The 98698-nt window shown below is 62.4% G+C and carries 84 protein-coding genes, 4 tRNA genes and 1 pseudogene (1 of these 89 cut by a window edge); 35 read left to right on the top strand and 54 right to left on the bottom strand.

The window, feature by feature from the left end; translation table 11 throughout:
* Positions 1–99: 99 nt before the first annotated feature.
* Both MU551_RS09635 and MU551_RS09630 read right to left on the bottom strand, forming a co-directional pair.
* Positions 100–175 (bottom strand) — tRNA-Glu (locus tag MU551_RS09635).
* Positions 176–300: 125 nt separating this feature from the next.
* Positions 301–372: transfer RNA gene (locus MU551_RS09630), tRNA-Gln, on the bottom strand.
* A gap of 256 nt (positions 373–628) precedes the next feature.
* Here MU551_RS09630 and MU551_RS09625 point away from each other — a divergent pair.
* The gene (locus tag MU551_RS09625) at positions 629–2020 is read left to right on the top strand and encodes a hypothetical protein (protein WP_247043100.1); all 1392 of its coding nucleotides are present in this window, start codon (positions 629–631) and stop codon (positions 2018–2020) included.
* Here MU551_RS09625 and MU551_RS09620 read toward each other — a convergent pair.
* The 4 genes from MU551_RS09620 to MU551_RS09605 form a co-directional block, all read right to left on the bottom strand.
* Positions 2017–2745: an HAD family hydrolase gene (locus MU551_RS09620; RefSeq protein ID WP_247043098.1), complete on the bottom strand. Its 729-nt coding sequence runs from the start codon at positions 2743–2745 to the stop codon at positions 2017–2019. The two genes, MU551_RS09625 and MU551_RS09620, sit on opposite strands and share 4 nt — an antisense overlap.
* Entirely contained in the window at positions 2745–4268 is a 1524-nt protein-coding gene (gene gltX / locus MU551_RS09615) for a glutamate--tRNA ligase (RefSeq protein WP_247043096.1), read from the bottom strand. Before gltX ends, MU551_RS09620 begins: the two co-directional genes overlap by 1 nt.
* Positions 4269–4360: 92 nt before the next feature.
* Positions 4361–5137 (bottom strand): fumarylacetoacetate hydrolase family protein, encoded by a 777-nt coding sequence (locus tag MU551_RS09610; protein WP_247043087.1) that lies wholly within the window; start codon positions 5135–5137, stop codon positions 4361–4363.
* Between the two features lie 45 nt (positions 5138–5182).
* Entirely contained in the window at positions 5183–5962 is a 780-nt protein-coding gene (locus MU551_RS09605; protein WP_247043085.1) for an MBL fold metallo-hydrolase, read from the bottom strand.
* A gap of 124 nt (positions 5963–6086) precedes the next feature.
* Here MU551_RS09605 and MU551_RS09600 point away from each other — a divergent pair, with 124 nt between their 5' ends.
* Positions 6087–6680: a hypothetical protein gene (locus MU551_RS09600; RefSeq protein WP_247043082.1), complete on the top strand. Its 594-nt coding sequence runs from the start codon at positions 6087–6089 to the stop codon at positions 6678–6680.
* Positions 6681–6808: 128 nt separating this feature from the next.
* On the opposite strand, the gene MU551_RS09595 is transcribed toward MU551_RS09600, so the two are convergent.
* The 4 genes from MU551_RS09595 to MU551_RS09580 all read right to left on the bottom strand — a co-directional run bounded on the left by MU551_RS09595 (position 6809) and on the right by MU551_RS09580 (position 10813).
* Positions 6809–7921 carry a branched-chain amino acid aminotransferase gene (locus MU551_RS09595; RefSeq protein WP_247043081.1) on the bottom strand — a complete coding sequence of 371 codons (1113 nt, stop codon included), beginning with the start codon at positions 7919–7921 and terminating at the stop codon, positions 6809–6811.
* Between the two features lie 109 nt (positions 7922–8030).
* The gene (locus MU551_RS09590) at positions 8031–9083 is read right to left on the bottom strand and encodes a 3-isopropylmalate dehydrogenase (RefSeq protein ID WP_247043079.1); all 1053 of its coding nucleotides are present in this window, start codon (positions 9081–9083) and stop codon (positions 8031–8033) included.
* Positions 9084–9143: 60 nt separating this feature from the next.
* On the bottom strand, positions 9144–9932 hold the full coding sequence (locus tag MU551_RS09585) for a class F sortase (RefSeq protein WP_247043077.1): 789 nt from the start codon (positions 9930–9932) through the stop codon (positions 9144–9146).
* Positions 9933–10021: 89 nt separating this feature from the next.
* The gene (locus tag MU551_RS09580) at positions 10022–10813 is read right to left on the bottom strand and encodes a PT domain-containing protein (RefSeq protein ID WP_247043075.1); all 792 of its coding nucleotides are present in this window, start codon (positions 10811–10813) and stop codon (positions 10022–10024) included.
* Positions 10814–11382: 569 nt separating this feature from the next.
* Here MU551_RS09580 and MU551_RS09575 point away from each other — a divergent pair.
* The 4 genes from MU551_RS09575 (at position 11383) to MU551_RS09560 (ending at position 16695) form a co-directional block, all read left to right on the top strand.
* The gene (locus MU551_RS09575) at positions 11383–12564 is read left to right on the top strand and encodes a sensor histidine kinase (RefSeq protein ID WP_247043068.1); all 1182 of its coding nucleotides are present in this window, start codon (positions 11383–11385) and stop codon (positions 12562–12564) included.
* A gap of 34 nt (positions 12565–12598) precedes the next feature.
* The gene (locus MU551_RS09570) at positions 12599–13345 is read left to right on the top strand and encodes a response regulator (protein WP_247043066.1); all 747 of its coding nucleotides are present in this window, start codon (positions 12599–12601) and stop codon (positions 13343–13345) included.
* Between the two features lie 99 nt (positions 13346–13444).
* Entirely contained in the window at positions 13445–14215 is a 771-nt protein-coding gene (locus MU551_RS09565; RefSeq protein WP_247043064.1) for an ABC transporter ATP-binding protein, read from the top strand.
* A gap of 2 nt (positions 14216–14217) precedes the next feature.
* Positions 14218–16695, top strand: a complete 2478-nt coding sequence (locus MU551_RS09560; protein ID WP_247043062.1) for an ABC transporter permease — start codon at positions 14218–14220, stop codon at positions 16693–16695.
* 120 nt (positions 16696–16815) lie between these two features.
* Here the strand turns inward: MU551_RS09560 and metG are convergent, their stop codons facing one another.
* The 8 genes from metG to ilvD all read right to left on the bottom strand — a co-directional run bounded on the left by metG (position 16816) and on the right by ilvD (position 29534).
* Positions 16816–18375: a methionine--tRNA ligase gene (gene metG, locus MU551_RS09555; RefSeq protein ID WP_247043060.1), complete on the bottom strand. Its 1560-nt coding sequence runs from the start codon at positions 18373–18375 to the stop codon at positions 16816–16818.
* 64 nt (positions 18376–18439) lie between these two features.
* On the bottom strand, positions 18440–19198 hold the full coding sequence (locus MU551_RS09550; RefSeq protein WP_247043058.1) for an ABC transporter ATP-binding protein: 759 nt from the start codon (positions 19196–19198) through the stop codon (positions 18440–18442).
* Complete coding sequence (locus MU551_RS09545) at positions 19195–21990, bottom strand: ABC transporter permease (RefSeq protein WP_247043055.1); 2796 nt, start codon at positions 21988–21990, stop codon at positions 19195–19197. The genes MU551_RS09550 and MU551_RS09545 overlap by 4 nt, the downstream gene beginning before the upstream one ends.
* A gap of 208 nt (positions 21991–22198) precedes the next feature.
* A complete protein-coding gene (serA, locus tag MU551_RS09540; protein ID WP_247043053.1) occupies positions 22199–23788 on the bottom strand; it encodes a phosphoglycerate dehydrogenase in 1590 nt (529 codons plus the stop codon).
* 124 nt (positions 23789–23912) lie between these two features.
* A complete protein-coding gene (gene ilvC, locus MU551_RS09535; RefSeq protein ID WP_281507055.1) occupies positions 23913–24995 on the bottom strand; it encodes a ketol-acid reductoisomerase in 1083 nt (360 codons plus the stop codon).
* A 26-nt stretch (positions 24996–25021) separates the two neighbouring features.
* Positions 25022–25534: an acetolactate synthase small subunit gene (gene ilvN, locus MU551_RS09530; protein ID WP_247043049.1), complete on the bottom strand. Its 513-nt coding sequence runs from the start codon at positions 25532–25534 to the stop codon at positions 25022–25024.
* A gap of 2 nt (positions 25535–25536) precedes the next feature.
* Complete coding sequence (locus MU551_RS09525; protein WP_247043042.1) at positions 25537–27438, bottom strand: acetolactate synthase large subunit; 1902 nt, start codon at positions 27436–27438, stop codon at positions 25537–25539.
* A gap of 374 nt (positions 27439–27812) precedes the next feature.
* On the bottom strand, positions 27813–29534 hold the full coding sequence (ilvD, locus tag MU551_RS09520) for a dihydroxy-acid dehydratase (RefSeq protein ID WP_247043039.1): 1722 nt from the start codon (positions 29532–29534) through the stop codon (positions 27813–27815).
* Positions 29535–29848: 314 nt separating this feature from the next.
* On the opposite strand from ilvD, the gene MU551_RS09515 reads away from it, so the two are divergent.
* The 3 genes from MU551_RS09515 (at position 29849) to MU551_RS09505 (ending at position 32336) form a co-directional block, all read left to right on the top strand.
* Entirely contained in the window at positions 29849–30925 is a 1077-nt protein-coding gene (locus tag MU551_RS09515) for a sunset domain-containing protein (RefSeq protein WP_247043037.1), read from the top strand.
* Positions 30926–31039: 114 nt separating this feature from the next.
* Positions 31040–32143 carry a PQQ-dependent sugar dehydrogenase gene (locus MU551_RS09510; protein ID WP_372489830.1) on the top strand — a complete coding sequence of 368 codons (1104 nt, stop codon included), beginning with the start codon at positions 31040–31042 and terminating at the stop codon, positions 32141–32143.
* Positions 32144–32260: 117 nt separating this feature from the next.
* Positions 32261–32336 (top strand) — tRNA-Lys (locus tag MU551_RS09505).
* Positions 32337–32489: 153 nt separating this feature from the next.
* Here MU551_RS09505 and MU551_RS09500 read toward each other — a convergent pair.
* Positions 32490–32837 carry a hypothetical protein gene (locus MU551_RS09500; RefSeq protein ID WP_247043035.1) on the bottom strand — a complete coding sequence of 116 codons (348 nt, stop codon included), beginning with the start codon at positions 32835–32837 and terminating at the stop codon, positions 32490–32492.
* Between the two features lie 287 nt (positions 32838–33124).
* On the opposite strand from MU551_RS09500, the gene MU551_RS09495 reads away from it, so the two are divergent.
* Positions 33125–33844, top strand: a complete 720-nt coding sequence (locus MU551_RS09495) for a hypothetical protein (protein ID WP_247043033.1) — start codon at positions 33125–33127, stop codon at positions 33842–33844.
* Between the two features lie 116 nt (positions 33845–33960).
* Here MU551_RS09495 and MU551_RS09490 read toward each other — a convergent pair whose 3' ends face one another.
* Positions 33961–34443 carry a MarR family winged helix-turn-helix transcriptional regulator gene (locus MU551_RS09490; RefSeq protein ID WP_247043182.1) on the bottom strand — a complete coding sequence of 161 codons (483 nt, stop codon included), beginning with the start codon at positions 34441–34443 and terminating at the stop codon, positions 33961–33963.
* A gap of 97 nt (positions 34444–34540) precedes the next feature.
* Between MU551_RS09490 and bcp the strand changes: the two genes are divergently transcribed.
* The 8 genes from bcp to MU551_RS09450 all read left to right on the top strand — a co-directional run bounded on the left by bcp (position 34541) and on the right by MU551_RS09450 (position 44547).
* A complete protein-coding gene (gene bcp / locus MU551_RS09485) occupies positions 34541–35014 on the top strand; it encodes a thioredoxin-dependent thiol peroxidase (protein ID WP_247043031.1) in 474 nt (157 codons plus the stop codon).
* Between the two features lie 77 nt (positions 35015–35091).
* Positions 35092–35173: transfer RNA gene (locus MU551_RS09480), tRNA-Leu, on the top strand.
* A gap of 242 nt (positions 35174–35415) precedes the next feature.
* Positions 35416–36090, top strand: coding sequence for a fasciclin domain-containing protein (locus MU551_RS09475; protein ID WP_247043029.1), 675 nt, complete (start codon positions 35416–35418; stop codon positions 36088–36090).
* Between the two features lie 175 nt (positions 36091–36265).
* Positions 36266–37942: an ABC transporter substrate-binding protein gene (locus MU551_RS09470; RefSeq protein ID WP_247043028.1), complete on the top strand. Its 1677-nt coding sequence runs from the start codon at positions 36266–36268 to the stop codon at positions 37940–37942.
* 79 nt (positions 37943–38021) lie between these two features.
* Positions 38022–39527: a malate:quinone oxidoreductase gene (locus MU551_RS09465; protein ID WP_247043026.1), complete on the top strand. Its 1506-nt coding sequence runs from the start codon at positions 38022–38024 to the stop codon at positions 39525–39527.
* Positions 39528–39593: 66 nt separating this feature from the next.
* Positions 39594–42797 carry an efflux RND transporter permease subunit gene (locus MU551_RS09460; protein WP_247043018.1) on the top strand — a complete coding sequence of 1068 codons (3204 nt, stop codon included), beginning with the start codon at positions 39594–39596 and terminating at the stop codon, positions 42795–42797.
* Between the two features lie 131 nt (positions 42798–42928).
* Positions 42929–44086, top strand: coding sequence for an LLM class flavin-dependent oxidoreductase (locus tag MU551_RS09455; protein ID WP_247043016.1), 1158 nt, complete (start codon positions 42929–42931; stop codon positions 44084–44086).
* Positions 44086–44547 carry a MarR family winged helix-turn-helix transcriptional regulator gene (locus MU551_RS09450; RefSeq protein WP_247043014.1) on the top strand — a complete coding sequence of 154 codons (462 nt, stop codon included), beginning with the start codon at positions 44086–44088 and terminating at the stop codon, positions 44545–44547. Before MU551_RS09455 ends, MU551_RS09450 begins: the two co-directional genes overlap by 1 nt.
* A 24-nt stretch (positions 44548–44571) precedes the next feature.
* On the opposite strand, the gene MU551_RS09445 is transcribed toward MU551_RS09450, so the two are convergent.
* Positions 44572–45378, bottom strand: a complete 807-nt coding sequence (locus MU551_RS09445; RefSeq protein ID WP_247043012.1) for a transglutaminase-like domain-containing protein — start codon at positions 45376–45378, stop codon at positions 44572–44574.
* Positions 45379–45451: 73 nt separating this feature from the next.
* The gene (locus MU551_RS09440) at positions 45452–46270 is read right to left on the bottom strand and encodes a hypothetical protein (protein ID WP_247043010.1); all 819 of its coding nucleotides are present in this window, start codon (positions 46268–46270) and stop codon (positions 45452–45454) included.
* 90 nt (positions 46271–46360) lie between these two features.
* On the opposite strand from MU551_RS09440, the gene MU551_RS09435 reads away from it, so the two are divergent.
* The 3 genes from MU551_RS09435 (at position 46361) to MU551_RS09425 (ending at position 48591) form a co-directional block, all read left to right on the top strand.
* On the top strand, positions 46361–47023 hold the full coding sequence (locus MU551_RS09435) for a DUF1684 domain-containing protein (protein ID WP_247043008.1): 663 nt from the start codon (positions 46361–46363) through the stop codon (positions 47021–47023).
* 84 nt (positions 47024–47107) lie between these two features.
* Complete coding sequence (locus MU551_RS09430) at positions 47108–47692, top strand: DM13 domain-containing protein (RefSeq protein ID WP_247043006.1); 585 nt, start codon at positions 47108–47110, stop codon at positions 47690–47692.
* A 47-nt stretch (positions 47693–47739) separates the two neighbouring features.
* Positions 47740–48591 carry a fumarylacetoacetate hydrolase family protein gene (locus tag MU551_RS09425; RefSeq protein WP_247043004.1) on the top strand — a complete coding sequence of 284 codons (852 nt, stop codon included), beginning with the start codon at positions 47740–47742 and terminating at the stop codon, positions 48589–48591.
* On the opposite strand, the gene MU551_RS09420 is transcribed toward MU551_RS09425, so the two are convergent.
* From MU551_RS09420 to MU551_RS09400, 5 genes are read right to left on the bottom strand one after another with little or no spacing between them, the layout of a single operon-like run.
* Complete coding sequence (locus MU551_RS09420; protein ID WP_247043002.1) at positions 48578–49753, bottom strand: cysteine desulfurase family protein; 1176 nt, start codon at positions 49751–49753, stop codon at positions 48578–48580. The two genes, MU551_RS09425 and MU551_RS09420, sit on opposite strands and share 14 nt — an antisense overlap.
* On the bottom strand, positions 49750–50724 hold the full coding sequence (gene nadC / locus MU551_RS09415; RefSeq protein ID WP_247043000.1) for a carboxylating nicotinate-nucleotide diphosphorylase: 975 nt from the start codon (positions 50722–50724) through the stop codon (positions 49750–49752). The genes MU551_RS09420 and nadC overlap by 4 nt, the downstream gene beginning before the upstream one ends.
* Positions 50721–52427 (bottom strand): L-aspartate oxidase, encoded by a 1707-nt coding sequence (nadB, locus tag MU551_RS09410; RefSeq protein ID WP_247042998.1) that lies wholly within the window; start codon positions 52425–52427, stop codon positions 50721–50723. Before nadB ends, nadC begins: the two co-directional genes overlap by 4 nt.
* Positions 52424–53734 carry a quinolinate synthase NadA gene (gene nadA, locus MU551_RS09405; protein WP_247042996.1) on the bottom strand — a complete coding sequence of 437 codons (1311 nt, stop codon included), beginning with the start codon at positions 53732–53734 and terminating at the stop codon, positions 52424–52426. Before nadA ends, nadB begins: the two co-directional genes overlap by 4 nt.
* Positions 53721–54440 carry an NUDIX hydrolase gene (locus MU551_RS09400; protein WP_247042995.1) on the bottom strand — a complete coding sequence of 240 codons (720 nt, stop codon included), beginning with the start codon at positions 54438–54440 and terminating at the stop codon, positions 53721–53723. The genes nadA and MU551_RS09400 overlap by 14 nt, the downstream gene beginning before the upstream one ends.
* A 272-nt stretch (positions 54441–54712) precedes the next feature.
* On the opposite strand from MU551_RS09400, the gene MU551_RS09395 reads away from it, so the two are divergent.
* The 4 genes and pseudogenes from MU551_RS09395 to MU551_RS09385 all read left to right on the top strand — a co-directional run bounded on the left by MU551_RS09395 (position 54713) and on the right by MU551_RS09385 (position 57935).
* Entirely contained in the window at positions 54713–56134 is a 1422-nt protein-coding gene (locus MU551_RS09395) for an amino acid permease (RefSeq protein WP_372489828.1), read from the top strand.
* Positions 56089–56388, top strand: a pseudogene (locus MU551_RS23485) (biotin/lipoyl-containing protein). The gene MU551_RS09395 and the pseudogene MU551_RS23485 overlap by 46 nt, the downstream one beginning before the upstream one ends.
* Before the next feature lie 4 nt (positions 56389–56392).
* Positions 56393–57220 carry an alpha/beta fold hydrolase gene (locus MU551_RS09390; protein WP_247042993.1) on the top strand — a complete coding sequence of 276 codons (828 nt, stop codon included), beginning with the start codon at positions 56393–56395 and terminating at the stop codon, positions 57218–57220.
* 10 nt (positions 57221–57230) lie between these two features.
* Complete coding sequence (locus tag MU551_RS09385; protein WP_247042991.1) at positions 57231–57935, top strand: phosphoribosyltransferase; 705 nt, start codon at positions 57231–57233, stop codon at positions 57933–57935.
* On the opposite strand, the gene MU551_RS09380 is transcribed toward MU551_RS09385, so the two are convergent.
* From MU551_RS09380 to MU551_RS09370, 3 genes are all read right to left on the bottom strand, one after another.
* On the bottom strand, positions 57922–59253 hold the full coding sequence (locus tag MU551_RS09380; RefSeq protein WP_247042989.1) for an MFS transporter: 1332 nt from the start codon (positions 59251–59253) through the stop codon (positions 57922–57924). The genes MU551_RS09385 and MU551_RS09380 overlap by 14 nt on opposite strands.
* Positions 59254–59358: 105 nt before the next feature.
* Positions 59359–60813: a 4-hydroxyphenylacetate 3-monooxygenase, oxygenase component gene (hpaB, locus tag MU551_RS09375; RefSeq protein WP_247042986.1), complete on the bottom strand. Its 1455-nt coding sequence runs from the start codon at positions 60811–60813 to the stop codon at positions 59359–59361.
* A gap of 50 nt (positions 60814–60863) precedes the next feature.
* Positions 60864–61493 carry a flavin reductase family protein gene (locus MU551_RS09370; RefSeq protein WP_247042984.1) on the bottom strand — a complete coding sequence of 210 codons (630 nt, stop codon included), beginning with the start codon at positions 61491–61493 and terminating at the stop codon, positions 60864–60866.
* Positions 61494–61651: 158 nt separating this feature from the next.
* On the opposite strand from MU551_RS09370, the gene MU551_RS09365 reads away from it, so the two are divergent.
* Positions 61652–62386 (top strand): IclR family transcriptional regulator, encoded by a 735-nt coding sequence (locus tag MU551_RS09365; RefSeq protein WP_247042982.1) that lies wholly within the window; start codon positions 61652–61654, stop codon positions 62384–62386.
* Between the two features lie 19 nt (positions 62387–62405).
* Here MU551_RS09365 and MU551_RS09360 read toward each other — a convergent pair whose 3' ends face one another.
* The 4 genes from MU551_RS09360 to MU551_RS09345 form a co-directional block, all read right to left on the bottom strand.
* Positions 62406–63821 (bottom strand): MFS transporter, encoded by a 1416-nt coding sequence (locus MU551_RS09360; RefSeq protein WP_247042980.1) that lies wholly within the window; start codon positions 63819–63821, stop codon positions 62406–62408.
* Between the two features lie 111 nt (positions 63822–63932).
* Positions 63933–66959, bottom strand: coding sequence for an AAA family ATPase (locus MU551_RS09355; RefSeq protein WP_247042972.1), 3027 nt, complete (start codon positions 66957–66959; stop codon positions 63933–63935).
* Positions 66956–68140, bottom strand: a complete 1185-nt coding sequence (locus tag MU551_RS09350) for an exonuclease SbcCD subunit D (RefSeq protein ID WP_247042970.1) — start codon at positions 68138–68140, stop codon at positions 66956–66958. The genes MU551_RS09355 and MU551_RS09350 overlap by 4 nt, the downstream gene beginning before the upstream one ends.
* Positions 68141–68217: 77 nt before the next feature.
* Positions 68218–69255 (bottom strand): MIP/aquaporin family protein, encoded by a 1038-nt coding sequence (locus MU551_RS09345; protein WP_247042968.1) that lies wholly within the window; start codon positions 69253–69255, stop codon positions 68218–68220.
* 206 nt (positions 69256–69461) lie between these two features.
* Between MU551_RS09345 and MU551_RS09340 the strand changes: the two genes are divergently transcribed.
* The gene (locus MU551_RS09340) at positions 69462–70583 is read left to right on the top strand and encodes an ADP-ribosylglycohydrolase family protein (RefSeq protein WP_247042966.1); all 1122 of its coding nucleotides are present in this window, start codon (positions 69462–69464) and stop codon (positions 70581–70583) included.
* Here MU551_RS09340 and MU551_RS09335 read toward each other — a convergent pair.
* Together MU551_RS09335 and MU551_RS09330 are read right to left on the bottom strand one after the other, a co-directional pair.
* Positions 70570–71106, bottom strand: a complete 537-nt coding sequence (locus tag MU551_RS09335) for a DUF4395 domain-containing protein (protein WP_247042958.1) — start codon at positions 71104–71106, stop codon at positions 70570–70572. The genes MU551_RS09340 and MU551_RS09335 overlap by 14 nt on opposite strands.
* A gap of 71 nt (positions 71107–71177) precedes the next feature.
* A complete protein-coding gene (locus MU551_RS09330) occupies positions 71178–72194 on the bottom strand; it encodes a 3'-5' exonuclease (protein ID WP_247042956.1) in 1017 nt (338 codons plus the stop codon).
* Positions 72195–72324: 130 nt separating this feature from the next.
* On the opposite strand from MU551_RS09330, the gene MU551_RS09325 reads away from it, so the two are divergent.
* Complete coding sequence (locus MU551_RS09325; protein WP_247043173.1) at positions 72325–73095, top strand: VTT domain-containing protein; 771 nt, start codon at positions 72325–72327, stop codon at positions 73093–73095.
* 107 nt (positions 73096–73202) lie between these two features.
* Here the strand turns inward: MU551_RS09325 and MU551_RS09320 are convergent, their stop codons facing one another.
* From MU551_RS09320 to clpS, 6 genes are all read right to left on the bottom strand, one after another.
* Positions 73203–73904, bottom strand: a complete 702-nt coding sequence (locus MU551_RS09320; RefSeq protein WP_247042954.1) for a non-canonical purine NTP pyrophosphatase — start codon at positions 73902–73904, stop codon at positions 73203–73205.
* Positions 73901–74659 carry a ribonuclease PH gene (gene rph, locus MU551_RS09315; RefSeq protein ID WP_281507014.1) on the bottom strand — a complete coding sequence of 253 codons (759 nt, stop codon included), beginning with the start codon at positions 74657–74659 and terminating at the stop codon, positions 73901–73903. The genes MU551_RS09320 and rph overlap by 4 nt, the downstream gene beginning before the upstream one ends.
* A 72-nt stretch (positions 74660–74731) precedes the next feature.
* The gene (locus MU551_RS09310; RefSeq protein ID WP_247042952.1) at positions 74732–75529 is read right to left on the bottom strand and encodes an MBL fold metallo-hydrolase; all 798 of its coding nucleotides are present in this window, start codon (positions 75527–75529) and stop codon (positions 74732–74734) included.
* Positions 75526–76554: a glutamate racemase gene (gene murI, locus MU551_RS09305; protein WP_372489826.1), complete on the bottom strand. Its 1029-nt coding sequence runs from the start codon at positions 76552–76554 to the stop codon at positions 75526–75528. Before murI ends, MU551_RS09310 begins: the two co-directional genes overlap by 4 nt.
* Before the next feature lie 141 nt (positions 76555–76695).
* Positions 76696–77274, bottom strand: a complete 579-nt coding sequence (locus MU551_RS09300) for a DUF2017 domain-containing protein (RefSeq protein WP_247042949.1) — start codon at positions 77272–77274, stop codon at positions 76696–76698.
* Entirely contained in the window at positions 77267–77635 is a 369-nt protein-coding gene (gene clpS, locus MU551_RS09295; RefSeq protein ID WP_247042947.1) for an ATP-dependent Clp protease adapter ClpS, read from the bottom strand. Before clpS ends, MU551_RS09300 begins: the two co-directional genes overlap by 8 nt.
* A 155-nt stretch (positions 77636–77790) precedes the next feature.
* Here clpS and MU551_RS09290 point away from each other — a divergent pair, with 155 nt between their 5' ends.
* Positions 77791–79119 (top strand): nicotinate phosphoribosyltransferase, encoded by a 1329-nt coding sequence (locus MU551_RS09290; RefSeq protein WP_247042945.1) that lies wholly within the window; start codon positions 77791–77793, stop codon positions 79117–79119.
* Entirely contained in the window at positions 79120–79758 is a 639-nt protein-coding gene (locus tag MU551_RS09285; protein ID WP_247042935.1) for an isochorismatase family protein, read from the top strand.
* Between the two features lie 3 nt (positions 79759–79761).
* On the opposite strand, the gene MU551_RS09280 is transcribed toward MU551_RS09285, so the two are convergent.
* From MU551_RS09280 to MU551_RS09245, 8 genes are all read right to left on the bottom strand, one after another.
* Entirely contained in the window at positions 79762–81540 is a 1779-nt protein-coding gene (locus MU551_RS09280) for a DEAD/DEAH box helicase (protein ID WP_247042933.1), read from the bottom strand.
* Between the two features lie 281 nt (positions 81541–81821).
* Entirely contained in the window at positions 81822–82151 is a 330-nt protein-coding gene (locus MU551_RS09275; RefSeq protein ID WP_247042931.1) for a DUF3039 domain-containing protein, read from the bottom strand.
* A gap of 14 nt (positions 82152–82165) precedes the next feature.
* Entirely contained in the window at positions 82166–82948 is a 783-nt protein-coding gene (gene nagB / locus MU551_RS09270) for a glucosamine-6-phosphate deaminase (protein ID WP_247042929.1), read from the bottom strand.
* A gap of 28 nt (positions 82949–82976) precedes the next feature.
* Positions 82977–84548 carry a transporter gene (locus MU551_RS09265; RefSeq protein ID WP_247042915.1) on the bottom strand — a complete coding sequence of 524 codons (1572 nt, stop codon included), beginning with the start codon at positions 84546–84548 and terminating at the stop codon, positions 82977–82979.
* Entirely contained in the window at positions 84530–85324 is a 795-nt protein-coding gene (locus MU551_RS09260; RefSeq protein WP_247042914.1) for an ABC transporter ATP-binding protein, read from the bottom strand. Before MU551_RS09260 ends, MU551_RS09265 begins: the two co-directional genes overlap by 19 nt.
* 72 nt (positions 85325–85396) lie before the next feature.
* Positions 85397–86497 carry an NADH:flavin oxidoreductase/NADH oxidase gene (locus MU551_RS09255; protein WP_247042911.1) on the bottom strand — a complete coding sequence of 367 codons (1101 nt, stop codon included), beginning with the start codon at positions 86495–86497 and terminating at the stop codon, positions 85397–85399.
* A complete protein-coding gene (locus MU551_RS09250; RefSeq protein ID WP_247042909.1) occupies positions 86497–87501 on the bottom strand; it encodes a tetratricopeptide repeat protein in 1005 nt (334 codons plus the stop codon). The genes MU551_RS09255 and MU551_RS09250 overlap by 1 nt, the downstream gene beginning before the upstream one ends.
* Before the next feature lie 48 nt (positions 87502–87549).
* On the bottom strand, positions 87550–89334 hold the full coding sequence (locus MU551_RS09245; protein ID WP_247042907.1) for a DUF8094 domain-containing protein: 1785 nt from the start codon (positions 89332–89334) through the stop codon (positions 87550–87552).
* A 293-nt stretch (positions 89335–89627) separates the two neighbouring features.
* On the opposite strand from MU551_RS09245, the gene MU551_RS09240 reads away from it, so the two are divergent.
* Positions 89628–90845: an AI-2E family transporter gene (locus MU551_RS09240; protein ID WP_247042905.1), complete on the top strand. Its 1218-nt coding sequence runs from the start codon at positions 89628–89630 to the stop codon at positions 90843–90845.
* Between the two features lie 44 nt (positions 90846–90889).
* Here the strand turns inward: MU551_RS09240 and MU551_RS09235 are convergent, their stop codons facing one another.
* Both MU551_RS09235 and MU551_RS09230 read right to left on the bottom strand, forming a co-directional pair.
* On the bottom strand, positions 90890–91687 hold the full coding sequence (locus MU551_RS09235; protein ID WP_247042903.1) for an alpha/beta hydrolase: 798 nt from the start codon (positions 91685–91687) through the stop codon (positions 90890–90892).
* 82 nt (positions 91688–91769) lie between these two features.
* Positions 91770–92144 (bottom strand): Rv1322 family protein, encoded by a 375-nt coding sequence (locus MU551_RS09230; protein WP_247042901.1) that lies wholly within the window; start codon positions 92142–92144, stop codon positions 91770–91772.
* 167 nt (positions 92145–92311) lie between these two features.
* On the opposite strand from MU551_RS09230, the gene nucS reads away from it, so the two are divergent.
* The 4 genes from nucS to MU551_RS09210 all read left to right on the top strand — a co-directional run bounded on the left by nucS (position 92312) and on the right by MU551_RS09210 (position 95339).
* A complete protein-coding gene (nucS, locus tag MU551_RS09225; protein WP_247042899.1) occupies positions 92312–93007 on the top strand; it encodes an endonuclease NucS in 696 nt (231 codons plus the stop codon).
* A gap of 9 nt (positions 93008–93016) precedes the next feature.
* On the top strand, positions 93017–93505 hold the full coding sequence (locus tag MU551_RS09220; RefSeq protein WP_247042897.1) for a WapI family immunity protein: 489 nt from the start codon (positions 93017–93019) through the stop codon (positions 93503–93505).
* Between the two features lie 102 nt (positions 93506–93607).
* Complete coding sequence (locus tag MU551_RS09215; protein ID WP_247042895.1) at positions 93608–94840, top strand: N-acetylglucosamine-6-phosphate deacetylase; 1233 nt, start codon at positions 93608–93610, stop codon at positions 94838–94840.
* A 295-nt stretch (positions 94841–95135) separates the two neighbouring features.
* Complete coding sequence (locus MU551_RS09210) at positions 95136–95339, top strand: cold-shock protein (RefSeq protein ID WP_011692441.1); 204 nt, start codon at positions 95136–95138, stop codon at positions 95337–95339.
* A gap of 178 nt (positions 95340–95517) precedes the next feature.
* Here the strand turns inward: MU551_RS09210 and MU551_RS09205 are convergent, their stop codons facing one another.
* Both MU551_RS09205 and MU551_RS09200 read right to left on the bottom strand, forming a co-directional pair.
* Positions 95518–98070, bottom strand: a complete 2553-nt coding sequence (locus tag MU551_RS09205) for a bifunctional lysylphosphatidylglycerol flippase/synthetase MprF (RefSeq protein WP_247043168.1) — start codon at positions 98068–98070, stop codon at positions 95518–95520.
* Positions 98070–98698, bottom strand: the 3' portion of a protein-coding gene (locus MU551_RS09200) for an alpha/beta hydrolase (protein WP_247042893.1). 670 nt of this gene lie beyond the right edge of the window; only the last 629 of its 1299 coding nucleotides appear in the window; its start codon lies off the right edge, out of view — the gene reads right to left on this strand; the stop codon is at positions 98070–98072. Before MU551_RS09200 ends, MU551_RS09205 begins: the two co-directional genes overlap by 1 nt.

Below are 98698 nucleotides of genomic sequence, written 5' to 3'. Positions count from 1 at the left end.
GGTATCCACTCGTACACTTCAACCCGGAAGAATCGGGCCGGCAGCTTGCACGGACGGCAAAACAAGAACAGAGCACTGTATTTCGGCTCCGGGGGACATTGGTGACCCCAGCGGGATTCGAACCCGCGTTACCGCCGTGAGAGGGCAGCGTACTAGGCCGCTATACGATGGGGCCGTGTACTTCCTCGGCATTTCTGCCTCGCGCACCGAAAGATTGTTTCACACTTTCCGTGAGCGTTTCAAATCCGTAATACCGATTTGAAGTTCTGAAATTGCGCTGTTTCCAGAAATATCTCAGAGCTGGGATACCAGGACTCGAACCTAGAATGACGGTACCAGAAACCGTAGTGTTGCCAATTACACCATATCCCAATGGAACTTTCGGGCCGGATCTGCGGGTCAAAACCCCCGCTCCCAGCGCCTCAGCACGAGTAATTACTTTACCCGAGAGTCTTGGCTCGCACAAATCGGGCGGCACTGAGCCCGGCCGACGCCCGCCCCGGGCAGCATTCATCGAAACTCTTGCCAATCTCCGTCAGCTAAGTTTACTCTCGGTAAGTTACTTCTGAGTAACAACCTGCATTGGGGCGCATGCCGCTTCCCGGTGAACCGTCGAGAGGAATCATCCGTGTCACAGAGTCGTGCCACCGCAAGTAAGGGTCCTTCACGTATCCAGCAGCTTGCCATCGCTGTTCTTGCTCTTTTACTTATTGCCCTGTTGAGTTTCTACACTCTGGTGACCGGCCGGATCGCTGATGGTTCTGCCCGCCTTAAAGACGGCGCCGGCCAGGCCGCTGCCGGCGCCGAGAGGCTCAGTGAAGGGGCGGGAAAGCTGGCAAGCGGAGCTACGCTCGCTGATACCGGCGCAGGAAAGCTGTCGGAAGGTGCGCAAAAGGTCAATGCCGGGATCACCGGCAGTCTGGCCCCGGGAGCTGAACTGTTGGAGTCCGGAGCCCACAAGCTGGCTGCCGGGGCCGGCAAGATCCAGGCAGATGTCGCAAACAAGCTTGCCCCCGGGGTGTACAAGGTCGACGACGGCGCGAGACGCCTCGCCGACGCCGCCACCAAATTGTCAACGGCCCTCACACCTACGCAGGCGGGGAACGCCGAGAACAATCTGGCTGACGGAGCGACGCAACTGAACAACGGCGCAGCTCTCCTGGAGACAGGAGCGCAGCAACTGCACGCGGGCACCGTGCAGCTGAAGGGGTACCGGGGAGCGAACAACGATCCGGCTGCCGGCACAGGCACGGCGGCTCTCGCCCAAGCGCTCGAACTGCTGCAGGCTGCCGCCGAAGACCCGGTCCAAGGCCTGGTCCCGCTCTCGGTCGTCAAGGACAAGATCGCCAGGATTACGGCGGGAGCCCAGCGACTCGACGGAGGCGCGGCCCAGCTGGAGGCTGGTGCGGCGCTCCTTCAGGACGGAAGTGTCCAGCTCCACGCGGGGTCCGGGAGGCTTACCTCCGGGTTTGAAACATTGGCCCAAAAACTGAACAGCGAGGATCCCAACAGCCCTGGACTGGTTCTGGGCACACAGCTCCTGACAGATGGGACCGCGAAGCTGCGCACGGGAATGGACGGCGTTCCTGGTGACCCCGAACGGCCTGGGCTTCTGAAAGCGACGACGAGCGTCAGTGAAGGCGGCACCCGGCTCGCCGACGGTGCCTCGGCACTCAACACGGGAATCAAGGGCAATGCCTCCAACCCCTCGAGTCCCGGTCTCCTCAATGGCTCACAGGCCCTTGCTGCCGGTGCGTCAAAGCTATCGGAGGGTAACGCCGCGCTGGCTGCCGGCTCGTCGGAGTTGGCCGCGGGCGCGGGAACGCTTTCCAGGGGCAACGCCGAAATTGCTGCCGGAACGGACACCCTTCATTCGAGCGCGGCCGCCGTCTCGCCGTCGAGTGCCTTGGACCTTTCCGGCACCGCAGCGGCACTCGCCCTGGTCTGCATTCTCTGCGTGGGAGGGGTGGCAGCCTTTATGATTCTGCGGAACAGAAAGAGGCAGCACGAAGCCAACTAAGGCAGCAGTTCGGCGAGGGTGCTGACTTCCCTTCCGGTGAAATCCGTTGCCGGCTGACCGGTTCGGTTGAGCCACACTCCGAGCAGGCCAGCGGCAGTGGCCCCTTCGGCGTCGAGCAAAGGATTGTCGCCCACGAAAAGGGTTTCGGCGGCGGGGATTCCCAGAAGCCGGACGCCCTCGAGGTAGATCGCAGGATCAGGCTTCGGGACTCCAACAGTGTCAGTGCCGACCAGCAGCCGGATGCGTTGCAGTCCGGCATTGTCAAGCTTTGCCCTTTGATAGTCATGGACGTTGTTGCTTACGGCGCCGTAGGGAATCCCGGCGGCGTCGAGGGCATCCAGCAGGGGCCCGACGTCGTCAAAGGCGCGGACGTAGCCGGGCTGGATCCGGGCATAGGAGGTGAGCCAGTTGCGGGCTTCCTCCCCCTCCCCCAGATCCACGCCGAAATGCCCTAAGGCCGCCCGTCCCCGAAGGAGTCTTTGCTCGTTGAACGTCAGTTCGCCGGCCAGGTAACGGTCGAAATAATGGGTGGTCTCATGGGTGAAGATCCTGCCGAACTTCTCCCACCCCCCCTGATCCAGCCCGGGTAGGAGGTGCTCGCTGACATCACGCAGGGCAGTGGTCATGGAAAACTCAAGATCCACCAAGGTGTCGTCAATATCGAACAGGACCCCCTGCACTGCTCCGAATTCCCTTCGCAGGGCTCCCTCCACTGGCTGGGTCATCAGCCGCGGAACGCCTGCAGGCGCTTCAGTGAAGACTCCTTGCCCAGAATGACCATGGATTCGAACAGAGGCGGCGAAATGCGCCTCCCGGATACAGCGGTGCGCACGGGACCGAAAGCGAGACGGGGTTTGATTCCCATGCCTTCGACCAACGCCTCCTTCAAGGCGGTCTGGATATTTTCGGCGCTCCAGTCCGTGACGGGGTGGAGCGCGGCAACGGCGGCGTCCAGCACCTCCGTGAGGTTCTGCGGGAGTCCCTTCCGCGCGTCGTCCGCGACGTCGATCGCGTCGTCGTTCTTGAACAGGAACGCCAGCATCTCAGGCGCTTCCCCCAGCAGGGCAATCCGCTCCTGGATCAGCGGTGCGGCCTCGCTGAGAACCTCCTGCTCACGTTCAGTAAGGGACTCGCCCACAAGGCCCGCGGCGCGGAGGTACGGAACCAGGCGGTTCCGGAAATCCTCAGCTTCCAACATCCGCACGTGGGTGCCGTTGATGGCCTCGGCCTTTTTGATATCGAACCTGGCCGGGTTTGCAAGCACGTCGTGAACGTCAAAGAACTCGATGAGCTGGTCCACTGTGAAGATGTCTTCGTCGGCGGACAGGCTCCAGCCCAGGAGGGAAAGATAGTTCAGGAGGCCCTCGGGGATGAAGCCGCGGTCACGGAGCAGGAAGAGGTTGGACTGCGGATCGCGCTTGGACAGTTTCTTGTTGCCCTCACCCATGACATAGGGCAGGTGCCCGAACTCGGGAAGGTACTGGGCGACGCCCAGCTTGATGAGTGCGTTGATCATGACTACCTGGCGGGGCGTCGAGGAGAGAAGGTCCTCTCCTCGCAGCACGTGGGTGATACCCATGAGGGCATCGTCTACAGGATTAACCAGTGTGTAGAGCGGTGAGCCGTCTGCCCTGACGATCACATAGTCAGGGATACTCCCGGCTTTGAAAGTGATCTCGCCTCGAACCAGATCTGTGAACGTTACGTCCTCATCCGGCATACGCATACGGAGCACAGGCTCGCGGCCCTCTGCCTTGAACGCGGCAATCTGCTCCTGCGTGAGCTCACGGTCAAAGTTGTCATAGCCCAGCTTGGGGTCGCGGCCGGCGGCCCGGTGGCGTGCTTCAACCTCCTCCGGGGAGGAGTAGCACTCGTAGGCGTGGCCACCGTCAACAAGCCGGGAGACGACGTCTTTGTAAAGGTCAAGCCGCTTCGACTGGCGGTAGGGTTCGTGCGGCCCTCCGACCTCAACGCCTTCTTCCCACGTGATGCCCAGCCACTTCAGGGCCTCAAGCAGCTGCTGGTAGCTCTCCTCGGAATCGCGCGCTGCATCCGTGTCCTCAATCCTGAAGACGAAGGTGCCCTTGGTGTGTTTGGCATAGGCCCAGTTGAACAGGGCCGTACGGATGAGGCCGACGTGCGGCGTACCGGTGGGCGAGGGGCAGAAGCGGACACGCACCTTTGAAGCAGAGTCGGTGGGGGCGGCAGCAGCGTCGAGGGCGTCGTTGGGCACGGAAGGAGTAGTCATAGTGCGTCCAACTTTACCGCCTGCCGGGGACGCCGTCCGCGATCCGGGGAGCGTCCCCTCACTGCACTCCGTCAGCGGCTACGCCGCATCAGTCAGCGGCGGACTACAGGGTTGGAGAGTCGGCCAATACCCTCGATCTCGACTTCGTAGCGGTCCCCTGCCTGTACCAGGCCGACGCCGGCAGGAGTGCCGGTCATGATGACGTCACCGGGAAGGAGAGTGAAGGCCTGCGACACGATGGAAACGAGCTCACGGACACCACGGATCATCTGGCTGGTGCTGCCGTCCTGACGCAGTTCGCCATTGAGGCGGCCCCGGATTGAGAGGTCTTCGGTATCCAGTTCGGTTTCGATCCAGGGACCCAGGGGCGCAGACGTGTCAAAGCCCTTGGCCCTGGCCCACTGCAGGTCTGTTTTCTGCACGTCCCGCGCCGTCAGGTCGTTCCCGCAGGTGTATCCGAAGATGACGTCGTCGACCCGCTCTTCCGGGACATCCTTGCAGATCCGCCCGATGACGACGCAGAGTTCAGCCTCGAAAGATACTTCGTCGGAGAACTCGGGCAGCACTATGGGGTCATTGGGCCCGATTACTGAGGTGTTGGGCTTCAAGAACAGCAGCGGATGAGCTGGGACTTCGTTGCCGAGCTCGCGGGCATGTTCAACGAAATTACGGCCCACCCCGATGACCTTGCTGCGAGGAATGATGGGGGCGAGGAGACGGACATCCTCCAGCTTGTGCCTGACACCTGTGCGCTCAACACCATGGAAGAAAGGGTCGCCGTTGATGACGGTGATCTCCTCGCTTCCAGGCTGGCCTTCAACAACGCCGTAGACGGGATCAGAATCAACAACAAACCGGGCGATACGCATGGTTTCCAGCCTACCGTCTTCGGCGGGACGTCCTCTTCCGGCAGATTATCGGCGGAGGTACGCCAGCTGGGCAGCAACGGAATTCTCTGCAGCTTTGCGGACGTCAGGGCCGACGTCGGAATAGACCAGGTCCGTTACCTCGTGAACCCCGGCCCGGTCCCCCAGTACGTTCAGCGCCCTCCGGATCTGCTCCAGACGGTCCAGCCGGTGAGACCGGTAAGCGCGGACCACGGTGTCCAGCGCAGGCAGCACCGGGCCGTGGGCAGGAAGCACCATTGCCGGCCCCAGCTGCTCCAAGCGGTCCAGGGAGGCAAGATAGTCGGCGAGGGATCCATCCGGAAAATCGAGGACAGTGGTCCCCCTGCCCAATACGGTGTCGCCTGTCAGCACAGCGCCGTCGGGACCGTCATCCGGCAGATGAAAACTCAGTGAGTCTGACGTGTGGCCAGGAGTCGCGAGCACCCTCAGTTCCACCCCGCAGGCCCGGATGATCTCGTTGTCGGTCAGAACAGGGCCGCCGTGGCAATGGACCGGATCCGCCGCGCGAACAGGAGCGCCCGTGATGTGGTGGAGGCGGGCCGCCCCTCCGGTGTGATCAGGGTGCCGGTGCGTGATCAGGATCAGCGCCACGCCGGTGCCGGCGAGCTCTTGGAGATGCCCTTCATGCAACGGCCCTGGATCCACCACAACGGCCGCCGGGCCACCCGCCGCCCGCACTATGTATGAGTTGGTGCCCTCCAAGCTCATCGGCCCGGGGTTGGGGGCCAGGATGAACTGCGTCAGGGCTGAGCTGCGGTGCACGATGGGGCCGGAAGCTGAAGTCACCACCCCATCTTTGCATCGACCCCGGCATAGTCACCTTCTGCACCGGAATAGAACACCCAGCGGCCCGGGTTGATCTCCAATGAAGAACCACACCATCTCCACCAGGAAGCCGGAACCAGCCATCATGAGCACAACCACGCTTGCAGAACTCCTCGCCGAAGCTGATGCTGCCGGCCACGATCATGCCGCAACGGAGAAGAACAGCGGACTCCAGCACATCCACAACCACGCAACTGGCAGCATTGTCTGGTTTCCCACGTGGAAGAAGTTCCGCGAGACCGCCGACTGGAGCGAGGCGGTGGACGCAGCGGCCGAGGATCTGCGGTCAGGCTCAGGATCCGTGGAAGAAAGGGCGGCCAAATTCCTGGCGGACGACCTGGCCCTACTCCTGAAGCGCGCCGCGGCCTCCACCGACGTCAATGCATTCGTCGAGGAGAACCTCAGGCATCACCTGACCCGGACCTGGGCTGTGGCCGATGCCGTCGCCAAGGCGGCAGGGAAGGATCTGCCCACCGGCAGCACCACGCCGTCCTATTTTGCCGACTATCCCTACGACGTTTACGCGCAGGACGGCGGTGTCTTTGCGACCACGCTGTGGAACGACATCATTGATGCCCGCCGCAACCAAGCCCTGGCGGATGAAGCCGCACGGAAGGCCCTGAAGCCTGTCTCGCGCAAGGCATTGAAGAACGCTGCCCGGAAGGCCGCCCGGCGCTGATGCGCAAAGCGCCAGCCTCTGGTCTGGCAGGTGTTAAAAGGTCGACGGCGGCTGCCGGGCACTGTGTTCTTGTTGCCGCAGTGCCGGGCAACCGCCGTCGTACTTACACTCTTGGGTGAGAGCCGCTGCTAGGCGAGCCGGGTAAGCCAGCCGTGCGTGTCCTCGACCGTTCCAGTCTGGATGCCCAGCAGCTGTTCACGGATAGCCATGGTGGTCTCCCCCGCCGTCGCGTCTTCAGACCCGATGAATTCAGTAGCGTCCTTCAGCACGCCGATGGGGGTGATGACGGCCGCAGTGCCGCAGGCAAAGACTTCGGTGATCTCGCCTGAGGCCACTCCGTCACGCCATTCATCGAGGGTGATCTTGCGTTCGCTGACCTGGCGGCCCATGTCTTTGGCCACCTGGATGACGGACATCCGGGTGATGCCCTCAAGGATGGTGCCTGTCAGCGCCGGTGTGGCCAGGGATCCGTCCTTCAGGACGAAGAAGACGTTCATGCCGCCCAGTTCCTCGACGGCATTGTCATTGAACTGGTCAAGGAACAATACCTGCTTGCAGCCGTGGGCTTCGGCTTCCTGCTGGGCGATCAGGGACGCTGCATAGTTGCCGCCGCATTTTGCGTCACCCGTGCCGCCACGGCCGGCGCGGGCATAGTCGCGCGAGATCCAAATGGAGACGGGCTTGAGTTCGCCACCAAAGTAGTTTCCTGCCGGGGAGGCAATGACCCTGAAGGACACTTCACGGGCGGCCCGCACGCCCAGGAATGCTTCGGTGGCGATCATGAAGGGGCGAAGGTAGAGGGCTTCGCCGTCGCCCGAAGGTACCCATTCCTTGTCCGCCGCGACGAGCTCACGAATTGCTCCCAGGAAGTACTCTTCCGGAAGCTCCGGGAGCGCCAGCCGCCGGGCTGACTTGTTCAGGCGAGCTGCATTCGACTCAGGCCGGAAGGTCCAGATGGAGCCATCGGCGTGGCGGTAGGCCTTGAGGCCTTCGAAGATTTCCTGGCCGTAGTGGAAGACGGCGGCCGAAGGGTCCAGGGTAATTGGCCCGTACGCCTCCAAGCGGGGGCTGTGCCAGCCACCTTTTCCTTCGGCGTCAACGCTGTAGTCGACGACGGCGGTGTGGTCGGTAAAGTGGTCGCCGAATCCTGGGTTCGCCAGGATGGCCGCACGCTCATCAGCTGACTTCGGGTTTGCCGAAAGTTGCTGGGTGAATTCGACGCCATGGGCAGTCTGAGTCATGGTTCCTCCACGGTTGGCTGCCTGATGGTAAACGTGGTTCAGCCTCGAACCACGGCAGCAGTTTGGTGATTCGAAACTAGCTTACGCCTGCTGGCCGGACGGGTCGGACCTACAGTGCGGCCGCGATCGCGTCGCCGATTGCGGAGGTACTGCGGGCTTCACCGTTCCGGCTTTCGACGTCGGCAATTACCGCCGCCTCGACCTTCCGTGCCGCCTCAGAGTAGCCGAGGTGGTCCAGCAGGAGCGCTGCAGACAGGATGGCCGCCGTCGGGTCCGCCTTTTGCTGTCCTGCGATATCCGGTGCAGAGCCGTGGACGGGTTCGAACATGGAAGGCGCTGTCCGGTCCATGTTGAGGTTGCCCGAAGCAGCAAGACCAATGCCACCTGTCACGGCCGCCGCAAGGTCGGTAAGGATATCTCCGAAGAGGTTGTCCGTGACGATGACATCAAAGCGGGCGGGGTCGGTGACCATGAAAATAGTGGCGGCATCCACGTGCAGGTAATCGTGGCTGACCTCGGGGAACTCCTGGGCGACAGCCTCGACGGTGCGCTTCCACAAGTGACCGGCATATACCAGGACGTTGTGCTTGTGGACAAGGGTTACCTTCTTGCGCGGACGCTCGCTGGCCCGGCGGAAGGCATCGCGGACCACACGTTCCACTCCGTGAGCTGTATTCAGCGACACCTCAGTGGCTACCTCGTGGGGCGTTCCGCCACGGAGCGTGCCACCGTTTCCCACATAGGGGCCCTCGGTACCCTCACGGACCACCACGAAATCAATGGTGCCCGGGGTGGCAAGCGGACTTCCCACTCCCCCGTAGAGCCTGGACGGGCGCAGGTTGACGAAGTGGTCCAGGCTGAACCTCAGCTTGAGCAACATCTCGCGTTCTATGAGACCGGACGGTATCCGGGTGTCCCCCGGTGCTGCTCCCACGGCACCGAAAAGGATGGCGTCCCTGGTTCGCAGGTCCTCGAGGACCTCGTCGGGAAGAGTTTCGCCGCTCTCCAGCCAGTGCTGCGCGCCCAGTTTGTAGTGGGTCTGCTCAATGGCGACGCCTTCGGCGGCCGCCACTTTCTCCAGGACCTTCAGGGCTTCGGCAATGACCTCCGGGCCGATGCCGTCGCCGGGAATAACAGCAAGATCAATGGTGGATGCGCTCATGTTTTCAGGGTAGCCAAGCCATCCACATATTGGTCAAGCTGTCTCAAGATGCGAACAGCGCTAGCTTGCCCCAGCCGGCGAAGCCACCACCACAACATTCCTGCCCCAAGGATCTTCTGAGTAACAACTGACCAGAACGAGGCGGTTGGGCACCGCATCCCAGATCGGGCTGTCTTTCAGCGTGGACTTGGAATAGGTGGTGACCGACTCAACCTTGTAAGCCATAACACCGCTGGCCGTGGTCACCGTTAGTTCGTCACCGGGGTGTGCGGCCCAACTTAGGTGGTTGAAGGGAGCGTCCCGATCCAGCCAACTGTGACCGATGATGTATGTCGTGTCCGTCGACCCCGCACCCGGCGAGCCGAAGGGCGTCAGCCAGTACCCGTCCATTGTTACAGGCGGATCGATGCTTTGGGTGCCAGCATGCGGCTCCAGGGCATGGATCACCACGTCCATCTCTGCTTTGGGATACGTGACCCGCAAGGGGGCTGAAGAAACAGGAAGCGACCCGGCTCCCTGCCCGGGTATCGGCGTAACGGCAGGTCCGGCCGGCGACGGAGTGTCAGGTGTTGCAGGGGCCTGCGCTGATGCAGGCGGTGCTGGTTCCGGTGTTCCCAAGGTGTCAGGCGGTGCCGTTTCCGAGATGCTGATGGCTGCACTGATGGTCGGAGAAGGGACCCCGCTGCTGATGTCGTTGCCAGTGCCATAAGCACCGGTCGTTCCGTGGGCAAGCCAGGCGGTCAGAAGGCCCATCGCACAGATGGCAAGGATGAGCACATCCCTGCCCCGCAGAAGCAGACCGCGTTTGACGGGTCCCGGACTGCGGCGAATCCTGCGCTGACTTGCCATGGGGTACTCCTGGAATCCGGAAGTGGAAGGGCGGCTGCCACGAATACTTTTTCGTGGCACCCGCCCTTACTGTCTGCCTGGGTTTCTGCCTAGCTGTGGGCTCCCCTGGCCCTGGCTCCGCTTCTCCAGAGCACAAGCGCTGCCACAGTGGTCAGTAGGCCGGTCAGTCCAGTGAGCCAGGTGGGGATGCCCGCAACGGTCTTCCCACCAGCAGCTGTCTGGACGTTATAGCCCCTCTGGCTCACCGTGTCCTTCACTACAGTCGTGCCCGTGCCCGCGCCGGCTGGAGTCGTCGTTACCGTCGCCGTCGGTGTTGAAGATTTTGTGGCGGTTGAGGTTTCTGTCGGCGTCGCTGTTTCTGTCGGCGTCGCTGTTTCTGTCGGCGTCGCTGTTTCTGTCGGCGTCGCTGTTTCTGTCGGCTGCACGGTCGGCTCCACCGTCGGTTCAACGGTTGGCTCCACCGTCGGTTCAACAGTCGGTTCAACAGTTGGTTCAACGGTCGGTTCAACAGTTGGTTCAACGGTCGGTTCAACAGTTGGTTCAACGGTGGGCTCAACGGTGGGCTCGACAGTTGGCTCCACCGTGGGCTGCAAGCACTTGTTAGCCAGGAGTGCGATGTTCTCTGGCGTCAGGTTCTGGCCGTTCGGCATATGAGTCCCGGAGTTCGCCGGGACAATATCTAAGGTGTCACCAACATGGGCGCCCAGCGCGTTTAGATTAATGGTCTCAAAGAGATACGGATTATCTGCTGAACCGGTGGCGTGGCAGATACTGATCTTTTTGTCATCATTCGTGTTGTCCGGCGGAGCAGCATTCGCGGCAACGGTGGCCCCCATTAATCCGAGGCCAAGGACCCCAAGGGTGGCAATAGTTCGTTTCATTTCGGTCCCTCCATACCAAATCCGATTCGAACCGACCAGACTTTGCGGAGTAACCGTCTTCGAGACCAGGAATGAATAACCTATTTGAGACCTCAACAGCGAAATGAATAGTGACAGTTACTCCCCAGAAAGTGCCATCAGTTCGCTTTGCCTTTTCAGGCTAAATTTGCGCCATCTAATAATCCCGAGTAGCCGGTACGCGTTAATTCGAAGACTCGTGAACCTCGAGTACTTGGTTCCGCAGCACGTCACTCACTCGGGTACGCGCCCCTACTTGGTACCGCTGTGACTCATGAGGCAAACCCTCCCTCACCTTTCGCGGTCAAAACACAAACCCTCCCTCACCTTTCGCGGTCAAAACACAAACCCTCCCTCACCTTTCGCGGTCAAAACACAAACCCTCCCTCACCTCTGTCCCACAAGTGAGGGAGGGTCCCCAAAAAACCTGCGAGACGTGAGGGAGGGTCCCCAAAAAACCCGCGAAATGTGAGGGAGGGTCATGGTGGAAAACCGGAAATGTCCAACCACGGTATGACGCCCCGGACCTGCCGAGGAAATAGAGTTTCACAGTGGATAAACGTCACGCTCTTTACAGCTGGGTCCGGAACAACCCATTCAAAGTGGACCTCGTTGCCACGGGCCTGCTGTTTCTTGCCTTCGGTCCGGTTTACCTGGTCGCGGACCGGCCGCTGCTATTTTTGTTGTCCTGCAGCCTCCTGATCCCCTTGGCATGGCGCCGCACGCGGCCGGTGGCCGCGGCGGGCGCGATCGCCGTCGTATGCCTGGTGCAGTGGGCTTTCGCAGTGGAGCCGGTGGTCGGCCAGCTTGCTGTTCCGCTGGTTATCTATGCCGTGGCTGCCTACGGTCCGGCTTGGGCGAGCCGCTCTGTGCTGGCGCTCGGCCTGGTGGGCGGTGTCATGCTCACCACCCGGTACTTCACCAGCCCCTCGGAATCCGGCATTCTGGGCCTGAGTATTGGGGTTCTCTATACGGTCCTGATCTGGATGCTTGTGGTGGTCAGCTGGACTCTGGGCGACCTTACGCGCGTGCGGCGGCTGCAACTGCAGGCGCTCGAGGACCGGACCCGCCGTCTGGAGATTGAACAGCACCAGGAACGGTTGCTGGCAGCGGCCGACGAACGTTCCCATATTGCGCGTGAAATGCACGACATCGTGGCTCATTCGCTTTCCGTAATCATTACCCAGGCCGACGGCGGGCGCTACGCCGCCGCTTCCGACCCGAGAATCGCTACGGAGACGCTCGAGACGATCGCCTCCGCCGGACGCAGTTCGCTAAATGAGATGCGCCGGCTGCTGGGAGTGCTCCGAAGCGACGAACAAGCCTCGACGCGGCCACTCCCCGGCCTGGCGGATCTGGACGAACTCCTCCTGGGATTCCGCGCTGCGGGCCTGCCTCTGAGATTCGAACAGAGCGGAACACCCCGCCGCGACTTGCCCTCCGGTGCTGAGCTCACCGCGTATCGGGTACTCCAGGAAGCCCTCACCAATGTACTCAAGCATGCTGGGTCACATGCCAAAGCAAACGCTTCGATGCGGTGGCAGTCGTCGGGGCTCAGGCTGGAAGTGACCGACGACGGTCATGGAGCTACTGCCGATACCACCACCGGGGATGGCAACGGCCTGCACGGCATGGGCGAACGGATCAGCCTTTACGATGGTTCACTGGAGGCCGGCCCCGCTTCCGGTGGCGGCTTCCGGGTTTCCGCATTCATCCCCTACACGGAGGCGTAGCCCCATGACCCGCGATCAGGAAAGCGTTCCTCCCATGTCTGATTCCAGGATGGAAATGGTAACCACGCCAGTGGCTGCACCGGATGTGATCAGGGTGGCCCTGGTGGATGACCAGCGGCTGGTCCGTTCGGGCTTCGGTATGCTCATCAATTCCCAGCCTGACTTGCAAGTGGTGGTTGAAGCCGGCAACGGTATCGAGGCCATCCAGTCGCTCAACGCCACCGTGGCCGACGTCGTGCTCATGGATGTCAGGATGCCAGGGATGGACGGGATAGAGGCAACTGCCCGGCTCCTGGAGCAGGCGGCCGCTGCACCCACCGGCTCCAGACGGGCTGACATTAAAATCGTCGTGTTGACGACATTCGACCTGGACGAATACGCCTTGGCTGCTATTCAGGCCGGAGCCAGCGGTTTCCTCCTGAAAGACGCACCCCCAGAGGAGCTGTTGAACGCCATCAGGACTGTGCATCGAGGTGATGCCGTAGTGGCGCCGTCCACCACACGGCGGCTGTTGGATCACGTCGCCCCGCTGCTTCGGACCCAGGGGCCTGAGCAGGCGCAGCACAGCGCCGCCGTCGAACGCCTTACCGCCCGCGAGCGCGAAGTTTTCGAACTTATTGCCCAGGGCCAGTCCAATCCCGAGATCGCTGCGGGGCTCTTTCTGTCGGAAGCCACGGTCAAGACGCATGTGGGCCATATCCTCGCGAAACTGAATGCACGGGACCGCGTACAGATTGTGGTCATAGCCTACGAGACAGGCGTGGTCACTCCCGGCGCATAGATAACGACGGCGGTCTCCTCCCCCGGTATGAGGAACCCGTCGGATTGACCAGCCCTGGGCACGACGGCCTGAGCCGCTTTCCCTCAATAGCGTGGAAGCATGACAACTTCCGTGCAACTCCCCCAATCCGGCAACAGCATCACCGCCCCATCCGCCGTCGAAGCCTTCTCACTCTCCAAGGGCTACGGCCGCGCTGACACCCGGGTAATGGCCCTCCGGAACGTCAGCGTGAGTTTTGAAACCGGGAAATTCACAGCCATCATGGGCCCCTCCGGATCCGGAAAATCAACCCTCATGCATTGCCTCGCCGGGTTGGACACCGCCGACGAAGGCAGGATCACCGTGGGCGGCACCGAAATCACCGGACTCAACGACAAGCAACTCACCACCCTCCGCAGGGAACGGATCGGCTTCGTTTTCCAGGCCTTCAACCTGGTCCCCACCCTGACGGCAGAACAGAACATCACCCTGCCACTGGCGCTCGCCGGAGCCAAGACTGACGCGATGTGGTTCACGGAAGTAGTGGCCACTCTCGGACTCAAGGACCGTCTCTCCCATCGTCCGCACGAATTGTCAGGCGGGCAGCAACAACGCGTTGCGGTCGCCCGGGCGCTGCTGACCCGTCCGGACGTCATCTTCGGAGATGAACCCACCGGGAATCTGGATTCAAAGTCTGGCGGGGAGGTCCTGGCGCTGCTTCGCCGGAGCAGCCGGGAGATGGGCCAGACGATCATCATGGTGACCCATGATCCCGTGGCGGCCAGCTACGCCGACCGCGTTGTGCTAATGAGCGACGGCGGGCTGGTGGGCGAACTGCGGAACCCCACCACTGAGAGCGTCCTTGTTGCTCTCGGCAAGCTGGGGGCGTAGTCATGCTCCGTGTTGCACTCTCCCAACTCACTACGCATGCCAGGCGCTTTATCGCCGTCGGGCTTGCCGTGATGTTGTCCGTTGCCTTCCTCTCCACCACGCTTATGGTAAGCGCGAGCACCCAGGCGTCCCTGGGTGCCAGCGTGGGCGAGACCTACCGCAAGGCTGATCTCATCGCTTCCCCTGGCACAGCTCCCCTGGAGCAGGAAGCCATCGCATCCGTCAGTGGCCTTGCTGGTGTTTCGGCTGTCTACGGTCAGCAGACAGCCTTCGCTGCATTCGCCGTCGGAGGAGACGAAGTGTCCGGACGCGTCCGGAATCTTGCCCCCGACGCTCTGGAACCTTCAATTCTTGAGACCGGCCGCTACCCACAGACAGCGAGTGAAGTTGCCGTCGATGCGGACACAGTCACACGCTACGGCCTGGAAATCGGCCAGCAACTCAAACTCAAAGCCGGTGACGGTTCCACCGTAGTGTCCCTGACCGTCACCGGAGTCCTGGTCCCCAGCAACGATCCCTTCGCGTCCACCCTTCCCCAGTTGTTGGCCCAGACGCCCGCAGTCAGCACTCTTGCCGGCGATGGGCAAAGCCTGGAAGCGATCCAGGTCGTACTGGCCGGCGACGGCGATGCAGCAGCTAAGGAGCAACTTGCGGCTGCGCTCGCAAACGCGGGAGCGGGCGACGCCGTGCTGCGGACGGCCACGGAACAGGTGACCTACCAGGTGGCGCAGTTCAGCTCAGGCAAGGACGAGCTGACGGTGATCCTGCTGGCATTCGCAGGGGTGGCACTGGTCGTGTCGGCGCTGGTTGTCAGCAACACTTTTGCCGTGCTGGTGGCCCAACGCACCCGTGAGCTTGCCCTGCTGCGGTGCCTCGGTGCGGGCCGGTCCCAGGTCCGCGGGTCTGTTCTGTTGGAGGCGCTGCTTGTTGGAGCGGTTTCTTCGGCGGCAGGAGTTCTGGCCGGTGCTGGACTCATGTCCGCGCTCATCGCCTGGGCCAAGAGCCAGCCTGACAGGGCTTTTGCCACGCTCTCCATACCACCCTCGGCCATCATTACAGGGTTGGCCGTAGGAATGCTTCTGACCGTCATCGCCGCCCTTGTCCCTGCGCGGGCAGCGACAGCTGTGGCACCCCTTGCCGCCCTCCGCCCTGCTGACCCGGCAGCGTTAGGGAACCCCAAAGGCCGTCTTCGTCTCGTCGGAGGATTATTGGCTCTTTTGGGCGGGGCTGCGGCCTTGGGACTCGGGGCTTGGAGCAATCAACTGCTCATAGCTCTGGCCGGCGGCGCATTGTCCTTTCTGGGAGTGCTGCTGTGCGCCACCCTCTTCGTGCCGCAGCTCGTGGCGTTTGCGGGTCGGCTGGCCGCTTCTTCCGGGGTGCCCGGCCAGCTCGCTGCCCGCAACGCCGTCAGAAACCCGGGACGAACGTCAGTAACAGCGGCAGCACTCCTGATCGGCGTCACCCTGGTGGCCTTAATGATGACGGGGGCGTCGTCAGCCCGCCTCGCCTTTGACCAGGTCCTGGCCCAGAACTACCCCGTGGACATGGCTGTACTTTCTTCCGCGGAGTCGCCACAGAGCCAGATTGAAGACGTCCAGAGGATCCACGGAGTGGAGGCTGCTGCGGTGTTGCCGGAAGCCGGGACAGTCAGGCTCGACGGCGCCGACGTTCCCGTGTACTCCCTGGCAGCCTCCGACGCCGGCGTGTTGCGGGATTCGACGTTGAGGCCGGAGGCCGGCAAAATCTACCTTCCCGAGGGCTCACCGGCAACCTCCGTAACCATGACCGTGGGCGGAAGCACGCTCCAGCTTGAACCGGTGGTGCTCAAGACCCGCAACATGTCACCCCTCATCGACAGCACCACTTTGTCTTTGGTCCCGGGCGCTTCAGTCCCGGGCCTTTCCATCAATGGTCCGGCGAGGGGTGGCGGTGCGGCCCTGTGGCTCCTGCTGGATAAGGAGATCACCGGGGATGCAGTTCGGGACGTCCAGCAGTCTGTGGCGACAGCCCTGAAGGTACCTGCAGCGTCCGTGAGTGGCGCGGCGATTGAACGGGCCACTTTCAACGAAATCATAGATGTCCTCCTGCTGGTGGTTACCGGTCTGCTGGGCGTGGCGGTGGTCATCGCCCTGATCGGCGTGGCAAACACCCTGTCCCTGTCCGTACTGGAGCGCACCAGGGAGAACTCGCTCCTGCGTGCCCTTGGGCTGACGCGAGGACAGCTTCGGGGAATGTTGGCCATCGAGGCAGTGCTGGTGGCAGGCGTTGCAGCTGTGCTGGGCACAGTCCTGGGAATCGTCTATGGCTGGCTCGGAGCCAAGTCGGCCCTCGGCAGTGTGGCAGACGTAGTCCCGGTGGTCCCCTGGCTCCAGCTGTTTGCCGTCTTCGGGGTTGCGATCGTCGCGGGTTTGCTAGCATCGGTTATGCCGGCACGGCGGGCCGCCCGACTCTCCCCTGTGGAAGGACTGGCCACCACCTGATCCCGCAAGAAACCATAGACGCTCCCTCACTTCCCGCACTAAATCAGCAAACCCTCCCTCACTTGTGTCAAACAAGTGAGGGAGGGTCCGCCCAAAACCCGCGGAAGGTGAGGGAGCGTCCTAGACTTCGGCAGGCTCTTCGTACTTCGGAAACACCGGTGCCGGGGCGGGAAGGCCCGTACCGGACACGATCGGCGTCGCGATGGCGGAGAACTGACGCGCTTCCCCCTCCTGCTGCCCGAGGGTATCCAGCAACGCGGCTGAAGCCGTCGGCATTACCGGCTGCACCAGTATGGAGACAATGCGCAGCACCTCCAGCGTGACGTAAAGGACGGTGTTCATGCGTTCGACGTCGGTCTTCCGCAGCACCCACGGCGCCTGTTCGGCGAAGTAGGCATTCGTGTCGCCAAGAACGGCCCAGATAGCTTCCAGTGCACGACTGAATTCCTGCTTCTCGAAGGCAGTTCTGGCTGCTTCGAGCAAGCCGTTGGCCTGGCTGAGCAAGGACTCGTCCTGGGCCGTGAATTCACCGGGAACAGGAACCTGGCCGCCGCAGTTTTTCGCGACCATGGAGAGTGAGCGCTGCGCAAGGTTGCCGAAATTGTTGGCCAGATCGGCGTTGGTGCGTCCCACGATTGCGTCATGACTGTAGCTGCCGTCGGCGCCAAAGGGCACTTCCCGGAGGAAGAAGAACCGCACCTGATCGAGTCCGTACTGCTCCACGAAGTCGGCCGGAGCCACGACATTGCCCAGGGACTTGGACATCTTGACACCGTTGTTGTTCAGGAAGCCGTGGATCATAACCCGCTTGGGCAGTTCCAACCCCGCGCTCATCAGGAAAGCAGGCCAGTAAATGGCGTGGAAGCGGCTGATGTCCTTGCCGATCATATGCAGATCCGCCGGCCAGAACTTGCCGAAGGACTCCGATTCCACGTCCGGGTAACCCACTCCGGTGAGGTAGTTGGTCAGCGCATCCACCCACACATACATGACGTGCTTGTCGTTCCCGGGGACTGGAACACCCCAGTCAAACGTGGTGCGGCTGATGGAGAGGTCCTCCAGGCCGCGCTTGACGAAGCTGATGACCTCGTTGAAGCGGTACTGCGGTGCACCGAACTCCGGCTGGGCTTCGTAGAGAGCCAGCAGCCTGTCCTGGTATGCCGACAGCCGGAAGAAGTAGCTCTCCTCCGCCGTCCAGGTGACCTCGGTATCGGTCTCACGGGAATACCGGATCCCGTCGTCCTTCACCAGGGTGTCGTCCTCGACGTAAAAAGCTTCGTCGCGGACGGAGTACCAGCCCTCGTACTTGGAGAGGTAGATGTCGCCGTTGGCTTCCATCTTCTTCCAGATTGCCTGGGAGGCTGCGTAGTGGTCGGCATCGGTGGTGCGGATAAACCGGTCGTAGGAGATCCCCAGGGCAGCGTGGGCGCCCTTGTAGACCTCGGAGTTCCTGTCCACCAGCTCCTTGGGAGTGATGCCTTCCTTCTCCGCGGTCTGGGCGATCTTCATACCGTGCTCATCCGTGCCCGTCAGGAACATCACGTCATAGCCATCGAGCCGCTTGAAGCGGGCCATTGCGTCGGTGGCAATGTACTCGTAGGCATGGCCGATGTGCGGCACCCCGTTCGGGTACGTGATGGCCGTGGTGAGGTAATACGGAGGCTTGTCTGAGGAAGTCACTGGCGGAAAATACCTTTTAGTGCGAAGGGACAATGGGCCGCTGGTATGCGCGCCTACTGCAAATCTAGATCAGTTCGGTCAGGGTATCGCTCAGGCGGACCAGTTCGTGGTCATGTGAAGCGACCAGAACAGCGATTCCATCCGAAGTTGTGTCCTTGAGGATGCTGATGATGCGGTTGGCCGAGGTCCGGTCAAGGCTGGCCGTCGGTTCATCGACCACCAGGACACGCGTTCCCAGGATCAGGGCACGGGCGATAGCAACACGCTGGCGCTCACCGCCGGACAACTGGGCGGGGCGGTGGCGCATTCGCCTGCCCAGGCCAACGAGGTCCAAGAGGTCCTTTGCCATGTCCCTGCGCTGGTCCACCTCTCCATCCGGCACGGCAGGGAGAAGCACGTTCTCCAGGGCGCTCATGCCGTCAATCAGTGCCCCGCCTTGGTCCACGTAACCGATCAGAGCCCGACGGCGGTCGGCGATCTCGTCGTCGCCCATGGTTTCAAGGGACTGGCCTTCCCAGTAGACCCGTCCCGACGTCGGCAGGCTGAGACCGGCGCCGACGGTCAGGATACTGGTCTTGCCGGAGCCGCTGCGCCCTGCGACGCAGTGCATCTCGCCGGCGTGCAGCAGAAGGTTGAAGCCCTCGACGACGTTGACGGCTTCCGCACCGCCCTTCTGACCGCCATAGCGGATGGTGATGTTGCTCAGCTCGAGGGGTGTGCCGTGGTCCTCAGCCTTCAGGATGGTGTTGGCGCGGGTCTGGAGCGAACCGTCACCGATGTCGCTTCCGGAAAAATCGTCGTCAAAGTTCAGGTCGTTAGTCATCGGACCACTTTCGTTGCAATTGGAATCCAGCAAAGTACAGCCAGCAGTCCGGCGAGCCCGGCCCACAAAGCGGCGTAAGGGGCCAGCAGAATACCGATCCCCAGGGCGCCAAGAACGCCCAGCGGAAGGGCCACTGAACCCACGAGGGCGTTTTCGAAGAACCGGACCTGGCCGAGCATGTCCGGATTCCACCCCATGGCCTTCAAGGTCCCCAAATATTGGCGTTTGGCCTGAAGTTCGAAGCGGCCGGTCACCAGTGTCAGCAACAGCCCGACCGCCACACCCGACAAGGCAAGGATGATGCTAGGAAGCGCAATGCTTGCCGCCGCGATCCCGCTGAGTGCGCTGGCACCGGCGGCCCGGGGTATATCGATCAGCAGGGCAATCAGGCCGCCCACTGCTGCACCGAAGACTCCGACTGCCACAGCCAAAGACAACGTATTGAACTTGTTGGCAGTCAGCTGGCGGTTGGCGAAGGTGAGGGGCGAATCGACAGGAATGAGCCGCTCGTCGTGCTGGGGTTCCTGGTCCACCTCGTCTCGGTGCCGGAGCTGGCGCGCGGCGAAGTACGCGGCAGCCAGGTACAGCGTCAGGACAGAGGCCGAGACGATGGCCGTGGCCGGGTTCCAGGTCACCAGCGAGAGTACAGCTCCGGCGATCGCCAGCAATGTCGCTCCCACACCAAACTCCGCCAGTACCCAGGAACGGATCCTGCGCTGGGTCCAGCCCATGGCACGAAGCGTTCCGGCCTCGGTACGTCGTTGCCGGATGTAGCTGACGGTAGACGCGCCGGTCAGCAAGGCGGCACCGCACAACGTCAGGAACAGGAGTGTGAGGTTGGTGCCGGTCAGTGAGCCGGAAACGGCGTCGGCCGCATCCTGGCGGACCCAGGACTGTGTAACGGTACCGAGGTCGGATTCCTTGCCTGCATCGTCCTTGGAATATCCAGGAACGAAAATGTTGGCGTCCTCACGGGCGGATCCGGCCACAATGGTGGCGTCAAGTCCCATGTCGCGGATCTCAGCCGCAAGCTTGTCGACGTCGGGCTGCGCCTGCTTCCAGCTGCCGGGGGCCTTGGCACGGACACGGACGGCGTCAATGACCGAGGCGTTCTGGTCGTACCCCCGTGCTGCAGCGAGGCCGTAGTAGTCGGTGATGGCGCCGGCGGACTGGCTGACCAGACCGGTGGCACTCAGGGATGGCTTGAGCTGGGCTTCCGGAACATCCTTGCCCTGCGCATCCTTCACGAGGGTCATGGGTGACGGGTCGTAGCCACCCAGGGGCAGCCTGTTGACGTCGCCGGCCGCTTCCTGGACCTTGGCGGGGTCAAAGGTCCCGTACACCATGGCCAGCGGCGGGGCGAGCTTTTTACCCGTCTCCAGGCTTTCCCGGTAGGCGCGTTCGTCCACGGGCTTGCGCTGGGTCTGGTCGACAGGTGCGCCTGCGGCATCCTTTTCGGGAAGGCGGTTCACGGTGACCCACTCACCGGGGACGGCGGCCTTCTCCTGCGCGCCGTTGTCCGCGGTGTCGCCATCGGTATATTTGGGAGCCGACGCAAAATCGGTTGTCCACTGCGCCGGGTTGTAAAGGCCCTGGCTGAAGTTGCCGGAGTTGCCCAGGAGCTGGGAGTAATCCTGGGAGCCGGGCCAGGACAGCGCGAACGGAGACTTTGAGACGAAGGGCAGGTAGTCCTTGTCCAGTGACTTGGTCACTGTGCCGACATCCTTGACCACGTTGCCGGAACCGTCGATTTCCTCGATCTTGACCGAGTACTTCAGGTCGAGGGAGGTCCCTGACCGTACCACCAGCGGGATGGCCTGGGAGTCGTCCGTCAGCTGGCCGTTCCGCTTGGCCTGCTGGTACTGGGTCATCAACGGGGCCCAGTACTTCAGCTTTACGCCGAGGAAATCAGGACCTTCTTCGAGTTCCTTCATGCTGATGCCCGTGGTGAAAAGGCTTTCGAAGTGACGGCCGATCGCTCCTGCATTGCGGGCGTCGGCCGGTGGTGCCTTCTCAAGGGGCGCCAGGAAGTCCCCGGCGCTTCCCAGGAGTGCGCGTTCAGAGACCGGGTCAACCGCGACGACGGATTCTGTCACCTGGGGTGCCAGCGGCAGGGAGACCGAGAGGTTGAAAAGATTGTGCTCGGATCCACCCGCCGGGGCGGGGAACTTGATGCCTGTCTCATCACCTGGACCGGCAATACGGATGCTCTTTCCTCCGGGAGTCTGCTCCTCGATGAGCTTGGCCTTGCCCAGAGATCCCTCAGCCATCGACTTGAACAGAGTCTGCTCCGAGTGGCCGTCCGAGCTCACAGCGCTGGCCGTCAGTCGGTAGGTCTTGGCCTCATCGGTCAACACAGATTCCGCTGCCGGCCACTTGCTGGGGTCGGTGCCCCCGGGCTCTCCGGCTGTCGCCGTGCCTACGAGCCCGGCATTGAAGCCGAGGTAGTCCATGGCGTCCAGGCGCGGTGCCTCAAGGTTCTGGCTGACCCTGGAAACGAGGCTAATGGGGGCGGCCACGGAAGTTCCGGAGAGCTTCCGGAGGGCATCCAGCTGATCAAAACTGATTCCGCCCTGGCCATTGGCGATTTCCGGCTGCATGAGTGAACCGCCGGCACCCGCCTTGGGTTGGACGAGGATGTCGTAAAGTCCTCGCGAATTCTCGTCGACTGTTCGGTTGAGCGCCGCTTGTGACTGCCCCTGGACGAGGACGGACAGGCACATGGCGACGATCAAAATGGCCGCGGTCAACATCAGCACTCTGCTTCTGATGAACCTCTGGACGGCGTTCATTGGGCTCCTGAAAGCTGGATTTGCGTGCGCGCACACCACTGTTCACTCCAAACGGATGTGAAGGTGTCCCCTGCCGGATGTGCAGAACAAGATTGGCCGGCCAGCCGGCTGGAGTCCCAAACGGGACTCAGTCGGTGAAAGCAGACCGGCCAATCATACGTGCCAGAAGTTACAACTCTGTCACTAATGGTTCACCTGAGGCGCTGCCTCAGTTTTCGAGGTCAACCTCGCGTACCATTTCAGCGCCGATTCCGGCCTTGATCGCGTCAAGAACCTGCTGCGGGACGGAGCTGTCGATGGTCAGGAGCGCAAGCACCTGGCCGCCTTCAGTCTGCCGTGCGACCTGCATGCCGCCGATGTTGATATTGTTCATGCCCAGGATGTGCCCGATGGTGCCGATGACGCCCGGCCGGTCAGCGTAGGAAACCACCACGAGGTGCTCGCTGATGGGGATTTCGACGTCGTAGCCGTTGACTCCCACCAGTTTCTCAACCTGCTTGGGTCCTGTCAGCGTTCCTGCCACCGAGATCTGGCTGCCGTCGCTGAGGGCGCCGCGCAGGGTCAGGACGTTGCGGTAGTCCTCGGCTTCGGGAGTGGTGATCAGGCGGGTGTTGATGCCGCGCTGTTCGGCGATAACGGGTGCGTTGACGTAGGAGACCTGCTCGGTCACGACGTCGGCGAAGATGCCCTTGAGGGCTGCAAGCTCCAGGACCTTAACGTCGAGCGCCGCGATTTCGCCGGCGACCTCGACGTCGATCTGGGTCAGGGAGTCGTGAGTGAGCGCGGTGAAGATCCTGCCCAGCTTTTCGATGAGGGGAATGCCGGGGCGGACGTCGGGAGCGATGATGCCGCCTGCCACGTTGACGGCGTCCGGAACCAGCTCACCGGCCAGGGCGAGCCTGACTGACTTCGCCACGGACACACCGGCCTTTTCCTGGGCTTCGTCCGTGGATGCACCAAGGTGCGGGGTAACCACGACGTTGTCCAGTTTGAAGAACGGCAGGTCGGTGCTGGGCTCCTTGACGAAGACGTCGACGCCGGCGCCGGCGATGTCGCCGTCCTGGAGAGCCGTGTACAGGGCTTCCTCGTCGATCAGACCGCCGCGTGCCACGTTGATGACGTATGCGGTGTTCTTCATCTTCTTGAAGGCGTCAGCGCCCAGCATGCCGACCGTTTCCGGGGTCTTGGGCATGTGGATGGTGACGAAGTCCGAGTGTGCCAGCAGCTCATCCAGGGTGACGAGCTTGACGCCGAGCTGCGCTGCCCGGGCGGAGGTGATGTACGGGTCGTAGGCGAGGATTTCGGTTTCGAAGCCCTGCAGGCGGGCAGCGACGAGCGCGCCGATACGGCCGAGGCCGATAATGCCGACCTTCTTCTCAAAGAGTTCGATGCCCGAGTACTTGGAGCGCTTCCATTCGCCGTCCTTCAGGGCGGCGCTGGCCTGCGGGATGTGGCGTGCAAGGCTCAGGATGTGGCCCACGGTGAGTTCCGCGGCGGAGACAATGTTCGACGTTGGGGCGTTGACCACCATGACGCCGGCCTGGGTGGCGGCTTTGATGTCCACGTTGTCGAGTCCGACGCCGGCACGGGCAATAACCTTCAGGTTCTTGGCCGCGGCGATTGCCTCGGCGTCCACCTGGGTGGCTGAGCGCACGAGGATGGCGTCGACGTCGACGATCGCAGACAGCAGCTGGGAACGGTCGGCGCCGTCGGTCTGGCGGATTTCGAAGTCCGGGCCCAGGGCCTCGACTGTGGCGGGCGAAAGTTCTTCGGCGAGCAGTACTACGGGTTTTGACACGGCTGATCCTCTGCGTTGCAGTCCGGGGGGTATAACAAGTCTAGGCCGACAGAAAGGCCGGGCCCACATTGTGAAGTGTGAGCCCGGCCATTTTCCGGTGCCTCGGCTATGCGAAAAGCATGGCCTAGCGGGCTACGGAGCCCTCAGTGTAGTCATCGTTGGTCTTGATCCAGGAGAACAGCTTCCGCAGTTCACGTCCGGTGGTCTCGATGGGGTGGTCTTCGCCCTTCTTGCGCAGTTCTGCGAACTCAGGAGCGCCGGCGTCCTGGTCGTCGATGAAGCGCTTGGCGAAGGCACCGTTCTGGATGTCCGCGAGGACAGCCTTCATGTTTTCCTTCACCTCGGGGGTGATGACGCGGGGGCCGGAGACGTAGTCGCCGTATTCCGCGGTGTCGGAAACGCTCCAACGCTGCTTGGCGATGCCGCCCTCCACCATGAGGTCAACGATGAGCTTGAGCTCGTGCAGAACCTCGAAGTAGGCGACCTCGGGCTTGTAGCCGGCTTCAGTCAGCGTTTCGAAGCCGTACTGGATGAGCTGTGATGCGCCGCCACAGAGAACAGCCTGCTCGCCGAAGAGGTCCGTTTCGGTCTCTTCGGTGAAGGTGGTCTCGATGACGCCTGCACGGGTGCCGCCGATTGCCTTGGCGTAGGACAGGGCCAGTTCCTTGGCCTTGCCGGAAGCGTTCTGCTCCACGGCGATGAGGTCCGGAACGCCGCGGCCGGCTTCGAATTCGCGGCGCACGATGTGGCCGGGTCCCTTGGGTGCAACCAGGGCGACGTCGACGTCGGCCGGCGGCTTGATGTAGCCGTAGCGGATGTTGAAGCCGTGGCCGAAGAAGAGGGCGTCACCGGCCTGCAGGTTCGGTGCGATGTCCTCGGCGTAGACGAAGCGCTGGACCTGGTCCGGAGTGAGGACCATGATCAGGTCGGCTTCGGCAACGGCGTCGGCAACGTTCAGGACGCGCAGGCCCTCGGCCTCGGCCTTGGCGCGGGACTTGGAGCCCTCCTTCAGGCCGACGCGGACGTCAACTCCTGAATCGCGGAGGCTGAGGGCGTGGGCGTGGCCCTGGGAGCCGTAACCGATAACGGCAACGGTGCGTCCCTGGATGATCGACAGGTCGGCGTCGTCGTCGTAAAACATTTCAGTCACTTGGGTGTCTCCTTTTGAGTGGATTCTTTGGTGTTGCTTGTAAGTGGAGCTTGTCAGTGGTGGTGGAGTGCCTTCCACAGTGCCTAGGCGCTGCGCAAGGCCCTGTCACTCATGGAGCGGGATCCCCGTCCAACGGCCAAAGTGCCGGACTGCACAATTTCGCGGATTCCGAAAGGTTCCAGCACGGAAAGCAGTGCTGTCAGCTTTTCGGGATGGCCGGTTGCTTCAATGACCACTGAATCTGTGGAGACGTCGACTACTGAAGCACGGAACAAATCTGCAGCGTGGGTCACCTGCAAACGGGTTGCGGCATCCGCCCGTACCTTGACCAGGATGTGGTCGCGCTGCACGGAGGATTCGGAAGTCAGTTCAACAATCTTGATCACGTTGACCAGCTTGTTCAACTGTTTGGTGACCTGTTCGATGAGGTCACCGTCGGCGTCGACCACAACGGTCATGCGGGACATGCCCGGCACTTCGGTGGGGCCTACGGCCAAGGAATTGATATTGAAGGCGCGGCGGGCAAAAAGGCTGGCCACGCGGGTCAGCACACCGGGCTTGTCTTCGACCAGAACGGACAGTGTGTGGCGGCTCATGATCAGTCCTCCTCTTCCCATTCCGGGGTCAGGTTGCGGGCAACCTGGATCTGGTCGTTGCTGACTCCGGCAGGGACCATCGGCCACACCATGGAGTTGGGACTGACCACGAAGTCGATGACAACGGGCCTGTCGTTGATTTCCAGCGCTTTTTGGATGGTGGCATCGATGTCCTCGACGCGTTCGCAACGGAAGGACGCACAGCCATAGGCCTCCCCCAGCTTGACGAAGTCCGGGATACGGACGGTGTCGTGGCCGGTGTTGAGATCGGTGTTGGAGTAGCGGCCCTCATAGAAGAGGGTCTGCCACTGCCGCACCATGCCCAGCGAGGAGTTGTTGATGACGGCCACCTTGATGGGGATCTTGTTGATCGCGCACGTCGCCAGTTCCTGGTTGGTCATCTGGAAACAGCCGTCTCCGTCGATGGCCCAAACCACGCGGTCGGGTTCGCCAACCTTGGCGCCCATGGCCGCAGGCACCGCGTAACCCATGGTGCCTGCACCGCCTGAGTTCAGCCACTGGTGGGGCCGTTCGTACTTGATGAACTGTGCAGCCCACATCTGGTGTTGCCCGACGCCGGCCACGTAGATACCCTCCGGGCCGGTCAACGCGCCGATGCGCTCAATGACGCGCTGCGGGGCTACGAGGCCGTCTTCGGGTTCGGTCCACCCCAGCGGGTAGGTTTCGCGGAGGTTGTTCAGGAACGCCCACCAGTTCTGCAGGTCCGGGGTTCCGGATGCCTCGAACTGGGTGCGTACTGCCTCGGTCAGCTCCGGAATGATCTCTTTGACTGAACCGACAATGGGAACATCTGCCGTCCGGTTCTTGGAGATTTCCGCGGGGTCGATGTCGGCATGGATCACCTTGGCGTTGGGCGCGAAGGTCTTCAGGATTCCGGTCACCCGGTCATCAAAGCGGGCCCCAAGCGTGATCAGGAGATCAGACTGCTGCAACGCCGTCACGGCGGAAACGGTGCCGTGCATGCCTGGCATGCCAACGTGCTGGGGGTGCGAATCCGGGAAAACGCCACGGGCCATGAGGGTGGTGACCACCGGGGCTCCGGTCAGTTCCGCGAGTTCGAGCAACTCCGCTGAGGCATGGGCCTTGACGACGCCGCCGCCCACATAGAGGACGGGCTTGCTGGCAGCAGCAATAAGCCGCGCGGCCTCCCGGACCTGCTTGTTGTGTCCGCGGACCACAGGACGGTACCCGGGCAGATCTATCTTCGGCGGCCAGGAAAAGGTCATCTTGCCCTGCTGGGCGTCCTTGGCAACATCCACCAGGACCGGGCCGGGTCGACCGCTCGAAGCCAGATGGAAAGCGGCGGCCATGACATGCGGGATCTCATTGGGATCCGTCACCAGGAACGAATGCTTGGTGATGGGCATCGTGATGCCCACAATGTCGGCTTCCTGGAAGGCATCGGTGCCGATGACTCCGCTGGATACCTGGCCGGTGATGGCAACGATGGGCACGGAGTCCATATGGGCGTCCATGATGGCGGTAACGAGGTTGGTGGCTCCCGGGCCGGACGTGGCGATACAGACGCCAACCCGTCCCGTAACCATGGCATAGCCTTGCGCGGCGTGGCCGGCTCCCTGTTCGTGACGGACCAGAACGTGGTTCATTCCGGAAGCCATCAAAGGGTCATAGGTAGGCAGGATCGCGCCACCGGGCAAACCAAAAATATCGTCGACGCCGAGTTCTTCGAGCGAACGCACAATAGCTTCTGAGCCGGTCATCACCGTTGGGGGTACAACGTTGTTCGGCCCAAGGACAGGAGAGGCGGCTGCAGCAATGTCGACGCCCGCGTCAGTGGGGCGGTCGACGCGTTCTGGAGCTTTGGGGGCTCCAGCGGACTTTGTAGCCATCAGCGAGGGGCTGATCGGCGATCCTTTGCTCATCGGACTCTTCCTTAGTGGATCTTGAATTATCGGTTACAGCGTGTGGAACTTCTGGATGATGCTTCGCGGCAATAAAAAAACCCCTCAGCCTGATGGGCTCTTCGAGGGGTTGCGCGTGACAGTTCGTTACCAGTCGGGCTATTTAGCCACGCGCTTGGTAAGTACGACGACGTCGGTAACGAATGCGATCATGCGTTCAGTGTTCCCTCTAGGTAAGACATGTGTCAACGCAGCGACACCCGATCTCACCATCTGGACTTCATTGTCCACCAAATGGCCGCCTCCCCCAACTGGGTAGCAGTAGATGTTGTTTTTGGAGCCCATAACAACATCTACTGCGACCCGGTTGGATTCAGCTGCCGAACTGCGTGGTGCTACCCGCAGTATGCGCCGGTGGAGGCGCTGTGCACCAGCTTGGCATACTTGGCCAGCACTCCCTTGGTGAACTTCGCGGGCAGCGGAGTCCAGCCCTCTTTGCGCGCTTCGAGCTCGGCAGGGTCAACCAGGAGGTCGAAGCTGCGGGCTGCGATGTCCACGCGGATCCGGTCACCGTCCTTAACAAAGGCGATGGGGCCGCCGTCGACCGCTTCCGGTGCGACGTGCCCGATGCAGAGTCCAGTGGTGCCGCCCGAGAACCGGCCGTCGGTCAGGAGCAGCACATCCTTGCCCAGGCCGGCGCCCTTGATGGCTCCGGTGATAGCGAGCATTTCCCTCATGCCCGGGCCGCCCTTGGGGCCCTCGTAACGGATCACCACAACGTCACCCTTGTGGATCTGGCCCTTATCCAGGGCGTCGAGTGCGCCCTGCTCGCGCTCGAAGACGCGGGCAGTTCCCTCGAAAACGTCGGCATCGAAGCCGGCGCTTTTGACGACTGCTCCCTCCGGTGCCATGGTGCCGTGCAGGATGGTGATGCCGCCGGTCTTGTGGATCGGGTTGTCCAGGGCCCGCAGGATCTTGCCGTCCAGGTCCGGCGGGTTGATGGACGCGAGGTTTTCGGCGAGGGTCTTGCCCGTCACGGTGAGGCAGTCCCCGTGCAGCAGTCCGGCGTCGAGTAGGGCCTTCATGATGACCGGCACGCCGCCGATCTTGTCGACGTCGGTCATGACATAGCGGCCGAACGGCTTCAGGTCTCCCAGGTGCGGGATTTTGTCGCCGATGCGGTTGAAGTCATCCAGCGTGAGCTCGACTTCTGCTTCGCGGGCGATTGCGAGCAAGTGGAGGACGGCGTTGGTGGAGCCACCGAAGGCCATGGTGACGGCGATGGCGTTTTCGAACGCCTTCTTGGTCATGATGTCGCGGGCCGTGATGCCAAGGCGGAGCAGGTTCACAACAGCCTCGCCAGACTTACGGGCAAATTCATCACGACGGCGGTCGGCCGACGGCGGGGCGGCGGATCCCGGAAGGGACATTCCCAGGGCCTCGCCGATGCAGGCCATGGTGTTGGCGGTATACATACCACCGCAGGCACCTTCGCCCGGACAGATGGCCTTTTCAATGCGCTCCAGGTCTCCGAGGCTCATTTTCCCCGCCGCGCAGGCGCCTACAGCCTCGAAGGCATCGATGAGGGTGACTTCCTTTTCGGAGCCGTCCTCAAGCTTGACCCAGCCGGGCATGATGGAGCCGGCGTAGAGGAACACGCTGGCGAGGTCCAGGCGGGCGGCTGCCATGAGCATACCGGGCAGCGACTTGTCACAGCCTGCCAGCAGGACTGAGCCATCGATCCTCTCTGCCTGCATAACGGTCTCCACGGAGTCGGCGATGACTTCGCGGGAGACAAGCGAGAAGTGCATGCCTTCGTGGCCCATCGAGATCCCGTCGGAAACGGAGATGGTGCCGAACTGCATGGGGAAGCCCCCGCCTGCGTGGACGCCTTCCTTGGCACCCTGCGCCAGCCTGTTCAGGGAGAGATTGCAGGGAGTGATCTCATTCCAGGAACTCGCGACGCCGATCTGGGGTTTGGCGAAGTCGTCATCCCCCATGCCCACCGCACGGAACATGCCGCGCGCGGGGGCGGCATGGATTCCATCGGTGACTACCCGGCTGCGGGGCTTGATGTCCGGCTTGATTTCTGTCGCGGTTTGGGTGGTCTCACTCATGGGTCAAAGTCTATGGCTCCCGAGAGGGCCCTATCGACCTGCCAACGCGAGTTAAGGCTAAAAGGCAGGAATATTTCGACCATATGGTGGACGTCTGTCCCGCATGCTGAGACTTAGGCTTGCAACCTCTTGCCGGATGTGGCGTTTGTCACTTGAGCGCCTCGGATGCCACGCTCAGACGAATCCTTCGATGACATCCCTGGTGCCATCCGGGATGAATGGTTGTTGACGCCGTTGACAAACCTAGACAGTCACCTTGACGCGGACGTAACGTCGAGCATCGGCACGTTGGTTATTGAGGGAAAGGCTTTGCTATGGATTGGCTTATCTGGGTCATTGTCATCATTCTCATCGTGGCCGTTGTGTGGTGGCTGCTCAACCGCAACAGCCGAGGCTCCGCCATGGCGTCAGACCGGGCGGCAGAGGCCTCAGAGGCGCGGATGCAATCCGTAGGAGGCCAGACCACAGGCCAAGCTCCCGTTGCTGCAGCGCCGAGCACCCCTGAAGCGGCCGCCGCGGCGCCCGTTACGCCCGCAGCCACAGCTTCAGCGCCCACACCCGCAACGCCAGCCAGAGAAAGTGAAAGTTCCGGAAGCTCGGCCTATCCGGCGCCGTCTGAACCAACCACCCCAGCCGCCTCCACTGGCCCCAGGCCCGCAGAACAAGCGCCCACGTCCGATACGGCGCGCAGCGAGGCTGACTGGGCCGAGGCTCCGGCGCCCGATGGCGGGGACGTTGACGATTGGGACACCGACGTCGAAACCACAAGCACGCACTCCGCTTCCGCAGCCCGCACGGCAAAGGACAAGGCCGAAGACGCGGACAAGGCTGAATGGGAAGCACAGTGGTCGGAGGGCAGCACTTCGGCACCTGGGCAGTCCATGCCGGCTCCCCATGAACACCACCATGACCAACACCATCACGAGTACACCGGGGCTCATTCGCCAACGCTCCCTGGTGCCGAGTCTGCGGCGGCCGAGTCGCCAGAAGCGGAGACAGTAGAATCAGCGCAGTCAGAGGCAGCCCCCAGAGAGACAGCCGCAACCGCAGCGACACCAGCCAACACTCCAGTTCCCGACGCCGCCCTGGACCCCGATGAGGAAACCCTGCAGCGTGCTGAATCCTCAGCCGTGACCGAGTCCTCCCTGAGCCATACAGCCGAGCCCAGCGGACATCTGGCCGTAGAGCAGCCCTATGGCGAGGGTTCAGCCGCAGCTGCAGCCGACGGTTCGGGCCCCGACGGATACACAGTCAAAGGCGACGCGGAAACCATGACGTACTTCGAGGAAACCAATCCGGCCTATAAGGACGCCCCCGCTGGCGTCTGGTTTGAGTCCGTGGCCCACGCCGAGGCGGCAGGCTTCCGTCCCCCACGCCGGACCCGGCTTTGACGATGTCCTTCCGCTGCCACCCGTGATTCCGGAGTAAAACAACATGCAGTCGGGGGCGGATACTTGCCGGCCTTGAGAGAGGGTCCTGCGAACCGTGCCGGCAGCGGATCAGGCGTGGCGGTCGCTCTCCTGGCCCTTTCGCTCTCTGTCTCATCCTGTACCGCCGACGGTGATGGTGGCACTCCAACGGGCAACGCACCGTCGCCAACCTCAACCGCCACGCCCGGGCAGTCAGCGACGACCGTCACTCCGGATCAGCCACCCCGGGTAGCCGGGAAGATCGACGTCGGACTCCAGTTGCCGTGGTCGACGGTTTTCCTTCCTGACGGCACTGCGGTGATATCCGAGCGCGACAGCGCCATCCTCAAGAGTGTCCGGGACGGTCAGAGCCGGGAGATCGGACGGGTTCCGGGTGTGGTTCCCGGTGGTGAAGGTGGCTTGCTGGGCCTTGCGTTGTCCCCCGGTTTCAATTCGGATCGATACCTCTATCTGTACTTCACCGCCCAGGACGACAACCGGATTGCGCGGCTTAGGCTCAACGAAACTGGTGAGCAGTCCCTGGAGGCCGGCACGCCGGAAGTCATCTTTTCGGGGATCTCCAAAGCTTCCACCCACAACGGCGGACGCATCCGGTTCGGCCCTGACGGATTCCTCTACGTCGGCACCGGAGACTCCCAGCGCCGCGATCAGCCCCAGAATCCCAACGCCCTCGGTGGAAAGATCCTCCGGTTGACTCCTGACGGCCGTCCCGCACCGGGGAATCCCTTCGGAGACAATCCGGTCTACAGCATCGGACACCGCAACGTTCAGGGACTCGCCTGGGACAGCCAGGGACGGTTCTGGGCCAGCGAATTTGGGCCCGACGTCAACGACGAGCTGAATCTCATCGTCCCCGGGGGCAACTACGGTTGGCCAAACGTCACAGGAAGCCCGGGCCGCAGCGAATTTATCGATGCCGCGGTGGTTTGGCCTTCAACTGCGGAATCATCGCCGAGCGGCCTGGAAATCATCGGCTCCACGGCCTACCTCGGAGCGTTGCGGGGTCAGCGAGTGTGGTCCGTACCCCTGAGGGGCGACAAAGCCGGAAATCCGGTGAGCTATTTCACACGGGAGTATGGGCGGATCCGCGATGTATCTCTCGCCCCGGACGGATCATTGTGGGCCCTCACGAACAACCAAAACCCTGATTCCATACTGGTTCTGGACATCCCCGGGTAGCCGCCACGGACGAGTCCCTTCCGATTTCACACGGCGCCGATTCTCGTGTAGAGTTTCATGTCGTTGCGAAGAACAACGGGGGAAATAAACCGCCTTCCGAAATACGAAACAACAGCTGCACCTCTAGCTCAACTGGCAGAGCAATTGACTCTTAATCAATGGGTTCCGGGTTCGAGTCCCGGGGGGTGCACCAAGCCAAAACCCCGTCTTGCAGGCCATCCGGCCAGCGAGGCGGGGTTTTGTTTTGCCCCGGAATGACGCTGTTGCTTTAGGGTCTGGCGTGATCCTCATTTGCATGGCGAAAGTACCAGCGCCAGCCCCAGGCTGCGACCGATCCTGCAAAAGTTCAGGTCCTGGAGGCGCGCTCAGTAATCAGCTTGTCAATTTCCTCCTCCGGAGGGCATCGCTGGTTGTCTATGGGGCATTGGCCGGAATCCAATGCAGCGCCCATCCTTGTGGCCGTGTCGACACACATCGTGCAGATATTTTCCGCTTCGTACATGAGCGTCGGATCTTCCTCGACGTAGCCGCATAAGGCCTGACGCCAATCCAAGTCCCGGCAGCACACCAGGTGAGCGAACTCCTCAGGGTTTTCGCTCAGTTTGAACTTTGCCTCCCATGCCGGCACGCTGACCTGCTCACGCGATCTGGCGTCTTCAGTTGTCCGGTGATCACCAATCGACGTCTCCGTCATTGCTCCCCCACGCTCGCTGTCTTAGAGACGAGAATACTAGGTCCGAGCGGCTGAGGTTCACAGAGCGAGAAGAGCCGCAGAGAAGAATGTCTGGGGCATTGAACGGCTCTCCGCGACACATGGCTGTGATGTCGTCATCGTGGCAGGGTGAACCCAACGCAGTCGTAACAAATACGAGCAGGCGTCACCGCCGTGGACAATGAACCCCGTAAGAGGCAAAGACGCCGGCAGGTCAGACGTGAGGCAACCAAACTGTCAGCGCCGGATCACAACTTTGGGGGGAACACATGGGCAACGAATATCATCTGGCCGACGGCTCGCCACGTTACGGGCACCGATCAGAACAAGCGTCCACTTACCACTCCACGCCGGCCGTCACCGTCCGTGTCGAGGAAACAGCCGAAGGGGCCGCCAGGCTTGGCCTGGACGACTTGGCCGGCGCCACCGACCGTCGGCTCGGCGGTACCTGGGCGGACGCCCCTGATCCTGTGGTGGCCGCCCTGCGGAAAAACCATCCGGCGGAGCTGGCCGCGGCCCGTGCCCTTGTCAAACTCCACCTCGGCAGCCAGCGGCAGTGGCGGCTGAAGGCGCAGGCTGTCCGTGACAAGCAGCTGGAGGGGATCTTAGCCCGCCGAAGGGCGTCCGGCAGTGCCCGCACGATTCTGGCGATGCGTCTGGGGCTCATGGCCGCCCTCATCACGCCGTCGGCTTACATTGTGGCCACTGACCAGGAGAACTATCTGAAGCTCCTCATCATCGGGATCATCTGCTTCGTAGCGGCTCTGGTAGGCGGACACTTGCTGACCATCCGGGCGCGTGTTCCGGTCATGCCGACCATCCGCGGGCCATGGTTGGGCGAGCTGCGAGATGACATTGTGGACGCTACCTTGGTGGCGATCCTGCAGAACAAAGGTGTCGAGCTTGACGGACGTACCGTGGTGGCCGGACGGCGCGGTTGGGAAAGTATCCAGGCCGCAACCCAGGCTGTAGCCTCCCTTCGCAGCTGAGCAGCAGGCCGCCGCACAATTGGCCCAGGGACGCGCAAATGGTCTAGGGACACCTGTATTTACGCGTCAACAGCCCGTTTCCGCGTCCTCAGCGTGCCCTCAGTCAAACAACCGGCTTAGACAACCTGGTTAACATCCACAGGCATGCCGGATTCGGCACTTGCAACAATCGCCTTGGTTTCAGGGGACGAGAATCGTTTGGCGAGCTCCACCACGACTGCCCTCAACTCCTGCCGGAGGACATCGGGGTCAATGGATGCCGATGCCAGCACAGAACGTTCCATGTCCGCCGCCGCTGATACGGCCTCGCTTCCACGATCTGTGAGGGTGACTACATGGCTGCGCCGGTCCGACGTGCTGCGTTCCCTGCGGATGTGCCCGTGCGCCTCGAGCCGGCTGAGCGTTTTACCCATGGTCTGCGCCTGGACTCGTACCAACTGGGCAAGTTGCGCCTGCGTCATGGGGCCGTTGAGGGACAGCACTTCCATGGCGATGACCCCGGCGTGCGTCAGTCCGATAGCACCCAGTTTTTCATTCCAGGAATGCTCAACGAGGCGCGCCGCCGTGGACAATAGGCGCCCAGTGGGCCAGCGATCCATATCAGGCATACCACTTAGTATAGCGAGCGTCCGATTCGGTCCTTGACTCCCAAGGTCATTAGGCTTGAGTGTCCTAAAAGTTTCGAAGGAGAAAAAAGTGGTTGAACGTCTCATACCGGGAGCCAAAGCACCCGAATTTACCTTGAAAGACAGTACGGGCAAGGACGTCAGCCTCTCGGAATACCGCGGCCGCAGCACCGTGGTCTACTTCTATCCCGCAGCGTCGACTCCGGGCTGCACCAAGCAGGCCTGCGATTTCCGTGACAACCTGGCTTCACTCCAGGTTGCCGGCTACGAGGTCCTGGGCATCTCACCCGATCCGGTTAACAAACTCGCCCGGTTCGCCGACCGGGAGGGGCTCACGTTTCCCCTGCTGTCCGACGAGGACCACGCGGTGGCCGAGGCCTATGCTGCCTGGGGAGAGAAGAAGAACTATGGCCGTACCTATGACGGCCTCATCCGCTCCACAGTGGTCGTTGACCCCGACGGCAAGGTTGCAGTTGCCCAGTACAACGTCAGGGCAACGGGTCATGTAGCAAAGCTGCGCCGTGACCTGAAGCTGGACAGCTGATCCGGACGATACAATAAAGGCTGGCATCCGCCGTCGGGCTCTAGCGATTGACGCTACTGCTCCGACGGCGACGCCAAGCGCGAGTGGTGAAATTGGCAGACACGCAGGATTTAGGTTCCTGTGCCTTCGGGCGTGGGGGTTCAAGTCCCCCCTTGCGCACTGTGAGTCAGATCTTGGGAGCCCCGGCCTTACGGCCGGGGCTCCGTCAATTTAAGGGCCGGACTCCTAACCGAAAACAAGCCGAAAAAGATTCTCTCCCTTGGACCCATCCGTCGGTCCCAAAAAGCCGAATACCCAGTGAGGCACCAAGCAAGACGGTGTCTGCCAGTCGGATTTACGGCATGAACAGACAGAAGACGGTCTGGCTCAGGTTCAGATCGGCCCAATCAAGGAGAATCGAAATGCAGTCCATCAAGCGCACATCTTTCACCGTTGCAGGTGTTGCCGCCGCAGCCCTGCTCAGCCTCACTGCCTGTGGCGGAACTGCCAGCACGGCTCCCGGCTCTGCGGCTCCTGAAGTTTCCGCCTCCACCATGGCCCCGGCACCCAGCCCGACAGCCACAGAATCGAAAATGATGGATCCGGCTGCAAACCTGGTCGGTGCCGGGTGCGCAGGCTACGCCGCCCAGGTCCCCGACGGCGCCGGTTCGGTTGCCGGGATGGCTTTGGATCCAGTTGCTGTCGCAGCCTCCAACAACCCGATTCTTACCACCCTCACCGCAGCCGTTTCGGGCAAGCTGAATCCCAAAGTCAACCTCGTGGACACCCTCAATGGCAGCGAGTTCACTGTTTTCGCTCCCGTTGACGATGCCTTCGCGAAAATCGATGCGGCCACCATCGAGACCCTCAAGACCGACGATGCCCTGCTGAGCAAGATCCTGACCTACCACGTGGTACCCGGTCAGATCTCGCCTGATGAAATCGTGGGAACCCACACCACGGTCCAGGGTGGCACAGTAACAGTGACCGGTTCCAAGGACGCCCTCAAGGTCAATGACGCCGGTGTCATCTGCGGCGGAGTCCAAACCGCCAACGCCACCGTTTACATGGTGGATACCGTCCTGATGCCGAAGTAACCGGCATCCCGGCTGTCCACCTGCCTCCTGCCGCGGTACCGGCCTGACTCCCCGGACCTGCCCAGCAGCCAACAGGGCCCGCACCCAGGTGCGGGTCCTGTTGGCTGGAGGTCAATTAGACTAATGACTGTTCTGCAGTCCGCGGAGCGCCCAGCCGTCCCGAGGTGATCAGCGAGTGCCCAGAAGTAAACCGCGCAGCGTCAGAGGAAGCATCGGCGCCGCACTCCTGGCGTTATTGCTCGTCTCCTGCACGGGGGCACCGTTGCCTTCGCCCTCACCTTCACAGTCCTCCAGCCCGGCTCTTGCCACCACCGGACCCACCGCCACTTTTACTTTCGGCACAGCGGCGCAGCCCCTCGGGCTCGACCCCGCTTTGGTCTCTGATGTTGAAGCCTTCCGGGTAACCCGCCAGGTCCTGGAGGGCCTCGTGGGAGTTGACCAGACTACGGGGCTCCCCACCCCCCTTCTTGCCACGGAATGGAGCGAGACGGACAACGGCCGAAGCTACACCTTCAAGCTCAGGACCGGCGTGAAGTTCCAGGACGGCAGCCCCTTCGATGCTAAATCCGTCTGCACCAACTTCAACCGCTGGTTCAACTTCCCCGCATCCCTGCGGCAGCAAGCCCCCGGAAGTTCCTTCAAGAGCGTCTTTGAAGCCCATTCTGACCAGGCTTCGCTGTCAATCTATAAGGGCTGCTCAGCACTTGCCCCGGACAATGTCCGCATCGACCTCACCCAGCGATTCACAGGCTTCTTGCAAGCCCTGACCCTGCCGGCCTTCGGCATGTCCTCCCCCAAAGCGATGGCGGAAGGAACTGCTGACGTCCTGGATCAAACCCGTGAGGGCACAGCAATCTCGAAGTATGCCGCCCACCCGGTTGGCACCGGCCCGTACAGTTTTGGCGGCTGGGATAACACCAAAGTTACCCTCGTCAGCAACAAAGACTACTGGGGGGACAAGGGCCAGATCGGCACCATCAACTTTGTCACGTACGATCACCCGCAGGCCAGGCTGCAGGCCCTGCTGGACGGCAAAATCGACGGCTATGACGCCGTCACCGTCGGCAACTTTGATCAGCTGGTCAAGCAAGGCAAGCAGATCATCCAGCGCGATCCCTTCTCCGTGATGTACCTCGGCATGAACCAGGAGATACCGATCCTCCAAAACCTCGAGGTACGCCAGGCGATTGAAATGGCGCTGGATAAGGACACACTGATCCGGAAGTTCTACATCGACAACACGGCAGAGGCGGCGCAGTTTGTCCCGCCCAAGCTGAATGGGTTCAACAATGATGCGCCTACCCTTGGCTACGATCCGGCGAAGGCCAAGGCGCTCCTGGCCAAGTCCGGTTACAAGGGCGAGCAACTCAAGTTCTATTACCCGCTGAACGTGACCCGGCCGTACCTTCCCACCCCGGAAAAGATCTACGCGGAAATCAGCAGGGAACTGACGGCCGTTGGCTTCAACATCAAACCCGTACCCATCGAATGGTCAGACGGGTACCTGCAAAAAGTACAGTCTCCGGGCGATCATGCACTGCATCTTCTGGGGTGGAACGGCTCGTACTCGGATCCGGACAACTTCGTGGGACCCCTGTTTGGTGAGAAGAACGGAGAGTTCGGCTATCAGGACGTCCAGGTCTTCTCGAAGATTGAGCGGGCACGAGGGCTCCCGGAGGGCCAGGAGCGAACGGATCTGTATCACACCATCAACAACCAGATCGCTGCGTCGGTCCCCGCTGTGCCGATCGCGTTCCCCATTTCCGCCCTCGCGCTCTCCGACCGGGTCCTCAAATACCCGGCTTCCCCGGTCTTAAACGAGGTTTTCACAAAGGTCGAGCTAAAGCCTTGACGGACGCCGGCAATTTCAGTATGTAGGCTGCCCGGGGATATTCTGTGACAGCCAGAGCCGCTGCTATCGGAGACTGATTGTGACTTTCATTTCCAAGACAAAACATGCCGACGTCGTCCTGATTGGCGGCGGCATCATGAGCGCCACTCTTGGCGCCTTCATCAAGCAGCTCGAACCGAATTGGACGGTTTCCCTTTTCGAACGCCTTGACGAAGCCGGGCTGGAGAGCTCCGGTCCCTGGAACAATGCGGGCACGGGCCACGCCGCACTGTGTGAGCTCAACTACACCCCCGCAGCCAAAGACGGCTCGGTGGACCCTTCCAAGGCCCTGCACATCAACGAACAGTTCCAGTTGTCGCGCCAGTTCTGGTCGCACCTGGTGACTAACTCGCTGATCGGTTCGCCGAAAAACTTCATCAACACTGTTCCCCACATGAGCTTTGTCATTGGCGAGGCCAACGCCGGCTTCCTGAAGAACCGCTATAACGCCTTGAAGCCGAATGTGCTGTTCCGCAACATGGAGTACTCCGAAGACCAGGCACAGATCGCCAAATGGGCTCCGCTGATCGTCAAGGGCCGTGACTCCAAGCAGCGGGTGGCCGCCACCCGTGCCGCGGAGGGTACCGACGTCGACTTCGGTGCACTGACCCGCGATCTGATCACCTACCTGGGCAACAACGGCGTGGAAATCAACTATGGCCACGATGTCACCGGGATCCGCCGCACATCCGGCGGCGGCTGGGACCTGTCCCTGAAATACCCGAAGTCCGGCGAACATGGAAAAATCCACGCAAAATATGTCTTTGTGGGAGCCGGCGGCGGTGCGCTGCACCTCCTGCAGGCCTCGGGGATACCGGAAAGCAAAGGCTTTGGCGGGTTCCCGGTCTCCGGGCAGTTCTTCCGCTGCACAGATGAGAAACTGGCCGCCCGGCACAGCGCCAAGGTCTATGGACAGGCATCTGTGGGTGCGCCTCCCATGTCAGTGCCCCACCTGGACACGCGGTTTGTCGAGGGCAAAAGGTCGCTGCTCTTCGGCCCGTACGCCGGCTTCTCCACGAACTTCCTCAAAAACGGCTCGTACCTGGACCTCCCCCGCTCCATCCGGCCCCACAACATCATTCCCATGCTTGCTGTTGGCAAGGACAACATGGACCTGACCGCCTACCTGATCAAGGAAGTCGCGAAGCGCCACGGCGAAAAGGTCGAGGCCCTTCGCGAGTACTATCCGGAAGCAAAAGACGGCGATTGGGAACTCATCACGGCCGGCCAGCGTGTTCAGATCATCAAGAAAGATCCGAAAAAGGGCGGCGTGCTCCAATTCGGCACTGAAGTGATCGCCAGCCGCGATGGTTCCATCGGTGCCTTGCTCGGCGCATCGCCCGGTGCATCCACTGCTGTACCCATCATGATCGAGCTCCTGCAGAAGTCCTTCCCGAAGAATTTCAAGGGCTGGCAGTCAAAGCTCAAAGAGATGATGCCCGGGTACGGCGTGAAGCTCAACGACAACCCCGAGCTCGCTGTTCAGCTTGAAGAAGAGACCGCCAAGGCACTCCAACTGGAAACGGTCAACGCGACAAAGAGCTGATCCGGCAGGGGATGCGGCGGGCCGTGCGTTCGAATTTTGTCCGTCAATCCACCAGGAGATTATGAGATGTTCCGGCTGGCAAAGCTCTCGCTGGCAAACCGGGCCCTGATCGCGCTGATCACCGTCTTCGCGTCGGTATTCGGCGTGATCACGATGTCCTCTTTGAAGCAGGAGCTCATCCCGTCCATCGAGTTCCCCCGGATCACCGTCATCTCCTCCATGCCGGGCGCTTCGCCGGAAGTAGTGGATAAGCAGGTCAGCGGCCCTTTGGAGACCGCGCTGAACGGGGTCGAAGGGCTGGAATCGACGTCGGCTACGTCCCGCAGCGGTGTATCTCAGATCAATCTGGTCTTCACCTACGGATCGAACCTGGACCGTGCCCGGAACCAGATTGACCGGGCTATCTCCAACGCCAAACGGACTTTGCCGGAAGACGTCGAGCCACAGGCCATTGCCGGGAGCATCAGCGATTTCCCGATTGTCTTTTTGGCGGTGTCTTCCGACAAGTCGTTGAGCGAACTGAACGCTGATCTCCTGCGGCTGAGCGTTCCTGCTTTGCAGAAGATCGACGGCGTCAGGGGTGCCGACGTGACCGGCGGAGCCACCCAGCACATCCAGATCCTTCCCCGGCCTGAAGCCATGGCGGCCAAAGCTGCCACCCTCCAGTCAATCAGTGATGCGCTGAAGAACAACGGGGCCCTGGTGCCTGCCGGAACCATCGAGGAACAAGGCAAGGCGCTCTCCCTGCAGATCGGAAGTCCTGTTGATTCCCTTGATGCCATCAAGGCCCTTCCCCTTGGTGGCGCCAAGGATGCTGCGACGATCGGCAGCGTGGCGGACGTCAGCATCAAAGACGACACGCGGACCTCGATCACCCGGACCAATGGCAAGGAGACCCTTGCTGTTTCCGTGACCAAGAAGCCCGACGGCGACACCGTCGCGATCTCGCACGCCGTCAATGCTGCGCTCCCCCAGCTTGAGGCCGAGCTCGGCGCCAACGCCACCTTCACTCCCGTTTTTGATCAGGCACCGTTCATTGAGAAATCCATCAAGGACCTGACCACTGAAGGGCTGCTGGGCCTCGGATTCGCCGTCGCCGTCATCCTGGTATTCCTGCTCTCAGTGCGGTCCACCCTGGTGACAGCTGTCTCTATTCCCCTCTCGCTGCTGATCACGTTCATCGGCCTTTCGGGCACCGGGTACTCGCTTAATATCCTGACCCTGGGCGCGTTGACCATCGCCATCGGCCGCGTGGTGGACGACTCTATCGTGGTGATCGAGAACATCAAGCGTCATTTGAGCTACGGCGAGCCCAAGATCACGGCCATCCTCACCGCTATCCGGGAAGTTGCCGGTGCCATCACCGCCTCGACCCTGACCACGGTGGCAGTGTTCCTTCCCATCGCCTTTGTGGGGGAATTGGCCGGCGAGCTCTTCCGCCCGTTTGCCCTCACCGTCACCATTGCCCTGTTGTCCTCGCTTCTCGTGTCCCTGACAATCGTGCCCGTCCTGGCCTACTGGTTCCTCAAGGGTTCTCCCGCTGCAGCGGATCCGGGCACTGCTGCCGAAACAGCTGCGCAGGCCCACGAAGCTGAGCAACGCACCGTCCTGCAGCGTGGCTACCTTCCAGTCCTCCGCAAGACGCAGAAACATCCTGTGGTGACGCTGGTCGCGGCGGTGCTGGTCCTGGGCGGAACGGCAGCCATGAGTCCACTGCTGGCGACCGATCTCCTGGGCAGCTCCGGCCAGAACAGCATGAGCATCCGCCAGCAACTGCCTGCGGGTACCAGTCTTGCCGATGCAAGCGGCGCGGCCGCCAAGGTTGAAGATGTCCTGGACGACATTGACGGAATCAAGGATGTCCAGGTCACCACTGGCAATGCCCAGGCCGGCTTCGCCGCGCTCCTCTCCACAGGTGCGTCCAACTCGACGTTCACGGTGGTCACGGATGAGAAAGCGAAGCAGTCCTTGCTTCAGGACACCGTTCGTGAGCGCCTGAAGGAAGCCGGCGTTGAGGGAAAGATTTCCGTAGCGACCCAGCAAGGGGGCCTCGGCACGTCATCGACCGTAGACATCACCCTCAAGGCGTCGAACTCTGCAGACCTGCGGACTGCAAGTGATGCCATGGTGCAGGCCATGGAAGGCGTCCCGGGAAGCACGGAGACGGTAACCAATCTGGCAACGACCCAGCCCGTAGTGCAGGTCAAGGTGGACCGGGCGAAGGCCGTCGCCGCAGGACTGAACGAAGAACGGATCGCCGGAGTCCTGGCGTCCACCATCAGTCCCATTCCGGCAGGAACGGTCCGGATCGATACGGATGATTTTCCCGTCCAGATCGGCGTCGGCACACAGTTCAAGAGCATTGATGCAGTCAGGAACATCCCGCTTCCCGGCGGCAAGGGAGCCACGCTAGGCAGCATTGCATCAGTCGAGCAGGTGGACTCCCCCGTCTCTATTACCGCCAGCGCCGGCCAGCGGACGGCGACTGTCTCCGTCACGCCGTCGGGGTCCAATCTGGGTGCCGTGAGCACCGAGGTCCAGAACAGGCTCAAGACCGTTGAATTGCCGCCCGGGGTCACTGCCGAGATCGGCGGCGCCACTACCCAGCAGGCCGAATCGTTCCAGCAGTTGGGGCTCGCGCTGCTGGCTGCCATCGCGATTGTGTACGTGATCATGGTCGCGACCTTCAAATCACTGGTGCAGCCCCTGATACTGCTGGTTTCCATTCCTTTTGCAGCAACGGGCGCCATCGCGCTGCTGCTACTGACCGGGATTCCCCTGGGTTTGCCGTCACTCATCGGAATGCTGATGCTGGTGGGCATTGTGGTCACCAATGCCATTGTGCTGATAGACCTCATTAACCAGTACAGGCAACCGCGGGATGGCGGGCCCGGAATGAACGTGGCAGACGCAATCGTCCATGGTGCCCGCCAGCGTCTCCGGCCGATCCTGATGACGGCCCTTGCCACGGTTTTCGCGCTGACGCCAATGGCATTGGGCTTTACTGGCGGCGGCGGATTTATCTCCCAGCCATTGGCGATCGTCGTCATCGGCGGGCTCCTGTCCTCAACGGCCCTGACCCTGGTTCTGGTGCCTGTCCTGTACAGGCTGGTGGAGGGCCGGCGCGAAAAGAAGTCCCTCCTGTTAGCCATGAAGCAGCGGCCCGCTTTCACACCGGCGGCAGATGTCGATGCTGAATTCGCGGACTGGACCACCGGTAAGATCCCCAAAGTCAGCGGACGGCGGGCTGCTCCGGGCGAGCCGAGCTGACACTTCCGGCCGGCGCCCACTTGGGAATAATTCCTTTGTCCCTGCGTTGTAACCGGCGATAGATGCAAATGCATGTATATCCGGTATACTGAAATCAGTTTCCGGAACTTCATGAATCTGAAAGGGACATCATGCAGATCGGCGTATTCAGCGTCAGCGACATCACCACCGACCCCACTACGGGCCGCACTCCCACAGAAAACGAGCGCATCAAGGCGGAAGTGGCCATCGCAAAGAAGGTCGAAGAGATCGGCATGGATGTCTTTGCGATCGGAGAGCACCACAACCGGCCCTTCTTCTCCTCCTCCCCTACCACCACGCTGGCCTACATCGCAGCGCAGACGGAACGGATCATCCTCTCCACGGCCACCACCCTGATCACCACCAACGATCCTGTGAAAATTGCCGAAGACTACGCGATGCTCCAGCACCTTGCGGACGGCCGGGTCGATCTGGTGATGGGGCGAGGCAATACGGCACCGGTGTACCCGTGGTTCGGCAAGAACATCCAGGACGGCATTGAACTGGCGATAGAGAACTACAGCCTCCTGCGCCGTCTCTGGGATGAGGACACCGTCAACTGGTCCGGTAAGCACCGGACGCCCCTGCAGAACTTCACGTCCACTCCCAGGCCGCTCGACGGCGTGGCCCCCTTTGTCTGGCACGGTTCGATCCGCAGCCCGCAAATTGCGGAAGTGGCGGCCTACTACGGCGACGGGTTCTTTGCGAACAACATTTTCTGGCCAAAGGAGCACTACCAGCAGCTGATCGGTCTCTACCGTGAGCGTTATGAGCACTACGGACACGGGAAGGCGGACCAGGCCATCGTCGGGCTGGGCGGGCAGTTCTTCATGCGCAGGAACTCCCAGGACGCAGTCAAGGAGTTCCGGCCATACTTTGACAACGCCCCGGTATATGGCCACGGACCGTCGTTGGAAGACTTCACGTCACAGACCCCGCTGACCGTCGGAAGCCCCCAGGAAGTTATTGAAAAGACGCTTACCTTCAGGGAATTCTTTGGCGACTACCAGCGCCAGCTGTTCCTGATCGATCACGCCGGCCTGCCCCTCAAAACGGTGCTTGAACAGCTTGACCTGTTCGGGGAAGAGGTCCTCCCTGTCCTTCGCAAGGAATACGCGGCTCTCAAGCCGGCTCACGTTCCTGAGGCACCGACCCATGCGGGCCGTGTCGCTGACCTGCTGGCCGCACAGGACAAGGAATCTTCCGGCTCTGCCTCGGCTCTGCCTCAAACCGCAGGGACCGCAGCAGCCTCGGCAAAGGAGGCCTGATGGCCGACCGTCCAGCGGAATCGCCCGTCCGCCTTGCGGCAGAAACCTGGGAGTCCCTCTTCCGCGCCCAGGTTGCCGTAATGCGACGCCTGCAGTCCGGGCCTGCTTTCAAGTCAATAGCACTCAACGAATACGACGTCCTGTTCACGTTGTCGCGCTGCCCCTCTGGCTGGCTCCGGCTCAATGAGCTGAACGACCATATCCTCTTGAGCCAATCCAGCCTGAGCCGTATGGTGGAGCGCCTGGAAAAGCGAGGCCTGGTGGAGCGTATGCCTGCTCCCGATGACGGCCGGGGGGTCCTGCTCAAGCTCACCGAAGCGGGAAGTGAGCTGCAGAAGCAGATCGGCAGGATCCACGTACGCGATATTGAGGCCCTCATGACGCCGTCGCTCACTGCGGCTGAACAGCGGGAATTGCTTCGTCTTACTGAGAAGCTCCGAGGCGCTGTTGCCCGGCACTAGCCTGCCCTGTCCAGGCACCAGGCCCTAGCGCAGAGTCACCAGCTTTGACGGGTCCTCTTCCGGCAATATTCCGTCCACCACGGCGGTGACACCCAGCTCCCTAAGGGTCAGGCCTCCTCCGATTGTGGAGAGGAAGGCGGTGTCGGAGGAGTCCCGGCCTGCCGTGATGCGCAGCATGCTCTCGCGCGGCGCCAATCCTGTGGGGTCAATGATGTGCCACGCCCCGTTGAGATGCGCCTCCACCACGGCATGGAAATCCATGGGGCTCAGTCCAGGAGCATAGACGGCAGCCAGGCGGCACGGCACGTTTTTGGACCGCAACAATGCAATAGCCAGGTGAGCGAAGTCCCTGCAGACACCCCTCCGGTGCAGCAGGGTCTCCACCGCCCCGTCGGTTCCCCGCGAGGAACCACTGATATAGCGCAGCTCGGTGGATACCCAGTTCCGGACCGCGTGCAGGAGTTCTTCCCCCTGAAGCCCGCCGAACTCGGCGTAAGCAGTGGGCAGAAGGCGATCAGACTCCGCATAGCGGCTGGGCCGGACGTAGCGGATCAGGTCCATAAGGGTGGGCTCCTGGGGTGTCGCCTGCCCGGTCACAGTCGCAGCATAGTCGACGGTTACTTCGGAGGGATCAGCAAACTCAAAGTAGTGGAACCTTCCGCCATGATCATCGGCCAGTTCAGTGACTGGAACATCCTGGCCGCCCGCTGTCACGGACAAAGTTTCTGTCACTGACGAATAGCCTGGGTTGTTGGCCACGGCAACAGCCAGCGCAACTTTCGTGTCAGCGGTGGTCTTGAAGACGAGCCGGGTGGCGACCGAGCGTTGCATGTATCTCCGGAGTATGAAGTGGAAGCAGAACAGCCCTCACACCGCCGGCCAGAAGCAATGGCAAACAGTGGGACTAGTTGTTGATCTTCAGAGACATTAGCATCCGCTGGACGTTGGCGAATTCAGACCCCTCGTTGACGTACTTTGCGGCCTGATCCAACGTGTCAAAGGATTTGGCCGGAGCCACCTTTTCATCCGTGGCGAAGGCCTTCAGGGCAGTGAGATCGCCGAACGAGTAATTACCCTTCCCTGCCGGACCGCGGACCACATTCTGCAGGCTGCACGCCTTTCCGTCCGCGCCGCCGACCATGTTGGTGATGCCAAATGAACCGAAGAACTTATACCCCTGGATTACGCGGAACACCACTCGCGGTGGAATGGTTCCTTCCCCGTCAGCATGAGGCAGTTCCACCGGAACGCTGCTGACAACCACGTACGGCTTGGCCGCTGTAGCGGAGCAGTCCGCCGGAGGCGCCGCAGGCAACCGGGTCTGCAGTGTGGCCAGGTAAGCCCCCTTGGAGTCCTTCACCTCGATTTTCAGGGCACCGGGCAGGGAACCATCCACGGGCGGCAGTGACTGCGTAATCCAATCCTGCGGGAGCTCAAAGCTCACGGTTTTCCCGGGGTCGTTGAAGACCTTCCAGGCGGAAGCAGTCGCGCCGACCACCGGAGTCTCAGTTCCCGACGGCGTGACCTCCGGAGTTGCAGTACCGGATGCGGTGGTCCCCGTAGGATTTGCAGTGGGAGCCGGGGAAGAGGAATCTGAGGGACTCGCGCCCGCCGTCCACGCAGGAGCGCCTTTCCCTTCGTTGCTGCAGCCGGCCATCGCCGCTGCTGCTACGAGCAGCACTGAGGTAAGCCGGAGCGATGTGGAGATTCCCGTCCCTGTCATGCATCCCAGCGTAGCGGTCAGCAGGGACCCGCCAGCGTCGGCAGGGCAGCGTTTCGCGGTGGGGATGCCAAAGACGACTAGGCTGGGGGAATGGCGAATTTGCAAGAAAATCGGGGCGGCGACAACATGACGGACATCTCCGCCGTCGACGTCGCAGACTGGCGGCTACGGACGTTCGCCCTTTATGACAATGTCAGGCGGATCGCCGTCGACAACCCGGCGGAAGCGCATTCCTATTGGCGGCAAGAGCGTGACCGCATGTTCGGAACCCACTCTGCCTCTCCTCTGACGGCCGCCGACAAGGCCGTTTTTGGCGGCCTTCGGACGGCGGACTACGATCCCATCTACCGCTTCAATGTCCCCTTGACGAAAGAGGGCGCAGGCAGGGAGATGAGCGTCGACACAGGCGCGGATGGTGTCGTTCACTTCCTTCGGCTCGGGACATTTGACCTTCCAGAGATGGGCCAGCTGGCCGTGTGGAAGATCCAAGGTTATGGCGGAGGCATTTTTGTACCCTTCCGGGACGCCACCGCCGGACAAAGCGGCGGCACTTACGGCTCCGGGCGTTACCTCCTTGACACCGTCAAGGGCGCCTACCACGGCATCCGAGGGTCTGGTCCCGCGGCAGAGTTCATCCTGGACTTCAACTTCGCTTATAACCCGTCGTCCGCCTACAACGAAGCCTGGGCGTGTCCGCTTGCCGGGCCATCCAACCGCCTCGCGGTGGAAATCCCTGTGGGCGAACTCTCCTAGGCTGGGCGGACTTTCCCCGGGCTGTCAGCAAACGGTAAGACTTTCCCCGGGACAGGGCATTCCCTCCGCGCCTACCGTAGAGACATGGAATTTCTCAAACGCCGCAAAGTACTGGCTGTGCTCATTCCCTGCACGGTGGCTGTGCTGTTGATCGGCGCCTACCTATTCCAACCCTGGCGCCTCTTTACAAGCAGCACCCTTAACGAGGCCCTGCCTGAGGCCGTACCCGCCGCCTCCTCCCCCTCGAACGCAACGGGAGTTTCGCCGTCGGGCCCCACGGAAAGTATGCAGCCCACGGCGACTGCAGCGGCCCCGGCTTCCGAAGCTGCACCCATTGTGGTGGCCAAGGGCGATTTTCAATCCCAGGAGCACCCCACCAGCGGGACGGCGAGCCTCCTCAGGCTCGCAGACGGGACGCAGTTGCTCCGGCTGGAGAATCTGGCGAGCAGCGATGGTCCCGACGTCAAGATCTGGCTCAGTGAGCTCGACGCCGGCGGGGACTGGTTCAAGTATCGCGGAGGCAAATACGTGGACCTCGGCCTCATCAAGGCGACCCATGGCACCCACAATTACGTCATTCCCGCCGGTGCTGACCTGAGCGGACTGGACACGGTAGTGCTCTGGTGCGACAGGTTCAGCGTCGCCTTCGGTTCCGCAGCCCTGGTGTAGGGTTCCGCAGCCCTGGCCTAGGGCCGAACGGAACATAGGATGTGGGGATGATTCCAGGTCCTGCCCGCCGCATTGCCCGTGTCCGTCCATTGGTCACGGAATCACCCAACACACCAACCGAACAGTACTTCGTGGCCAACGACTGCCCCGACTTCACCTCTGCTGGAGGGCGGCGATGGACCGTCATTGCCTCGCCCTATCCGGGGTCCCTGGCAAACGCGGAAAGCCCGGCACGCAGCGGCTGGACTGCAGGCCAGGAGGTCAGCGAGGATACGTTCCGTTTCCTGGCACCCAGCGTTCCCGCCAACGTTCTCGGGATGGCCCACAACACGGGCACGTCCGGCCGGGCCCTTCCACCTCAGGCGTTCCACAAGGCGGCCACAAGCGTCATCGGACCCGGCGACACCATTGAACTTCCGGACGGTGGAGGGCAGGTGGACCCCGAAGCCGAACTCACGGTCGTCGTCGGGCGCAAAGCGCGGAGACTGAACCTCCATAATGCACGCACTGCCGTACTGGGATACACGATCGGGAACGACGTAACCAGCCGGGAACACCAGCAGACGGATCAGCTGTGGATCAGTGCCAAGAGCCAGGACACCTTCACCCCCGTTGGACCGTGGCTGGTCACTGCCCTGGACGATACGTCCGTGTCCATGGGCATCACACACAACGGCAGGGAGCTTGAGTCCGGGAGCTCAGCTGATCTTGGGTGGAAGGTGGACGAGATCCTGGTGTACCTGACTTCTTTTATGACCCTGCATCCGGGTGATCTCGTCCTCACCGGGTTTCCGGCTACATCTGTGCCACTCGAACCGGGCGACACCGTCACGTGTCGCGTGGAGGGGATCGGCGAGCTCACCAATCCAGTAACTGTCCGGAGCGTTAGCGGCCGCTGAGCGAACGGACATTCCCTACGGCGGCGCCCACCGCGGCTGCTGCTTCCTCAAGTTCAGCGGCGTCCACCGTAGAGTCGAAACTGAACCGCACTGCTGTTTGGGCAACTTCTGCCTCAATCCCCACGGCCAGCAACACCGGCGAGGCGGCATCCGAACCAGCCGCGCAGGCAGAACCGCTTGAGCACACCACGCCTTGGCGCTCCAGTTCCAGCAGAACAGACTCTCCGCTGGTACCGGGGAAGCAGAATGATGCGATGGAGGGCAGGCGCTCCCCGGGGTGACCGGTCAGAATGGCACCCGGTACGAGGTCCAGGACGCTCCTGATGAATTGATCGCGGAGCCCTGCAACCCTGCCAGCCAATGGCTCTGCGGCCGAGCGTCCCTGTTCATCCACGCTCACCATCGTGAGCGCCTTTGCCAGAGCTACAGCTCCCGCTACGTTCTCCGTACCTGAGCGGCGGCCCCGCTCTTGGCCTCCCCCATGAACCAATGGCTCAATCCGGGTCCGGCTTCGGAGATAGAGTGCCCCATTGCCCTTGGGAGCACCAAGCTTGTGCCCGGAAATGCTGAGGGCATCCACGCCCAGCGCCTTGGTGTCCAGGGAAAGCCAGCCTGCAGCCTGCACGGCGTCGGTGTGGAACGGTATGCCGTGCAGGTGCGCAACGGCAGCCAAAGCAGCCACCGGCTGGATGGTCCCGATCTCGTTATTGGCATACATAACACTGACCAGAGCGGTATCAGGCCGCAGCACTTCTGCAAGCGCCTCCGGTGTCACCTGCCCGTACCGGTCCACGGGGACCACATCAACGGCGAACCCGTGGAAGCGCTCCAGGTACCTGGCTGATTCCTCTACTGCCGGATGCTCAATCGCGCTGATGACTACCCTGTTGTGGCGTGGATCGGCAGCTTGGCGGGCCAGTGAGATCCCTTTTACGGCCAGGTTGTCCGCTTCCGTACCTCCTGAGGTGAAGGTTACTTCGCCAGGCCGGCAGGCGAGAGCACGTGCCACAGTTGCCCTTGCGTCTGCGAGCGCGTTGGCGGCAGCTTCTCCCAGCGTATGGTGGCTGGAGGGATTGCCGAATTCACCGGTCAGGTAGGGCCACATGGCTTCGAGCACCTCCCGCCGGACCGGTGTTGTGGCGGCCGCGTCGAGGAAAATCATGACGGTTCAGCGGTCCCGGAGACATGGGCGGGGTTGAGACCGGGCGTAAGGTCCAGCTCCAGGTCCAACCCGAGATCCAAGGCGGCAACGGTGTGGGTGAGCCCTCCAATCGAGATGACGTCCACACCGGTCGCGGCGATGCCGGCCACCGTTTCAAGGGATACGTTGCCGCTCGCCTCGATCCGCGCACGCCCGTTCACCAGCGCCACTCCGGCTACCAGGTCCGTCAGGCTGAAGTTGTCCAGCATGATGGTGTCCACACGGGCCGCAAGCACAGGTTCGATCTGCTCCATGGTGTCCACTTCCACCTCAAAGTGGGTGGTGTGCCCCAGCCGGGCCTTGGCCTGCAGCAGGAGGTCCGTCAGTTTGCGGGAATCACCGCCGGTGATGACCGCCAGGTGGTTGTCTTTAGCCAGTACTGCGTCGGACAGGCTGAAGCGATGGTTGGCGCCGCCGCCACAGCGGACCGCATAACGCTCCAGGATGCGAAGCCCGGGGGTGGTTTTCCTCGTGTCCGTGATCCGTGCCTTGGTTCCGGCCACCAGATCCACAAACCCGGCTGTTTTGGTGGCAATCGCGCTCATCCGCTGGACCAGGTTCAACGCAACGCGTTCGGCGAGCAATACAGCCCTGGCGTTGCCTGTCACCCTGGCAAGGGACGTGCCGGCAGTGAATCGCTCCCCGTCGGCCACCAGGAGTTCGACGACGGCGTCCGGATCAGTGAGTTTCATCGCAGCGGCGAACACGGTTCCTCCACTGAGCACGCCGGAAACCCTGGCATTGAGCACAGCGGTGGCGCGGGCTTCTTCCGGGATGAGGGTCTGGGACGTGATGTCGCCGTAGGGTGCGTCCTCTTCCAGGGCGGCGCGCAGGACTTTCAGGACGGCGGCGTCCGGGAGGCTCCCCACGACGGCGCTGCCAGTAGCTGAAACGGCATCGCTTGGTGTGAAAACGTGGGCTGTGGACGTCATGAGCTGATCCTTTGCATCGGAAGACTGGTGGCTCCCTGACCACGCAAGTTCTCTGGGGTGTCAGAGCGGTAGTGCGCACCGACAGACTCTTTCCGTGACCGTGCTGCAGCAACGAGCAACTGTGCTGCCAGCAGCAGGTTCCGGTCTTCGTAATCACGTATGGCCAGCGCGGTAATCCGGGCCATGTCTGTTGCCCAGACCGACAACTGCCCTGCTGCCTCATCCAGCTCGGCACCGGTACGCAGGACGCCGGCCGCCCGGGTCATCAGACGGGACAAGGCACCGCGGCTGAAGTCCTCGGATTCGAAGCCGGGGAAACCCCCGGCAGCGTCATTCTCCGCGGGAGGCTCGGCATCAAAGCCGGCGTCGCTTGCTGCCAAGCCGGCGTCAGTTGCGTCAAGGCGGGCTACCGGTTCGGAAGCATCGAGATAGGCCTCGACTGCGCGCCTGCCAAAAACGAGACCTTCGAGCAGGGAATTGCTTGCCAGCCGGTTGGCGCCCTGGGCCCCCGTGCAGGCGACCTCGCCCGCAGCGTAGAGCCTTGGGATTGAGGTCCGGCCCCAGAGGTCTGTGGCCACGCCTCCCATCCAGTAATGGGCGGCCGGGGATACGGGCAGCACTTCCACCGTCCAGTCGTAACCGGCGGCACGGGTGGCAGCTGTCAGCGTCGGGAAACGACGCGCCAGGAATCCAGCTCCCTTGGAGGCTTCGATGCCGCGCGCATCCAGGTAGACCGGGCTGTCGGCCGGCGCGCCAGTCCTTGCCAGGTGGAGGGCAATGCTGCGGGAAACAACATCGCGGGGGGCGAGCTCGCCGTCGGGGTGGTAATCAGGCATAAACCGGTGACCGGCAGCATCCGTAAGGACTGCGCCTTCACCACGTACTGCCTCGGAGATAAGCAGCGGGGGCGGCCCGCCGGGCCGTTCCGTTGCCGCCAAGGTGGTGGGATGGAACTGGAAGAACTCCAGGTGCCGGACAGCTGCCCCCGCACGCCAGGCCAAGGCCAAACCGTCTGCGGTTGCCACCTCCGGGTTGCTGGTGCGGGCAAAGAGCCGGCCGGCGCCGCCGGTGGCCAGCAGAACGGCGTCGGCCTCGATGCTGGTGACCAGACCATTGTGGAGGTACTTCACCCCCGAAACGCTTCCGTTCGACGTCGACAGTTCAGTGACGAACGCGTCCGTCACCAACCGCAGCCTCCCGCTGACTGCCCGCTCGAGGACGGCGGCGATAAGTCCCCTGGCGATGCCCGCGCCGGTCGCGTCCCCACCGGCATGCAGGATCCGGGGTGCGGAGTGGGCCGCTTCCAGCCCCAGGGCAGGATGTCCGGCGTCATTGAGGTCGAAGTCCACCCCGAAACGCTTCAGCCCGGCGATATCACGGACGGCTTCGGTGCACAGCACGCGAACGGCTTCTGGGTTGTTCAGGCCCGCGCCGGCGGCGAGAGTATCGGCGATGTGTGCGGCAACGGAGTCACCGGGCGCTGCTTCTCCTGGCTCCAGCACTGCTGAAACTCCACCTTGCGCATAGAAGGTGTTGCTCTGTTCCAGAGTTCCCTTGGTCAGGAGCACCACGTCAGTCCCGCCGCCATGGGTCCGGGGCTCATCTGCCGCCAGCAGGGCCGCGTAGAGTCCGGCTATGCCGCTTCCGACGACGACGAGCGTACGCTCCTGCCGGGGCCCGCGCGTTGGCGCCTGCCCGTTCATGGACGTGCCGCCAGCATCCGTTCCAGGGCCAGGCGTGCCGGGCCGGCCACGGCGTCATCGACGGTGATCCGGTTAAGCACTTCGCCGTTCACCAGTCCCTCAAGGACCCAGGCGAGGTAGCCCGGGTGGATCCGGTACATTGTGGAACACGGGCAGATGACCGGGTCCAGGCAAAAGATGGTGTGCTGCGGGTACTCGGCAGCGAGCCTGTTCACCATGTTGATTTCGGTACCAATGGCAAAGACTGTTGGCTCAGTGGCCGCCGCGATGGCCTTCCTGATGAAGTCGGTGGATCCGGCCGAATCGGCGGCGTCAACGACCTCCATGGGGCATTCGGGGTGGACGATCACCTGTACTCCGGGGAAGTCGACCCGTGCTTTTTCGATCTGGCCGACGTTGAAGCGCTTGTGAACTGAGCAGAAGCCGTGCCAAAGGATCACCTGGGAGTCCTGCAGGGTGGTTTCGTCGTTGCCGCCGAGGTCCTTGCGGGGGTTCCACATGGGCATACGGTCCAGGGGTACCCCCATGGCCTTGGCAGTGTTACGGCCCAGGTGCTGGTCGGGGAAGAACAAAACGCGCTGGGCACGCTGGAATGCCCACTCGAGCACGGTGGCAGCATTGGAGGATGTGCAGACGATTCCGCCGTGGTCTCCGCAGAACCCTTTGAGGGCCGCGGAAGAATTCATGTAGGTCACGGGGATAACGGGAACACGGCCGTCGGCGTCGGGCTCGGTGCCGAAGACCTCCTCCAGCTGCTCCCAGCACTCCGTCACCGAATCAATATCTGCCATGTCGGCCATCGAACAACCGGCGGCGAGATTGGGCAGGATAACGGCCTGATCGGGTTTGGAGAGGATGTCGGCCGTTTCGGCCATGAAATGAACGCCGCAGAAGATGATGGCTTCGGCTTCAGGCTTGGTCAGGGCTGCATTGGCCAGCTGGAAGGAGTCACCCACGAAGTCGGCGTATTCGATGACTTCGTCCCGCTGGTAGAAGTGGCCCAGGATCACAGCCCGCTCCCCCAGCGTTGCTTTGGCAGCCCTGATCCTGGCATCCAGCTCTGCATCGCTGGCCAGTTTGTACTCTTCCGGCAGCTGCCCCTGCCTCGGAGTGGCAGGAGGAGCGACGTCGGCACTTGATGCACCGGGACCATAGGCGGGTGTGCCGGCGAGGGCCTCGGCGAGGTCGTAGTCCCAGGGGCCCTTGGCCAGCGCAGGGCTGCAAGTGGAGGCTTTCGCCGCCGCGAACGAACCTTTTTCGGCCTGTTCACGAGTGATGAGCTGGATGGTTGTGTTAACGCTGCTCATGATTGCTCCTGTTATCTGGGTCTAGGCCTGGGTGGCCGATAAAGCGGTAGAGGCGTGGGGGACGGTGTTTCCCGCCCTGGAGGTATTCACCGGTTTCCTGAATCTCAGGGGTGGATTTGAGTTGCCGACGGAAGTTCGCAGGATCAAGTTGCCTGTCCAGGACCGCCTCATAGACCTCCCGCACCTGCGCCAGCGTGAAGTATTCACCAAGAAGGTGATAGGCAATGGAACCGTAAGCCATCTTGTTCCGCAGCCGCCACAGCGCATAGTCCACGATGGCGTTGTGGTCAAAGGCCAGTTCCCCGAGGCGGTCGGCGCGGAACCACTTGACGTTTTCGGACTCATCGGCGAGGGCAGCCTCTGTGGGCTGGACCAGTGCCCAGTAAACGATGGACACCACCCTTTGAGTGGGCGAGCGGTGGAGGCCTCCGAAGGCGTACAGCTGTTCCAGGTATCTTGGGGCCAGTCCCGTGGTTTCCTGAAGGTTGCGCGAAGCTCCGTCCTGGAGGGATTCGGCATGGGAAAGGGGGCCACCGGGCAGCGCCCAGAGTCCTTTGAATGGCTCGCGGATGCGCCGCACCAGCGGAAGCCACAGAGTGGGTCGGCCCGACTGCTCGCTGGGACGAAGGGCGAAGATGACAGTGGAAATAGCCAGTGAAGGTGGCGCCGCCTGGCGTTCTGAGACATTGGCTGCACTCGTGTACATGATTCCCACCCCCTCCGCACCCTTGGGCTGGCCCGGATCAGCGCCCTGCCGAGCCGGACTTCAGTGAAACAGTTATAGTCACATTGACTAGAACTAATCGTAAGGGGTTGGCGCTTCAAAACAAAATGTTTCGGATTGCGCCAGGTCAGGCTCGCCCACGCAAACTGCAACCATGCTCTCCTACGAGCTGACGGGCGAGGAGAAGGAAAAGGGGTAAATTCGGTAGGTCCCATAAGGACCAGACTCCCATCGACCCCCAAGAAGGTTCGCCCATGACAACGAAGTCCACCGCCGAACGCTCTGCCACGGAACGCCCTGCCGTTGTACACCCTGATACTGAACGCCCTGCCGTTCAACTGGGCCATTCGCTCCGCCCGCGCCAGCTGGCAATGATGGGCCTCGGAAGTGCCATTGGCGCCGGTCTATTCCTCGGATCCGGCGCCGGCATACAGCTGGCCGGACCCGCTGTCCTGATCTCCTACCTCGTGGCAGGCACGCTGATCATTGTGGTGATGTGGGCCCTCGGAGAAATGGCCGCAGCACATCCCAACAGCGGCGCGTTCTCCGTCTATACCGAACATGCCATGGGCAAGACAGCGGGAGCTACCGTGGGGTGGCTCTGGTGGATCCAACTGGTGGTGGTCATAGCCGCGGAAGCGCTGGGGGCGGCGGCATTGCTGTTCCCGGTGTGGCCCGTCATCCCCGTGTGGGCCCTTGCTTTGGCCTTTATGGTGCTTTTTACCGCCATCAACCTGGCCGGAGTGAAGAATTTCGGCGAATTCGAATTTTGGTTCGCCATCCTCAAGGTGGCGGCAATCGTCCTGTTCCTGGCTATCGGCGGCGCGCTGTTTCTGGGCCTGCTGCCGGACGTGCCCTCCCCGGGCCTGGCCGTCATCAGCGCAGATTTCGCTCCCGAGGGCTTCGGCGGCGTGGCTGCGGCCCTCTTTGTGGTCATCTTCGCGTTTGGTGGAACCGAAATCGTCAGCGTGGCCGCGGCCGAGACCGAGGACCCCGCGGGCAGCGTTGGCGGCGCGATCCGGACAGTGGTGTGGCGCATCCTGGTCTTCTACATCGGCTCAGTTTTGGTGATCGCCGCCGTACTGCCCGTCGGCTCCCCCGGCCTGGATTCGCCGTTCGCGGGAGTGCTCGACGCCGCCCGCATCCCTGGTGCCGGTACAGCCATCACACTGGTGGCCGCCGTCGCCCTTCTCTCCGCACTCAACGCCAACCTCTACGGGGCATCACGCATGGCGTACTCGCTGTCGCAGCGTGGTGAGGCCCCCCGCTTTCTATCGAAGCTGACGCCAGCGGGGGTTCCGGTGCCGGCAGTTCTGGTCTCGGTGGCCTTCGGGTTCGCCGCCACGGTGCTGGAACTGCTCTTCCCGGAGCAGATCCTTCCGGCCCTCTTCCAGCTGGTCGGTTCGACGTGCCTCGTGGTGTGGGGTTCGGCACTGGTATCCCAGCTGATCCTCCGCCGGCGGGCAGAGCGGAACGGAACCGAACTGCCGTTGCGGATGAAGGGATACCCGGCCCTGACAATCTTCGGACTGGTGCTGTTGGGCCTCATTTTGGCAGTCGGCTTCTGGGCAGAAGCCAGTCGGGTTCAGCTGTTCAGCACCATGGTGCTGATTGCCGCCATCGCTGCTGCCTGCAGGATAGGTTCAAAAATCAGGCTGGCCCGCCAAACCAGCTGACGCCGCCGGACCAGGTTGAACGCAACCAGCCACTGGTCGAGGGAAAAACCAGCAAATCAGCGGTTGAACTTGCCCAGTCCGCAGGCGGGTAAAGTGGTGCGTATCCACGGCGGGCCAGGCGACAAGATCAACGTCGGCGAACCCCTGATCGTGTTTGAGGTGCCGGACATACGGCTGGCATCGTGGGCACGGTCCCGAAGGAAGAGGCACCGAAGCGCAGGGTTCGCCTGAGCGCCGTACTTGATGAGGACTGACACGATGAGCGGCAGGCACACCGGCGAACAGCATTCCCACACGGTTGAGGGCACCGACCCCCAGCTGTACGTTGCCCTACATGAACCGGAGGGCGACGCCGGCCTGCGGCCCATCCTGTTGCTCCATGGATTCTCCTCATCCAGCAAGTTGAACTGGGAGGACACCGGCTGGTTGCAGGCCCTCCTTGCAGCCGGACGCAAGGTCATCACAGTTGACCTTCCGGGTCATGGCCGCAGCGGAGCGCCCGACGATCTGGACTCATACACCCCCAGCCGGATCCGTGCGGATCTCCTCCAGATAGCGTTCGACGCCGGCGTCCGGCCCGTGCAGAACGGTGACCCTTCCAGCGGAGTGGATTTGATCGGCTACTCCCTCGGCTCGCGTCTGGCATGGGAGTTCGGTGCCACCCAGCCGGAGATCGTCCATCGGGTGGTCATGGGCGGCCCCAACACAGCAGATCCCCTCGCGGCTTTCGATCTCATGGCTGCGCAGAACTACCTGGCCGACGGGACGCCCATCGCCGACGAATCCACCGCCCAGCTGCTGAAGATGGCGCTGGTGCTTCCCAGCAACAACATTTTTGCGCTGCTCTCGTTGGTTCAGGCCATCAAGGCCGAGCCTTTCGATCCGGCCGAGGCGGTCCCCCACGTGCCAATCCTCCTTGTGGCGGGCGAGAACGATGAACGCGCCGCAACGATGCCTGATCTTGCCGCCATCGGTTCAAAATCCGGAGCGTTGGTCGAGCAGCTGGTGATTCCCGGACGAAACCACACCAGCGCTCTCACAAGCCGCGTCTTCAAGCAGGCGGCCATCGACTTCCTCTCCGTCTGAGGCGCCCCTGATGAACACGCGCTATGAGGATCGCGAGGAAGCAGGGAGGCGGCTGGCAGCTGCACTCCCGCAATTCCGTGAACGCCCTGACACCGTGGTTCTCGGCCTGGCCCGCGGCGGCGTGCCGGTGGCCGCAGCCTTGGCTGCCGCGCTGTATTTGCCATTAGGGGTCCTGCTCGTGCGAAAACTGGGAATTCCGGGCCATGACGAAACGGCCTATGGCGCCCTTGCCCTTGCCCCGGCAGCCGCCGACGAATCTGATGCCGGCCAACCGGCAGCCGAGGGCAGGGTGGTACGGATCATCAACCGGCCTCTCCTGGCCCAGATTCTGGAGCACGGTGTCCGGCAGGAGTGGCTGAACCAGGTTGAAGACCGCGAGCGCGCAGAACTTTTGCGCCGTGCTCGGAGCTACCCTGGCCTGAACCTGGACCTGAGGGGGAAAACAGTTATCCTCGCCGACGACGGGTTGGCCACTGGCGCAACCATGCGGGCCGCAGTAGAGGCTGTCCGCGGTTCCGGAGCCTCAACCGTGGTGGTTGCGGTGCCCGTGGCGTCGGTCGAAGCGCAGGCCTCCCTTGAGCGGGTCAGCGACTTCGTCCTCTGCCTCCACTTGCCAGGCAAGTTCCGGGCAGTGGGCGCCTTCTACCACCACTTCGAGCAGCTCAAGGACGAGGACGCCATAGGCCTGCTTCAGCAAGGACTCAGTGCCGGCTGATTCCGAGCAGGTTTCCTTTGGTCTCCTTTGCCAGGATCACGCCAATGGACGAAATGACGCAGAGAATCATGATGTAGATACCGATAGATCCTGTCCACCTGGTGGTCAGAAGCAGCCACTCCGCGATGCTTGAGGCGAACGCGCCACCGAGGATCGCTCCGAACGCGTAGCCGATCGATATACCGGAATACCGCACATTGGCCGGGAACATCTCGGCGTACATGGCTGACATGGGGCCGTAGGAGAGACCGAGTCCGATTGTCAGGACGAAGATTGCCACCCCGTACAGCAGGATGTCCTTGGTATCAATAAGGGCGAACATCGGGATCATCCACGCGAAGATGATGGCGTAGCCTGTCAGGAATGTTTTGACGCGGCCGATCCGGTCTGACAGCCAGCCCCCGGCGAGCGTGAAGATGAGCCAGCCAAACGATGCCAGGGTGGTGGCGAGGAGGACCGGCGGTGCTGGCATCTGGAGTGCGCGGGTGGCATAGGAAATGAAGAACGCAATCAACAGGTAGCCCGCCGCATTGTTGGCGATGAAGATCATCGTCGTGTAGACCACCGGCGTCTTGTGTTTGCGCAGGAGCTCGCCCAAGGGTGCCCTGCTCTCGGCTTTGCGTGCGGCCATCTCCTGGAAAACAGGACTTTCCGCAACAGCCCGTCGGATCAGGTAACCAACCACGATCAGCACGATGGACAACAGGAACGGAACACGCCAGCCCCAGGCCGCGAAGTCATCCCGGGACATGCTGCTGTTGAGGAAGAACAGCAGGCCGGTGGCCAGGATCATTCCGATGGGGACACCGATTTGAGGATAAGCACCGAAGATACCCCGCTTGCTCATGGGTGCGTGTTCCACCGCCATCAGGGCCGCTCCGCCCCATTCGCCGCCGGCCGAGAAACCCTGCAGGATCCGGAGGATAATGAGCAGGATCGGAGCCAGGACACCGATCTGGCTGTACGTAGGCAGTATGCCGATCAAGGCTGTGGCGGCGCCCATCATCACGAGCGTGAACACCAGCATTGCCTTGCGTCCCAGCTTGTCTCCCAAGTGCCCGGCAATAACGGCCCCGAGCGGACGGAAGAGGAAGCTGATCCCGATCAGGGCAAAGGAGAGAATCTGCGCCAGGCCTGGATTGGCCTGTTGCAGCGGGGTGAGAAACAAGGGTGATAACAGGGTGCCTGTCAGCTGGGCAAAGATGAAGAAGTCGTACCACTCGATGGTGGTGCCGACCAGCGTCCCGGCGAGGACTTTACGTTCCTCATGTTTGCTGCTGGGGCCCGTCTCTGAATCGACGGAGGAAGTTGCGGTCATTGGAACTCCATGGCTGGGGGCACTGCTAGTACCGGCGGACACGTTTTACTGATCGAACGGTCAGTTAGTTAGTAGGATACCTTGTTTCTGTGATCAAGCCCACAGTCAGTCTTCCCTGTGCAGGAACTCGCGGATCCGTTCACGGACCGGTCCACGGTCGTAGCTGTTGACCAAAGCGCCGGCCATACGCACGGGATCACCAAAGAAGAAGTACTCGTACAGGGATTGCCTGCCGGAGAATCCTGATATCGACGCGTCGAAGGCCAGCTTGAAAAGACGCACGCGTTCCGGCCCGGTAAGGGTCTTCCCCTGGAGGTACATCTCAATGTCAGCCCTGGCGCCGCTGTTGACATCCGCTTCACCGGGAAGTGCCATGAGGCCCGAGGCGGAGAACTTGCGGATGATCTGCGGGAAACGCTGGGCGACTTTCGGGTACCAGTTCCGGGCTGCGTTCAGGGTGCTCCATTTGGGCAGCATCACGCCTTCATCATTGAGCTCTGCATCCACTTCAGACGCCCGAATCAGAGCCTTACCGATCTCGACGTCGATAATCAGCTCCGCAATGTCTTCCTGGATGTGTTGGAACCCGTCGATGCCGATGGAATCGGCGAGCTCGGATGCCAGGCCGAGGAAGAACTCACTCTTGGCGATAGTCCTGGTGACCACCTGATGGGTCATCAGGGCACCTGCGCCGGTTTCCGAGTAGAAGGCGTTACAAAGCTGGGGGTTCCCCAACATGAAGATCCGGTCGCTCGGAACGAAGACGTCATCGAACACCGCCACCGCATCCATCTCCTCATAACGGGAAGCCAGGGGTTCATCGTGGGTGCTGCCGCCGTGGTAGAGGGACGTTCGGCAAAGGTAACGCAAGCCGGGGGTGTCATTCGGGATGGCGAAGGCGTAGGAGTAAGGGGCATCTTCCGGCGTATTGCGCAGGACGGTCGACGGGAAAACAAGGAGCTCATCAGCGATCGGCGCTATGGTTGCAAGCATCCGTGCACCTTTGATGACGATGCCGTCTTCGCGCTCCTCCACAATGCGGGCGGACAACTGGCCACCCAGCTGCTCCGAGCCTGAGACGGACCGGTTTACCTGCGGCGGGATCAATGTGTGCGTGGCCAGGGTGTCATTCTCCCGTGCCCACTCGTAGTAGTTCCTGATGTTCTCGGCGAACTTGGGATCCGCCTGGGAGAACCACTTCCGGGCAGTGGCCAACGCGGTCAAGGACGAATTCATATAGTCCCCGGACCTCCCCAGAAACCCGTTGGAGTATTCGGCCCAGGTTGAGATCGCCTTTCGCCGCTGTTGCAGATCCTCAAGCGTTTTCGGCACCAGGAATGAGGCGTTCACGGGATCACCCGACGTGGGAGAGGTGTAGGTCAGCGCTTCCTGGTATTGGGGGTCATGCTGCATATCGAAGAGCTTCGCGTAGGACCGGGCGACGTTGTGGAACGCGGGGTGCTCGGCGACTTTGTCACTGACAACGTCGCCATCGATCACCACGTGGGGATTCATGGCATTGAGCTTGTCCAGGTACTGCTGTCCGGTGCGGATACCCATGATCTTTCTCCAGTCATCTTGTTACCGTGCGGAATACGTTGCGTGCTTCTTCAGAGGAGTTCTTCCATCCCCAACTGGCTCTCGGGGATGGTGGTGAAGTTGCTGTTGGCGAACGCCAGGGCGTCCCCGTTTCGGTAGTTGAAATCAACCACCTGGCCGACGTACAGGGTGTGATCGCCGCCGTCGTACGCCGCCCAAGGCGTGCATTCGAAGTAGGCGAGCACGTTGGAAAGCCGCGGCGCCGTGCTTCCTTCGACCCAGACCGGCTCCCGGCCTGGGCGTCCCGCAAAGTGCAGGGCCAGCTCGCGCTGTTCGGCTCCCAGGATGTTCACCGTAAATGGCCGCTGGGCAAGTTCGTCGTGAGCCTTGGTGCTGCGGGCAATACTCACCAGTACCAGCGGGGGGTTCATTGAAACGGATGTGAACGAGTTAACGGTGATCCCATGCCGTTTGGTAACGCCGTCGAAGGTCACGATGGCCACTCCCGTAGCGAACCGGCCCAGGCTTCCGCGAAAGTGGTGGTTGCCGGGCGCTCCCCGGCCCTCAGCGGTGTTCCCCGGGTCCGCCCCGTCCGCGAGCTCTGCCTCTTGCGGAAGCTCTGCCTCTTGCGGAAGCTCTGCCTCTTGCGGAAGATCTGCTTTTTGAGGAAGCTCAGCCTTTTCAGGCGGGTTGGCAATCATCGGTGATTCCTCTTTGGTGCCTCGGGACTTTTTCTGTAGTTCGCCGCCACTTTGTTCTATAGTTGAACTTACAGTTCCCAAAAAGAACGCTACCGGAATGTGCGCTTGGGCACAAGAGGTTCCGCAGCACGCCCTTGCAGCCACTTAGGATGGACCACATGAACTCGCTTGCCGCCAAGAGCCCGCTGGATCCCGTTCCTCAGGCGTCCCCATCGCAAACCCTGTCCAGAGGCATCAGGGCTCTGGAGATTCTCGCGGAGGCGGACAGGCCCCTGACTATTGCCGAGCTCTCGGCCGCCCTGGGAGTGCACCGTTCAGTTGCTTACCGGATTTTGCGGACGCTGGAGGATCACTCGCTGCTGGTGCGCGACGACGGCGGGCGGGTGCAGCCAGGCCCAGGCCTGGCCGCATTGGCCAGGGGTGTATCACGCGATCTGCAGACCGCGGCCCTGCCGGAGCTGACCCTGTTGGCCAATTCCCTGACTATGACTGCATTCGTGACGGTCTGGGACCACCAGGACTGCATCACCCTCGTGACCGTTGAACCCCGTCACTCCGGCGCTGCCGTGGCGCAACACCCCGGCTCACGTCATCCGATCAATGCCGGTGCGCCCGGAATTGCCATCCAGTCAACTTTTGAGGAGCAGGACTGGAAGGCCCTGGCTCCCGGCGTTGCCTACCGTCGAGAGGCTGCGGAAGCAAAGCAGCGCGGCTATGCGGCAAGCCACGACGAGGTCATCGCTGGCGTCTCCTCGCTTGCTGTTCCCGTGCGGGTCCCCGGCCGCCGTCCGGCCGCCATTGCCGTTGTCTACATCAGGTCATCCCAGGACCCCGCCGAGGTGGCTGCGGCGCTGAAAGCGAGCGCCGAACGGATTGAGAGCCAATTGGCCTAGCTCCTCCTCAGGGCTGCTCTTACGCGGCGGTGCCCGCCCGCTTCCGTTGAGCGGCATTGAGCACGACGGCGGCGGCGGTCCCCAAAAGGAACAGCGCGGCAGCAGCGCAAACCGGGACGAGGAACGCCGTGGAATAGCCGTTGTTCTGGGCAAGATGCCCGGCCATGGATGATCCCAGGGCGGTGCCGGCGACAATCCCGCTGGCGAGTGCTGTCATGACCGTGCCCAGCTTGCCAGCCGGAGCCACCATGCCGCCGATGCCGAAGACTGTGACCATGAGTGGGCCAACCGGCAATCCCAGGATCAGCAGCACCACGATCATGGGCAGGGCTGTGGACGGCACCAAAAGCAGCAGGGCAAAGCCCGTCATCAGCCCGGCGCTGACCATCCAGCGCATGACCAGGCTGATGCGCCGCGACCAGTAGGCGACGGACAGGGCGGCTGCCGCTGAGCTCAGCCCCATCACTGCATAGAGCAAACCAGCGATCTCCGACGTGGCAAAACTTGCCGAAAATGAGCTCAAGGCTGTTTGGGTGGATCCGAAGAACGTCCCCATGCAAACCATGGCGGCCACGGGCAAAGCCACCGACGCAACAGACCTGAGCCGGGTTGCTCCGTTCTTGACGGACTGCTTCGCACGCTGGGGCTCATCGCGGACGGGCTTGTCCTGGGCACGCTTCCCTTGGACATGCTCGTCGGGGACAGGCGGCTTTATCCTCCTCGGTACCGCGAGATGGGTGCGGTGTACGGCAAAGGCCGGAACCAGGGTAATGGTCAGGGCAGCGGCCAGGGCGAGGGGAAGCCAGGGCGCCACGAGGCTGGCAAGCACACCCACCAACGCCGGTCCCAGGACGAAGGTCAGTTCGTCGGCCGTGCTCTCGTAGGAGAGGGCGGTGTCGAGGTCCTTCGCGTTGTTGACGGTACTGCCGCGCGATGTAAGCGCCATCCAGCGGACCCTCGCCAGCGGCCCAACCTGCGGGCAGCTGGCTCCCGCCAGAAAGGCTGCAGCCAAAACCGGCAGGCCCTGATCCAAGGATCCGGTGCCAGACGCCAGATACGCAGTCAGGATCAGTCCCAGGACGGCGGCACTGTTGATCAGGGAGGCAGCCAGCAGGACGGCTCGTTGGCCGTGCCTGTCGGCCAACCCGCCGAGTACCGGGGCGCCAAGGGCCGAACCGATACCGACCGCACCGGCAGCAGTCCCGCCGATGGCGTATGAGTCGCTGACCGAGGTTACCAAGGTCAGGGCACCGACAGTCAGCATGGCCAGAGGGAGCCTGGCGAACAGTCCAAGTGGAATGAAGCTTTTGCCTGCCAGGAGAGGCAACCGGGCGAACCTGCCGCGCTCGGTGGCCTCGTTCTTCAGCTCCTGACTCAGGTGATCCTGGTCTTGGGAAGGCTGCGGAGACTGCGAAAGAGATGTGGAAGTTGTCATAGATCCGGGCTCGTTCAATAGTGCGCATCGTCCCTCCGCCCGATGCGCGCAACCCGGTAACCCGTCTAGTGTAGCCGAGTCAAGGAAGCTTCATAGAATGGCCGGCCGGACCTACGATGCCTCGACGGCGTCAGCGATGTGCAGGCTGGAGCCATTCCTGCCTTTGACAACCTGAAGCTGCATGTTGATCCGCTGCTTCATTTCGGCAACGTGGCTTACCAGCCCTACCACCCGGCCGCCATCTCGCAGCCCTTCGAGGACATCCATAACCTGTTCCAGCGCCTCATCGTCGAGGCTGCCGAAACCTTCGTCCACGAACAGGGTTTCGATGTCGATCCCTCCTGCTTCCTGCTGCACGACGTCAGCCAGTCCCAAGGCGAGAGCAAGTGACGCCATAAAGGACTCGCCGCCGGACAGGGTGGCGGTGTCCCGTCTCTGGCCGGTCCATTCGTCCACCACTTCCAGCCCCAGACCCGACTTCGCGCCCTTTGCAGCCTTCGCGTCGGTATGTTGGAGGGTGTAACGCCCGTCGCTCATACCCACGAGCCGTTCGGAGGCTGCAATTGCCACCTGCTCCAAGCGCGCTGCCAGCACGTAACTGTGAAGGCTCATCCGGTAGTTGTTGTCGCCGCCACCTCGGGCCGCTTCTGCCAGGGCAGTCAGGAGTTCTGCACGTTCACGGGGTTTTCGCGAGTCCTCAAGCAATTCCCCATACTCCGCGTGGATACTGCGCAGCGTCCGGACCGACTTCCAGGCCATGGCGGCAGCGAGGGCGGTGTCACGCGCCGCTTGTTCTGCGGCAAGGAATTCCGCACGGAGCTGCTCAAGCTCCTCGTTGCTCACAGACCGCTCCCCTGCCGCTTCGCTCGCGGCAAGAATCAAGTCTTCGCCGGCAAACAGCTCCTCGACCTTGGCCACTTCATCCTGGCCGGTCCGGATACAGGCTTCGATGGACTGTGCATCCGGAGCAGGCAACAGGACTCCGCGTGCTTCCTCCACCGAGGCGAAGCCAGCCGCTGGCAGGTCATTCTGAAGCTGCCTGGTCACCTCCGTTACCCGGGCGGCCGCCCTCTCCGCCTCAGTCTCAGCCGCCTTCGCCGCTTCCAGCAGAGCGACGGTTTCGCGGACCGCATGGATTCGGTGGTTGATGCTGGGATAGCCGCCCCGAAGATGCGCAAGGGCCGCCTCGAGGGATTCTGTTTGCTCCTTGACCTCAGCCAGCGCGGAAGTGGTTTCGGCGATGGAGGCCAGCGCGGCGGCTTGAGCCTCTTCTGCTGCCGAGATGCTGAGCGCCAGCTCCTCTTGCCGGTCCCGGTCGCGGTCCAGCTCGGCGGCTGCGCGAACTGACAGCGCGGCACGCTCCTGCGCAGCCAAGGCATCCTGTTCGGCGATGGCGGGATCCGTATCACCGCCCTGAGCGGCCAGTACGGCCATTTCCTGTTCGGCGAGAGACAGTTGGCGCTCGACGGCCTGCACCGCCTTCTCTGCGGCGTCCGCTTTCTTTTGGGCTGACTGTTCGGTGGCTGCTACCTCCAAGGCTGTCTGACCTGAAGTTGCCGGCGAGGGGTGCTCGGCGCTTCCGCATACGGGGCACGGTTGGTCCTGGGCGAGATGGTCGGCCAGCTCTGCAGCTGCATTGGCCAACCGCGCTTCACGCAGGTCCAACCACTCCTGGCGGAGTTCCTGATGTAGATCCCTGGCTTCGCGGCGACGTTCAGCGATCCTGGCGACTGATACGACGGCTGCGTTGTAACGACCGACAATTTCTACCAGTTCTTCGGCCGCGGCCGCTTCTTTGGTCCGGAGCCGAACTTCTCCGGCGAGCTCCTCGAGGCTTCGCATCCCAGCCGCCAGTGAAGCGTGTTCTGACCGGAGCTTGCTCAGGGACGCAGCGTTCGCCTTGCTTTCAGCGTCAAGATCCAGACGTAGCCGGCTCAGCTCGGTCCTCCGTTGGAGGAGCCTTGCGCACCGGTCCTCATCCGCCAGCCGTTCGCTCAGGACAGCAGAGAATGAACGCAACCGTTCCAAGGATTTGGCGACGTTGCTTCCAGACGGGTCCTGATGGTTTTCAGCAGGGTCCCAGCCTTCCAGCTGGCCGTTGCTGAGGCTTGCCATGGCGACACGGAACGATGCTCCTGCCGCCTCTTCCTGCCGTTCAGCTGCGTTGACCGCATCCAGCTGGCCACGCAGCATTTCGGCCTTGCGGTGCAGCCCCAGTTTCACGCGGGCGGCTTCCAGGGCAGGGGCAGCCAGCCGGACTTCGGATCGGCGCCTTTGGGCTGCCTCAAGCTTCTTCCGTCGGGTATTTTTCGCGATGCCTGCTTCAAGGCTGCCTGCCCGGTCAATGCGCAGAACTTCCGTGGTTTCCGCCGTTTCTTGAAGCGCAGTGGCTGCCGCTTCAGCTGTTGTGCCCAGCCACGACAGTACGTCTGTGCCTTCCGGTACAGCGGACACATCAAGCTTCAGTAATTCTGCCTCGGCTTCTGCCCGGCCCAGGAGCATCCCCAGCTGGCCAGTCAGGGCTTCTACCTTGAGGCGGGCAGCTGCTCCCTGGCGCGCCAGCTCCTGCTCCACCGCTTCGAAGCGCTGTGTTCCGAACAGTTTTTGGAGGAGCTCGAGCCGGTCTTTGGCGTTGGACCGGAGGAAAGCGGCAAAATCACCTTGCGGCAGCATGACCACCCTCGTGAATTGCTCGCGACCCATCCCCAGAATTTCGGCAATTTCCGCACCGGCTTCATCATTCCGGCCGGACTTTTCGATCCAGCAGCCGTCGACGCGTTCGCGGAGGAGGGTCTTGGCTTGCTGGCCTGTGAACCCGCTCTTTCCGCGCGCGCTGGGCTTGTCCCAACCAGGCGATCTGGAGACTTCAAAGTACCTGCCACGTGCCGAGAACTCGCACGTCACCCGTGGCTCGGCTGAAGGCTCGGCATGATCGCTGCGCAGACGTTTTCCGTCCTGCCTGGCACCGGGCACAGCCCCGTAGAGCGCGAAGCAAATGGCATCCAGAACGCTGGTTTTTCCTGCACCGGTGGCACCGTTGAGGAGGAACAGCCCGTGGGCGCCGAGCCTGTCAAAATCTATCTGCTCTGTTCCGGCGTAAGGGCCGAACGCTGAAATCTCGAGTCTGTGAATCCTCATCGCGAGGCCTCTTCCAGCCGAATGTTGTCCAGGACATCGACCAGGGCGGCGCGCTCGGAATCGTCCGCACTGCGTCCGCGGACGTGCTCCAAAAAGCCGCAGCAGATGGAGAGATCATCCTCGGCTTCCGAAAGCCTGCTGCTGTAGCTGGTCTTTCCTTTGGCTTCGGCTCCCTCCGGATCGAAACCCAGGACGAGGGTATCCGGGAAACGCGTGCGCAGCTTTTCCATGGCCTGGGCAGGACGTTGGGGATCAGTCAGCGTGATCTGGCAAAACGCCGTCTCAGCCCACGTGTACTCCTCGGAGTCCAGGAGCGATTCGATCCTGCCACGGAGGACTGCGAGGGTGCGTGGTGCCTCCCAAAGTACTTCCGTCACCGCCGCTACTCCCCTGGCGTCGACATCGATGAGCCAGCCGCCCTTACGGTGTGCAGCCTCGGAGAACGAGTATGCCAAAGGGGATCCCGAATAGCGCACTGCCTGCGAGAGCGTTTGCCTGCCGTGCAGGTGTCCCAAGGCCGTGTAGCTGAACCCGTCGAAGAGGTCCAAGGGGACGGCTCCGACGCCGCCGATGGACAAGTCACGTTCGCTGTCCGAGCTGATCCCGCCGCTCGCAAACGTATGCGCCAGAACAATGCTGTGAACTGTTCCTTCTTCTGCCAGTTGTGCAACGTTCGCCCGGATCAGTTCAGTAGCGGCCCGTGTGACCTCGAAGTGGCTTGGCGTGCCGGCTCCGAGTTGTTCCGCCACGAGCCGGGGCTCCAGCCATGGAATCCCATAGACGGCCAGCAAGGGTCCACGCCGCTCTCCTTGTCCGCCATCGCCAAGCGGAAAAAGGATCGGCTGGTCGAGCTCGGAAACCCGGGTGCGCAGGTGCACGCCACCACGCTCAAGGAGCCGGGAGGCAAATCCCAACCTTATGGCGGAGTCGTGGTTCCCGCTGGTCAACACCACCTTTGCCCCGGCTCCGGTCAGCCTGACCAAAGCATCGTCCAAGAGCCCCACCACATCCACTCCAGGCAAAGCCCGATCGTAGACGTCGCCGGCGATCAGGACCACGTCCACGGACTCATCCCGGACAACAGCCACGAGCTGGTCGATGAACGACCGCTGGGCTTCGAGCATGCCAACGCCGTGGAAAGAACGGCCTAGATGCCAGTCCGAGGTGTGCAGTAAACGCATGTCATTAACGTATCGGCTGGGTGCGACAGTTTCGGACAGGCCCGCCCGGGGCCGGACCTGTGCGTCCCGATCAGCTGCTATTTTTCGGGCTTTCCTTCAAAGAATTGACGGGCGTCGTCGGCACTGTCCCTGTCCTTTCCAGCGCTGCTCTCCGAAACGCTCCCCTCCGAAGCGCTCCCGTCGCCCTCGAAATTAGAATCGTCGTCGACGTCGAAATTGTCCTCAACGTCGGAGTCGTCTTCATATTCGGCGTCACCGGAGTTTCCGCTCTTGCTGTCCCCGGCGTGGCCCGTATTCGTGACCAATCCTCGGGCCGGGCGCCACGTCAACCCACGGAAGACCAACCCGGTGATAGTTGCGCCCAGCAAGGGCGCGACCCAGAACAGCCAAAGCTGCTGTACCGGCCAGCCATCACCAAAGATGGCGAAAGCCGTGGCCCGCGCGGGGTTGAAAGGAACGTTGCCCACGGCCTGGCCGAACTGCAAAAGGACTGCGAACGTGAGGCCGACGGCGAACGGGGCGGCCGCCTTCGCCGGGTTTCGCCCTGCCGTACTGCCCAAGTAGACGGCAACCAGCAGGGCAGCTCCAAGCACTTCCACCAGCAGCACCCCGGGAATGGAGGCCCCGACGTAGGAATGGTCATCGAACCCAGCGGCCACGCTGTCGAACACCACCCCTGTGTCGGGCAACTTCGGCAGGCTTCGTAAAAGGGTAAAGAGCGAAAGGGCCCCTATGAGCGCTCCCACCAACTGGGCTCCCGCATAGGCAGCCGCCTCTACCGGCCGGAGGCGTCCGGCAAGTAGGTTTCCCAAGGTCACAGCCGGGTTGAAATGCCCTCCCGAGACATAAGCGAAAGCCAACATGGCAGCTGTAACAGCCAGCCCCGAGGCCAACGAAGCGGGCAACGGATTGGACTGCGGGATGCTGAAGATCGGCACTCCCAGGCCGACAACCACCAGGATGAGGGTTCCCACGGCTTCTGCGGAGAGGCGGGCCAGGAGCCCGTGGCCGGCAGTCGGATCCGGCGTCGGATGCGGCGTTGCCTCATCGGCGGGTGGCGTGAAAGGGTGTGTCTTCACGTCATCCGAGGAGGACGCGGACAAAAGGGTGGTCATGAAGAGTCGGTCCTTTGTTTGGGGGTCTACGCACTGATAAGCCGGTGTACATCCCGAGGCGGCTGCCGTTCTTCACCGAAGCCGCGACGGTCAGCCAGTCTGCCAACCCTTTCTGGGTGCTTGCTGACCCACCTCTGATAATCCGCCGGGGTGGTGGAGCACGTCATGGAGACAAGCTGCCCGGAATTTCCCGGTAAATTTGCCGTATGAGCACAGTTCCCGATCGCCTTCCGCGCCCCTCAGCCGCATCCCGGATTCACGCCTGCCTGCTGGGCGGGGCGTTGGGAGATTCCCTCGGCTATGCAGTGGAGTTCGATTCTGTAGAACGGATCCGGGAGCGTTTTGGGCCTGACGGCCTCCAGGACTTCAACGAGCTCGACGGCGACGTCCACTTTTCGGACGATACGCAGATGACGCTCTACACGGTGGACGGCCTCGTCGAGGTGCTGGAGTGGGCAAACGAGGGAATAGGTGCCGACGCGAACGCCTGCCTGTGGCTTGCGTATCTGAGGTGGCTGGCAACGCAAGGTGTTCCGGCGCCTGCATCGGCTCCGGTGCCGCAACCGCGCTGGCTTGACACCCATGAAGTGCTCAGACACCGCCGGGCACCGGGCAACGCCTGCCTCAGCGGGCTTTCGACCGGAGAGATGGGCACCGTCTACCGGCCTGTAAACCCTGGCTCCAAGGGGTGCGGGACCGTAATGCGCTCGGCTCCTTTTGGCCTGATTCCACATATCCCCGTGGATTCCGTGTACAAGCTCAGTGCAGACGCCGCTTCGCTGACACACGGTCATCCTTCGGCACGCCAGAGCGCCGGAGCGTTCAGCCTGATCATTCATGAGCTGGTGGGCGGCCAAGGGCTGCAGGAAGCAGTCGAGGCTGCACTGGGCTATCTCCGGGGCCAGCCGGAACCTTGCCAGGAGCTTCTGGAGCGATTGGAGTCAGCCCTCCACGCCGCCGATATGGCAAGGGCTTCTCCCGGCACTGGCTCCCGCAGCGATGGCAGCATTCTCAGCCCGGAGGAACTGGTCCGGACGCTCGGTGAGGGATGGGTCGCAGAGGAGGCCCTCGCCGTCGCGGTTTACTCGGTTTTGGCGACGGCGGGAGTTGACGGGGACAGCGTGGACCCCGCAGCGCACTTCAAAGCGGCCGTCCGCTTGGCAGTGAACCATTCCGGCGACAGTGATTCGCCCGGTTCAATAGCCGGGAACATCCTGGGTGCCTACTACGGTGAGGCCTGCCTTCCAGCTGAGTGGCTGAACGCTCTTGAAGCTCCGGAGGTCGTCCGCGGAATGGCAGCTCAGCTCGCCACAGTCACGGGCGCCTGAGCGAGATGTTGTTGCAGGCTTCGCAAACGTCTTCGGGGATCAGTCCGCGGCGCTGAAGGAAACCAAAGATCACGCACCCAAGGCAAAACCCTGCAAAGGCCTCAAGGGAAGCAGCGATAATCAGGACAGCCAGCAGCGACCACGCTGCCGGCGCGAGTCCTGTGGCGAGCAGAACCGCCGCAGCCGTGGACATCGCAGCCCCCAGCCCCTGGGCGAAGCGTTTGGGCGGGCCGGGCACCAGCTTGACCCTGCCCAGGCGGGGCGCAAGGACCTTAACGGACAGCAACGCCAACGGTGAAATGCGGGGGCCGAACAGCACCCTCAACCAGAAGCCGACGGCGATTGCGGCCAGTCCCCAGCCGAACCCTGTCAGCAACGTCACTATGGCGACGGCCACCACGAGCCCGGCCGTAATCCTGGCAGCATATTCGTTGACCGGATTGGGAAAAGCGAACGCTGCCCGCCAACCACTTTGCACATGGTCTGGCGCGGCAGTGGCTTCCTGCGTCTCAACTCTGCTCATGGTGCAAGAGTAGGAGAGCCTCGCCCCCGCCAAAAGAATTGTTGCTCACTGTGAACGGGAGCTGCGGAAAGCTAGGAAGCGGCGAACGATGAAGCAGGGATGTGTCCGCCTACCATTTGGAGGAACTCCCCCTCAGACAGCACTTCAATCTGCTGGCCCCGGTCGTGCAACTCCAGGACCCTTTTGGCTTTGCCCGTGAGCCGGCCGGAGCGCAGGTCTGCTGCCACGAAGCCGTCTCCGACAACCAACAGCGTGGTCCGCGCAGTAACCCGGCTCTCCGGACGCGCACCGAGTTCTGCTGAACGCACCTTGGCTTCCGGCCGTGCCATGGTGAGCTGCCCGGTGAAGACCACAGTCTGGCCGTACAGCGGATGGCCTGGCTCGGCGTCGGCATTCGGCATGGGGTTAGCCCCTTCTTCAGGCCAGCCGGACTGGAACGGCCTCGACGGGACACTGCCTGCTCCCAGGGCTGCGAGCGCCGTCAGTGTGGCCTTGGACATTCCATCGCGCCGTGGATCAAAAGCGGGCTGGTGCGGCAGCGCCAAACCAAGGGAGAGGTACAGTTCGGCGATGCTGTGGGCCCTGTTTCGGGCTGCGATGTCAATGAGGATTCCGGCGCATGCCCGTGCATCCTCGGCTGCATCATGGTGGTGGACGAGTGGCACCCCAGCCTCTTCGGCAGCGTAAGGCAATGAGTTCGAGACGAGCGAATAACAGCGCCGGGCGAGCATCACCGTGCAGGCGTAGTCGTAAGCGGGCCCCGCCAGGCCGGACACCTCCAGCCCCGAGCGGATCACTCCCAGATCGAAGGCCGCGTTGTGGGCGGCCAGGATATCCCCGCCAATGAATGCACCGATCTCCGCGAAAAGTTCACCGAATCGAGGTAATCCAGCCACGTCCTGGGACCTTATGCCGTGGATCCGGACGTTGTGGTGGTCGAAGTGGTCATGGTTCTCCGGGGGCCGCATCAGCCAGGACACCTCTTCCACCACAACACCTCCGCGGACCTTACTGAGGCCAACAGCGCACGGCGAACCGCGGAAGCCATTGGCAGTCTCGAAGTCGATAGCCGTAAAGTCCAAACTCACGGCTCAACTTTAGCCGTGGCCGGAGTGCCTGCCTGCACGACTCCCCGAGCGGGGAAGAGATGGCCGGGAAGTCCCTCTGCGGCACTGCCCGGAATCAGTCCAGTAACCTAGAAGCGTGAATCTAACTGCGATGAGTGACTTTGCCGTGTCCGCTTTGGGGGGTGCGGGGCCCGTACAACCGCATCTGGCCTCGTTCCTGCCTGACTGGCTCAACCCCCAGATTTTCCTGGCCGACCCGGCCTTGGCCCCCTGGGTAGTGCTTCTGGTCTGCGGCATCATCTTCGCAGAAACAGGGTTGCTGATCGGGTTCTTCCTTCCCGGCGACTCCATGCTCTTCACGGCCGGGCTGCTCGTTGCTACCGACACCATCAAGTTCAACGTCTGGCTTTTTGCCGCGCTCATCATCGTGTCGGCCATCGTGGGAAACCAGACCGGCTACCTCATCGGCTCCAAGGCCGGGCCTGCGATCTTCAACAAGCCGGATTCGCGCCTGTTCAAGCGTGAGAACGTAGACAAGGCCCATGCTTTTTTTGAAAAGCATGGCGGTAAAGCGCTGATCCTGGCCAGGTTTGTCCCGATCATCAGGACCTTCGTTCCGGTGATCGTTGGTGTTGCACAGATGAGCAAGCGGAAGTTCTTCCTGTTCAACGTGATCGGCGCTGTCCTGTGGGGAGGGGGCGTGACGCTGCTGGGCTATCTGCTGGGCGACCGGATCCCGTGGGTGCGCGACAACCTGGACATCATCTTCATCATCATCGTCCTGCTCTCCGTCATTCCGATCGGCGTCGAGGTCCTTCGAGGAATCTCTGCCAAGCGCCAGGCGGCGGACTACGGCACGGATGCCGTGGACGAGTACTTCGAAGAGCACGCTCCTGAGAACGAACGCAAGACCAAGCCGTAACACCTGAATTCCTGTGAAGGGGTAAAGAACGGCCCGCCCCCGCATGAACGCTGCTGCTCAGCAACGTTCATGCGGGGGCGGGCCGTTTTTGCAGGTCCGGGGCGGGTTTACCGCCGGGCGAGCGCGTCGATAATGGCCGGCAGGAGGGCCCTGAACGCCTTGCCGCGGTGGCTGATAGCGTTCTTTTCCTCAGCGCTCAGCTCCGCGCAGCTGCGGTCATAGCCGATCGGCTGCAGAATCGGGTCGTAGCCGAAGCCGCCGTCGCCACGGGGTTCGCGCAGTAACGTCCCCTCAAGCTGGCCGTATTCGACCACCTGTCTCCCGTCGGTACCCGGATCGACTGCGCCGGAAGCCCTCACAGCGGAACCCTCAGTCCTCGGGCTGAAGGGGACAGCCAGGGCTGCGGCGCAGACGAAGGCCGCTCCCCTGTGACTGTCAGGTACATCGGAGAGCTGGGCAAGCAGCAACTCGAGGTTGGCTGTGTCGTCGCCGTGCCTGCCGCACCAGCGGGCTGAAAAAATCCCCGGTGCGCCGCCCAGGACATCCACGGCCAGGCCCGAGTCGTCCGCGATGGCCAGGAGTCCTGTCGCATCAGCCACAGCCTGCGCCTTGAGGAGGGAGTTCTCGGCGAAGGTCACGCCGGTTTCGGCGACGTCGGGTGCCCCGGCGGCTGAGGCATCGATGACCTGGGTATCGACGTCGAGCCCGGGGACCTGACCGCGCAAAAGCTCACGCAGCTCCCGGAGTTTTCCCTTGTTGTGCGTCGCCAGGACAAGGAGCGGGGCGTGCGTTCCGGCCGTTTCCGTCACGGGGCTTCCGCAAGGGTTTCGCGCTGGATGACTGCCAGTTGCCCGGTTCCGAGGAGGGCAAGATCCAACAGTTTGTTCAGCTCGTCACGGTCAAAGGGCGCTCCCTCAGCGGTCCCCTGGACCTCGACGAACTTGCCGGAACCTGTGACTACAACATTCATGTCTGTCTCGGCTCGGACATCCTCAACGTACGGCAGGTCCAGCATCGGGATGCCGTCGATGATCCCCACCGACACTGCAGCGATGGTATCGATCAGAGGTTGGGCATTGCGGGAGATGATTTTGTTCTCGCGGGCGAACCGGATGGCCTCGGCCAGGGCAACGTAAGCACCCGTAATGGCAGCCGTGCGGGTACCGCCGTCGGCCTGGAGGACATCGCAGTCAAGCACAATGGTGTTTTCGCCGAGTGCTTTGGTATCAATGATGGACCGGAGCGAGCGGCCGATCAGGCGGGAAATTTCGTGGGTGCGTCCACCGATCTTGCCCTTGACCGACTCCCGGTCGGAGCGGGTGTTCGTTGCGCGTGGAAGCATGGCATATTCGGCGGTCACCCAGCCGCGGCCCTCACCCTTGAGCCAGCGGGGTACGCCTTCAGTCAGCGATGCGGTGCACAGGACCCTGGTATTGCCGAACTCGATCAGCGCAGAACCCTCAGCCTGCTTGGACCAGCCGCGGGTGATGCTGATAGGGCGGAGCTGGTCAGGCGTGCGGCCGTCGGCGCGGATAACAGGGGTGGTCAGTGCTTCAGAAGTCATGCCCCTAGCTTATCGACTCACAACGGCATGACCGGCCGGCCCTGTGCTCATCACGGCTCGGGCGGTAGACGTTCAGACCGTGTAGTGCACCCCTGCCACTGCCACTGCCACGTCTCCGGAAAACACCGGACGTGCCTCCGCCATGACAGTGGTCTGGGACGTCCACACCGGAATGTGCGTCAGCAGCAGACGGCGGGCACCGGCCGCCGCAGCGGCCTCTCCGGCACGCTTTCCCGTCAGGTGCACATCCTTGACGGCGTCGTCCCGTCCTTCCTCAAAGGCAGCCTCGCAGAGGAAAAGATCCGCATCCTTTGCCGCCTCTTCGAGCCCACTGCACGAATCCGTGTCCCCGGAGTACGTGAGGACCCGGGTTACAGGAGCCCCGTCGCGGGACGGTTCCGTCACCTCCACGCGCAATGCGTACGCTTCCTCGACGGGATGGTTGACGGCGAACGGGGTAACGGTGAACGGACCCAATGCGACGGGTTGGCGTTCAGTCCAATTACTGAAGTCGAACTCCTCGTGCATGCCGGGATCGAGCTCCAGCCCATATGCAGTAGCCATTCTGTCCGCGGTCGCAGCCGGCCCCCACACGGGAATACGGTCCCGGCCCCAACCCCCCGGCTTCCACCGCACTGCGACATGCAGCCCGCACAGGTCCATGCAGTGGTCCGGGTGCAGGTGCGTCAGGAAGATGGCGTCGATGTCTTCCAGATCGGTATAGCGCTGGATGGCGCCAAGGGCACCACTCCCTAGGTCCAGGACTATCTTCCAGGTCCGCTCGCCGTCGTGGGCAGTGAGGAGATAGCACGACGCCGGCGATCCCGGTCCCGGAAAGGAACCTGTACAGCCCACTATGGTCAGCTTCACGTCGCGGAACCTCCTTCAATGGAGTTTTCCACAAAGTTAGAGGTTCGGGGCCGAACTCCGCCGGAGCGCGCGGCGGCAATCATTTCCGGAGTGATCCGCGCCAGGCTGCCGGTGGGATATTGCGCAGCAACATGGGCCACGTGCTGCACGGTGAGCACCTCGGGGCCAAGGAAACGTCTGGCGAGGGACTCGAACTGGGCCGCATCGCCAGTCGCGATGAAGTGATGCTCAGGCGGGCTCACGAATTTCCGCTCGAGGCCGCGGGTGGCCAACGCACGGTAGACGTCCTTGGCCGTTTCTTCGGCGCTGGAAACGAGGGTGACGTCGTCGCCCATCACGAAGGAAATGACCCCTGTAAGCAGAGGGTAGTGGGTGCAGCCCAGGACCACAGTGTCCACGCCCGCGGACTTCAGCGGGTCAAGGTATTCGCGGGCGACAGCAAGCAGTTCGGGTCCTGTGGTGACTCCGGCCTCCACATAGCTGACGAAGGCAGGACAGGCCACCGACGTGATCTCGAGGTCCGGGGCTGCCGCGAAGGTGTCGTCGTAGGCGCGGGACCCGATCGTTGCGGAGGTTCCAATGACTCCGATCCGCCCGGTCCGGGTAGCTGCCACCGCCCGTCGGACTGCCGGCTGGATGACTTCGATGACAGGAATGCCGTAACGGGCCGTGTACCGTTCGCGCGCATCCCGAAGCACCGCGGCCGACGCCGAGTTGCAGGCGATGGTCAGCAGCTTGACGCCGGAATCCACCAGTTCGTCCATAACGCCCAGGGCGTTGGCGCGCACTTCCGCAATGGGCAGGGGGCCGTACGGGCCGTTGGCGGTATCACCGACATACAGGATGGATTCATTGGGCAACTGGTCAATGATGGACCGGGCAACGGTAAGTCCGCCGACGCCCGAGTCGAAGACACCTATCGGCCGGGACCCCATATCGCTGGCCGAAGCAGTGGACGAGGTGCTGCTTGTCTGGGATTCCGTTACAGCTCCCGCTGCCGGATCCCTGCTCGATGCTGAAGTCATGATTATTCGAGGATAGGGCTTCCCACTGACTCCGGCCATTAGATGTGTCCCTTGGCTCATGTCTATTGAGTCACAATAAGTGTGGCGTGGAGACCACGATGCCGGACAATACTGCGGAGCTTCGGGGCACCGCCGTGGTGATCAACGCCGTGTGCCGGGTTGGGTGTCCAGCGAGTGGACCATCGCCTGCACCAACGACTCCTGAAGCCACGTGGTGAAGTTGTAGACCAAGGCGAGGTAGCTTTCCACGTCTTCAGCCTGGGACCAGTCCTGCATCAGGTGGACGTGTTCGGCGTCGGCTTCGTCCTGGATGTCCAGGCGCTCAGCCAGCACCAGGCGGACGTCATTGAGCGCTGTGGACCAGTGCCGGGCGTCAGTTTCCGTCAGCGTCAGGTCGTCTTTGTCGAGGCCCAGTGACGCCGCCCGCAGGGCACCGATCTTGCCTTCACGAAGTGAACGTTCCGTGAGTTGCCGGAACTCCAGCGACGCGGCGCCGTCGTCCTTCATGACGTTGGGAAGGAGCCGCCGGACCGCCCTGTCAGTGGGTTCCTGCACCTCCATGTCCAGTCCGATCAGGGCTGAGAGCGGGTCCTGGTTCTCCCTCTCCTCAGGCTCAAGCATGGCGATGACATCGGCGAAAAGGCCGCGCAACAGCTCGCGTTCGGCCGGTTCGAGGTAGCCGGTGATTCCCTTAAGCCCGTATTTGAATGCCTTAGCCACGTTTTCCCTTGCCCTTGCCGGAGGTGCCTTCCTTGCCGCCGCTGGTGGCTTTCTCCACCGTGGCCCACAGTCCGTAGCCGTGCATCGCGACGGCATGCTGCTCCACCTGCTCCTTGCTGCCGTGGGCGACGATGGAGCGGCCCTTCTTGTGGACTTCCATCATGAGCTTGTCCGCCTTAGCCTCCGAATAACCGAAGTAGCTCCGGAAAACGAAGCTGACGTAGCTCATAAGGTTCACCGGATCGTTCCAGATCACGAGGTTCCAGGGGACGTCCGGGGCGGTCAGGGAATCGGCTGACACCACTGTTCCGGTCTGGGTGCTCTCCCTCGTATCGGGGCCGAGCGCAACGCTGAGGGTCATCTGTCCATTCTATGGGGATGCTGGGCCCACGCCGGATGGGCCCAGGGCGTCGCGGGCACCACGGCGAAGCGAAGCGAGACGAGGGAGCCGGTGGGGAGGGCCCCACGGCGAAGCGAAGCGAGACGGGGGAGCCGGTGGGGACTAGAGTGAATTTTGTGAGTACCCCTGCTGGCCGGGACCATCCCCGGACGTCCTTGTACACCGACCATTACGAGCTGACCATGCTCCAGGCCGCTCTGCACTCCGGCGCAGCCCAGCGGAAATGCGTGTTCGAGGCCTTCGCCCGGCGCCTCCCCGACGGCCGCCGCTACGGCATTGTTGGCGGTACAGGACGGCTGCTTGAGGGCATAGTCGACTTTCGCTTCGGGCCCGCTGAACTGGATTTCCTCCGCCGCACCGGGATCGTAAACGAGGAGACCCTGGAGTATTTGTCCACGTACAGGTTCTCCGGAGACGTGTGGGGTTACGCGGAGGGCGAAGCGTACTTTCCCTACTCCCCCATCCTGATCGTCGAAGCTACCTTCGCTGAAGCCTGCATTCTTGAAACGTATGTCCTGTCGGTGCTCAACCACGACAGCGCCATCGCCTCTGCGGCCTCCCGGATGGTGACGGCTGCGGGAAACCGTCCGTGCATTGAAATGGGTTCCCGCCGCACCCAGGAGGAATCCGCCGCAGCGGCCGCCCGCGCCGCCGTCGTCGCCGGGTTCGCCAGCACGTCTAACCTGGAGGCAGGCCTCCGGTACGGGATCAAAACGGTCGGCACCGCCGCTCATTCCTTCACCTTGCTCCATGACACGGAGCGGCAAGCGTTTGAGGCGCAGATCGCCTCGCTGGGACCAGGCACCTCGCTGCTCGTGGATACGTACGACGTCGAAGCCGGCGTCCGAACGGCAGTTGAACTGGCGGGGCCCTCCTTGGGCGCGGTCCGGCTGGACTCCGGCGACCTGATAGCGCAGGCGCAGTGGGTCAGGCAACTCCTGGACGACCTCGGTAACCACAACACCAAAATCGTTGTTACCTCGGATCTGGACGAGTACGCCATCGCGGCGCTGCAGTCTGCGCCCGTCGATTCTTACGGCGTCGGCACATCCTTGGTTACAGGTTCGGGCGCTCCGACCGCAAGTATGGTCTACAAACTCGTGAGCCGGACCGACGACGACGGCAATTTTGTCTCAGTGGCCAAGGCCGCCAAGAACAAGGCGAGCAGGGGCGGGCGGAAATACGCGCTGCGCAGACTGAACGAGCAGGGCATCGCCTCGCAGGAAATCCTGGGAATCGGGCACCATCCCGAGGACGACGGAAATGACAGGATGCTCCTGCAGCAGTTCATCAAGAACGGTGAACTGCTCCCGGGCTGGACGGGGCCCGAGGGCGTTATCCGTGCCCGCCAACGGCATATTGATTCAATGGCGGAACTCCCCGCAGTGGTCAACCGCCTGCAGCGTGGCGAACCAGCCATCCCTACTGTTTACGAGGAGGACTGAATGTCCCGTGCCCTGATCATTGTTGATGTGCAGAATGACTTCTGCGAAGGAGGATCCCTTGCGGTGAAGGGTGGTGCAGACGTTGCAGCCGCCATCAGCGAGTATGTGGACGCCCATCACAACCAGTTCGACCACATCGTGGCCACGCAGGACTGGCACATCCAGCCCGGGGACCATTTCGCGGAACAGCCGGACTTCGTTGACACCTGGCCACCGCATTGTGTGGCCGGAACCCGCGGCGCCGAACTGCATCCGGACCTGGACACCGAATATATCGACGCCTACTTCCAAAAGGGCCAATACACCGCCGCCTACTCGGGCTTCGAGGGTGTGCTGGCGCCGGAAGACGCCGTACCTACGGGGGAACGGAAGCCTGGTGGGGCTCCCCTGACGGAAGACGCCGAAGCTTTCGCCGCGGACGAGGACGCCATCGGCCTGGACGACTGGCTGCAGAGCCATGACGTGGAGGATGTCGTCGTCGTGGGGCTCGCTACTGACTACTGCGTGATGGCGACGGCACTTGACGCTGTCCAGGCCGGCTACTCGGTCACCGTGATGCGTGAACTGACAGCCGGAATCGCTCCTGACCTCGACGACGCCTACGCTGAAATGGAACTGGGCGGCGTCGACCTCGCCTAGGAGCTACTTCCGGCCGATAAACCAATCCTGCAGCTTGCGGAGGCGGCTCTGAAGCTGTTCCTCATTGGCCTGGGCCACGGGAGGTCCGCCGCACACTGTGCGCAGTTTGGTATGGACAACGCCGTGTGGTGTACCCGTCCGCGCAGACCACGCGGCAACATTCTTGGCCAGCTCGTTCCGCAGATCCATCAGCATGCGATGGTCCGGAACAGCCGTTGCGGGAGCAGTTGCCTCAGGTGACCTGAGCTTCTTGCGGCTCTGCTGTTCGTGCTGCCGCTGCCTGAGGAGCGTTCCCACCTGCTCGGCGTCCAAAAGTCCCGGAATCCCCAGGAAGTCCATCTCGTCCTCGGAACCGACTTCGCCGCCGGTACCGAACTCACCGCCGTCGAACAGCACCCGGTCAAAGGACGCCTGCGAATCCAGCGCCTCAAACTTGCCTTTGGTCAGCGAATCCGAAGCCTTCTCCTCGCGGTTCGCCTCATCCATGAGCGAATCCTCCGGGTTGAAGAGGCCATCGCCGTCCTCCTTTTCCGGGCGGTCCAGCGCATGGTCGCGTTCTGCCTCCATTGAGTTCGCCAACGCCATCAGCTGGGGAACGGATGGAAGGAATACCGACGCCGTCTCGCCCCGCTTTCGCGCGCGGACAAACCTCCCCACAGCCTGGGCAAAAAACAACGGGGTGGACGTGGATGTCGCATAGACGCCTACCGAGAGCCGCGGAACGTCCACGCCTTCGGAAACCATCCGGACGGCGACCATCCACCGCTTGTCACTCGCCGTGAATTCCTCGATCTTGCTCGAGGCTTTCGCGTCATCGGAAAGGATCACTGTGGGCGACTCACCCGTGATCTTCTTCAGCTGACCCGCGTAGGCCCTTGCGTCCTCGTGATCCGTCGCGATCACGAGGCCTCCGGCGTCCGGCACGGTACGGCGGACTTCGCTGAGCCGTTTATCGGCCCCGGCCAGCACTGCCGGAATCCATTCTCCGGCCGGGTTCAACGCCGTCCGCCACGCCTGGGATGTGACGTCCTTGGTGACTGCGGCTTCGCCGAGGGAAGCTGCCATTTCTTCGCCGGCGCTGGTCCGCCACCGCATCTGTCCGGAGTAGGCCATGAACATGACCGGGCGGACCACGTGGTCGCGGAGGGCGTTTCCATAGCCATACGTATAGTCCGCCTTGGAGCGGCGGATGCCGTCCCGGTCCTCGGCATACTCAACGAAAGGAATAGGGGACGTATCAGAGCGGAAGGGGGTTCCCGTGAGCGACAAGCGCCGTGCTGCGGGATCGAAGGCCTCCCGCAAGCCGTCGCCCCAGGAGAGTGCTTCGCCGCCGTGGTGGATCTCGTCAAGGATTACCAGTGTGCGGGCCGCTTCCGTTTTTGCCCGGTGCAGCAAGGGCTTGCTGGCAACCTGGGCGTAGGTGACCGCCACGCCGATAAATCCCCGGCCGTGCTGGCCGTCGGCGTTCTTGAAGTTGGGATCAATCGCGATCCCCACTTTGGCTGCGGCATCAGCCCACTGCCTTTTCAGGTGGTCGGTTGGGGCCACGATGGTCACGCGGTTCACAGCCCCTGAGTCTATGAGCATCGAGGCCACCCGAAGGGCAAATGTGGTCTTTCCAGCGCCCGGGGTAGCTACAGCCAGGAAGTCCTTGGGCTGTGCAGTGAAATACCTGTCCAGTGCTTCCTGCTGCCAGGCCCTGAGTTTCTGTGCCGTTCCCCAGGCTGCCCGCTCCGGGTAGGCGGGAGGCAGTGTGGGTCCACCAAAGAGCGTCTCGGTCATGCTGCGCCCGCGTTCCCCGGGAGGGTACCTATTGTCAGCGCAACACAAATAACCACAAAAACACCAATCTGTTCCGGATGGACCGGGTCGGAAGAGAACTGCGGACAGTTCTCCCGTATCAAAGGTAGCAATGGCCGGACGGGCACAGCCGGATGACAGGCCAGGCGCAGGGGAATTAAGTGCCGAAGATCAGAAGCGGCCCGGCAAGGCTGTGAAAGCCGCGGGACACAGCATTCTCCGGCAGCGGCCAGGACGAAATCCGGGACTTCAGCCCGTACTTCCTACTTCTTGTCGCCTGAGCCCTTGCCGCCGTCATTGCCGGGGCGAAGTCCGTCATAGACCTCTTTGCACATGGGACAAACCGGGAACTTCTGCGGATCGCGGCCTGGAGTCCACACCTTGCCGCAGAGTGCTATCACGGGCTCGCCGGACAGGGCCGACTCCATGATCTTTTCCTTGCGGACGTAGTGCGAGAACCGCTCCCGGTCACCCGGTTCCACTTCCTGGCGGAGTTCTTCGCGCTCAATGGTGGCGGTGGAGCCTCCGGCTCCGGAGAGCTCGCGCATCGGGTCGTTTTCGAAGGGATCCGTCGTGCTTGTCATGCCATCCATCTTAGCCTCCGGAGCTACAGACCCTGCCACGCCGGCTTGTTGTCGTAACTGTGGCGGTAGTAGTCAGCCAGTTTGAGGGAGGATGCTGCGGCCTCATCAACGAGGATGGTGGCGTGGGGATGCATCTGCAGGACCGACGCCGCGCAGATGGCGGACACCGGGCCCTCGACGAAGTTATGGACCGCCTGCGCCTTCTGGGCACCCGTTGCCACCAGGATCACATGACGTGCTTCCATGATCGTGCCAAGGCCCTGGGTGATGACGTGGTGCGGTACGTCATTCACGCTGCCAAAGAAGCGGGCGTTGTCCCGGCGTGTCTGCTCGATAAGGGTCTTGATCCGTGTCCTTGAGGCGAGGGACGATCCGGGCTCGTTGAATCCGATGTGGCCGTCTGTCCCGACGCCCAGTATCTGCAGATCAACGCCGCCGGCTGCCTTGATGGCTTCTTCATAGGCCTCACAAGCAGCAGGAATGTCCGCTGCCGCACCATCCGGAGTGTGAACCTTGGCCTCGGAGATGTTCACCCTGTCCGTAAACTCCCGGCGGATGACCTCGCGATAAGACTGCTCATGGCCCGGTTCGAGTCCAACATACTCGTCAAGGGCAAACCCGTGGGCCTGGCTGAAGTCCAGTCCGTCCTTGTCATGCCTCCGCGCCAGTTCATCGTAGATGGGCAAAGGCGAGGACCCGGTAGCCAACCCAAGAACTGCATCAGGCTTCCGTCGGAGCAGCGCCTCAATGGCATCAGCAGCCAGAGATGCTATCCGTGAGGTCCCGGACAGGATTACAACTTCCAAAATCTGCCAGCTTTCTGTGCTTTTTCTGCTACCGGTTGACTGAAAGTTGTGCCAGCAGTTCCGGACCGCGGGTGTCCAGCCACTTGCCCCCGAGGCGCACCCCGGTCCCAAACATCACCAACCCCAGGAGTGGACCTACAGCCAAGTTTATCCAGCCGAACAGCGGGTCCCCGGTCACAAACTGCAACAGGAGCAATACCCCTTCCGGCGACACGAGCAAAAGCAGCACACCCATACCTCCGAACTGGACGCCCAGGGTCTGTGCCACATTTCCCGGCGGCTTCTTGAAAGGGCTGTCACCCGGCAGGGGAACCGCCACCGTGTATCTCGCGGACACCACAGAAGCCAGTCCAAGCCCTGTCAACAGGATGCCCAGCGAGAAGCCAATCACTCCTGGCAGATTGATCCAGTCCTGCGTCACCATAAAGGGAAATATGCTGAAGGCCACGGTGACCGGCAAAGCGAACACGAGGCACGCCGTCGCCCGGCCGAGTCGGTCATCGAGCCCGCGTACACCGCTGGCCAGATGCAGGGCGAAGGCGGTGTTGTCGTAGGAGACGTCAGCAGAAATTGCCCAGGCCAGCATGAAGGCGGTCAAGGGGCCCAGCACCGTCAGGACGCCATACTCGCCGGTCTGGCTTCCCTGGAAAAACATCAGCACCGGTAAAAGGGGTATGACCACCAGCGATCCCGAGTAGCGCGGGTCCCGGAGCCAATAGGTCAACGCGCGTGCAGTGACGGCTCCTGCGGGAGTGGCTGGAATAACGGAAAACAGGCCAAGATGCCCGCCCTTGCGCCGTGAGCTCCCGGCATATGGTGGTGAGACCAATGCGCGCTCCAGGAGTACCTTCCAACACCACGTCAGGCCGGCGAGCGTCCCCCCTGCAATGAGGAGTTTGAGGAGTGCCGCGCCCAGGTTCCCCGCTGAGACGTCACCGCCGAGTGACCAGGCCGCCCCCAAGGGCGTCCACGACAGCGTGCGGGCGAAACCAGTGAGAAAATCCGCCGACTCAGCTATTCCCCTGGTTACGACAGCCGCCAGCGGGCCGAGCAGGATCAGGGGAATCATAAAAACAAGGGAGCTTGCGTCTTTGAACCTACGGGAAGCTGCAAGGCCGGCGGTTGCCGTGGTCACCACCCGGGAAAGAACAATGCAGGTAAGGATCCCCAGGACCGCACCGGCCAGGGCTGCGACCGGCGCCAACGGGCCACGCCACCAGGTTCCTACCGTGGAAAGTGCGACGATGGCGGTGGCCAGGCCAGGAATTCCGATCAGACCACCCAGAGCGAGCCCGGCCAGCAATTTGGGCATGGGCACGCTGAAGGTGGTGAATCGTGCCGGATCCAGCGTCATGTCGACGGCGGAAGCCACCACGGGGATAACGGCCCACCCCAGAACAGCGGCAGCTCCACCGAGAACCACGAATGTCTGAGCCAGCTCCACCTCTGCAGAGTGCAAAAGGATCAGGGCCACGGCGCAGATTCCCGCGATCCCCAAGGCGTACAACCCGCCGATGGCAAGACCGATCAGTTGCCACGGGCTCCGCCGGAAACTGTTGCGGAGCAGCGTCAGCTTGAGCCTTAGAAGGTCCGCAACCATTCCAGCCCCTCCGTCTTGCTGCGCCCGCCCACCAGCTGGACGAAACGGTCTTCCAGGCTGGCCCCGGCACGCACTTCGTCGACGGTGCCGGCGGCGAGCAGGCGGCCCGCCGCAACGACAGCCACATGGTCGCACATCCGCTGCACGAGGTCCATCACATGGCTCGACACAATCACGGTCCCGCCGGAAGCGACGTAACGGTCAAGGATGTCGCGTATGTTGGCAGCCGAGATGGGGTCCACGGATTCGAAAGGCTCATCCAGCACCAGAACGCGGGGTGCATGGATCAACGCCGAGGCGAGGGCTATTTTCTTCGTCATACCTGCCGAATAATCCACCACCAGTGTTCCTGCATCCTGGGTGAGGTCCAACGCTTCCAACAGCTCCCCGACACGAGAGGACACCACAGCCCGGTCCATCCCGCGAAGGAGACCGGCATATGTGACCAGCTGTTCGCCGGTCAGCCTGTCGAACAGGCGTACTCCGTCCGGCAGGATTCCCATGAGCCTCTTGGCCTCCGGGGGATGCGCCCAAACATCCACACCCTGCACTGCAGCCGTTCCAAAGTCCGGACGCAAGAGCCCCGTGGCCATCGACAGCATGGTGGTCTTGCCAGCTCCGTTGGGGCCGACGATGCCATAAAAAGAGCCGGACGGTACATCAAGGCTGATGCCGTCGACGGCGATCGTGCCACCGAACCTTTTGGCTATCCCCCGCAGTGACAGCGCCGGTGCGGATGGGGGCGGAATTGGCTGGTCCGGCTGAGGAAGCGTCATGTTTCCACACTATCCGCCACCTGCGCCCGGAGGACTCGTCCGAAAGGAGGAATCCGACGGGTCAGAGCATCGTCAGAAAGAGTGACGGGGTATGGCGCGCTCGTACTGAGGTGGCCAGGAAATGTCGTGGCCCAACTCAAAGGCGGCCCTAAGCCACCAGTGGGGATCGCGTAGTGCGGCGCGGGCAATGAATATTCCGTCTGCCTGGCCGGTGGCAACTGCGTGCTCAGCCTGCCCGGCTGACGTCAAAAGTCCCACGGTTCCCGTTGCAACGTCAGCCTCATGCCGGATCCGGGTGGAAAAGCCCGTTTGATATCCCGGTCCTGCCTGGATCTTTTGATGTGCCACAGCGCCTCCACTTGAGACGTCTACCAGGTCAACGCCGCGCTCCGCCGCTTGGCGGGCCAGCCGCACAGCGTGATCCACCTCCACCCCGCCCTCTGCCCAGTCAGAGGCGGAGATGCGCAGCAGCAAAGGCATCGAATCCGGGATGACGTCCCGAACAGCGTCCACAACCGCGAGCGTCAGCCGGTTCCTGCCGTCCTCGGTGCCGCCCCAGGCGTCGGTCCTGTCGTTCACCAAGGGGCTTTGAAATTCATGGAGCAGGTAGCCGTGGGCACCGTGGATCTCCACGGTATCGAAGCCCGCTTCCACCGCGCGGACCGCAGCCGCGGCGAAATCCCGGATCACACCATCAATATCTTCGTCCGTCATTGCGGAAGGAGGCGCATAGCCGTCAAAGGCGCCGGTTCCTGGCCCCACAGTGGCCCAACCGCCGTCGGACTCCTGCACGGAGCCGTTCCGTCCGGAAAAAGGCCAGTATGTGGAGCCCTTGCGTCCGGCGTGGGCCAGCTGCGCTCCGATTTTTGCATCGGCGGCGCCATGCTGGTGCACAAACTGAATGATCCGTTCCCACGCGGAGGCCTGCTCATCGTTGTAAAGGCCTGCATCGAGCGGACTGATCCTGCCCACAGGGTTGACCGCCGCAGCTTCGGTGAGGATCAGGGCAGCACCCCCTGCCGCGAAAGAGCCCAGATGCATCAGGTGCCAGTCGTTGGGCACCCCTTCTCCGGTTTCAGCCGCGCAGCTGTACTGGCACATGGGCGAGACCCACCCCCGGTGCTGCAGCGTCATTGAGCGCAATGTCAGAGGCGTGAAGAGCACAGAGCCCATCAGAAAAGAACCCTGGCGAGTCCTTGCCGCGCCTTGGCCACACGCTCATCCGAGGGACCTGCAACCTCAAAGAGTTCCAGCAGCCGCACGCGGGCAGTCTCGCGCTCAGGGCCGAAATTCCTGCCGATAAACGAAACCAGGCGGTTCAACGCATCATCGATGTGCCCGCCCGCAAGATCCAGATCGGCAACCGCCAATTGTGCCTCCAGATTGTCCGGCTCATCCGCCGCGAGCTTGCGCAGCGCCTCACCTTCGGGAACCGAGAGTGCCTGCAAACGGCCCATCAGCTCGACCTGGGCCAGCCCGGCCTTGGCCTCCAGGTCCGAGGGCATTTCCGCCAATGCCTTCCGGTACGCAGCGGCGGCAGCAGCGTAGTCGCCGGCTTCAATGGCATCGAACGCTTCCTGGTGCAGGGGCGGAAGCGGCGCGGGCTCAGGTTCGCCGACCGGTTCTTCAGAACCGCCGATCCTGCCGTTTACTCCGTTGGCTGCTGCAACCTTGAGCAGCTCGTCCAGCAGGCTTTGTATCTGCTGTTCATCCGCACCGCCCTGGAAGAGCGGTACGGGTTGGCCTTTAACCACGGCAACAGTGGTAGGGACGGCCTGCACCTGGAAGGCCTGGGCGAGCTGCGGAAACGCCTCAATATCGGCTGTTCCCAGGACCAGGCGGCCGTCATAGCCGTTGATGATCCGCTCGAGGACGTCAAGCGTGGCTTCAGAACCCGGGGAGTACCCGGCCCACAGGGCAAAAACCACCGGCACCTGCGTGGAAAGCTCGACGAGTTCCTGGAAATTTGATTCTGTGGCGGCCACGCGGAGGGGACGTCCGCCCTCGGGTCGCTCGGTTCCGATTGCGGAGCCGGACGTGGAACTTTGGGAGGCGGGCGGACCTGACGGCGTTCCTGAGGCAGCACGCTGCTTCAGGGCGGAAAGATCGACGGCGCCGCGAAGGTTCAGCTGACTGGCAGCGGCCGGAGGGACAGGGCGGGAAGCTGGCGAACTCATAGCTTCCACTCTAGCCACTCCGGCCGTTGCCGGTGTCAACCCCGGATGCTACTTGAAGCCCGCTCCGATGAGTCCACGGGTTGCCGCTACCAGCTTCATGGGGTCCTTGGACCCCGTCGGAGGCACGTACACGGCAACTGACTCTGCAAACTGCAGGACCATGCCGGACGTCGTTTCCTTGCCGCCGGCGAGGACGGCAGCGTCATCCCCGATTGTCAGCTTGTCCCCGGAAGCCTTGGGCGTTCCGTCGAAGGCGAAGTCGAGGCGGCCGAGTACCAGAGCGCCGCCGTCGGCCGTCCGGAAGACTACCGTCTGCTTCGGGTCAACCTTGTGGGTGAAGGCGAAATTGCCGTTGGGTCCCGACTTCACGGCATCGGCCTGGTAGGCCAGAGTGTCGGAGATGTACGGGGAAGACTGGCCTTCAACAAGTTTATCCTTGAACGTGGAGTCGTCCTTGGTCAGGCGGTCACCCAGACCCGCGAGGGCTTCCTCACCGGTGTACAGAAGGCCTGACTTGTCGCCGGCGGCCAATGATTCGCTTCCCTCAGTAGCTACGGCCGGAAGGGTGGTTCCCGGCTGCAGCGGTGTGGTGAGCACCAGCTTGTAGTTTTCCCGCGCGGACGGCTGCACGAGCGTAAGGAGCTGCGGGACCACGTTGCCCTCACCCTGTGTAACTGCCAGCACCGAGCGCGGCCACTCGTTCTTGCTGGGAACAACTGCCGTGAGCTGTTTCGTGGCACGTACGGGCATACGGGCTTCATAGGAACCCACCTGCGAACGGATCTTGTAGTTCTGCCCACGGACCTCCAGCTCAGTCGCACCCACTCTGGCCCTAAGCTTTTCGACATCCTTTGCGGCGTCGCCTGCGTCAACGGTGCTGGCTACCTGCTCCAGGATCCGACGGAGCTGCGCGTCCAACAGGACGGGCGCTTTCTCTGCTGCCTCCGGCTCAGCAGGGGCGGAAGAAGCTGCGGAGGGCGATGGAGCCGGGGTCGTGGCTTGGGCTGCAACACCGCTTCCCGCTACGGCGGTGGCAGTGAGCGCGGCGACAATGAAGCCGCCCCGGGCCAGGCCAACCCCGCGGAGACCGCTCATGCGCGTAAGGGTGGTGGAGTTGACTACGGTCGAGCCGGAGCCGCTTCCACGAGCTGCACTCGTGGGGACTCCCCGGTCGGGATAGGCGGTTTCAATTCCACCCGTTCCACCCGCACTGTTGTTCCTGCGGCCCTTGGGTTTGATCATCAGCAAGGCAATGCCCGCCAGGATGATCAAAGCGCCCAGGACCATAAAGGGCACCGCCAAGGGAGTCGAGGTGTCGTTGTCGAACGTCATGGAAATCGACGACGGCGCCGGCTTAGTACCGTCCGACGCGAGCAGCAGGCTCCATTCGCCGTCGGCAGGGGCATTCCACGTGTAGTTGAGGTCGCCGCTGGCGTTCTCGGTGGAAACCCAGAGGTCTGAACCGGCGGGTGTCGGTGACGTTGCTTCGCCGTCAGTGTGTGTCACCTGCAATGACTTGCTGTCCTCAGACACGCCCGAGACGGTGTTGTGGGCTGTTTTTCCGACCCACGCGCTGACGTCATCAGGGCGTCCCGTGGCCAGCAGGAAACTTCCTTCGCCCTTGACATTGATCTTGACCGGTCCTCCGCCGTGTGTGCGCAGCTTCTGGTCTATGACGGTCAGGGGCACGGCAGCGGAGCCGGAGGGTGCCGTGGCCGTTACGGTCTCGGCCGGGGCCCAGATTGTCTTCTGTCCGATCCCGGCCAGTAACACCAGGAGGCCGAGCAGCACTAGTGCAACTGCAGTCTTGAAACGCAAAGAATCACCTATCATCAGCGGGGGTTTGCTTTCAATAGTAACCGTTTTGTTACCAATCTCTGAGTTCGGGGCTCGGCGCAACGCTGAATCGATGCCCCTCCGCGGCGCTTCACCCGGGCCGGAATAGGCCTGCTGATAGTGTTTGCGATGATCATCACACCGGCGGCGAAGACGGTGTAACGCGTAGAAACATGCACGGAAAAGGGCACTAAAAAGCTGTGACTGAACACACGGATTCGTCCCCCTCAGGACAGGAAGATCTACAAGGATCCGTTGCCCCGGAACCTGTTGCGGCGGAACCTGTTGCGGTGAAACAGCACCCAAAGAACCCGCCCCGGGCTGCTTTCCTTGGATCGGTCATCCGGCGGCTGCGCCAGCCGCTGCCCGGAGCCCAGCCGCGCGTGCGCTTCGAAATGCCGCCCGAGCACATCGATGACGAACAGCTGAGCGGGGAAGACGCTGAGCGCTTCGGCGCCCCAGGACCACGTATCTCTGCCCAGCATCCGGTCTATGTCGGGTTCATGGGGACCGTTGGCGTGGGGATGGCTTTGCTGGTCTATTGGATCGGTTCCAACACCACGCAGCTGCTGCTGTGGATTGTGGCGGCGCTTTTCATCGCCTTGGGACTGGATCCGGTGGTGCGCTGGCTTGAGGGCCGCAAGTTGCCCCGGCCCGTGGGTATCCTCGTTTCCGTTGCTGTCCTGGCCTCAGCCGTCACCGGTTTTTTCGCCACCCTGATCCCTACCATCGTCGAGCAGGTCACTGAGATTGTTGAGCAGGCGCCCGTCTGGGTGCGGGACTTCATCAACTCCGATCTGTTCCGCACGCTCGATGACCAATTCGGAGTCCGGGACCGCATCACTGAAGAACTGGAAAAGTTCGTCAATGATCCGGCAGCCATGAGCGGCATCTTCGGCGGGGTCCTTGGCTTCGGATCCACCGTGGCAAACGGCCTGTTCGGCACCCTCATTGTCCTCGTCCTGAGCCTCTACTTCCTGGCCGCCCTGCCGAATATGAAGAAGTGGGCATATCGGCTGGCACCGCGGTCGCGCCGCGCCCGGGTCGAGGCGCTCTCGGAGGAAATCACGGGGTCGGTCGGAAACTATGTCATCGGCCAGGCCGCGGTCGCAGGACTCAACGCAACCTTCGCCTTCATTGTGATGTCGGTGCTTGGCATCCCGTTCGCAGTACTGCTGACGTTTGTGGTGGCCCTGCTCGCCTTCATTCCCCTCGTGGGAGGACTGATCGCCGGAGTCCTGGTCACGCTTATTGCGCTCACGGCCGGTTGGCAAACTGCTCTCGGGTACGCAATCTGCTACTTCGCCTACCTGCAGTTCGAGGCCTATTTCATCTCCCCGCGCATCATGCAGAAGGCAGTTGCAGTGCCGGGTGCCGTTGCCGTCATTTCAGTCATCGCCGGCGGCAGCCTGCTCGGAGTTCTAGGCGCCCTGATTGCCATTCCGACTGCGGCAGCCACCATGCTGCTGGTCCGCGAGATCTTCATCGTCCGCCAGGACAAGCATTAGGCAGGGCAAGCCTTAGGCACGGAAAGCATCAGGCGCAGCAAGCACTAGGGCGCAGCAGTGGCCATCGGCCCGTTCCATTCCTGGGGCAATTCCGAGGCTGTAGCATTCCGGTTCACTTCGGCGACAATTTCGTTCAGGGCCCGCGCAGCGTACTTCTCCCCCACCCACAGGTGCTTGGCGCCGTCGACTCCCACAACGTTTGCCTGCGGCACCAGCACGAACCGCTCAGCGGCTGCTTCCGGTCGCAGATAGTCGTCGTGTTCCGGTACCAGGACTTTTAGCGGCTTGCCCGAGGATGCCCATTCCTTCAGGTGCACGTCCGTGGCACGGTGCAGCGGGGGCGACAAAAGGATCGCGCCTTCCACCTGCGAAGCCACTGGTTCCACGGCGCCGTACATAAGGGCGAGTTCCGTACCGAAGGACCAGCCCACGAGCCACCGGTTGGGCAGCCCGCGCTCGACAGCGAAGCGGGCGGCTGCTTCCACGTCGTGGCGTTCACCAATGCCCTCCTCAAATTTCCCTTGGCTCGTCCCCCGAGGGGATGACGTTCCGCGCGTGTTGAACCGCAGGACGGCGATACCCGCGAGCGCGGGGAGCCGGTAGGAAGCCTTGCGGTACACGTGGGAGTCCATAAAGCCGCCATGCGTGGGCAGCGGATGGAGGGTGATCAGCGTGGCCGTGATCTCTCCCGACTCCGGCACTGCGAGTTCACCCACCAGCACGTGCCCGTCGTCGGTGGTGATTTCCACGTTTTCGCGCTTCGCGGGAAGAACGGTGGAGGCCCGGATCGCGGCAGGGCCTGAGGACGGGGAGAATGCGTACGACGCCGGGTCAAAAGTCATGCTTATCAGCTTAGCCACCCTCTCTGCTGGCGGCAGATTCACAGCCGGAAGATTCAGCGGTGGCGCGTGAGCGCCGGCCGATTCAGCGGTGGCGGTAGCTTCGGGAGGTCCAGCAGTTCGTGTGCCAATGCCGCCGCTCTGCGAGCCCGGCGGCCGGTCCGAACAGGTGATCGTCCTGCCAGACAACCAAATGCGCGATCCCGGGAAGCACTGCTGTGGAGCATCCTGGACAGATGTAGGCCTTTTCAGCCCGCTTTGCCGTCATGGGCCGCACCATCCATTCACCGTCAGGCGCACTTTCACGGCGGGTAAATCCTGAGCGTGCCCTTTCAAGATCCAGTTCAGGAACCTCGCCGCCGTCGTGCCGGCCAGGTTTTCCCGGCGCCCTTCCGGGACCCGCTTTTCCTTGCCCCGGTTTTCCTGAAATGGGGCGGCGGGGACGGTTGGAGCGGGGCATGCTTCTATTCTGCCCCATTCCGGAGTCAGCCCGTCGAGACAGTTCAGCCTGTCAGGACGGACGGCCGCGCCCCTTAGGCGCTGTCACCCCACTCGCCTGCCTCCGGTGTTCCGCCATCGGCGCCTGCCCTCCCGGCAGAACGGCGGCCACGCGGTAATGTGTACCGGGTGCGCCTCGTCATAGCCCGTTGTTCAGTTGATTACGTCGGAAGACTCAAAGCCCATCTTCCCCTTGCCACCCGGCTGTTGCTGGTCAAGGCGGACGGTTCCGTACTTGTCCATTCCGACGGCGGATCCTACAAGCCGCTGAACTGGATGAGTCCTCCAGCGGTACTCCGTGTCTCCTCCCCCGATGAAGTAGAGCTCGAGGTAGGAGTCACCGAGCAGTGGACAGTGCAATCGGCTAAAACCGATGACCGCCTGATCATCAACATCCATGAGCATCTCCACGACACTTCCCATGATTTGGGCCTGGATCCCGGGCTCATCAAGGACGGCGTGGAAGCAGACCTGCAGAGGCTGCTGGCCGAGCAGATTGAAACGCTGGGTTCGGGATTTTCCCTCATCCGCCGCGAATATTTCACCGCCATCGGGCCGGTCGACATCCTGGCCAGGGACGCAAACGGCGCCACCGTAGCCATTGAGCTGAAGCGTCGGGGCGACATCGACGGCGTTGAACAGCTGACGCGCTATCTGGAGCTGCTTAACAGGGACCCGTTGCTGGCACCCGTCCGCGGCATCTTTGCAGCCCAGCAGATCAAGCCGCAGGCCAAAGTCCTTGCCAACGATCGGGGCATTGACTGCATAACCCTGGACTACGACGCCATGCGCGGTGTAGATGACAGCGAATCCCGGCTCTTCTAAGGTCGACAAATGGAACTCGCCTCTCCACAAGGGAACCTCGTCTCGTTGTCGATTTGCGGCTATGAATTTCCCGGCACCACCGGTTCTGGCGAACGTGATTGGGATGCTAACTGGCTGATCATCGAGGGGGCCGTGAAGTCGGGAGACCAAGAGTGGACGTTCAGGCACCCCTGCCTCACTACCTGGGAGGCTCGCGAGCTGTCGGACTGGTTGCGGGCCATCGCTGACGGGTCACGTCAGCCGGCACCGGTCGACCCCGAAAACGGGAGCGGCGGGCTGCTCTCTTTCACGGAGCCGAACATCGCGTTCGCTTATCAGGGGAACACCTCAGAGGCGGCGACTCTCCGTGTCTATCTATCGCTCGAAGCCCTCCCCGCCTCCATGACGGGAACCGACAACTTCGAGTACTTCGTTGAGTTGGTGCTGACCCGGGAGGACCTGGCAATTGCCGCCGACACATGGGATGACGAGCTGAGGGCCTTCCCGGTACGGGCCTAACCGGCCGTCGCAGTGACGGTGGCAGCGAATCCCGGCTCGTCTGAACATCGGGCGATTCCGTGTCACAGCTTGCTGCCGTGCACGGCAGCCTAGACTCGTTCCATGACTACGCCACCGATTCCGCCGAGCCGCAAAGTCATGTACGGAACGCTGGTCACCGATGGAACAATCACCGGAGATGCCGTGGTGGCTGTGGAGGGCGACCGCATTTCGTATGCCGGGCCCGAGGTTGGATTTGATGGCGCTGCCTTTCCCGGGGCATCCGTTGAAGAACTGCCCGCAGATTCTTTGCTCCTTCCGGGACTCGTGGACCTCCATTGCCACGGCGCGGCCGGGGGCGACTTCCCCGGCGCGGATGAACAGGCCATTCGTCCAGCCCTCGACTTTATCCACGGTTCAGGCACCACCACGGTATTAGCCAGCCTTGTCACAGCATCCCGTGAGGATCTGCTCCGCGGAATCCGCCTGTTTGCCCGGCTTTGTGAAGAAGACCTGGTGGCTGGGATCCACCTTGAGGGTCCCTTCCTGTCCTTGGCCCGCTGCGGAGCCCAGAATCCTAAGTTTCTCCTGAAACCCGACCTTGGGCTGATGTCCGAACTGGTGGAGGCTGCCGCAGGACGACTGACCACCATGACCTATGCGCCGGAGTTGCCGGGCGCCGGTGAACTTGTGGATCTGATGACGTCCCATGGGGTCAGGCCGTCCCTTGGCCATACCGACTGTGACGACGACACGGCGGCCGCCTCACTGGTGGCAGCCCGTGAAGGGCTGGAAGCAGCAGGATTCGACGGCGTGTACTCACTGCCGACCGTCACTCACCTGTTCAATGGCATGCCTTCGCTCCACCACCGCTCCCCTGGTCCTGTTGCAGCGTGCCTGCGGGCTGCAAAGGCGGGGGGCGCCGTCGTCGAGCTGGTTGCCGACGGGACTCATGTGGCCCCGCAGACTGTAGTGACGGTTTTCGAGCTCGTCGGCTCCGCCAACATCGCCCTTGTCACAGATTCCATGGCGGCGGCCGGTCTGCCTGATGGCCAATACAGGCTTGGTTCCTCCGTGGTGACCGTGAAGGATGCGGTCGCTACGTTGGATGCGACGGGAAGCCTGGCAGGTGGTACTTCGACGCTTCTTGGCGTCGTGCGTGCCACGGTGGCTTCCGGCGTCGCCCTCGCTGACGCCGTCGGCTCCGCAACGTCAGTTCCTGCTGCTGTGCTTGGACTTTCGGACGAAGTGGGCGGGTTGAGGCGGGGCCTTCGCGCCGACGTCCTGGTTGCAAACGCCGGACTCTCCCCGATTAAGGTCATGCGCAAAGGTGTGTGGCTCGGAGCGGACGGCTAGTGGTGTTCCCCGCAGTTCCCCATGACATGGCCTGCGCGGTTGGAGTTCGAGTGCTTTTCACCCAAATTTTACGTATTTGCTTGTTTTGACCGTTGACCTGACGCGGCTCCCGTGAAATTCTTATATCAGTCTTTGTGTAGGTGTTTTTCATGCTCGCAAGACATGTTGCGAGCGCGAAGCTTCTGCAGCTGAAACCCGGTTCCGGGTTGCAAGCCAGGATTCTTCTCGCGGAGTGACCCAAGTCCAGCACGAAGTGTGCCGGTCTTATATAAAGTTCCACAATGAGGAGAAATAAATGGCACAGGGAACCGTCAAGTGGTTCAACGCTGAAAAGGGCTTCGGCTTCATCACCCCGGATGACTCCGATGGCGATGTCTTCGTTCACTATTCTGAAATCCAGACCGGTGGCTTCAAGACCCTCGATGAGAACCAGCGCGTTCAGTTCGAGATCGGTCAGGGCGCCAAGGGTCCCCAGGCTACCGGCGTAACACTGGTCTAGTCACACCGCGAACTTCGCTACTACAGCGGCGTAACCGAAAAGATGGTCCCCGGCATTTATGCCGGGGACCATCTTTGCGTCCGGAGCTTTATCCATTTCGTTCATTTGCAGTCCAAGGCCATTGTCTTGTTTCGTCACAAATGTTTTACAAAGCCTGAAAATATCGTGCTGACGAATTTCATCTGACCAGGGTGCGAAGCAGCCGGGCACTCTGCCGGACCGAGAGCCCTGGAAGGTACGCCCGGCTCAGCGCGCGGCCGATTGCAGGCAGCTGAAGTGGATCCTGGTAGTACAGATAGAGAGTCCTGTACTCAGGCTTGAAGCGGGACTTAAAGGTCGCGAGGGAACGGAAACCGTAGATCGGTTCCAATGCCCCGCCCACAACATCCAGGATTGCAGCCAGCCCCTCTGAACGATCGGCGAGGTCATCCTGTGCTTGGCGGGGAGCCTGTCCCTGGACCTCTTGGGCCAGAGGGGAGCCTGAAAGGGAAATGACCTCCACCGAGGAACGGAGTTCCAAAACTGCGGAAGCGATGAGAAACTCCATGACTCCCGGGAAGCTGTCGCTGCGCCGCCGCATGAAGTCCAGGGTCCAGCTGGTCCGGCTGCCGCCGTCGAACACCGGGAGCCAGCTGGTCACCCCATGGACCAGGCCCTCCCGGTCGACCGCGAGGCAGCACAGCACCTGGTCATCCATCAATTCATCGATCCCGCCAAGCGTGAACCCCATTTCCGGAACCGATTTTTGGGCAGCCCATTCCTCTGACACTTCGATAAGTTGTGATCGCAAGGCCGCAGGGAGGCTTCCGTAGGTTCCCCATACTGCCTTGACGCCGGTCTTGGCTGCCCGGTTCAAGGCCGTCCTGACGTTTTGCCATTCCTTACCCTTGAATTCAAGGTCCCGGATGGCAAGCCGGGTTTCCTGCGCGACCACCACCCGATTGAACCCTCGCTCGCGCAACAGCGGCCACAGTTCATCCGTGCAGGAATAGAAGCAAGGAGTCAGCGCCTGCTCCGTGCAAAAACCCAGAAAGCCGGCGGCCGTCTGATCTCTTTTGCGGGCAACACCCAGCGGTCCACCCAAGGTCAGAGCGACGCTGCCGTGGAGTTGATAGGCTACGGCGCCGTCGCGGTTTCCCGTAAACCAATATCTGTTGGGCGCCCAGGACGCCATCCAGGACAACGAATCGCCGCCCTGCCTGATCAGTTTCACGGCTGACTCCCGATCTTCTTCGGCCGTGTCCTTAGGATGATGCCGGCGGAGGAGGACAAGCCACACAGCCGATAGGGCCACCAGCCAGAAGACTGGTCCGGAATAGGCAAACAGGAACCCCTCCAAGGCATTCCGGCCGTCAAAGACGCGGTGGTAGAGGCTTGGGATCGGCACAGGCAGGAACTGCCGGGCTAACTCCGCCCCCAGCCCGCCGAGGCCGCTGTCTCGCTCCATCCCGCCTGCGACGAACCAAACCACCGAGTATGAACCCGCCAGTACACACCACGATCCGCCCACCACCGCGCTGACGCTGCGCCGTACACGGGACGTCGACTCTACCCGGAACTGGCGCCGGTTCGCCCACAAAACTGCCGCAAGAAGGAGGGGAACCACAACAAGGGGCAGGACATGGACAAATCCCGAACTCATCACGGGTATGTGGGGCCGGGAAGCGGAGTGCGGGATCCGTGCGAACAGGGAAAGATACACTGCCGAAAGCGCCGTAACACCCAGTTGCACAGTCAGCGCAATCCGCAGGGCAAGCCTGCGCCCGCGCCGCATACCATCAGCGCAGATCAGCAGGAGAAACACAGGCACAACGGCCACGGCCAAGCCCAGCGGTCCCGCAAAGCCGTGCCTGCCTATCTCAAGACAACTGACATCCACGGTTCCGCCGCAGCTCGCCTCCAGCTGGTTAAGGGTGGGCAATGGATTAAGCACTACATCCCGCAGCAAGGCCAAGGGACCGCTGGGACTGCGGGCAGCTGCTGTCAGGATCGGCCCCACAGCAAAAATACCGACCGTCAACGCGAGAAGATTGCGGGTCTCCCGGCCAGTGGAGCGGTGCCGCCGCGGCTGTCCCTGGTCACCCTGGATCCACCAGCCTGCGGCGATCCCGACAAGAGCCCCCAGAAGGCCCACCACCGTCTCGGCATGACCGATATATAGGACCAACAACAACGACATCGAGAGCACCGCCGTGCGCAGGCGTCGTTGCCAGAGCGTCGGCATACGCCCGCTGGCAGCAAGAGCGGCCGCCAGGATCGCGGCGTACGGACCAATCAAACGGACATCGACCATACTTCCCAGCCATGCGTCACCGGCGAAGCGGGCCAGCTGCGTGACCAGTAAGAAGAGAGTCACAGCGATGAACTGGCCCGCGGTAAAGAAGGCGGCTGCAAGTTTCGTGCCCAGATTCCGCTCGGCAAGGCCCAGCAACGACAGGATCATGAGCGCTGCCAGCCCGTATGCCGCTGGATTGGTCGCAAAAAACAGAGAGGTGAACATGCACCACCAATGCCCCGCCTTGAGACCTGACGCTGTCACGCTGGCCACGTCCAGGGACAACTCGGGCGGGCCCGAGAGCACACTTCCCGTTCCCAAGCCTGTCAGGAGGAAAATACCGAGGACCGCGAGGGTAAACGGGATCGCTTTGAAATGGGCGGCGGCGGCTTTCCTGGTACCGGCAAGCAGGCCCTTTCCAGCACTGCTCCTGAGGGGATCCTGCGTCGTTGACATCATGGTCCGAGCCCCCAGCGCAGGGCCATGAAGTCCAAGGCCTGCGGCAGACTTCCGGCGGTCGCCTCCCACGAGTGCCCTGTATTCGCCACAATTTTGGTATCGACGGCGAAGCCGGCCTTCCGGGCCGCTGCCGACAATTCCTCGAGGTAGGAGACGAACTCCTGATCGCCCGCTCCTGCCCCCAGGAAAACCGCGTTGGCGTCGAAGCGCTGTTTCGCCATGATGTTCAAGGGAGTCTGCGCGTCGAAAGCAGCCAGATCTCCGTCAAAAGATGCTTCTACCGTCTTCTGCCGCTCCTTCGCGAGGGCGGGCTCCCGTTCACCGGAAAAGGAAAGGGCAGCGTTAAAAACGTCCGGGTGCCGTGTCACCATTTGCAGGGCGCAGGTTCCTCCGAAAGAAAAGCCGCCCGCAGCCCAGTTCCGGTGGTCCCTTCCGACGTCGAGGTTCTGCACTATCCAGTTCGGTACGTCCTGGGACAGGTACGTGTCCGCCTTCGCTATCCGGCTGTCCATGCAGAGGGTATTGCCGTTGGCCGATCCGTTCGGGTCCACCACCACTACAACGGGTGCTATCCCGTGATGCTGCGCGGCGAACCGGTCCATGTGGGTCCGGAGCATTCCTCCGG

The sequence above is a fragment of the Arthrobacter rhizosphaerae genome, assembly GCF_023062595.1.
Lineage (GTDB): Bacteria > Actinomycetota > Actinomycetes > Actinomycetales > Micrococcaceae > Arthrobacter > Arthrobacter rhizosphaerae.
The sequence above is the reverse complement of the archived record's forward strand: the minus strand, read 5'-3'. Positions and strand labels throughout refer to the sequence as shown.

Bases quoted from the DNA above. Each gene is read 5' to 3' on its own strand.
- MU551_RS09620 (WP_247043098.1), bottom strand. From the start codon at position 2,745: ATGACCCAGCCAGTGGAGGGAGCCCTGCGAAGGGAATTCGGAGCAGTG.
- gltX (WP_247043096.1), bottom strand. From the start codon at position 4,268: ATGACTACTCCTTCCGTGCCCAACGACGCCCTCGACGCTGCTGCCGCC.
- MU551_RS09610 (WP_247043087.1), bottom strand. From the start codon at position 5,137: ATGCGTATCGCCCGGTTTGTTGTTGATTCTGATCCCGTCTACGGCGTT.
- MU551_RS09600 (WP_247043082.1), top strand. From the start codon at position 6,087: ATGAGCACAACCACGCTTGCAGAACTCCTCGCCGAAGCTGATGCTGCC.
- MU551_RS09595 (WP_247043081.1), bottom strand. From the start codon at position 7,921: ATGACTCAGACTGCCCATGGCGTCGAATTCACCCAGCAACTTTCGGCA.
- MU551_RS09590 (WP_247043079.1), bottom strand. From the start codon at position 9,083: ATGAGCGCATCCACCATTGATCTTGCTGTTATTCCCGGCGACGGCATC.
- MU551_RS09585 (WP_247043077.1), bottom strand. From the start codon at position 9,932: ATGGCAAGTCAGCGCAGGATTCGCCGCAGTCCGGGACCCGTCAAACGC.
- MU551_RS09580 (WP_247043075.1), bottom strand. From the start codon at position 10,813: ATGAAACGAACTATTGCCACCCTTGGGGTCCTTGGCCTCGGATTAATG.
- MU551_RS09570 (WP_247043066.1), top strand. From the start codon at position 12,599: ATGTCTGATTCCAGGATGGAAATGGTAACCACGCCAGTGGCTGCACCG.
- MU551_RS09565 (WP_247043064.1), top strand. From the start codon at position 13,445: ATGACAACTTCCGTGCAACTCCCCCAATCCGGCAACAGCATCACCGCC.
- MU551_RS09560 (WP_247043062.1), top strand. From the start codon at position 14,218: ATGCTCCGTGTTGCACTCTCCCAACTCACTACGCATGCCAGGCGCTTT.
- MU551_RS09550 (WP_247043058.1), bottom strand. From the start codon at position 19,198: ATGACTAACGACCTGAACTTTGACGACGATTTTTCCGGAAGCGACATC.
- MU551_RS09545 (WP_247043055.1), bottom strand. From the start codon at position 21,990: ATGAACGCCGTCCAGAGGTTCATCAGAAGCAGAGTGCTGATGTTGACC.
- ilvN (WP_247043049.1), bottom strand. From the start codon at position 25,534: ATGAGCCGCCACACACTGTCCGTTCTGGTCGAAGACAAGCCCGGTGTG.
- MU551_RS09525 (WP_247043042.1), bottom strand. From the start codon at position 27,438: ATGAGCAAAGGATCGCCGATCAGCCCCTCGCTGATGGCTACAAAGTCC.
- ilvD (WP_247043039.1), bottom strand. From the start codon at position 29,534: ATGAGTGAGACCACCCAAACCGCGACAGAAATCAAGCCGGACATCAAG.
- MU551_RS09515 (WP_247043037.1), top strand. From the start codon at position 29,849: ATGGATTGGCTTATCTGGGTCATTGTCATCATTCTCATCGTGGCCGTT.
- MU551_RS09500 (WP_247043035.1), bottom strand. From the start codon at position 32,837: ATGACGGAGACGTCGATTGGTGATCACCGGACAACTGAAGACGCCAGA.
- MU551_RS09495 (WP_247043033.1), top strand. From the start codon at position 33,125: ATGGGCAACGAATATCATCTGGCCGACGGCTCGCCACGTTACGGGCAC.
- MU551_RS09490 (WP_247043182.1), bottom strand. From the start codon at position 34,443: ATGGATCGCTGGCCCACTGGGCGCCTATTGTCCACGGCGGCGCGCCTC.
- MU551_RS09475 (WP_247043029.1), top strand. From the start codon at position 35,416: ATGCAGTCCATCAAGCGCACATCTTTCACCGTTGCAGGTGTTGCCGCC.
- MU551_RS09460 (WP_247043018.1), top strand. From the start codon at position 39,594: ATGTTCCGGCTGGCAAAGCTCTCGCTGGCAAACCGGGCCCTGATCGCG.
- MU551_RS09455 (WP_247043016.1), top strand. From the start codon at position 42,929: ATGCAGATCGGCGTATTCAGCGTCAGCGACATCACCACCGACCCCACT.
- MU551_RS09450 (WP_247043014.1), top strand. From the start codon at position 44,086: ATGGCCGACCGTCCAGCGGAATCGCCCGTCCGCCTTGCGGCAGAAACC.
- MU551_RS09445 (WP_247043012.1), bottom strand. From the start codon at position 45,378: ATGCAACGCTCGGTCGCCACCCGGCTCGTCTTCAAGACCACCGCTGAC.
- MU551_RS09440 (WP_247043010.1), bottom strand. From the start codon at position 46,270: ATGACAGGGACGGGAATCTCCACATCGCTCCGGCTTACCTCAGTGCTG.
- MU551_RS09435 (WP_247043008.1), top strand. From the start codon at position 46,361: ATGGCGAATTTGCAAGAAAATCGGGGCGGCGACAACATGACGGACATC.
- MU551_RS09430 (WP_247043006.1), top strand. From the start codon at position 47,108: ATGGAATTTCTCAAACGCCGCAAAGTACTGGCTGTGCTCATTCCCTGC.
- MU551_RS09425 (WP_247043004.1), top strand. From the start codon at position 47,740: ATGATTCCAGGTCCTGCCCGCCGCATTGCCCGTGTCCGTCCATTGGTC.
- MU551_RS09420 (WP_247043002.1), bottom strand. From the start codon at position 49,753: ATGATTTTCCTCGACGCGGCCGCCACAACACCGGTCCGGCGGGAGGTG.
- nadC (WP_247043000.1), bottom strand. From the start codon at position 50,724: ATGACGTCCACAGCCCACGTTTTCACACCAAGCGATGCCGTTTCAGCT.
- nadB (WP_247042998.1), bottom strand. From the start codon at position 52,427: ATGAACGGGCAGGCGCCAACGCGCGGGCCCCGGCAGGAGCGTACGCTC.
- nadA (WP_247042996.1), bottom strand. From the start codon at position 53,734: ATGAGCAGCGTTAACACAACCATCCAGCTCATCACTCGTGAACAGGCC.
- MU551_RS09400 (WP_247042995.1), bottom strand. From the start codon at position 54,440: ATGTACACGAGTGCAGCCAATGTCTCAGAACGCCAGGCGGCGCCACCT.
- MU551_RS09395 (WP_372489828.1), top strand. From the start codon at position 54,713: ATGACAACGAAGTCCACCGCCGAACGCTCTGCCACGGAACGCCCTGCC.
- MU551_RS09390 (WP_247042993.1), top strand. From the start codon at position 56,393: ATGAGCGGCAGGCACACCGGCGAACAGCATTCCCACACGGTTGAGGGC.
- MU551_RS09385 (WP_247042991.1), top strand. From the start codon at position 57,231: ATGAACACGCGCTATGAGGATCGCGAGGAAGCAGGGAGGCGGCTGGCA.
- MU551_RS09380 (WP_247042989.1), bottom strand. From the start codon at position 59,253: ATGACCGCAACTTCCTCCGTCGATTCAGAGACGGGCCCCAGCAGCAAA.
- hpaB (WP_247042986.1), bottom strand. From the start codon at position 60,813: ATGGGTATCCGCACCGGACAGCAGTACCTGGACAAGCTCAATGCCATG.
- MU551_RS09370 (WP_247042984.1), bottom strand. From the start codon at position 61,493: ATGATTGCCAACCCGCCTGAAAAGGCTGAGCTTCCTCAAAAAGCAGAT.
- MU551_RS09365 (WP_247042982.1), top strand. From the start codon at position 61,652: ATGAACTCGCTTGCCGCCAAGAGCCCGCTGGATCCCGTTCCTCAGGCG.
- MU551_RS09360 (WP_247042980.1), bottom strand. From the start codon at position 63,821: ATGACAACTTCCACATCTCTTTCGCAGTCTCCGCAGCCTTCCCAAGAC.
- MU551_RS09355 (WP_247042972.1), bottom strand. From the start codon at position 66,959: ATGAGGATTCACAGACTCGAGATTTCAGCGTTCGGCCCTTACGCCGGA.
- MU551_RS09350 (WP_247042970.1), bottom strand. From the start codon at position 68,140: ATGCGTTTACTGCACACCTCGGACTGGCATCTAGGCCGTTCTTTCCAC.
- MU551_RS09345 (WP_247042968.1), bottom strand. From the start codon at position 69,255: ATGACCACCCTTTTGTCCGCGTCCTCCTCGGATGACGTGAAGACACAC.
- MU551_RS09340 (WP_247042966.1), top strand. From the start codon at position 69,462: ATGAGCACAGTTCCCGATCGCCTTCCGCGCCCCTCAGCCGCATCCCGG.
- MU551_RS09335 (WP_247042958.1), bottom strand. From the start codon at position 71,106: ATGAGCAGAGTTGAGACGCAGGAAGCCACTGCCGCGCCAGACCATGTG.
- MU551_RS09325 (WP_247043173.1), top strand. From the start codon at position 72,325: ATGAGTGACTTTGCCGTGTCCGCTTTGGGGGGTGCGGGGCCCGTACAA.
- rph (WP_281507014.1), bottom strand. From the start codon at position 74,659: ATGACTTCTGAAGCACTGACCACCCCTGTTATCCGCGCCGACGGCCGC.
- murI (WP_372489826.1), bottom strand. From the start codon at position 76,554: ATGACTTCAGCATCGAGCAGGGATCCGGCAGCGGGAGCTGTAACGGAA.
- clpS (WP_247042947.1), bottom strand. From the start codon at position 77,635: ATGACCCTCAGCGTTGCGCTCGGCCCCGATACGAGGGAGAGCACCCAG.
- MU551_RS09285 (WP_247042935.1), top strand. From the start codon at position 79,120: ATGTCCCGTGCCCTGATCATTGTTGATGTGCAGAATGACTTCTGCGAA.
- MU551_RS09280 (WP_247042933.1), bottom strand. From the start codon at position 81,540: ATGACCGAGACGCTCTTTGGTGGACCCACACTGCCTCCCGCCTACCCG.
- MU551_RS09275 (WP_247042931.1), bottom strand. From the start codon at position 82,151: ATGGATGGCATGACAAGCACGACGGATCCCTTCGAAAACGACCCGATG.
- MU551_RS09265 (WP_247042915.1), bottom strand. From the start codon at position 84,548: ATGGTTGCGGACCTTCTAAGGCTCAAGCTGACGCTGCTCCGCAACAGT.
- MU551_RS09260 (WP_247042914.1), bottom strand. From the start codon at position 85,324: ATGACGCTTCCTCAGCCGGACCAGCCAATTCCGCCCCCATCCGCACCG.
- MU551_RS09255 (WP_247042911.1), bottom strand. From the start codon at position 86,497: ATGGGCTCTGTGCTCTTCACGCCTCTGACATTGCGCTCAATGACGCTG.
- MU551_RS09250 (WP_247042909.1), bottom strand. From the start codon at position 87,501: ATGAGTTCGCCAGCTTCCCGCCCTGTCCCTCCGGCCGCTGCCAGTCAG.
- MU551_RS09245 (WP_247042907.1), bottom strand. From the start codon at position 89,334: ATGATAGGTGATTCTTTGCGTTTCAAGACTGCAGTTGCACTAGTGCTG.
- MU551_RS09235 (WP_247042903.1), bottom strand. From the start codon at position 91,687: ATGACTTTTGACCCGGCGTCGTACGCATTCTCCCCGTCCTCAGGCCCT.
- MU551_RS09230 (WP_247042901.1), bottom strand. From the start codon at position 92,144: ATGCCCCGCTCCAACCGTCCCCGCCGCCCCATTTCAGGAAAACCGGGG.
- MU551_RS09220 (WP_247042897.1), top strand. From the start codon at position 93,017: ATGGAACTCGCCTCTCCACAAGGGAACCTCGTCTCGTTGTCGATTTGC.
- MU551_RS09215 (WP_247042895.1), top strand. From the start codon at position 93,608: ATGACTACGCCACCGATTCCGCCGAGCCGCAAAGTCATGTACGGAACG.
- MU551_RS09210 (WP_011692441.1), top strand. From the start codon at position 95,136: ATGGCACAGGGAACCGTCAAGTGGTTCAACGCTGAAAAGGGCTTCGGC.
- MU551_RS09205 (WP_247043168.1), bottom strand. From the start codon at position 98,070: ATGTCAACGACGCAGGATCCCCTCAGGAGCAGTGCTGGAAAGGGCCTG.